The sequence below is a fragment of the Micromonospora terminaliae genome, from assembly GCF_009671205.1.
Taxonomy (GTDB): Bacteria; Actinomycetota; Actinomycetes; order Mycobacteriales; family Micromonosporaceae; genus Micromonospora; species Micromonospora terminaliae.
Window position 1 is genome coordinate 5,096,541 of the sequence record NZ_CP045309.1, and the last position, 109,222, is coordinate 5,205,762.

The following is a 109,222-nucleotide window of genomic DNA, read 5'->3' on the forward strand; positions in this document are numbered from 1 at the left end:
ACCGCCGCTACGAAGAGGACCCATCACGGTGACCAGCCCGTTCCTGCACGACAACGCCGACCAGACCACCGCCGGCGGCCTCAGCCCGGAGGCGCGCACCTTCAACTGGCTGCTCGACTCGTTCACCTCCAGCACGGCCGGGGTGATGGAGGCGATCGCGGTCTCCTCGGACGGGCTGCTGATGGCCATGTCCGCCATCAAGGACCGGTCCAACGCGGAACGCCTGGCCGCGGTCGTCTCCGGCATGACGAGCCTCGCCGGGGGCGCGGCCAGCTGGTACGACCTCGGCGGATTGAACCGGGTGATCGTGGACATGGCCGAGGGCTACCTGCTGATCAGCGCGATCAGCAGCGGGTCGGTGCTCGGCGTGGTCGCCGACCGCTCGGCCAACCTGGGCACCGTGGCGTACGAGATGACGCTCTTCGCCGGCCGGGCCGGCGGCGCCCTGACGCCCCGGTTGATCGCCGAACTGAAGAACGCCGTCCAGCAATGACCCCGGACGCGGCGGGCGAGGACCCGGAGCCGGAGCCCGGCGCCCGGATCCGCCCCTTCCTGCACGCGCCCTCCCCCGGCCCGGGGCCGGACGCGGGCGGCGGGGAGCCGGCCGGGCCGCGTCCGTTCGTGCTGACCGCCGGCCGGGTGGACGGCGATCCGGCGATCGGCCTGGAGACCCAGGTGACCGTCCGGCCGGAGAGCGGCTCGTGGGCGGTGATCGCCCAGCTGGCCCCGGAACTGGCGACGATCGTGGCGCTCTGCACCGAACCGATCTCGGTGGCGGAGATCTCCGCCCGCACGCGGATGCACTTCGGCGTGACCCGGGTGCTGGTCGGCGACCTCCGCGCCGCCGGGCACCTCGACGTGCATCCCGGTGCCGCCGACGACGCCCTCGACCCCGACCTCATCCTGCGAGTGATTGATGGACTCCGTGCGATCTCCTGAATGGCCGGCGGCCGCCGCGGGCGGTCCGGCCACCAACAGCGCCGCCACCCGGTACGCCGCCCCGGCCAACCCGGCCCCGCCGGCCGGCCGCGCCGCCCCGCCGGTTCCACCACCGCCGCCGTACCGGCCGCCCCGGGTGGCCGTCCCGACGGTCGGTCCGGTGGCGGGGCCGCGCGCACCCGTTCCCGTGAAGATCCTCATCGCGGGTGGCTTCGGGGTGGGCAAGACGACCACGGTGGGCGCGATCTCGGAGATCGCCCCGCTGACCACCGAGGCGGAGATGACCAGCGCCGGGATCGGCGTCGACGACCTGGCCGCGGACTCGGACAAGACCACCACCACGGTGGCCATGGACTTCGGCTGCGTCACCATCGACCGCAGCCTCAAGCTCTACCTCTTCGGCACGCCCGGCCAGGCCCGCTTCGGCTTCATGTGGGACGACCTGGCCCGGGGTGCGCTCGGGGCGCTCGTGGTGGTCGACAGCGCCCGGCTCGACGACTGCTACCCGGCCATCGACTTCTTCGAGCGGGCCGGGCTGCCGTTCGCGGTGGGCGTGAACGCCTTCGACGGCCGGCTGGCCCTCGACCTGCCCTCGATCCGCTGGGCGCTGGCGATCGGCGAGCACGTGCCGCTGGTGCAGTTCGACGCCCGGGACCGGCTCTCCGTACGGGACGCGCTGCTGGTCGTCCTGGACCGGGCGCTGGACCGGGCGACCCGGGAGAAGGGGGCCTGAACCGGCCGTCGGTTCGACCCGTGATCACGGAAGGGGTGACGTGATGAGAGGTGATCTGGACGAGACCCTGGCCCGGCTGGCGCGGCGCGAGGAGGCGCGGCGCCGCCGGACGCCGCTGCCCGGCGAGCCGGCCGAGCCGGCCGAAGAGACGGAGTGGGACGAGCGGGAGGGACGCGCGGGGCACGGCGCGTACCGGTTGCGTGGGGGCGACCGGCCGCAGCGGCGGGACCCGGTCGAGGAGGTGGCCGAGGTCGTCCGCCGGGTGGTCGCCGAGCACCCCGGGCTGGCCGTCGTGGTGCGGGTGGAACTGGGTGGGCAGGCGTACCCGTTGCGGGTCGCCTGGTCCGGCCCTGAGGTGACGATCGGCCCGGCGCCCGCGCCGGCACCCCCGCCGGCCTGGCCCATGTCGGTGAAGACGGTGCCGGCGCCCGGGCAGGACGGGGTGGTCACCGACCCGGCGGCCCGGCTGGCCGAGATGATCCGGCGCGACCCCTCGCTGCTGGACGACACGGACCCACGCTGAAGCCGCCCGGCACGACGTGGTGCCGGCGGCTACTGTCGGGCGGGTGGCGGAACCCGACCTGACCCTGACCGCGAGCCTGCGGCCGGCGGCGCTGGACGCCCGGCGCGGCGTCGTCCGCCTGCACCCCGAGGTGCTGACGGCCCTGGCGCTGCGCCCCGGCGACCCGGTGCGGCTGACCGGCCGCCGGGTGACCGCCGGCATCGCCGCACCGGCCGAGCCGACCGCGAGCAGCGCCCTGCTCTACGCCGACGACCTGCTGCTGGGAAACCTGGGCCTGCGTGACGGCGGGCAGGTCACCGTGAGCCCGCTGCCCGCGACACCGGCGCGGCGGCTCACCCTGGCCGGTCCGGTCGGCGTCGTCGCCGCGGTCTCCCCGGAGATGCTCCGGCTCGCCCTGCTCGGCAAGGTGGTCACCGCCGGGGACGACGTCTCGCTGCTGCCCCAGGACGTGCTCCCCGACGCCGCGCTCCGCGGCCTGGTCGAGGCCGCCCGCCGCAGCCTGGCCACCACCGTGGGGTACGCCTGGACCAGCACCCTGCTCACCGTGGTGTCGGCCGAGCCCGCGACCGGCGCGCTGGTCACCATGGACACCGTGGTCGGCTGGGAGCACGGCCCGGCCACCCGCGGCTCCGGCCCGGCCGGCGACGCGGGTGCCCCGGCCCCGGCGGAAGCGGCGCCGGCCGACGGTCTGCTCGGGCCCGAGGACGCGCCCGACGTGGACGAGCTGCCCGGGCTGCGCACCCAGGCCGAGGAGCTGACCGAGCTGCTCGACCTGGGCTTCCACCACCGCGAGGTGCTGGGCCGGCTCGGCACCACCGTCTCGCTCGGCGTGCTCGTCGCCGGACCGGCCGGCTCGGGCAAGTCGGCGCTGGTCCGCGCGGTCGCCGCCCGGGTCCGTGCCCGCGTACGCCCGCTGTGGGGTCCCGAACTGGCCGCACTCAGCAACGACGCGGCCGCCCGCCGGCTGCGCGAGGCCGCCGCGGCGGTCCGCGCCAACGGACCGGCCGTGCTGCTGGTCACCGACGTGGAGGCGGTCGCTCCGGCCGACGAGCCCGGCCCGCTGGCCACGGTGTTCCGGCAGGTGGTCGCCGAGACGGTCGGCGCCGGCGCGGCGGTGGTCTGCACGACCGGGCGCCCCGAGGCGGTGGACCCGGCGCTGCGCGCCCCGGACCTGCTCTCGCTGCGGATCACCGTGCCGCTGCCCGACGCGGCGCTGCGCCGGGAACAGCTCACCGTGCTCACCCGGCAGGTGCCGCTGGCCGAGGACGTCCGGCTGGACGAGGTGGCCGCCCGTACGCCGGGGTTCGTCGCCGCCGACCTGGCCGCGCTGGTCCGGGAGGCCGGGGTGCGGGCGGCGCTGCGGCAGAAGACGGCCGAGAAGCCGACCGTGGCCATGGCCGACTTCACCGGCGCGCTGGAGGTGGTCCGGCCGACCACGATGGCGGCGTCCACCCTGGAGCTGGCCTCGGTGACCCTGGACGACGTCGGCGGCCTGCACGAGGTCAAGCAGACGCTGACCGAGTCGGTGCTCTGGCCGCTGACCTACCCGGACACCTTCGCCCGGCTCGGCGTGACGCCGCCGCGCGGCGTGCTGCTCTACGGGCCGCCCGGCTGCGGAAAGACCTACCTGGTCACCGCGCTGGCCGGCTCGGGCCGGGCCAACGTGCTGTCGGTGAAGGGCGCGGAGCTGCTCTCCAAGTGGGTCGGTGAGAGCGAACGGGCGGTACGCGAGCTGTTCCGCCGGGCCCGCGAGGCAGCGCCCACCCTGGTCTTCCTCGACGAGGTGGACGCCCTGGCCCCCGTCCGCGGCCAGGCCACCGACGGGGGCACCACCGACCGGGTGGTCGCCGCCCTGCTCACCGAGCTCGACGGGGTGGAGGCGCTGCGCAACGTGGTGGTGGTCGGCGCCACGAACCGGCCGGAGCTGGTCGACCCGGCGCTGCTCCGCCCCGGCCGGCTGGAACGCCTCGTGTACGTGCCGCCGCCGGACGGCCCGGCCCGCGCCGAGATCCTCCGCGCGGCCGCCCGGCACGTCCCGCTCGCGCCCGACGTGGACCTGACCGCCCTCGGCGCGGAGCTGGACGGCTTCTCGGCGGCCGACTGCGCGGCGCTGATCCGGGAGGCGGCCCTCGCCGCTATGCGCGAGTCGCTGGCCGCGAGCACGGTCACCGCGGCGCACGTCGAGGCGGCCCGCACCCGCGTCCGCCCCTCCCTGGACCCCGTCCAGCTCGCCCTGCTGGAGGCCTACGCCGCCACCCGGCGGTGAGCCGGCTCAGTCGGTGGGCAGCAGCGGGCCGAGCGGGCCGAGGTCGAGGTTGAGGTCCTCGGGTGCGAGACCGAAGTACTCGCGGAGCTGGGTCATCTGCTCCTCCAGCGCCATCAGCGTGGCGCCCACCCGCTCGACCTGCTCGTCGGTCAGGTCGCCGAGGTCGACCCGGCGCAGCGCCTGCCGTTCCATGAGCTGCCGGAGCAGCTCGATCACGGTGAGCACCAGACTGGCGAGCCCGCGCTCGACCGAGTCCTGGTCGACGGCGAGCCGGCGGTCCAGCGGCCGGACCCGGGGCGCCCGCCAGGCCGGCTCGCCCAGCGCCGCCGCCAGCTCGGCCGCCTCGTCCCGGCCCGTCACGGTGCCGCCTCCGGCTCGGGCGGGGCGAGCGCGCCCACCGAGGCGATGAGCGCCCGCAGCGAGACGCGGACCAGGTCGATGTCCGCGATGGCAAGGGTGATGTCCCCGGTGATCACCACGCCGGTGGCGAGCACCCGGTCGAGCAGGTCGACCAGCGCCACCGGCCGGTAGGTCAGCGGGTCGTCGGCGCTGTTCGGCGCCAGCGTGGTCACGCCCATGCCGGCTCCGCCTCCGGTTCCGCCACGAAGGAGTACGGCGGCCAGGGGCCGGTCAGCTCCATCCGCAGCTCCGGGTGCCGCTGCGCCAGCTCGCGGGCCAGCCCGGCGAAGCCGTCCCAGCGGTCCCGGTCGACCAGGTACGCCCCGTTGAGCACCATGGCGGTGGGCGCACCGGAGAGCCGCCGGTCCTGCGGGGCGTGCCTTCGGGCGGCGACCGCGTACCCCGCGAGGGCGGCGTGCACGGCGGCGGCCCCGTCGGCCGCGACCCGCTGCCCCTCCTCCCGGGCGGTGAGCTGAGCCTTGCGCCGCCGCAGGTACGCCGCGCCGGCCCCGCCCCCGCCGGCGGGTTCCTCGACCTGCGGGGTGGCGCCGGGCACCACGTACCCCTTGACGCCCCACTCCGCGCGGCCGGCGAGCCGGGCCAGGGTGCCGGCCAGCTCGTCGTGCCGCTCGACCAGCACCCGGGCCACCCGGTCGTCGTCACGGTGGACGGTGGCGAGCCGGGCCGGCACCACGGCACCGGACCGGGACAGCGCGTCCACCACGGCGTGGTGCGCCCGGGCGGCCCGCTCCAGCCAGGCCAGGTCCTCCAGGTTCCGGCGCAGCGCGGCCTCGCCGTACTCGCTGAGCGGGGCGTCGCTCACCACGGCGACCAGGCCGGCGGCGGCCACGGCCCGGACCGGCGTGCCGGCGATGCCCGGCAGCCCGGCCGGCGTGGCCGTCCCGGTGACCACGCCGTGCAGCCAGACGGCGGTGCCGGTGTCCCGGGTGGGGTCAGAGGTCGTGGTCATGCCAGCCCTCCCTCGGGTCCCGCTCGGCCCGGGCGGCGACCCGCGGCCGGCGGGACGCCTCGACCTCCTCGGGATCGCGCGGGCCCGGCTCGACCGGCGGGCGGGCCCGCGAGCTGAGCCACGGGTCGTGCTCCCACCAGTCGATGCCGATCTGCCGCGCCGTGTCCACCGAGGCGATGACCAGCCGTAGCTTCAGCGTCAGCAGCTCGATGTCGAGCAGGCTGACCCGGATGTCACCGGCGATCACGATGCCGCGGTCGAGCACCCGTTCCAGGATGTCGCCGAGGTTCGCCGGCTCGTGGCCGGCCGGCAACACCTGACCGGAGTTCTGCACGACGGACGGCGCCCGCCCAATGGTCATCTCAGTCCCCCTTGCCGCGCTGGTAGCGGCGCGTCCGCCGGTAGCCGAGCAGACTTCCGGTCATGTCCAGTTCGACCTCGTACAGGCCGAGCAGGTCGGTCGACGCCGGGATGCGGTGGTCCTCGACCACCTCCACCCCGATCCGCCAGCCGTCGTCGGTGGGCTGGATCGAGGTGACCCCGAGCGGATCCCTGCCGGTGAGCGCGACGATCTGGCGCAACCCCTCCCGGGCCGCCTCGGCAGCGCTGACCGCCTCCTCGTCGTCCTCGTCGAGATACCGCTCCTCGGCCCGACCGCCCCGGTCGCGCCACCGCTCCCGGTGGCCGTCGCCCCGGATCCGTGCCGTCATGGTCCTCCCCCTCGTCCGCGGCGCGCCGCACCGCGGCGGCCGCCGGCCGTACCCCGCCGGGCGGGTGCCGGCCGCCGGGGCCCGCCCTCCCGCTGCGGCGGGGTACGGTCCGTCCCGGCGGCCGGCCTGGTCAGCCGGTCCAGCACCTGCTGCTGCCCCCGGTCCCGCTCCTCCGGCGTGATGTCCCCGGCCGCCGCGGCCCGGTCCAGCTCCTCCAGCTCACGCCGGATGTTGACCGGGTTGTACTGCTGGGACTCGGCCTCCCGCGCCACCACCTTGACCAGCGCCGTGAGCCCGCGCACCGGCGCGTACGGCAGGGTCAGCAGCGTCCACAGGATGTCCACGCGGTCACTCCACCAGCTGGTGCGCGCTGACGAAGTCGTACGGGGCGAGCGGGCCGATCAGCCGCATCCGGATCAGGTCCCGCCGGCGCTCGGCGAAGTCCTCCACGGCCTGGACGAACTCGTCCTCGTCGTCGCCCTCCACGAGGAAGGAGACGCGCACCGCGTCCAGCTCGTGGCTGGGCGGGAGGGCGGTGTCCGCCACGGCGTACCGGCCCACCGCGTCGATCAGGTCGCGGTTCTCCGCCTCGCGGCGCAGCTCCACCGCCTGACTGATCATCTCGCCGAGCCGGATGCGCTGCTCCCGGCTCTCGATCTCCGGCCGGCCGCGCACCTCGTCGGCGAGGGCCGCGGCGGAGGCGTTCTCCGCCAGGAACCCGCTGATGAACTCCTGCTCGTCGAAGCGCCCGTGCACGGTGTACTGGAGCCGGTCCTCGACCTCGTCGAGGGCGGCGGCGAACCGGTCGTGGTGCGCGGCGAGCAGGTCCTCGACCGCGTCCTCGCCGGTCACCACCGTGCCGAACCGCACCGGCAGCACCGGCGCGACCACGGCCGTCCCGTCGAGCAGCCGCTCGTACGCGGTCAGATCGGCCGGCCGGCCCAGCGCCTCCTCCAGCCCGACCTCGCTGACCAGCGCGGCCAGCTCGCCGTGCCGGATCGCGATCACCTCGCCGGGCGGGGAGCCGACCCCCTCGGCCTCGGGGGTCGGCTCCACGTCGGACGGCACGATGCCGTAGATGAACAGCCCGTTCTCCTGAGCCATGTCAGCGCTCCTCGTCCCGCCGCCGGCGCGGCCGTTCCCGCTCCCGCTCGGAGCCGCCGTCCCGGAGCGAGTCGGCCACCGCGCCGCTGATCTCCTGGGCCGCCTTGCCGAGCCCGGAGATCGCCTTGCCCTTGGTGGCCGCGCCGGCCGCGTCGCCGACCATGTCCGGCAGGCCCTTCGTGCCCTTCGGCACGATGCTCAGCCGGTCGACCGCCTCGGCGAACCGCAGGTACGTGTCGACGCTGGCGATCACGATCCGCGCGTTGATCTCCAGGAGCTGGATGCCGACCACGGCGACCGACACCTGGGCGTCGATCACCACGCCCTTGTCCAGGACGGTCTCCACGACGTCGGCGAGGGTCCCTCCGCCGCCGCCGCTGGTGCGTTCCAGGGCGCTGCCCGGCTGTCCCGTCGTGGTTGCCACGGTCATTCCTCACGCTCCTCACGCCGGCGGCGCACCACCGGCCGTCGTGGTGTCTCGGGAGCCCGCCGGACCGGGCGCGGGCGCTCGGGGCGCGCCTCCCGCTCCTCGCGCGGCTGGGGGCGGCGCGCCCGTTCGGGCGCACGGCGGCGCGGCGGTTCCTCCTCCTCGGGCTCCTCGGCGTACTCGTCGTCGTCGAAGTCGTCGCCCTCGTCGTAGTCCGCGTACTCCTCCTCGTCGGGGGCGGGACGGCGACGCGGCGGCGGCGGCCGGCGGCGGCCGCGCGGGGCGGGCCGGCGCTCCTCCTCCGGCTCCTCCTCCTCGGGCTCCTCCTCCGGTTCCTCCTCGGGCTGCTCGGCGCGGCCCCGCCCGCGGGCCTTCCGCTCCTCGCGGCCCTCCCGCTCCTCGCGGCCCTCCCGCTCCTCGCCCTCGCGGGCCTCCTGCTCCTCGCGGAGCGCGGTCTCGTGGTCCTTGACCACCTGGGAGTCCTCGATCTCACCGCGCCAGCCCTCGACCGAGTCGGGGTCGAGCACGGTCTGCGTCATCACGTGCCGGACGAAGTGCTTCAGCTCCAGCCGGACCCGGCGGCCCTGGGCGCGCCACAGGTTGCCGGTGTGCTCGAAGAGGCCCTGCGGGTGGTATTCGAGCACGACCAGGATCCTGGTCAGCTCGGGAGCGACCTCGTGGAAGCTGACGGTGCCGTCGACGGAACCCTTCTCGCCCTTGGAGCGCCAGTGGATGAGCCGGTCCGGGATCTGCCGGACGATGGTCGACTCCCAGGTCCGGTGCGACCAGAAGACCTGCGCCTTCCAGGTCATCTTCCCGTCCGAGTCCCAGTCAGCCTGCTCGACCTTCTTCATGAAGCTCGGGAAGTCGCCGAACTGGGTCCACTGGTTGTAGGCGACGCGGACCGGAACGCCGACCTCGATGGTCTCGACGATGTTGGTGACCTTGAGCTTCTTGCCGCCGCCCTTGCCGCCCTTGCCGCCGCCGAACGCCGACATCAACTTCTCCTTACCGCCGGCCAGGCCGGCATGGAACATGGCCTTGACCGGGGAGTGGCCCTCGGCGAGCTTCTGGGCGCCGGTGGCGGCGGCGACCAGGCCGGGGCCACCGCCCTGCTTGGCGTACTCGCTGAGCCGGCCGGTGGCGCCCGTGATCTTCTCGGTGACCACGTGCACGGCCCGCTCGCCGATGGCCGAGGCCAGGTTGCGCAGCTCGTCGCCGAGCTGCTCCCGGGCGCGGTCCGTGAGGTTGCTGGTCGCCATGGTCACCGCCCCCGCTGCCGTCGCGCGACGACCGGGCGCCCGCCCCGGTCCGTCTCGTCCTCCGCGGTGGGCTGCTCGTCCAGCTCCTCCTCGTCGTCGGCGGCCGAGCGCCGGTCCTCCGCCGGCTCCTCCTCCGGCGGGCCACCCTCCGACCCGCCGCCGCCGGACTTCCGGCGCAGCGCGTCGGCGCTGCCGCGCAGCTTGCCGCTGAGCGCGTCGATGCCGCTGCCCGCGGCGGCGGTCGCCGCGGCCTTGCCGGCCGTGGCCAGCGGGGCGCCCAGCTTGCCGAGGCCGCCGAGCTGGGGGACGTTCAACAGGTCCGTGCCGAGCTGCTTCAGCCCGCCCGGTCGCTGGCTGGCCCGCCCGGCCGCCACGGCGGCGGCGAGGGTGAGGGCGGCACGCATCTTCTTCCGGCGACCGAGGAGGTAGCCGAAGCCCACCGCCAGCGCTACCCGTGCTCCGCTCTTCATCAGTTCTCCTTCGCTCCCCGGCGGAAGCGGACACCTCATCTGGAGCAGGCCCGGAAAGACAGCTGCCGGGGATCAGCGGAAAGGGGCCTGCGACCGACGTTCCGTATCAGCGGACCCGGCGGGCAGTACCCGTCACCCCAACGGCAAAACATTCCGGTGGGGCCAGGGAGACGCGTTTAACTCGCGGAATTGGAAACCCGGCTAGGTCTCGGTCAGACCACGCAAAACGGGCAGACAGGTCGAGTGGACCAGGGAAAACTCAAAACGCTTGACCGAGGGCAATCAGCGGTTCAATGCGTCGGCAAAGCCGAATCGAGACACATTCTTGCGCGCAGCTTTCCATTTTCCTCGCGCAATTCCGCACCGCATTTACGAAGAACGGATACGGCGCCCTGATTGTCCGGTGTCGTCTCGGCCACGACCGAGTGCATTCCGGCGGCAGCGGCGGCGTGCAGCAGTTCCCGCAGGGCCGCCGCGCCGAGCCCCTGGCCGCGCGCCGAGCGGCCCAGCCACATCCCGGTCTCCACCGTCCCCGGCTCGTCGCAGCGGGTCATCCGGACCATGCCGACCACCTCGCCACCGGCGACGATCGCGTACATCCGGGTGCGGGTGGGGCCGTCCAGCCCGCCGAAGCTCGCGCGGTAGAACTCGCGGAAGGCCTCCCGGCGGGCCAGCGACCATCCGGCCGGGGCCTGCACCGGGGGCATGACATCTTCCGGCTCCGCCTCGGCAGCCGCTACGGAGAGCAACGGCTCCAGGTTGCCTTCGTCCACCGGCTCCAGTCGTACGGCACCCCTCACGAGCCGCAGTCTGCCGGTCGTACCGGCCCAAGTCCACCCCTTTGGGCCTGGACTGCCGGTCCGGCGGAGGGGGTCGGCCGGTCGTACCCCCGGGGTGTTCCGCCTCACGCTCCGTTGTCAGCCGACCGGTCCTTCTTCGCCGTGAGGGTGCTCACTCGGCCCGGGCGAACTCGCAGAGCGCCACCGAGGCGTCGTCGGTCCGCTTGCGCCGGCGCAACCGGTCGGGGTGCTCCCGCTCGGCCGTCCGCACCCGGTCGATCAACCCCTCCGGGCCCTCGGCCGCCGTCACGTCGAGCAGGCCGGCCCAGTCGAAGAGGCCGAACTGGTCGACCGCGCAGGAGGCGCCGTCGCTGAGCAGCGCGGCCCGGCGCACCGCCCCCGGCCCGCGCAGCGGCAACGTCCCGGTCACCGCGTGGTACGCCGCGTCCGGGTCGGTGGCAGCCGCCCAGTAGCCGTGGGTCCGGTTCATCCGGGTCCGCTGCAGGGTCACCGCCCGGCGGAACCGGGTCGCCGGGTCGACGTCCCCGTCCGGCAGGGCGGCGGCGGTCCGGCGCAGGTCCACGAGCGCCGCGTCCAGCCGGTCGTCGGAGACCACGGTGATCCGGTCGCCGGTGTCGAGCACGAGCGGGCTGTCGCAGAGCACCAGGTAGTCCACCTGGTCGCCGCCCTCCCGGAGGAGACAGACGGTGGAGGACGGGGTGCCCGGGTGGTCCAGGTCGCACTCGCCGCCGTGGTCCGCCCGCACCGCCAGGATGGCCGCCGCCAGGCTGCTCATGAGCGTGGCCGCCGGGCGGGCCGCGACGGCCAGGCCGATCCGGGCGGCCAGGTGCCGCACGTACCAGGCGGGACCGTGCACGCACCCCGTGTCGAAGCCCTCCGGCACGGTCGCGCCGTCGAGGACACCGACCAGCGGGCCGAACCGGAAGACCACGTCCTCGTTCTCCAGCCGGCCGGGGGCCGGGTCGGAGGCGGAGCGTACGCGCATCATCGGCGCCGTCCCGACCGGCCGGGCCGGCCGGCTGCCGATCGGGTACCGGCGGTCTGGTGCCCCCATCCGTCTGCTCCCTCCGTCGCCGCCCGCCGCCTACCCGGAGCGCCGGGGCCCATGCCGGGGCGGGCGGACCCGAAGGGCGGTGCGGCCGCTCAGCGCCGCCGGTTGCGGGCCCGGGACGACCGCAGCCGGCGTAGCCGGCCGACCAGCACGGGCTCGGCGGCGAGGGCGGCCGGCCGGTCGAGCAGGGCGTTGAGCAGCTGGTAGTAGCGGGTCGCGGAGAGCCCGAAGGTGTCCCGGATGGCCTGTTCCTTGGCGCCCGCGTGCTTCCACCACTGCTGCTCGAAGGCGAGGATGCGCTGCTCCCGCTCGGTCAGCCCGTCGGTCTCCTCCGGCTCCGCCGCCGGGGCGGACTCCGCCGGCCCCTCGTCGGGCGGCGCGGCCTCCATGGCGGGGGCGGAACGGGGTGGCGGGACGGTGACGCCGGCCTCCCGGCGCGCGACGTCGGCGGTCCCGGAGGGCTCGGGCCGGTCGGTGGCGGCCCGCTCCGTGGCGTCGGCGGGCAATGGCGCTCCTCAGCGGGACGGGGCGACCGGCGCGACGACGCCGGCCGGGGGACCCCAGCCTAACCAGGGTCCGCCCGGCCCGCATCGGACGCGGGGTGCGCGCCGGTCAGGCGATGTCCCGCCGGCGCATCGACCAGAACGCGCCGATCAGCACGGCGGCGGCGCCCACGCCGAACACCAGGGCCGACTGCTGCCAGGTGATCACGAGCTTGGCCGGTTCGCACGCGCCCTTGGTGAACTGGCAGGCGTCGTAGTCGAAGAGTTCCGCCTTCTTCAGGAACCAGGACTGGGCGTACGTGGACAGGACGTAGCGGTCACCGAACGGCACGGAGAGCACGCCCACCGCGATGCGGATGCCGATCTCGCTGATCGCGAAGAGCGCCACGGCCGCGCCGAGCGCCATGGCGGTGTGCCGCCCCAGCGAGGCGAGCGCGAAGGCCACCGCGCCGACGACCAGGACGAGCCCGACGGCCCGCAGGCCGTCGAGGCCGATGGACTGCCACACCCCGGCGGTCACCTTGGCGGTGGTACCCCGGTAGCGGCCGATGAGCCAGAAGGCGAGCGTCCAGAGGGCGCCGAGCACCACGCTCACCCCGAGCACCGCGGTGAGCAGCGCGGCCAGCTTCGTGCCGAGCACGGCGAGCCGTCTCGGCCGCCAGAGCAGCAGGTTCATCATGCCGCCGGTGCTCCACTCGGCACCCACGTAGGAGGCGCCGACGATGAACGCGAAGAGCGCCACCGCACCGGCGAAGACCGCGATGAACGTGGGGAACTCGGCCCGGAAGTCGAACTGGTAGGGCAGGTTCCACTTCGGGTCGAACATCTCGCGCTGCGGCTGCCAGTCCCGGCCGCAGTTCGGGCCGTACCGCTCCTCGGTGTCCTGGTCGCCCCGGGCCTTGGCGGCGTCGCAGTCGGCGACCGACTTCTTCCAGTCCCCCAGCGCCCGCTGGTACTGGGCCTCGGACTCGACCTGGGCGGCCGCGACCGTCTCCGTGGACAGCTGGTGGCTGGAGAAGCTGAACGCGGCGGCCACCGTGGCCAGTCCCAGCAGGAGCAGGACCAGCAGGAACCGGGTGATGCGGCGCTTGCTGAGCCGGCGCAGTTCGGTGACGTACAGGCTCATGCGCCCCAACCTCCCGTGGTGGCGCCGCTGCCCGGCTCACCGACCTTCGTGGACTGGTCGACCTGCCGGTGCTGGCCGGGTACCGGCGCGGTGGCGGTCAGTTCGAGGAAGACGCTCTCCAGGTCGACCGCGACCGGCGTCAGCTCGCTGACGTAGAGGCCCTGCTCGGCGAGGACGCGACTCACCGCGGCCGGCTTGTCGACGCCGGCGAGCATCAGGTGGTCGGGCTCGGCGGTGACCCGGATCCCGGCCCGGGTCAGCGTCTCGGCGGCCTGCGCCAGGTCGGTGACCGCCTCGAGGCGGACCCGCACGGCACCCTGCGAGTGCGCGGCGAGCACCTCGTCGACCGGGCCGAACGCGACCCGCCGGCCCAGCGAGATGATGGTGACCGAGTCGCAGATGAGCTGGATCTCGCCGAGGATGTGGCTGGAGAGCACGACGGTCATCCCGGCGGCGGCGAGGTCGCGCATCAGCGTGCGCATCTCGCGGATGCCGCCCGGGTCGAGGCCGTTGGCCGGCTCGTCCAGGATCAGCAGCTTCGGGTTCTTCAGCAGCGCGGAGGCGACCGCGAGCCGCTGCTTCATGCCGAGCGAGTAGGTCTTCACCCGCTCCCCGGACCGGTCGCGCAGCCCGACCAGCTCCAGCACCTCGTCGACCCGCTGGCGGGGCAGCTCACCGGCCTGCGCGAGCAGGCCGAGGGTGTCCCGGGCGGAGAAGTGCGGGAAGAACTGCGGGCTCTCCACGATGGCCCCGACCTGGCCGGCGACCGCGGGCAGCGCCTGCGGCAGCTCCTGGCCGAGGATGGCCATCCGGCCACCGTTCGGCCGGATCAGGCCGAGCAGCGTGCGCAGCGTGGTGGTCTTGCCCGAGCCGTTGGGGCCGAGGAAGCCGTGTACCTGGCCGGCCTCGACCCGCATGTCGAAGCCGTCGAGCGCGTGGCGGACCCCGCGTTTCCGGCTTCGGTACGTCTTGCGGAGACCTTCGATCTCCAGGACAGCCGACAAGCTGACCTCCCCCGATGAGTAGGTGTCAGCTCGACACCATACGCGGTATGCAGGCGGAGACAATACCCGGTATGCATCGGGGTTTTCCCGGATTCGGCATCAGGCGCGCCGGGACGCGGCGCCCGGGACGGAGGGAGGCGGCGTCAGGCGCAGACGACGTGCACGCCCGCGTCGCGGAACGCCTGCACCACGGCGGGCGACGCGCCGGAGTCGGTCACCAGCGTCTCCACCCGGTCCACCGGGCAGATCCGGGCGAACGCGTGTCCGCCCAGCTTGGACGAGTCGGCGATGACCACGACCCGCTTGGCCCGGGCCACCATGAGGCTGTTCATGGCCGCCTCGCCCTCGTGGTGGGCGGCGGCGCCGAGCTGCGGGTCGATGGCGTCCACGCCGAGCAGCGCCACGTCCAGCGTCACCTCGCGCAGCAGCGCCCCGCCCAGCGGGCCGACCAGTTCGAACGACTTCGGCCGGACCACGCCGCCGGCCACCACCACCTTCATCCGCGAGCGGACCAGCAGTTCGTTGGCGATGTTCAGGGCGTTGGTGACCACGGTGAGCTGGGCGCCCTCGGCGCTGGTGTTCAGGTCGGGGCGTACGGCCAGCGCGCGGGCCACCTCGGTGCTCGTGGTGCCGCCGTTCAGGCCGACCACGGTGCCCGGGGAGACCAGTGCGGCGGCGGCCGCCCCGATCCGCTGCTTCTCGGCCGAGTGCTTGGCCGTCTTGTAGCGCAGGGGCAGGTCGTAGGAGACCCCGTTGGCGACCGCGCCGCCCCGGGTCCGCGTGATCATCTGCTGCTGGGCGAGCTGGTCGAAGTCACGCCGGATGGTGGCCTGGGAGACGTCCAGGCGACCGGCCGCCTCCTCGACGCTGACCCGGCCGCTGTCGGTCAGCATCTCGAGCAGCGCGTTCCATCGGGCGTAGCGGTCCACGCGGGGCCTCCACTGACTCTGCACGAACGGTGATTGATTGCGTGCACAGTAGTGCGCGAAACTGGCCAGGCGCAAAACCCTCTTCTGCGCGATGTGGGAGCCGGTTGCCACGGCCACCTCGAATCGCGCAGAATGACGCGCGAAAGGCGGCCGTATCGCGCCGTATTGCGCAAAGTCTCCCCTGGCGAGGAGTTGTCATGGCGTACGTGCACGCGGAGATCGCGAGCCAGCCCGACTGCTGGCGGGAGGCGGCACGGCTCGCACCGACCGTCGCCGACCGCCTGCCGCGCCCCGGCGAGCGGGTCGCCGTCGTCGGGTGCGGCACGTCGTGGTTCATGGCGGCGGCGTACGCCGGGCTCCGCGAGCGCGCCGGCCAGGGCGAGACCGACGCCTTCCAGGCCAGCGAGTTCCCCACCGGCCGCCGCTACGACCGGGTCATCGCCATCACCCGCTCCGGCACCACCACCGAGGTGCTCGACCTGCTCGCCGCGCTGCGGGGGCAGCTGGCCACCACGGTCCTCGTCGGCGACCCGGCCTCGCCGGCCGTCGAGCTGGCCGACGCCGCGGTGCCACTGCCCTTCGCCGACGAGCGGTCGGTGGTGCAGACCCGCTTCGCCACCACCGCGCTGGCGCTGCTCCGCGCCCACCTCGGCGAGGACCTGGGCCGGCTCGCCGCCGACGCCGAGGTGGCCGTCCGGGCCCCGCTGCCCATCGACCCGGCCACCATCGAGCAGGTGACCTTCCTGGGCCGCGGCTGGACCGTCGGGCTGGCCCAGGAGGCCGCCCTGAAGTGCCGCGAGGCGGCCACCTTCTGGGCCGAGGCGTACCCGGCCATGGACTACCGGCACGGCCCCATCTCGATCGCCGCCCCCGGCCGGCTGGTCTGGGCGTTCGGCGGGATCCCGGAGGGGCTGCCGGAGGACGTGGCCGCGACCGGCGCCGCCTTCGTGCACAGCCGCACGCACGGCTGCCACACGGTGCTCACGAGCTGGGCGGCCGGCCGCAACCCGGTCGACCCGATGGCCGACCTCATCCTCGCCCAGCGCTTCGCCGTCGCGCTGGCCACCAGCCGCGGCCTCGACCCGGACGCGCCCCGGCACCTGACCCGCTCCGTGGTGCTCGCATGACCCCAGGCGGCGAGGTCGTCGTCGCGCTGGACGTGGGCGGCACCGGGATGAAGTGCGCCCTGGTCCGCCCGGACGGCACCACCGTGCACGCCGAGCGGCACGCCACCGGCGCGGCGCGCGGCCCCGAGGCGGTGGTCGGCACGATCCTCGACGTGGCCGAAGGGCTGGCCGGCAAGGCCCGCGCCGACGGCCTCACCCCGGTGGCCTGCGGCATCGCCGTGCCCGGGGTGGTCGACGAGGTCCGCGGCGTCGCCGTGTGGTCGGCGAACGTGGGCTTCCGGGACGTACCCCTGCGGGAGCTGGCGCGGACGCGGCTCGGCCTGCCCACGGCGCTCGGCCACGACGTGCGGGTGGGCGGCCTCGCCGAGGCGCGGCTCGGCGCCGGGCGGGACGCCGGTCACGTGCTCTTCGTCGCGATCGGCACCGGCATCGCCGCCGCCCACGTGGTCGACGGGTCGGCCGCCGTCGGCGCGCACGGCGCCGCCGGGGAGATCGGCCACATCCTGGTACGCCCCGACGGCCCGCGCTGCGGCTGCGGCCGCCCCGGCTGCCTGGAGGCGTTGGCCTCGGCCTCGGCGATCGGCCGCCGCTACGCCGAGCTGTCCGGCGCTCCCGCCACCGCCGCCGAGGTGGCCGACCGGGCGGCGGCCGGCGAGCCGCTGGCCGGCCGGGTCTGGACGGAGGCGGTCGAGGCGCTCGCCGACGGCCTGGCCACCGGTCAGGCGCTCTTCGACGTGGCGACCGTCGTGATCGGCGGCGGGCTGGCCCAGGCCGGCCCCCGGCTGTTCGAGCCGCTGCGCACGGCGCTGCGCGAGCGCCTGACCTTCCACCGCGAGCCGCGGCTGGTCGCGGCGGCCCTCGGCGACGAGGCCGGCTGCCTCGGCGCCGCCCTGCTGGCCCTGGACACCCTGGCGAAGGAGAGCCGATGACCCTGCGCGTGACCGGCAAGGTGGTGACCCCGACCGGCGTGTTCCGGCAGGGTTGCGTCGAGATCGCCGGCGACCGGATCCGGGCCGTCGCCGAGTACCCGACGGTGCGCGACGGGCACTGGATCGTGCCGGGCTTCGTGGACATGCACACCCACGGCGGGGGCGGGCACACCTTCACCACCGGCGACGCCGAGTCCGCCCGGCAGGCCGCCGAGTTCCACCTCGGGCACGGCACCACCACGCTGCTGGCCAGCCTGGTCAGCTCCCCGTTCCCGCTGATGCGCGAGGCCACGGCCGCGTACCGGCCGCTGGTCGAGTCCGGGGTGCTGGCCGGCGTGCACTTCGAGGGGCCCTACCTGTCGGCGGCCCGCTGCGGAGCGCAGAATCCGGAGTTCCTCCGCGACCCGTCCACCGAGGAACTGGCCGAGCTCATCGAGCTGGGCGGCGGCGCGGTCCGGATGGTCACCGTGGCCCCGGAGCGGGACGGCGCCCTGGAGGCGATCAAGCTGCTGGTCGGGCAGGGCGTCGTGGCGGCGGTCGGGCACACCGACGCCACCTGGGAACAGACCCGGGCTGCCGTGGCGGCCGGCGCGAGCGTCGGCACCCACCTGTTCAACGGGATGCGCCCGGTGCACCACCGCGAGCCGGGGCCCGTGGTGGCCCTGCTGGAATCCCCGAACGTGGTCTGCGAGCTGGTCGCCGACGGGGTGCACCTGCACGACGGCATGCTCGGCTTCGCCACCTCGGTGGCCGGCCCGGAGCGGGCCGCCCTCATCACCGACGCCATGGCCGCCGCCGGCATGCCCGACGGCGAGTACGAGCTGGGCGGCCAGGCCGTCACGGTGGCCGACGGGGTGGCCCGGCTCAGCCGGGACGGCGCGATCGCCGGCAGCACGCTGACCATGGACGCCGCGCTGCGGCACGCCGTCGCCGCGGGGGTCGCCCTGCCGGACGCCTGCCGGATGGTCGCCACCACCCCGGCCCGGGCCATCGGCCTGGGCGATCGGGTGGGCGCCCTCCAGCCCGGCCTCCGGGCCGACCTGGTCGTCCTCGACGACGACCTCAACGTGGTCCGGGTGATGCGTGCCGGCGCCTGGGTGGAGTGACGCCGCGGGCCGCGTTCAGCCCGCGGTGGGCACCTCGACGCCCAGCACCGCCTGCTCGTCCGGGCGGTGCACCAGCACGTCGGCCAGGTAGGACTGCACCGCCTGGCGCATCCCGACGTCGCGCCCGGCCCGCTCGGACAGCAGCCACTTGTGCTCGATGATCTGGGCGAACAGCTCCTGCGGCTCCAGCTTGCGGCGCAGGTGCGCGGGCACCGCCCGGACCACCGGCTCGAACACCTCGGTGAGCCAGCGGTGCGCGGCCTGCTGCTCGTCGGTCAGGTCGCTCTCCACCCGGTACGCGTCCAGGTCGTTGAGGAGCTTGCGGGCCTGGTTCTCCTCGGCGTCCAGGCCGGTCAGCCGGAGCAGGCGCCGGGTGTGGTAGCCGGCGTCGACCACCTTGGGCCGGACCAGGTAGCGCCCGTTGTCGACGGTCGACATGGCCACCTCGGCGACGTCGAAGCCCAGTTCGTTGAGGCGGCGGATCCGGCCCTCGATGTCGTGCCGGGCCTCCCGCTCGATCTGCTGCTCGTAGGTGATCTCGTGCCAGAGCCGCTCGTAGCGCCGTACGACCTCCTCGCACACCACCTCGGGGTCGATCGACTCGTGCAGCAGGCCGGCGGCCTGGAGGTCGAGCGCCTCACCGAAGATGTTGACCCGGGCGATCTCCAGGTCCTCCCCGCGCTGGCCGTTGGAGAGCGACGGGTGCAGCGCCCCGGTCTCGGCGTCGACCAGGTAGGCGGCGAAGGCCCCCGCGTCCCGCCGGAACAGCGTGTTCGACAGCGAGCAGTCGCCCCAGAAGAAACCGGTCAGGTGCATCCGCACGATCAGCGCGGCCAACGCGTCCAGCAGCCGGTTCATCGTCTCTGGCCGCAACGTGTTGGAGAACAGCGCCCGGTAGGGCAGCGAGAACTGGAGGTGCCGGGTGATCAGCACCGGGTCGAGCGGCTCGCCGTCGTCGGTCTGCCGGTCGGCCACGATCGCGATCGCCTCGACCGACGGGAAGTCGATCCGCTCCAGCGCCCGGAGCAGGTCGTATTCCCGTTCGGCGACCCGCTCGCCGGTCTCCTTCACGGCGTAGACGTAGCCGCCGAGCCGGACGAACCGCACGATGTGCCGCGAGATGCCCTGCGGCAGCGCCACCAGGTGTTCGGCAGGCCACTCCGCCAGCGGCGTCGACCAGGGAAGGTCGAGCAGCGCCGGGTCGACGAGGGCCGAGGTGATCCGCACGGCCACAAGTGTGACCGCTGACCCCCGGGGAGCGCTTCCCTTCGTGGGGCGGCACACAGCCGCCGACGCCCGCACCGGCCCGGCGCCGCGGGCGGCCGGTAGCGTGGTCGCGTGCGGGAGACAACCGGGGTACGCCGGACGCCGCGGCTCCGGCCCGTCCGGCCGGCCGGCTGGTGGTTCGACGGGCTGCTGCTCGCCGCCCTCGTCGGGCTGACCGTGGCGCTGGCCAGCGGCCACCTCCTGGGCCTGGACCGGGCCGTCGCCGACTGGGCGGACGCGCACCGGCCCGCCGCCGCGTACTGGGTGGCCCGGCTGCTCAACTTCCTGGGCCAGGGCACCCCGCTGACCCTGCTGGCCGCCGGGGTGGGCGTGGTGGTGGGGGTTCGACTCCGCTCGGTACGTCCGATCCTGCCGCCGGTCGTCGCCTTCCTGCTCACCAACCTGACCATCGGGCCGCTGAAGCTCTGGACCGACCGCGCGGCGCCGAGCGCCAGCGTCAAGCCTCCCTATCTGCCCGAGGCGGACACGGTCCGGCTCTTCCACACCGACGGCGTCTACGGGATGTCGTACCCGTCGGGGCACGTCGCCAACGCGATCGTCTGGTACGGCGTGCTCGCTCTGCTGCTCCCGGCGCTGCTGCGCACCGTCCGCCGGACCGTCCCGGCCCGGCTGGTCACCGTGGTCCGGGTGCTGCCGCCGCTGATCGTCCTCGCCACCACCACGTACCTGGGCTGGCACTGGTTGACGGACTCGGTGGCCGGGCTGCTGCTCGGACTCCTGCTGGACCGGTTGCTGCACCGGGTGCCCTGGGACGACCTGCCGTTGCCCGGCCCGCTGCGCCACCGGGACGCACCGTTCACCTCCGTGCCCTAGCCTGCGTCCGTGGCAGAACTGACGCGCCGGCTGGGCGTACCCGACGCGGTCGTCATCGGGCTGGGGTCGATGCTCGGCGCGGGCGTCTTCGTGGTCTTCGCCCCCGCCGCGGCGGCGGCCGGCGGCGCCGGCCTGCTGGTCGCGCTGGCCCTCGCCGGCTTCATCGCCTTCTGCAACGCGACCAGCTCGGCCCGGCTGGCGGCCCGCTACCCGGAGTCCGGCGGCACCTACGTCTACGGCCGGGAGCGGCTGCACCCGTTCGCCGGGTTCCTCGCCGGCTGGGGTTTCGTGATCGGCAAGACGGCGAGCTGCGCGGCCATGGCGCTGACGATCGGGGCCTACCTCTGGCCGGAGCGGGCGCGGCTCGTCGCGGTCCTCGCGGTGCTGGCCGTGACCGCCGTGAACCTGCGCGGCATCGGTAAGACCGCGGCGGCCACCCGGGTGCTGGTCGGCGTGGTGCTCACCGTGCTCGCCGTGGTGGCGGTGACCGGCGCCCCGCACGTGGCGCCCGACCGGCTGGCCGGCTTCGCCGACACCGGGGTGCGGGGCGTCCTCACCGCCGCCGGCCTGCTCTTCTTCGCCTTCGCCGGGTACGCCCGGATCGCCACCCTCGGCGAGGAGGTACGCGACCCGGAACGCACGGTCCCGCGCGCGGTGCCGCTGGCGCTCGGCGTGGTGCTGGCGATCTACCTGGTGCTGGCGGTGGTCGCGGTCGGCGTGCTGGGCGAGCAGCGGCTCGCCGACTCGACCGCGCCGCTGGCCGAGGTGGTGACCACGGCCGGGCTGCCCGGCCTGGCCTGGCTGGTCCGGGCCGGGGCGACCGTGGCGGTCACCGGGGTGCTGCTCTCCCTGCTGGCCGGGGTCGGCCGGACGACGCTGGCGATGGCCCGCCGCCGGGACCTGCCGGGCGCGCTGGCCGCCGTGCACCCGCGCTACCGGGTGCCGCACCGCGCCGAGCTCGCCGTGGCCGCCGTGGTGATCGTCGTGGTGTCCCTGGTCGACGTGCGCGGCGCGATCGGCTTCTCCAGCTGCACGGTGCTGGTCTACTACGCGATCGCCAACGCCTCGGCGCTCACCCTGGGCCGGGACCCGGCCCGGAGGCTGCCGGTGCAACTGCTCGCCGCGCTGGGGCTGGTCGGCTGCCTGCTGCTCGCGGTCAACCTGCCGGTCGCCAGCGTGCTCACCGGCTTCGGCGTGCTCGCCCTCGGCGCCGCCTGGTACGCCCTCCGCCACACCACCCGCGCGACCTGACCCGGGTCACTCGTCCGGTTGGCGGGGAGCCGGGGCGCCGGCCGGGGCGGGCGGCGGCACGGGCGTGGTCTCGCGGAGCAGTGCGGTCAGCCCGGCGCGCCGGGCCACCACGGTCAGCCGGTCCCCCGCGTGGATCACCATCCGGGGGTCGGTGGACCACTCCGTCTTCTGCCCGGCCCGCGTGTAGGCCAGCAGGCGCACCTCGCCGGGGCGGGCCACCGCGCCGAGCGGCCGGCCGTCGAGCGGGGAGCCGGCCACCACCGGCACCTCGGTGACCAGCAGCGCGTGCCGGTCGACGGGGATGGTGGCGATCACCGCGCGGTCCAGCATGGCGGCCGCGAACGCCGGGGCGGCCAGGTATGACACGCTGCGCGAGATGCCGATGCCGAACGCCTGCTGGATCCGCTCGGCGAAGTCGCCGTCGAAGAGGCGCAGCACCACCCGCAGGTCGGGGTCGAGGGAGCGGGCGTTGAGCGCCGCCCGGAGGTTGACCCCGTCGTCGGTGGAGACCACCACGAGCGCCTGGCTGGTGTCGACCGAGGCGGCGCGCAGGGTCTCCTCCTGGCCGGCGTCCCCGATGATGAGCGGCACGCCGAGCCGGTGCGCCAGCGGCGCGCCGCGCGCCTCCGGGTTCTTGTCGATGGCCACCACCTCGACACCGAAGTCGTGCAGCTGGGCCATCACCCGGGTGCCGATGTTGCCCAGCCCGACCACCACCACGTGCCCGGACCGGTCCGGCTGGATCCGGCCGGCGTGCAGGGCGAGGCGGGCGTTCACGATGCCGTCGACCACGGCGGCCGTGATGAGCGGGATCAGGGCCAGCCCGGCCAGGTTGAGCACCACCTGCATGATCTGCGCGGCGACCGGCTTGGCGAGATCGGGATCCTGCCCGCTCAGCGTGGTCACCAGGGTGAGGTAGAGCGCGTCGGACCAGTTGACGTGGGCGGCCCGGGCGTTGAGCCAGCCGAGCACGGCGATCACCGCCAGCAGTACCAGCACGGCCACGCCGATCTTGCGGGTGGCGAAGCTGCGGAGCGCGCGGAGCAGCACCGCGACCGGCTGCCGGCGGCGGCGGGCCCGCACCAGGCGGCGGGCGGCCAGCTCGGTGCCGGGCGGCCGGCCGGTCGCCTCGGCCAGCACCACGTCGGCGGAGGCCTCGTCGGCGGGCAGCACCCGGACCAGCTCCGGGTCGGTGGTCACGGCCAGGCCGCTGACCACGTCCTGCGGGCGTACGTCGGCGCGGCGCGCCACGTAGAGGGTGCGGCCGGCGTGCCGGAAATGGGTGGGTGCCAGCTCGCCGAGGGCGGCGGCCACGAACGCCGGGGCGGAGATCGAGGCGTCGGAGAGCACCGCCGAGTCGGGGAAGAGCTGCCGCACCCCGTTGGCCAGGCTGGTGTTGAACATCCGGACCACGAGACGCAGCCGCGGCTCGACCTCCTGGGCGCAGAGCGCGGCGTGCATGTTGCCCACGTCGTCCTGGTGCAGCAGGGCCAGGCCGTCCGCCCCGGCCAGCCCGGCGCGGCGGAAGGTGGCCTCGTCGAGCCGGTCCGCGCGGACGACCTGGACACCCGGCAGGTCCCGGCCGTCCGGCCCCTCGGAGCGGCGGCGCTCCGGCACGACCAGGGTCACCCGGACCCGGCCGGCGGGCGGGTCGGTGGCGAGCAGCGCCCGGACCACCCAGTAGGCCAGCGGGTCCGAGCCGCAGACCACGTAGTGGGGACGGATGTCGCCGTTCATCTTGAGCCGCCATCCGGTCGCCCGGCGCGCGCGGTCGCGGAGGGGCTCGGCCATGCCCGGATCGTAGTCAGCCGCTCGCAGCGCGCGCAGCCCCCTCGATCATCAGCGCATGGTGCGGGCCGCTACGGGTAGAGCACCGGCATGCAGACGTTCCTGCCGTATCCGGACTTCCTGGCCAGCGCCCGGACGCTGGACCAGAAGCGGCTGGGCAAGCAGCGCGTGGAGACCATCCAGGTGCTGCGCGGGCTGACCCGCCCGGACTACGGCTGGCGCAACCACCCGGCGGTGAAGATGTGGGCCGGGTACGAGGAGGCGCTGACCCGCTACGGCCTGGACATGTGCGCCGTGTGGTGCGAGCCGGGCCGGGCGGACACCTGCGCGGCCACCATGGCCACCGACCTCGCCACGGCCTGCGGCATCGCCGTCATCCGCACCCAGGCGGAGCTGGCCGAGGCCGGCGAGCTGCCGCCCTGGCTGGGCCGGGACGATCTGCACCGCAGCCACCGGTCGTCGCTGCTGCGCAAGGACCCGGCGCACTACGGCCCGCAGTTCGACGGCGTCCCGCCCGACCTCGAGTACGTGTGGCCGGCGTCGGACCGGCCACGCCGTTGTCTCCTGCCGCCAGCCGGGTGACCGGGCAGACTGGAGGCACCCGTCGGGCGGAGGTGCGCGTGGCACTGTCGCGAGTGGCCGGTCGGCTCATCGGCGTACGCCGGCAGGTGGTGGACCCCGGCGGCGGTGGCGCCCCGCGCGTGCCGCGCCCGGTGCGGGCCGTGGTGGTCGGCGGTGGCATCGCCGGCATGTCGGCGGCCGTGGTGCTGGCCGAACGCGGCGTCGAGGTGACCGTGCTGGAGGCGGCGCCGCACCTGGGCGGCCGGCTCGGCGCCTGGCCGGAGGAGCTGCCGCACGGCGTCCAGCGCAACGAGCACGGCTTCCACGCCTTCTTCCGGCAGTACTGGAACTGGCGGAACATCCTGCGCCGGGCCGACCCGGCCCTGAACTTCCTCAGGCCGGTCCCCGGCTACCCGATCCTCTCCGCCGAGTGGCCGGCGGAGGAGTTCGGGCGGCTGCCGCCCGCGCCGCCGGCCAACCTGCTGGCCCTGCTGCTGCGCAGCCCGAGCCTGCGCCTGGCCGACCTGCGGGCCATGGACCGGGACGCCGCGCTGCCGCTGCTGGCCTACGACCCGGTGCGCACCTACGCCGAGTTCGACACCCGCACCGCCGACGAGCTGCTCACCTCGCTGCGGCTGCCCGACCGGGCCCGCGCCATGCTGTTCGAGGTCTTCTCGCACTCGTTCTTCAACCACGAGGCCGAGATGTCGGCCGCCGAGATGATCGCCCAGTTCCACTTCTACCTGCTCGGTAACCCGGAGGGGCTGGCCTTCGACTGCCCGGACCGGGACTACGCCACGGCGATCTGGGAGCCGCTCACCCGGCACGTCGAACGGCACGGCGCCCGGGTGCGCACCGGCACGGCCGCCGCACGGCTGGACCGGACACCCGGTGGCTGGCGGGTGACCACCGCCGGCGGGGACGCGCACGAGGCCGGGCACGTGGTGCTCGCCGTCGACCCGCCCGCGCTCGCCGCGCTGGTCGCCGCCTCTCCCGGCCTGCTCGCGGCGGCCCCCGGGCTGGTGGCGCGGATCCCGGCGTTCGGCCGGCCCGGCCCGCCGTACGCGGTGGCGCGCTACTGGCTGGACGGCGACGTGCGGCCGGACCGGGCGGTGTTCAGCGGGGTGTCGCGGCAGGCCACGCTGGACTCGGTGACCCTCTACCACCGGCTGGAGGACGAGCCGCGGCGCTGGGCGCGACGGACCGGCGGCTCGGTGGTGGAGCTGCACGCGTACGCCTGCGAGCCGGACGTGCCGGCCGAGGAGCTGGCCGAGCGGATGCGCGTGGAGCTGGCGGCGTTGTGGCCGGAGGCGGCCGGCCTGCGGGTGCGCGCGCTGCGTGCCCGGGTCGAGGCGCAGGCCCCCGCGTTCACCCCGGGCAGCCACGCGTGGCGGCCGGGGGTACGCACCGACGCGGCCGGGCTCTACCTGGCCGGCGACGGGATCCGGACCGAGTTCCCGAGCGCGCTCATGGAACGGTCGGCGGCGACCGGGATCGTGGCCGCCAACCACATCCTTCGGGCGGAGGGGGCGGCGGCCGAGCCGGTCCACTCGGTCCGCCCGCGCGGCCTGCTGGCCGGGCGGCATTGATCCGAAACCGGTCATAAGGCCGCAAAAGCTGCACTACGCTCGACTGACTCCGTCGGCACGGGAGGTCGGGAGGGTGAACACGGCGGTGCGGGTGCACGACGAGCGGGACGACGCCTACGGGCTGCTCCGCGACGAGCGGGCGTGCGTCGTCACCGCACTGCGACTGGGCTGGTCGATGGCGGACACCTATCACCACGCGCAGACCGCCGACCTGGCCGACGGCGCCGACCGGCCCGCCGCCGCCCCGCCGAAGCTCTCCAACGTCACCGAGATGCCGGGACGGCTCCGGCTGCGAATGAACCTGGACGGGGTGGAGGTGGCGCTCGCCCAGATCGCCGCACTCACCGCGCCGGGCCGGACGCTCCCGTCCACCGCCACCGCCCGGGCCGCCGCCGGGGCGGATCGCGAACCGCTGCTGCTCGCCCTCGACGAGCTGAACGTGGACGTGCTGCGCTGGACGATGGCCACCAACCACCGGATCGGGCTGGCGTACCGGCTCGGCCGGTCGCTCGCCGACACGGCCCGGCGCGGCGACGCCGACCAGGTGGCCGGGCGGTTCGGCGGGCGGCAGATCCAGCTCAGCCGGTGGCTCGACGAGCTGGCCACCGTGCTGCCCCCGTACTCGGCGGCGGTGGTCCGCCACTCCCTGGCCGCCTGGGCGGCGGCGGTCACCCGGGCCGCGGTCGGCGACCCGGGCGAGGCCGGGCTGACGGAGCTGGCCCGTGAGCTGCCCAACCAGGGCGAGCTGTGGCGGGGCGTGCTCACCGGCGGCCTGCATCCGCGCGACCTGCTGGACGAGGAGAACTGGGCGGTGGTGGCCCGGAACGTGATCATCAGGGACCGGAAGCTGGTGGTGCAGGCGGCCCGGGGGATCTTCTGGCCGGTGCTCGTACCCCTGCTGGTGGTGCTGGTGGCGGTCGTCGGGGTGAGCGCCGCCGCGGCGGCCGGTTCCCCGACCACCCGGGCGGCCGTGGCCCTGGTCGGCCTGGGCGCCGGGCTGACCGCCATCTGGCGGTCGGTGTCCACGCCGGCCCTGTCGGTGGCCGCCGAGGTGAACCGGCCGCTGCTGGAGAGCGAGCTGGTGGTGCAGATGGGTGCCCGGATCGGCCGGCCGCTCAGCGCGGCGCGGGCGGCCGGCCGGACCGCCCGGCCACGGCCCCCGTCCGACGGCGGATCGAAATACGTTGCTCACGTTTCCGGCGTGGATCTACCGTGAGCGCGCAAGGTCAACCACCGCTCCGGGAGCCGTCGATGTCGCTGCGCCACGCCACCACGATGCCGTCGTGGCTGCTCAGCGACGGTTGCCGAGCCGAAGGTCCCCGTGCCGGGTGGCCCGACTGAACGCGCCCGCGCGTCCACGTCGCCGCCGCCCGTCCACACCGGACCGGGCGGCTTTTTGCTGCCGTACCACCGATGCCGTAACCACGATCGTGAAGGGAGAGCCCGGTGGACGCCGTCCTCGTCATCAACGCCGACCTCGGCCCGCTGCACCGGGTCACCGTCCAGCACGCGATCCGGATGCTCTGCCGGCGGGTCGCCGAGATCCACGAGGCCGAGCCGGACCAGGTCATCGGGGTCTTCCCCATGCCGCGGGTGGTCCGCCTCGTCCGGTACGTGGTGACCCGCTGGCGGTTCAACGCCGGCCCGGCCTGGTCCCGGGGCGGGGTGCTGCGCCGCGACGGCCGGCGGTGCGCGTACTGCGACGGCCCGGCCAGCACGATCGACCACATCCTGCCCCGCTCGCGCGGTGGCCGGAACACCTGGGGGAACACCACCGCCGCCTGCTACGGGTGCAACCAGCGCAAGGGCGACCGGACCCCGGCCGAGGCGGGCATGCCGCTGCGGCGGGAGCCGGTGACGCCGAGCTGGGCCGTGCTGGCGCGGTGACGGACGGCCGGCGGGCACAGGGGGTCGCGTCGGAGGTACGCCTCCGGCGCGGCGCCCGCCGGCCCCACCGCCAGCTCCCACTCGTCAGCGGGAGCCGGTTGGCGTGGTGACTGCCGGATCGGCGGGATGCGTCCGCAGGAACGCCTCGGCGCGACGCGCGTCGCGGAGGAGCTGCCAGCAGCTGAGACCGAACATCATCACCGTGATGCCGAGCACGACCAGCCAGGCCGGGGCGAAGCTGAGCAGCGCCTGGCCGAGGTTCATCGTCGTCAGGCCACCCAGCAGCAGGACGTACCGTCGTTGGCGAACCATCTGCGCGGCCGTCGTCCGCAGCCACGGCAGGTCGTCCGGGGAGCCCACCACCCCACGGCGGACCGCCTGTGCAAGCGCACGGCGACGGCCCCAGCTCAGCGTCCAGAGCCGGGACTCCCGATCGGCCCGGTAGCCGCCGCTCCGGACCATCCACACCACCGCGGCCACCTCGGCCACCAGACCCGACACGGCCAGGACCACGCCGGTGTTCTCCACCCAACCCGGCGGGTCGCCACGTTCCAGCCAGCGCGCCCGGAAGCCGCCTGCCAGCAGCCCCACCAGCAGCGACACCAGTGCGAAGACCACCACCGTCCCGACGAGCAGCAGCCGGAACCGTCGACGCCCCCGGCGAATCTCCCGGCGCTCCCGCGCACCGTCCATGATGGCCCCCCGATCGACGGGTCGGGACGTACCCGCCGAGGGGTGCCGATCAAACGACCGTCAGCCGGCGGCCGGCGGGGTCCAGCCGAAGTGCGGCGGCCGGCGTTCCGTCACCGCCGCGATCCCCTCGCGGGCCTCGCCGCTCTCCCGGACCTGCGCGTGCCACCAGGCGATCCGGTCGGCGTCGGCGCGCCCGTCGACGATCTCCTTGGCCGCCGCCACGGTGAGCCGCGAACGCTCGGCGATGGCGCCGGTCAGCGCCGCCACCCGGGCCGCGAGCCCGTCAGCCGGCAGCACCTCGTCGACCAGCCCGATCCGCAGCGCCCGCTCGGCGTCGACCAGCTCGCTCGTGAACAGCAGGTGCTTGGCCGCGGACGGCCCGACCAGCCGGGCCAGCCGCCGGGTGGTCGGCGCCGGATAGACCAGCCCCAGCCGCGCCGGGGGTACGCCGAACCGGGCGTCCGCCGCGGCGATGCGCAGGTCGCAGGCGACGGCGAGCTGGCAGCCGCCGCCGACGCAGGCGCCCTCGATCGCGGCCACGGTGGGCCGGCCGAACGCGGCCAGCCGCTCCTCGGCGGCCACGGCGATGCTGCCGTCCCCGGCCTCCAGCAGCTCGTCCAGGTCGCCCAGGTCGGCGCCGGCGCAGAAGGTGCCGCCGCCTCCGGTGAGCACGAGAACACGCACCGCCGGGTCGGCCTCCAGGCCGTCGAGCAGCACCGGGAGTTGCCGCCACATGGCCGGCGTCATGGCGTTGCGGCGGGCCGGGTTCCGGATGACGACGGTCGCCACCGGGCCGTCGACCGTGACGGTCAGTTCCGCGTCGGACATGGCTCCGACCGTAACGGGCGGGGCCCGGTGACCACCCGCGTGGGGTGGCCGCCGGGCCCCGGGATCGGGCGGTCAGGTCAGGAGACGTTGACCGCGGTGTCGTCGATGACGAATGAGGTCTGCAGCGAGGAGTCCTCGGTGCCGGTGAACTTCAGGGTGACGGTCTGGCCGGCGTACGCGGCCAGGGAGAAGGACTTCTGGCTGTAGCCGCTGGCCTTGTTCAGGTTCGACCAGGTGCCCAGGGTGGCCAGCACGCTGCCGGAGGAGTTGAGCACCTGCGCGGTCAGCTTGTCGTACTGGACGCTGCTGGTGGTCTCGGCCGAGTCGATGTGCAGCCAGAACGTGAAGGTGTAGGAGGTGCAGCCGGCCGGCAGGCTCACCGACTGCGACAGCGTGTCGGTGTGGGTGCTGCCGTAGCCGTCGAGCCACGCGTTCCACGTGCCGCTACGTGGCGGCTGGCCGGAGGAGCCGTACTGCCCGATCACACCCGAACTCGACGACCACACCGTGTTGCCCGACTCGAAGCCCGGGTTGCCCAGCTTCTGGCCGGCGCCCGTGCAGCCACCGCCGGTGCCGTTCACGGTCAGCGTGTAGGTTGCCGAGTGGCTCACCGAGCCGGCGCCCGTGACGGTCACCGAGTAGGTGCCGGACGGGGTGCTCGCCGACGTGGTGATGGTGAGCGTGGACGAGCCGCCCGAGGTCACCGAGGACGGGCTGAACGACGCGGTGGCGCCGCCCGGCAGGCCCGAGGCGGAGAACGTCACGGTCTGCGCGGTCCCGCTGGTGGTGGCGGTGGCGACGGTGGTGGAGACGGAACCGCCCGCCGTCACCGAGCCGGAGGTCGGGGAGAGCGAGACGGAGAAGTCGTTGCCGGTGGAGCCGCAGGGCGCGTCGTTGCCGGCCACGTTCACCGCGGTCCACGCCGCCTGGACGGTCTTGTACTCGGTGGAGCAGTTGCCGTACAGGTCGGTCGCCGCCTTGAGGGTGTAGGCCCGGGCGGTGTTGGACGGGGTGGTGGTGTTGACGTACGAGGTGTTCGAGGTGAAGTACACGTCGAGCGCCCGGTACCAGATCTTCTCGGCCTTGGCGCGACCGATGCCGGTCACGGCCGGCGCCGAGCCGCAGACCGGCGACGTGCCGTACGCGGTGGAGCCGGTGCCCTCGGCCAGGTTGAAGTAGAAGTGGTTGGCCACGCCGGACGAGTAGTGCACGTCCTTGTTCTTCGTGCTGGTGCTCCAGCAGGAGTCGGACGAGCCGTCCAGCGACGGGTTGTACATGTAGCGCAGCGGCGTACCGTTGCCGTTGATGTTGATCTTCTCGCCGACCTGGTAGTCACCCGGGTCGCTCGGCGCCGCGGCGTAGAACTCCACCATGTTGCCGAAGATGTCGCTGGTGGCCTCGTTGAGGCCGCCCGGCTCACCGGAGTAGACGAGGCCGGAGAGCGCCTCGGTGACGCCGTGGCTCATCTCGTGGCCGGCGACGTCCAGCGAGACCAGCGGGCGGGAGTTGCCCGAGCCGTCGCCGTAGGTCATCTGGGACCCGTCCCAGAAGGCGTTGACGTAGTTGCTGCCGTAGTGCACGCGGCTCGGCACGCCCGAGCCGTTGCCGAAGATGCCGTTGCGGCCGTGGACGTTCTTGAAGTAGTCGAACGTCTTCGCGGCCCCGAAGTGCGCGTCGACGCCGGCCGACTGCCGGTTCGAGTTGGTGCCGCTGCCCCAGTTGTTGTCGGGGTCGGTGAAGGTGGTGCAGGTGCCTCCGGTGGTGTTGTTCATGTCGCAGGTCCGGCCGTTGCCGTGCGACGGGTCCACCATCTGGTAGGTGCTGCCGGAGAGCGTCGTGTCGATGCTGACCGTGCCGGTGTAGATGCCCTGGCCGCTGCCGACCACCGTCACGATCTCGTCGTAGGAGCCGATCACCGCGCCCGTGGTCGCGTCCGTGAGGACGTGCAGCTTCGAGGGCGTCTGCTTGTCCGCCTGCCAGCCGGTGGCGACCGTCTCCCAGGCCAGCCGCCCGCGGCCCGAGCTCGCGTCGACGAAGAGCTCCGGGGCACCCACCGAGGTGAGCGAGCCGGAGAACGCCTTGCGCGCGCTGGCCCTGGCCGCGGCCGCGCTCACCTTGGCGGTGGTGCCCAGCGTGAGCGGTGCGGCGAGGCCGACCGAGGTGCCGGCCAGCGTGCCGTTCGGGGCGGTGTGGATGACGAAGTCACCGCCGTAGACGCGCAGGCCGTGGTAGGTCCGGGTGTAACGGGTGTGGGTGGCCCCGGAGGAGTCCACGCGGGTGCGGACGGCCTGGTACGTCTCCCCGCTGGCGCCCTGGACGGCACCGGGGTTGGCGCGGAGCAGGCTCTCCGCCCGGGTTGCGGCGGACTCGGGGGACGGGGCGCTCGGGGTTGCCGCGTGCGCCGTGGTGGTGACGCAGGCCAGCACGCCGCTGGTGAGCAGCGCTGCGCTGACGGCGGCGAGGGTTCTTTTCACGGGCCCTCCTGGAGGGGGAAGTTGTGACGGGGGTAGTCACTGATGTAGATATAGCGATACATCGAAGAACGTGAAAGGGTGCGAGCGCTTTCCTGCCGGAGACACTGTCCGTTCGGACGATGCGACGGAGCGTGTCGGAACCGGGCGGCCCCGCCGTGCGTCCGATCGGCATGAGAGCCACCCCCGTCGCGGCGACCCTCCTCGCCGCGCTTCTCGCCCCGCTCGCCGGCTGCGCCCGGGACGACGGCGCGGCCGCGACCGACGGCCCGGCGCCCACCACCGCCGTGCCGGTGGTGCTGACGAAGTCCGGCGGCATCGTCGGGCTCCAGGACACCGTCACGGTGCAGCCCGACGGCCGGTGGACCCGCGTCGACCGCGCCGGCGCCTCCCGCACCGGCCGGCTCAGCGACGCCGACCTCGATCGGCTGCGGCACCTCGCCACCGACTCGCGGCTGGCCGCCGAGGCCGCCGTCACCATCCCGGCGACCATGTGCGCGGACGCGTTCAGCTACCGGCTCACCGTCGGCCCGACCATGTCGAGCTACGTGGACTGCCCGCCGGACGCCACCCCGCCGCCCGCCACGTCGGCCGTGGTCGACCTGCTCACGCGCGCCACGGGCTGACCGGGCTCAGATGAGGTAGTGCTCCGGGAGGCCCGTGGCGCGGAGTTCCGGGGGAAGGTGGGCGACGTCGTTGTGGGCGATCAACGCCGGCGGGAGGCCCGGGGCGTAGCGGATGACGGTCAGGCCGGCGTTCTGGTGGTTCAGACCGATCCAGCGCCGTTCCGGGGCCTCCAGGGCGTGGCGGACCAGCCACCCGACCAGGAAGTTGTGCGTGACGATCAGCTCGCGTACGTCGCCCTCGTCGGGCGGGGTCGCGAAGCGGGCCACCGCCTCCGCCGTCACGCGCGGTCCGTCGACCCGCTCGCGCTCGGTGAACGCGGCGAGGAATTCCGCGTACCGGTCGGGCAGGCCGGCCGGATCGGTGTCGTGCGGCAGGTGGTCCCCGGCCCGGTCGTCGGCGTACACGGGAACACCCGGCAGTGCGGCGGCGACCAGCGCGGCCGTCTCGGCGGCGCGGCGTGCCGGCCCGTGGTGGACGGCGGCGAAGTCGGCGCCGCGCAGACGCTCGCCCAGCAGCGTCGCCTGCCGGCGCCCGCGCGCCGACAGGCCGGTGTCCGCCTCCTCTTCCGGCCGGTCCTGTTCGGCGTGGCGGACCAGGTAGAGCAGGCGGCTGGGCATCCGGGGCACCTCCGGGGTCGGGGCGAGAGGCGAGACTAACCGCTCGCTCCCGACCCCGTGGGCCCGCTCGTCAGGCGCGGGGGTTCATCTGACCGATGCGGATCCGGTTGCCGAAGGGGTCGCGGATCCCGAAGTCGATCCCGTACGGCCGCTCGGTCGGCTCGTCGGTGACGTCCACGCCCTTGGCCACCAGGTCCTCGAAGGCCTTGCGCGCGTCGTCCGTGGTGAGGCAGAGCCAGCCGCTCATGGCGCCCTTGGTCAGCAGCTCCCGGACCCGCTCGGCGGTGGCCGGGTCGAGGGCCGGCGGCCCGGGCTTCTCCAGCAGGATCTCGTGCTCCGGGTCGCCCGGCACGTTGACCGTGAGCCACCGCATGAAGCCGAGGTCCTGGTCGGTGTTCACCTCGAGGCCGAGCTTGCCGACGTAGAAGTCGAGCGCCTCGTCCTGGTCGAGGACGTAGATCTGGGAGCGGGAAATCGAGGTCATCGTCATGGCTGAAACGCTAGAGGAGGACGCTGACCTGCTGCTTATCCAAAAGTGACGGGTTCACCCGCCGTCGTGCTCGGCCGCATCCACGCCTTGGTGAAACAACTCGGCACGTTCGCCGCCACCGCCGCCTTGCGACGCCGGTAGGCCGACGGTGACTCGCCGACGATGTCGCGGAAGGTCCGGCTGAACGTGCCGAGGCTGCCGAAGCCGACCAGGTGGCAGATCTCGGTGACCGGCTGGTCGGTCTGCACCAGCAGGTACATGGCCCGCTCGACGCGCCGCCGTTGCAGGTAGCGGTGCGGCGTCTCGCCGAAGGTGGCCCGGAAGGTGCGGATGAAGTGCGCCGCCGAGACGTGCGCGATGCGGGCCAGCGCCGGCACGTCGAGCGGCTCCGCGTACGCCCGGTCCATGGCGTCCCGGGCGCGCAGCATCGCCCGGTTCGACTCCTCGACGGCCCGGCTCACCCCACCACCAGCTCGAGCGCGCGGAGCTGCTCGGGATCGGCCACCGTCTCGATGCCGATGATCCGGTCGGTGACCGTGAAGCTGAGCGCGATGCGGACCCGGCCGTCCACGACCACCACGGCGCCGGGCAGCCCGTCCACGAACGCGGGGACGGCGGCCTGGGCCCGGCCGTTGAAGAAGTCGGCCACCACCGAGGAGCCACGCGCCTCCGCGGTGCCACCCATCCGCACGGCCGCGGCGTCCGCACGCAGCACCACGCACGGGTCGAGGAGGCTGACCAGGTCGTCGAAGCGCCCTTCCCGGGACGCGGCGAGGAACGCCTCCACCACCCGACGCTGGCGGGCGGGGTCGGTGACCGGGTCGGCCGACCGGGTCTGCACCCGGCGGCGGGCCCGGCTGGCGATCTGCCGCACCGCCGGGGTGCTGCGCTCCACCACCGGCGCGATCTCCTCGAAGGAGACGGCGAACATGTCGTGCAGCACGAACACCAGCCGCTCGGTGGGGCCGAGGGTGGTCAGCACCACCTCCAGCGCCCGGCCGACCGACTCGGCGAGCAGCGCCTCCTGCTCCGGGTCGCGGCCGCCGACCGCCTCGCCCGCCGGCTCGTCGCCCGCCTCGCCGGTGACCTCCTCGCGCCGCGCACTGGCCGAGCGCAGCCGGTCCAGGCAGACCCGGCCCACCGCGGTGGTCAACCACCCGGGCAGATTGTCGATGGCGCCGACGTCGGCTCGGCTCAGGCGGAGCCAGGTGTCCTGCACGGCGTCCTCGGCCTCGGCGGCGGACCCGAGCATCCGGTGGGCCACCGCCCGCAGGCGGGGGCGCTGTTCCTCGAAGCTGCGGACCAACAGGTCGGTGTCGCTCACGGCCTCGCCATCCCCACGACCTCCGGGTGACCACCGTCACATCTGTCACGCCGCCGGTCCGGCCCTCGACAACCGGGTGACGGACGACGACAGCGGCCGCGCGGCGAACGCCGGCCAGCCTAACAGGACAGGACGGACCCAAGATGTCTCTCGAGGCTCGCATCCAGAACCCGGCGGCTCTCCTCCCCGACGCCGTGAAGGCGGTCAACTTCCTCTACAAGGCGGCGCACTCGGCAGGCGTGCCCGCGACCACCCTGGAACTGGTCCACCTGCGGGCCAGCCAGATCAACGGCTGCAGCGCCTGCGTCGACTCGGGCGCGCGGAACGCCCGCAAGAACGGTGAGACCGAGGAGCGGCTCTTCGCGGTGGCCGTCTGGCGGGAGACGCCGTACTTCACCGACGCCGAGCGGGCCGCCCTCGCTCTGGCCGAGCACGCGACCCGGCTCGCCGACCGGAGTGACGCCGTGCCGGACGCGGTGTGGGACGAGGCGGCCCGGCACTTCGGCGAGAAGGAACTGGCGGCGCTCGTGCTCTGGATCGCCACCACCAACTTCTTCAACCGGATCAACGCCACGACGCGGCAGCCGGCCCCGCAGAACTGGGGCTGACCCGACGACCCGCGCGGGGCGGAGGTGTACGCACCGCCGCCCCGCGCGGACACGGCCCCGCCGCCTGCCACTCGACGGCTCCCCCGAGGCCGGCTGAGCGCTGCCGCCGGATCGGCGTCCGCGCCGGACGGCGGGGTTTGTCGCCTATGACGGCGGGGAAGCCGGAACGCATGCCCTCGTTCCGCGCACCCGGCAACAACTCCGACGCTGGTGACCGGGAGGAGCGACGCAGCACTCCGGTCGGTGCGGAGCGAGACCCCAAGCGGGTCGTCGCCTTCAGTGACGCGGTCATCGCCATCGCCGTCACGCTGCTCGTCCTGGAGATCCGCCCGCCCGAGGACACCCGGCACCTCTGGCAGGGCCTCCGGGAACTGTGGCCCTCCTACGCGGCGTACTTCCTGACCTTCCTGCTCATCGGCCAGATGTGGGTGAACCACCACGTCATGTTCGACCACATCCGCTCCGCGGATCGGCTGGTCCTGCTCTTCAACACCCTCCTGCTGATGCAGATCGCCTTCCTGCCGTTCGCGTCCGCCGTGCTGGCCGGCGCCTTCGAGTCCGGCCACGGACAGCGGACCGCCGTCCTCTTCTACGGGATCGCCTACGAGGTGGCGGCGATCCTGTTCAACGTCATCTGGGAGTACGCGCGGCGCGGCCGCCGCCTCGTGGATCCGGACACCGACGCGGCTAGCGCGGCGGCGATCAGCAGGCGCTTCCGGCCGGCACCCGTGTGGATCGCCGTCGGGACCCTCCTGGGCGCATGGCACCCCGTTCTCGGCGTGGCGGTGCTCGCCGCGTTCGTTCCGTTCTACTGGTGGCCGATCAAGGGCGAGATCGCCAGCATCAGACGCGCGCGCGAGCACGCCGGCGGCGAACCCGCCTGAGGTGGCTGAGCCGATCTAGTCTCCCCTCATGTGACCGGCAACCCCGCGTACCGGCACCATCTCGTCCACGAGGATCCGCCAGGATCGGTCGCTCGCCATCAGGGATGGCCGGGCGGATGCTCCGGGGACTTCGGCTCGTCCGGTGGTGGCGATGGTGGTTGCCTCCAGCCGGACCCGTAAACCACAACCCAGTACACGACGAACGCCCCGAGGATGACGGCCAGAAAGACGCATGCGAGTCCCCCGGTTATGCCCATATCGTCAAATTATCGTGCTGGCACAGCGGGCGACTCGGTTTCGAGACCTGCTCGGTCAGGCGGGCGCCACCCGGCCGGTCGCACCTTTGTTCGATCAGGTTGTTGCCGGTGACGGCGGATTCACCAGCCCGACCGGTCGCGCCCGACAGCGCTCAACGGCAGGCGTCTGCCCGCACGTGCACCCCGCACCACGGCGGCAGGTCGGCTGCCCACACCCGCCAGCCGCCGGCGTCTCGCTGTCATCGGGCCGTCTCGCGACGGCCACCGCCGCGAAATGCCCGATGGAATTGGAGCCCCCGGCCGGGATCGAACCGGCGACATCTCGCTTACAAGGCGAGTGCTCTGGCCAGCTGAGCTACAGGGGCGCGTGCCGGGGTCAGCATAACGACTGACGGCCGGAAATCCCGCTCAGCAGGCCTCCCGAGCACGGAAAACGTCAATTTCCCGACCACCGTCCCGACGGATCGACGGTCGTGCGGGCCTTCGGCCGAGGGGATTGATGCCCTGCCGTGTCCGCCTGACCGATATGCGTATGCACTCCGTCCCACCGGCCGTTCCTTGTCTTGGCAGGCTCGCGAAACACGTTTACGGTGCAGTGACACGGACGACACTCCGGCTGGCTTCGGCTGCCCGGTCGACCGTCCGTTGGCCGGCACCTCGGGTGCCGGTCGCTCCTTCCACTCGGATCGTCCGGCACGTTCCTGCCGGTGAAAGGAAGCGCTTCACCATGGCTACGGTCACCTACGCGAAGGCGTCCCGGATCTACCCGGGCACCGAACGCCCCGCGGTCAACCAGCTCGACCTCCAGATCGGCGACGGGGAGTTCCTCGTCCTGGTCGGCCCGTCGGGTTGCGGCAAGTCCACCAGCCTCCGGATGCTCGCCGGCCTGGAGGACGTCGACGACGGCGCGATCTACATCGACGACCGGGACGTCACCCACCTCCCGCCGAAGGCCCGCGACATCGCGATGGTCTTCCAGAACTACGCCCTCTACCCGCACATGACGGTGTACGAGAACATGGCGTTCGCCCTCAAGCTGCGCAAGACCTCGAAGTCGGAGATCGACCGGCGGGTCAAGGAGGCGGCCGGGCTGCTCCAGCTGGAGGAGTTCCTCAGCCGCAAGCCGAAGGCGCTCTCCGGTGGCCAGCGCCAGCGTGTCGCCATGGGCCGCGCGATCGTCCGCGAGCCGCAGGTCTTCCTCATGGACGAGCCGCTGTCGAACCTCGACGCCAAGCTCCGGGTGCAGACCCGCACGCAGATCGCGTCGCTCCAGGCCAAGCTGGGCGTCACCACGGTCTACGTCACCCACGACCAGGTCGAGGCCATGACCATGGGTCACCGGGTCGCGGTCATGCTCGACGGCGTCCTCCAGCAGGTGGACACCCCGCGGGCGCTCTACGACACCCCGGCCAACGTCTTCGTCGCGGGCTTCATGGGCTCCCCGGCCATGAACATCAAGACCGTGCCGCTGACCGAGAACGGCGCCGCGTTCGCCGAGCTGAACGTGCCGCTGACCCGCGAGCAGGTCGAGGCGGCCCGCGCCGAGGGCGGCGACGGCAAGGTGACCGTCGGCTTCCGTCCGGAGGACTGCGACCTGGTCAGCCCGACCGAGGGCGGCATGCCGGTCGTGGTCGAGCTGGTCGAGGACCTGGGCTCCGACGCCAACGTCTACGGCCACGCCGCGCTCGAGGGCCACAACGAGCGGTTCGTGGTCCGCACCGACCGGCGCTCCATGCCGAACATGGGCGACACCGTGTTCGTCAAGCCGCGCACCGGCCGCAGCCACGTCTTCCACGCCGCCACCGGCAACCGGATCTGACGTACGCAGAGAAAGGGGCGGCCCGCCACGGCGGACCGCCCCTTTCGCGTTGTCGTCGTTACGCCTCGACCGAACGGCGGCGGGCGACCTCGGCGAGGGTGACCGCCGCGGCGACGCTGGCGTTGAGCGACTCGACGTCGGAGACCATCGGGATGCTCACGGTCAGGTCGCAGGTCTCCCCCACCAGCCGGGACAGGCCGCGCCCCTCCGAGCCGACCACCACGACCAGCGGGCCGACCGCGGCCTCCAGGTCGTAGAGGTCGGTCTGCCCGTCGGCGTCCAGGCCGACCACGATGAAGCCGGCGTCCTTGCACGCCTTGAGCGACCGGGTCAGGTTGGTGACCTGGGCGACCGGCACCCGCGCGGCCGCGCCGGCGCTGGTCCGCCAGGCGGTCGCGGTGATCCCGGCGGCCCGCCGCTCGGGTACGAAGACACCCTGCGCGCCGAACGCGGCGGCCGACCGGATGACCGCGCCGAGGTTGCGCGGGTCGGTGACCCCGTCGAGCGCGACCAGCAGCGGGGCGGCCTGCTCCAGCGAGGCCGCCATCAGGTCCTCGAACGGCTCGTACGCGAACGGCGGCACCTGGAGGCCGACGCCCTGGTGCAGCACGCCGCCGGTCATCCGGTCCAGCTCGGCCCGGCTGATCTCCAGGATCGCGATGCCCCGGTCGGCGGCGGTGCGAACGATCTCGTTGACCCGGTCGTCGATGTCGATGCCCTGGGCCGTGTAGAGAGCGGTCGCCGGCACCTGGGCGCGCAGCGACTCCAGCACCGGGTTCCGCCCGACCAGCAGCTCCGGGCTGTCCTTGGCGGGGTTCGCCTTGCGGCCGGGTGCGACCCGCGGCCCGGACCGGCCGGCGGGCTTGCCGCCGCGGCCCTTCGCCGCGGCGGGGACGCCCCGCCCCCCGCCCTTGCCCCAGGTGGTGTCCTTGCTGCCCGGCTGTCCGATCTTGGGGGCGCGCCCCTCCTCGGCGGCCGCGCGGCGCTCCTTCTCCTGCTTCCAGGCGGTGCGCTGCGGCAGCTTCTCGGTGCCCGAGTAGGCCTTGTGCCAGGGCCGCTCGTCGGCGGGCAGGGTGCGGCCCCGCCCGGCGAGGGAGTCCTTGTTCTTGCCCCCGGAGCCCTTGGGGGCGCCCGCCTTCGGCGTCAGTCGCCGGCCACGGCGCTGCGAGTTGCCGGCCATCAGTCCTGCTCTCCAATAGTCCAACGCGGGCCCTGGGGGGTGTCCTCGACGACCACGCCGGCCTGCTTGAGCTGGTCGCGTACGGCGTCGGCGGCGGCCCAGTCCTTGCGGGTGCGGGCCTGGGCGCGCTGCTCCAGGGCGAGCGCGATCAGGGAGTCCACCACGCCGCGCAGGTCGTCCGCGCGGCCGCCGCCGGTCCAGGCCGGATCCAGGGGGTCGACACCGAGGATATCCAGCATCGCCCGGGCGGCGGCGAGCGTCGTGCGGACGGTCACATCGTCGGCGGCGGTCAGCGCCGTGTTGCCGTCGCGGACCACTTCGTGCAGCACGGCCAGGGCGGCCGAGGTGTTGAGGTCGTCGTCCATCGCCGCCACGTAGCCGCCCGGCAGGTCGCCGAGGTGCCCGGCGCCGACCCGCTCGGCGGCCCGCTGCACGAAGCCCTCGATCCGCCGGTACGCGACCGCGGCCTCGCGCAGGGCGTCCTCCGAGTAGTCGATGCGGGACCGGTAGTGGGCGGCGGCGTAGTAGTAGCGCAGCTCCACCGGGCGCACCCCGAGGGACGCCACGTAGTCGAGGTCGAGGGTGTTCCCGAGCGACTTGCCCATCTTGGTGCCGCCGATGCCGAGCAGGCCGTGATGCACCCAGTAGCGGGCGAAGGGCAGATCGGCGGCCTGGGACTGGGCGATCTCGTTCTCGTGGTGCGGGAAGGTGAGATCGAGCCCGCCGCCGTGGATGTCGAACTCCGGCCCCAGGTAGCGCCAGCACATCGCCGAGCACTCGATGTGCCAGCCGGGCCGCCCCCGGCCCCACGGTGACGGCCAGTAGGCGTCGGCCGGCTCCTCCGGCTTGGCGCCCTTCCACAGCGCGAAGTCGCGCGGGTCGCGCTTGCCCCGCTCGGGGGCGTCCCCGGCGGACTGCATGTCGTCCGGTGACTGGCCGGACAGCGAGCCGTAGGCCGGCCAGGAGGCCACGTCGAAGTAGACGTCGCCGGAGCCGTCGGTGGCCGGGTAGGCGTGCCCGGTCTCGATCAGCCGGGTGATCAGCTCGTGCATCTCCGGGATGTGCCCGGTGGCCCGCGGCTCGTACGTCGGGGGCAGCACGTTGAGGGCCCGGTAGGAGGCCGCCAGGATCTGCTCGTTGTCGTACGCGATCGACCAGAACGGCCGCCCCTGCTCCGTCGCCTTGACCAGGATCTTGTCGTCGATGTCGGTCAGGTTACGGATGAAGGTGACCTCGAAACCGGAGGCGGTGAGCCACCGGCGCAGCACGTCGTAGTTGACACCGGAACGAAGGTGACCGATGTGCGGCGGAGCCTGGAGGGTGAGACCACACAGGTAGACCCCCACCTTGCCGGCTTCCCGCGGGACGAAGTCCCGCACCGAACGGGTGGCGGTGTCATACAGGCGTAGCGTCACCGTACAAGGGTAGCCGTCCGTGCATATCGAAGGAGCCCGGAGCCGGGTCGTACGCTGCGTGCTGTGGACACGGCGGCACGGGCGGGAGAGACGGCGCAGACCCTGGACCGGGGGCTGCGCCTGCTGCACCTGGTCGCCGACGCGCCGGGCGGGCTGACCGTCACCGAGGCGGCGAACCGGCTCGGCGTCGGCCGGGCGGCGGTCTACCGGCTGGTCGGCGCGCTCACCGACCACGGCATGCTGCGCCGCGACGGCGAGGGCCGGCTCCGGCTCGGCGCCGGCGTGCTGCACCTGGCCCGGCGCGCCCAGCCGCTGCTCGCCGAGGGGGCACTGCCCGCACTGCGCCGGCTCGCCGAGCAGGCCGGCGCGACGGCCCACCTGACCGTGGTCGAGGGCGGCGAGGGGGTCGCCCTCGCGGTGGTCGAGCCGAGCTGGACCTCGTTCCACGTGGCGTACCGGACCGGATCGCGGCACCCGTTGGAGCGGGGCGCGGCCGGGCGGGCCATCCTGGCCGGCCGCACCGGCGCCGCGGCACCGGTGAGCACGAGCGGTGAACTGCAGTCCGGGGCGTACGGGGTGGCCGCGCCGGTCCTCGGGGTGCCGGGGCTGGAGGCGAGCGTCGGAGTGGTCTCGCTGACCCCACTGGACGTCACCGAGGTCGGCGTACAGGTCGCCGCCGCCGCCGAGTCGATCGCCGCGGCGCTGTCCTGAGCCGGCCGCCGCCGGTCCGGCGTTCGCCTGCGCCAGCACGGCGATGTGGCGGTATCGGCGGCCAGCGGACACCGCCGATCGGCGATTTGGAGGCGCCCGCCCGAGCGAGGACCCTCGTCGTGGGATCTCCGTCCCTCCGGCCGACAACTGAGCCAGGTGCACGGTCGCGATGCGGTGGGGTGGCGGCACCGCTCGTTCGTCGGCCACCTACCGCTACCACAACGGCCCAGGGCCGTCGTGGTTGTCCACAGGGCGCCGGTCGCAGGCGCCCGCGGGTTGTCCACAGGGGTGCCGCGCGACGGTACGTCGCCGCCAGGCTGGTCGGCATGCCACCTCATCCTCATCGACCGCACGAGCTGGCCTGGCAGGTCTTCCGCGGCTCGGACGTGATCCGGCGCGGCCTCCTGACCCGGCACCAGCTCCGCGGCGCCTCCTGGATCCGGCTCCGGCAGGACGTGTACGCCGACGCCCGCCTCGATCGTGACCACGCGCTGGCCTGTCGCGGCGCACTGCTCCGCCTGCCGCCGGGCACGCTGCTCGCCGGACCGTCGGCGGCGTACCTGCACGGGGTCGAGCACGCCGCCGGCTTCCGGGACGACGTGCACGTCCTGCTGCCGGCGACGGTCCGGGCCGATGCCCAGCCCGGCGTCCGGGTGCACCAGGCCCCGTCGTCGCCCGAGCGACTCGGTCTCCTCGTCCCGACGGCCACCGCAGCATGCTCGGCCAGCCCCGGCCCTGGTCCGAACAGCCCAGCCAGCGCCATCCCCGACCCGAACAGCCCCGCCAGCCCCCGCCCGAGCAACCCGGCCAGCCTCGGCCCGAGCGACCCGGCCGGAAGGGTCGCCGACCCGGGCCGCCCCAGCACCGGCTCGGCGAACACCACGCCGGGTCGCGACGGCCACGGCATCGGCCTGTGGCGCACCATGCCCACCCGAGAGGGCACGTCCACCGGGCCGAAGGCGCTTGCCGAATCGGCGTTCGGTGGTCCCGTGGGGGTGGGCAGCGAGCCCGGCCTGTCGGCCGGGGCCGGCAGGTTGCTGCGTACCGCTCCGGCGGCCTGCGCCTGGGAGACGGCGGTCTGGTCCGACCCGGTGCAGGCCGTGGGGATCATCGACGCCCTGCTCCGGATGGGCCTGGTCAGCCGGACGGATCTGGCGGACGTGGCGGACCGGAGCGCCGGACGACCGGGCGGCCGGCGGGCGCGGTGGGTGTTCGGCCTGGCGGATCCGGGGGCGCAGTCCCCGCCCGAGTCACACCTGCGGGTCCGCCTCATGCTGGCCGGCCTGCCCCGCCCGGTGGCGCAGCACCCGGTGCGCGGGCCTTCGGGTCTTGTCCTGCACCCCGACCTGGCCTGGCCGCAGTTCCGGGTCGCCGTCGAGTACGACGGCCAGTGGCACGCCGACCCGGATCAGCTGACTCGGGACCGCTACCGGCTCGACCAGCTCGTCGCGGCGGGCTGGCTGGTGCTGCACGTGACCGGTCGCCGTCTGCACCGGGAGTTCCCGGCTCTGGTCCGCGAGATCCGCGCGTCGCTGGTGGCCCGGGGCTGGCGGCCGTGAGGCCCGGCCGACGCCGAAGTGGCGGTGTCCGCGACCTTCAGACACCGCCACGCCGCACCACGACGCCGACAGGCCCACAACACGGGAGAGGATTTTCGCCAGACGGCCGTCCGGTATAGACCGCAATCAGGCTTTCGCGGGTTCGAGGCGGGCGAGCACATCGGGCAGTTCGGCCAGGGTGGACACTTCGGCGTCGGGAGCGAGCCCCGGCGGGCGGGGCAGGCGGCCCCGGTTCAGCCAGATCGCCCGCAGCCCGGCGCGCTGGGCCGCGTGCACGTCATGCTCCGGCGAGTCCCCCACGTACACGACGTGCTCGGCGGGGAGCCCGGCGGCCGCCACCACGGCCGCGTAGAACTCCGCCGCCGGCTTCTTGGGCAGGCCGTTCTCGTGCGCGTACAGCTCGAAGGCGAACTCGCCGGCCAGCCCGCAACGTTCGGCGCGACTGTTGCCGTTGGTGGCGAAGCCGAGCAGGTGGCGGGGGCGCAGCGCGGCCAGCGCCGGCCGGGCGTCCGGATACGGCCGGGTCAGCGCGAACCGGCGGGCGAAGAAGAGCGCGGCGAACTCGTCCAGGTGGTCGTCCAGGCCGGCGCGGGCCAGGGACCGGGCCAGGGCCGCCCGCCGGATCTCCTGCACCGGCGCGGCGCTCAGCGCCCCGAACACCGCGCCCCAGTCCGCCTCCAGGTCCGCGAGCGACACGCCGGCCGCCGCCGGGGTCCACCGCCGCATCTCCTCGAGTACGGCCGCCAGCGCGCCGGTGACCGCCGGGCGCAGGTCGACCAGGGTCTCGTCGGCGTCGAAGACGACGGCGGAGGGCCGTCCGCTCATCGCTCGGCGGCCAGGGCCGGCTCGGCCGTGGCGGACGGGGCGGCCTCGGGGGCCGCGCGCAGCTCGTCCACCCGCACCAGCGCCACACCGGCCACGATGAGCGCCCCGCCGAGCAACTGCACGGCGGTCGGCAGCTCGTCCAGCACCAGCCAGGCGATCAGCACCGCGAACATGACCTCGGTCAGCCCGACGAAGGAGGAGAGCCGCGCGCCGAGCAGCCGGGCCCCGGCGACGCCGGTGAGGTAGGCGACCACCGCGGCGATCAGCGAGAGGCCGGCGATCGGCACGAGCCAGCTCATCTCGTGCCCGGCGAAGCTCACGTCAGCGGTGCCGGCGCGCAGCGGGAGCGCCCCGACCAGCCCGAGCAGGAGCAGCACCAGGGCGCCGACGGCCATGCCGCCGCTGGCCATGACCACCGACGGCAGCGCGGGATCGACGCGGCCGGCGATGACGAAGTAACCGGCCAGCCCCACGCCGGCGCCGAGCCCCCAGAGGACGCCGACCGGGTCGAGGCTGCCGGCACCGGTCAGGTCCAGCACGAACACGAGCCCGCACAGGGCGGTCACGGAACCGGCCACGGTGAGCGCCCGGGGCCGCTGTCCGTGGACCAGCCACATCCAGCCGACCACCAGCACGATGCCCAGGTATTCCAGCAGGAGGGCCACGCCGACCGGCAGGTAGCGGACCGCGTTGAAGAAGCAGGCCTGGGCCAGGGCCACCCCGAGCAGCCCGAACACCACGAGCGTGCCGGCGTTGCGGCGCAGCACCGGCCACCGGCCGCGCAGCGCCAGCAGCGCGGGCACGGCGAGCACCAGCGCGGCGATGCCGACCCGGGCGAGCACCACGGCCTCGGCGGACCAGTCGCCGGTGATCAGCGGTCGGGCGAAGGTGCCCGAGGTGGCGAAGGTGAGCGCGGAGAGCAGCGCCAGGCCGAGGCCGACGCCGGGCCGTTCACGCATCGACAGCTCCTTGGGTCGACCGGACATAAGTCAATGGGGGTTATGCTCATGACGCTAGGCGGGCACCCCGACAGGAGTCAAGTTGCTTTTTGCTCATGACACCGAGTGTGGCCTGGTCGCGGCCGCGGCGCTGGTCAACACAACCGGCCCGGACCGGGAGGGGCTGCCGGACGTGACGGCCCTCGACGAGTTCTTCACGGCGTACGGGTGGACCGGCCGGCACGAGCACACCGAGGCGGAGCTGCGCGAGGTGCGCGCGCTGCGGCCCCGGCTCCGCCGGATCTGGCACGCCGACGCCGACGAGGTGGTGGCCGTCGTCAACGGGCTGCTGCGGGAGTCGCACGCCCTGCCCCAGCTCGTCCGCCACGACGACGAGCCGTACCACCTGCACGCGGTGCCGCGGGACGCGCCGCTGGCCACCCGGATGGCGGTCGAGGCGGCCATGGCGCTGGCCGACCTGGTCCGGATGGACGAGCTGAGCCGGCTACGCCTCTGCGACCACCCGGACTGCGAGAACGTGCTGGTCGACCTCTCCAAGAACCGGTCCCGCCGGTTCTGCGACGCCGGTTGCGGCAACCGGGCGGCCGTGAGCGCCTACCGGGCCCGCAAGGCGGCGGCCCACTCCTGACGCGGCCGCGCGAGCTGACGTCGGCCGCGACTCACGGGTGGGTCATCCGGAGCAGGTCCAGAGCCTCGTCGAGCTGGGACTCGCTGAGCTTGCCGGAGTCGACGTGCCCGCGGGAGATCACCACCTCCCGGATGGAGACCTGCTTGGCCAGCGCCTCCTTCGCGATCGAGGCGGCCTCGTCGTACCCGAGGTGGCGGTTGAGCGGGGTGACGATCGACGGCGAGCCCTCGGCGTACGCCAGGCAGACCTCGGCGTCCGCGACCAGGCCGGCCACCAGGCGGTCGGCGAACAGCCGGCTCGCCGCGGAGATCAGCCGGATCGACTCCAGCAGGTTGCGGCCCATCACGGGAAGCATGACGTTCAGCTCGAAGTCGCCCTGCGAGCCGGCGAACGCCACGGCGGCGTCGTTGCCGATCACCTGCGCGCACACCTGCCGCATCGCCTCGGCGACCACCGGGTTCACCTTGCCGGGCATGATCGACGAGCCGGGCTGGAGGTCGGGGATGCGCAGCTCGCGCAGGCCGGCCCGGGGGCCGGAGCCCATCCAGCGGATGTCGTTGGCCATCTTGTAGAGCCCGACGGCGACGGTACGGAGCTGACCGGAGGCCTCCACGAGCGCGTCCCGGGCGCCCTGCGCCTCGAAGTGGTTGCGCGCCTCGGTCAGCGGCAGCCCGGTGGAGGCGCGCAGCTTCTCGATCACCCGCGCGGCGAAGCCCAGCGGGGTGTTGATGCCGGTGCCCACGGCGGTGCCGCCGAGCGGCAGCTCGGCCAGCCGGGGCAGCGCCCCCTCCAGCCGCTCGACGCCGTAGCGGACCTGGGCGGCGTAGCCGCCGAACTCCTGCCCGAGGGTGACCGGGGTGGCGTCCATCAGGTGGGTACGGCCCGCCTTCACCACGGTCTCGAACTCGGCGGCCTTCTCCTCCAGCGCGCCGGCCAGGTGCTTGAGCGCGGGCAGCAGATCCTCCACCACGGCCTGGGTGGCGGCCAGGTGGATCGAGGACGGGAAGACGTCGTTGCTGGACTGCGAGGCGTTCACGTCGTCGTTCGGGTGCACGCTGCGGCCCAGCTCGCGGGCGGCCAGGGTGGCGATCACCTCGTTGGTGTTCATGTTGGACGAGGTGCCCGAGCCGGTCTGGAAGACGTCGACCGGGAACTGGTCGTCGTATCCGCCGTCGGCCACGTGCGCGGCTGCGGTGGCGATCGCCTCGCCCACGTCCGCGCCGATAACTCCCAGCTCGGCGTTGACCTGGGCCGCCGCCCCCTTGATCTGCGCCAGGGCCTTGATCTGGGCCGGTTCGATGCCCCGCCCGGAGATCGGGAAGTTCTGCACCGCGCGCTGGGTCTGCGCCCGCCACAGCGCCTCGGCGGGCACCTCCACCTCACCCATCGAGTCGCGTTCGATCCGGTAGCCGGTCGCCTCTGGAGTCGTCACGCGTACCATCCTGCCGCGCCCGCCGCGGACTCGCAGATGATCGCTCAGTCCAGCTCCGCCAGCAGCCGTTCCACCTCGTGCCGGTCCGGCGACTCGACCTGGCGCAGCAGCGCCAGCGACCGGGTCCAGTGCGAGCGGGCCGCGTCCGGGTCGGTGTCCCGCAGGCAGCGGCCGATGCCGTCGAGCGCCCGCGCCTGTTCGTAGCGGGCACCCAGGCGGGTGGCGTCGGCGAGCACCCGGCGGTGCAGGTCGAGCGCGCTCGCCACGTCCCCCTGGTCGCGGATGGCCAGTGCCAGCAGGTTGCGGGAGGCGCACTGCCCGATGCGGTCACCCACCTCGGTCATCGCCACCAGCGCGTCGCGGTGCAGGGCGGCAGCCCGCTCCGGACGGCCGTCCTCGCGTTCCAGCATGCCGATCTCGTTCAGCACCTCGCCCTCGCCGTAGCGGTTGCCCAGCTGGCGCTTGAGGTGGAGCGCGACCCGCAGGAGCCGGCGGGCCGGTGCGGCGTCACCCAGCCGGTGCCTGATCATGCCGAGATGCCCCAGGGCGTGGGAGGTCTGCCGGAGGTCCCGGGTCTGGCGGGCCAGCAGCAGGTGCAGCCGGCCGACCCGCAGCGCCTCCGCGTACCGGCCCCAGGCGAGCAGTGCCAGGCAGAGGTTGTTCTGGAGGTTCGTCAGATCGCCGGCGTCGTCGATGCCCCGCAGCAGCCCGAGCGCCTCGTCGAACCGCGCCATGCCCAGCTGGTAGTCACCGTTCCCGGCGTAGGAGGCGCCGAGGTTCCACAGGGTGCTGAGCACCTCGCTCCGCAGCCCGAGCCGGCGGCGCAGGTCGAGCGCCAGCTCCATGAGCCGGATCGCCTCGGGGAAGCGGGCCAGCCGGTAGTACGCCGAGGACAGGTAGTTCAACATCGAGGCGACGGCCACCTCGTCACCGAGCCGCTCGGCGACCCGGAGGCCGACGGTGTGCGTCTCGATCAGCTCGTCGAGGTGCCCGCCGTCGAAGTTGAGCCGCCAGCAGGCCCGCGCCAGCTGCCAGCACCGCTCCGGGAAGTCCTCCTCCTCGGCCAGCCGGACCAGCGCGGTGAGTGCGGGCAGGTTCTCCTCGAACCAGGGCCGCCCCTCGGCGGCGGCCGCCGCCACCAGGTCACTGCGCTCCGGCGTACCCGCCGGCAGCGTCTTCCGGCTGCCCGACGCCTCGACTGTGCGGGCGATCGCCACGGTGACGTGCAGGTGGTGATCCAGCAGTCGGGCCAGCGCCCCGCTCCGCTCGGCGGCCAGCTCCGGGACGCCGAGCAGCGTCCGGCCGTACTCGCGGAGCAGGTCGTGCAGCCGGTACCGGCCGGGCTCCACCTCCTCCGCCAGGTGCGCGTCGACCAGTTCGTCCAGCAGGTCCTGCACGAGCGGCAGGCCGACGTCGGCGAGCGCGGCGGCGACCCGATTGTCGAACCGCACGCCGGGGTGCAGGCCGAGCAACCGGAACAGCCGCTGCGCCGCCGGGGAGACCTGCGCGTACGACAGCGCGAACGCCTGGCCCACCGACCGCTGCCCCGCAACCAGCTCGGCCAGCGGCCCGGAACCGGTGACCAGGCGCCCGGCCAGGTCGGCGACCCGCCAGCGGGGCCGGTGCGCGAGCCGCGCGCCGGCCAGCCGGATGGCCAGCGGCAGGTACCCGCATCGCCGGGCGACCTCGGCGGCGGCCTCCGGCTCGGCGGCCACCCGCTCCTCGCCGGCCACCCGGCCGAGCAGCTCGACCGCCTCCTCCGGGTCCAGCACGGGCAGCGACGACGGGCGGCCCTCGTCCAGCCCGAGCAGCCGGCGGCGGCTGGTGATCAGCACCAGGCAGTCGAGACCGTTCGGCAGCAGCGGCGCCACCTGGTCGGCGTTCGCGGCATTGTCCAGCACCACGAGGGCCCGCCGGCCGGCCAGTTCGCTGCGCCAGAGCGCCAGCCGGTCCTCCAGTTCCAGCGGCACCCGCTCCGGCGGGACACCGAGCTGGCGCAGCAGGGTGGCCACCGCCGCGCCCGGCGGCAGCGGCGTCCGTTCGCTGTGTCCGTGCAGGTCGATGAAGAGCTGGGCGTCCGGGTAGCGGTCGGCCAGGGCGGTCGCCACGTGTACGGCGAGAGCCGTCTTGCCGCTGCCGGCCATCCCGTCGATGAGTTGGACCCGGGCGGCGTCCTCCTCGATCTCCTTGACCAGCCGGGCCATCGTCTGCTGCCGGCCGGTGAAGTCGCTGATCGCCCGGGGCAGCGCACGCACCGGGACGACCGGCAGAGCCTCGACGCCGCCCAGCGCCAGGTCGCCGGCCAGGACCCGCTGGTGCAGCTCCTGCAATGCCACGCCCGGCTCGAGGCCCAGCTCCTGGGCGTAGATGTGCCGGCCCTCCCGGTAGACGGCGAGCGCGTCGGCCTGCCGGCCCACGGCGGAGAGGGCGAGCATGAGCTGCCCCCGCAGCCGCTCCCGGAGCGGGTTCCGTTCGACGGTCTCGGTCAGCTCGTCGATCACGTCGGCCGCCTGCCGTAGCCGCAGCTCGACGTCGACGCACTCCTCCAGTGCGGCGAGTCGTTGCTCGTCGAGTGCCTGCGCCCGCCGGCGTACGCTCCGGCTGGCGATCCCGGCCAGTGCCGGACCGCGCCACAGCGCCAGCGCCGCGCGGTAGTGCTGGCGCGCCTCCGCGGGCCGGCCGGCGCCGACCGCGGCCCGGCCGGCCTCCACCCCGCGGGCGAACATCTCGGCGTCGAGGTCGTCGGGCTCGATCCGGACGCCGTAGCCGACCGGATCGGTGATGATGATCTCCCCGGGAGGCCCGAGCGTCGCCAGGCGCTGCCGCAGTCGCGACACGCAGATCTGCAGCTGCGTCCGCGCGGTGGCCGGCGGGCGGTCCTCCCAGACCGCGTCGATCAGCTCCTCGACGGGCACGATCCGACCCGCACGCAGCAGCAGCATGGCGAGCACCGTCCGGTCGCGACCGGCGGTGACGGTGACCTCGCCGCCGCCTGTCCGCAGCGGCCCCAGAATCGCGAACCGCATCTACGCCCCCGCACGCCCTCCTGTGCAACTTCCAGCAGCGTAGCCCGACGGTCACGGAACGCCCCGGACAGACGATAGCGAGGTGATAGCGGATCGACAGCACCGGCCCGGAGACTGGGCGCGGTTGTCGATGACGGCATCCGACGGGGGCGGTGCGCCCGCCCGGGCCTCGCGCCGGGGCGGGCGCACCGATGTCGGTGGGCCGCCGTCCGTGACGCGTAACGCACACGCTCCGGCATTCGCCGGCGAACCCGACCTGACCGACCACATGGGACAGGGGCGCCGGGTGGGATCCCACCCGGCGCCCCTGTCGCGTACGTCGGAACTCAGCGCCGCCCGACGGTGAGCACCGGCTTGGTGACCTCGGCGAAGAAGTCCTCGCCCTTGTCGTCGACCACGATGAAGGCCGGGAAGTCCTCCACCTCGATCTTCCAGACCGCCTCCATGCCCAGCTCGGGGTATTCGAGCACCTCGACGTGCTTGATGCAGTCCTGGGCGAGGCGGGCGGCCGGGCCGCCGATCGAGCCGAGGTAGAAGCCGCCGTGCGTCTGGCAGGACCGGGTGACCTGGGCGGAGCGGTTGCCCTTGGCCAGCATCACCATCGAACCGCCCGCCGCCTGGAACTTCTCCACGTAGGCGTCCATGCGGCCGGCCGTGGTCGGGCCGAACGAGCCGGAGGCGTAGCCCTCGGGAGTCTTGGCCGGGCCGGCGTAGTAGACGGCGTGATCGCGCAGGTACTGCGGCATCGGCTCGCCGGCGTCCAGCCGCTCGGCGATCTTGGCGTGCGCGATGTCCCGGGCCACCACCAGCGGGCCGGTCAGCGACAGCCGGGTCTTCACCGGGTATTTCGACAGCTCGGCGCGGATCTCGTCCATTGGCCGGTTGAGGTCGACCCGGACCACCTCGGAGCTGTCGAGCTGGGCGTCGGTGACGTCGGGCAGGTAGCGCGCCGGGTCGGTCTCGAGACGCTCCAGCCAGACGCCCGACGGGGTGATCTTGGCGACCGCCTGGCGGTCGGCCGAGCAGGAGACCGCGATGGCCACCGGGCAGGACGCGCCGTGCCTCGGCAGCCGGACCACCCGCACGTCGTGGCAGAAGTAGCGCCCGCCGAACTGCGCGCCGATGCCGAAGTTGCGGGTCAGCTCCAGCACCTCGGCCTCCAGTTCGAGGTCGCGGAACCCGTGGGCGCTCATCGAGCCCTGCGTGGGGAGGGCGTCCAGGTACTTCGCGGAGGCGTACTTGGCGGTCTTCAGCGCGTACTCGGCGGAGGTGCCGCCGATGACGATGGCCAGGTGGTAGGGCGGGCAGGCCGCGGTGCCGATGAGGCGCAGCTTCTCCTCCAGGAACTGCATCATCCGCGTGGGATTCAACAGCGCCTTGGTCTCCTGGTAGAGGTAGGACTTGTTGGCCGAGCCGCCGCCCTTCGCCATGAAGAGGAACTTGTAGGCGTCGGGGTGGCCGTCCGGGTCCTCGGCGTAGAGCTCGACCTGGGCGGGCAGGTTGCTGCCGGTGTTCCGCTCCTCCCACATGGTCAGCGGGGCGAGCTGGGAGTAGCGCAGGTTGAGCCGGGTGTAGGCCTGGTAGACACCGCGCGAGATCGCCTCGGCGTCGGTGCCGTCGGTGAGCACGTGCCGGCCGCGCTTGCCCATCACGATCGCGGTGCCGGTGTCCTGGCACATCGGCAGCACGCCACCGGCGGCGATGTTGGCGTTGCGCAGCAGGTCCAGCGCGACGAACCGGTCGTTCGGCGAGGCCGCCGGGTCGTCGATGATCGCCCGGAGCTGGGCCAGGTGGGCCGGGCGCAGGAAGTGGGCGATGTCGTGCATCGCCTCGGCGGTCAGCGCGGTCAGCGCGGCGGGCTCGACGGTGAGGAACCGACGGCCACCCGGGCCGTTGACGACGTCGACGCCCTCATCCGTGACCAGGCGGTACTCCGTCTGGTCGGGTCCGGTCGGCAGCAGGGGGGCGTACGAGAAGGCGGCGGCACTGCTCATGACGGAAAAGCCTAGGGCAGAGCCGTCGATCGGTGGCACCCGCCGGGTGCGTCCTGGGACGCCGCTCTCACCCGGCGTCACTTGCCGTCGGCACAGAGTTCGTTCTTCGGGCCGCAGCTGCCCTGGCCGGTGGGGGGTCGCCAGGTGTCGCCCGGGTCCGGCGCGGGCACCGCGCCCTCGTCCGGCGGTGGCACCCCGGCGGCGCCGGCGCCCCAGCGGACGTACCCGATCTCCCGGCCCTCGCCGATGATCATGCCGTTCGGGCCGACCGCCAGGGCGTTGGCGGAGGTCCGCAACACGACCAGCTCCCGGCCGCTGCGCGGCTCGACCGCGATGAGCCGCGACGGCTTCTCCTCGGCGATCAGCGCCGCGTACGGGGTGAGCGCCGCCCCGGTCTTGCCGCCGGCCGGACGGGTCCACCCGGTGCGGTCGGCCGACAGCTCCCGGCCGATGATCGAACCCTTGTCGGCGCTGCGCACCAGCGCGTAGCGGTCGTCGACGGCCAGCAGCTTCTCGCCCTCGGCGCCCACCTGGAGCAGCCGGCCGTCGTACGCGTCGAGCACCGCCTCACGCCCGTCCGGGGCGACCCCGATCACCACGTTGCGGGCGCCCTGCGGGTCCTCCCGCTGCACGCAGCCGGCGTAGTCCGCGGTCCGCAGGTTGACGCCGTTGCGCCGCCACACCTGCTGCCCGGTGGCCGGGTCGACGGCGGTGAGGACGAACTGGCAGGTGCCGTCGCGGGAGGTGGCGGCGATCCGGAGGAGCCGGCCGCCGACCACCGCGAGCCGCTCCTCGCGGCCGGGCTCGACGTTCTGGAGCACCCTGCCGGTGGCGGTGTCCACCACGTGCACCCGGTCGTCGACGGGGAAGCCGAGCAGCGGTGGGACCGACTCGGGCCCGGCCACCCCGCCGTCGATCCGCGTCGCACCCAGCCGCCGGGTGCCCAGCAGCTCCGGGTTGTCGGCGAGCACCCCGCTGTTCACGCCCGGCAGGAAGGAACTCCACAGCGGGGCGCTCCCCCGGGGATCCCAGGCGCGCAGCGTGCAGTCGGTGGGCCGCACGCAGTACGCGTCGAGCAGCAGGTTCCGGTAGGTCCAGACCGCGATGGCCCGCTCGTCCCGGCGGCGCACCACGCCGGTGGCGGGGTCGAGCACCTCGTACCCCTTGTCGAGGAGCTTGCCCACGGCGACGACCGGGGCCCGGTCGCTGCCGGCCACCGCCGCCCAGTCGGCCTTGCGCTCCCAGAGTTGCGTGCCGGTGGCCAGGCTGCGCGCCTCGACCCGGGTGCGCTGCTCGACGATGACGGTGTCGCCGGCGATGGTGACGCTCCGCGGGGTGCCGCCGACCCGCTGCTGCCAGACCGGCTCCGGGTCGGCGAGCGGCTTGCTCCGGTCCATCCAGTCCCACATGGCGGGGAACGGGTTCCACACCCCGGTGGCGGCGAGCACGACCACGGTGACGAGCCCCAGCAGCAACCAGCCGCGTACGCCAAGGCCCTTCACACCGCACACGGTAGCGACGACCACGCCCGCGCCGGCCCCCCGAACGGCCGTGTCGCGCCGCTTTTCCGGTCGGCCGGCGCGTCACGCGCCGCGGGCGGCGGAGCGGACCAGGGGCAGGGTGCGGTAGGGGATCTGCTCCGCGAGAGCGATGATCGTGGAGGCGCGGCGGATGCCCTCCGAGGCGACGATCTGGTCGATGACCCGCTGGAGGTCGGTGTTCGACCGGGCCACGATGCGGCACAGCAGGTCGCTGGAGCCGGTGATGGTGTGTGCCTCCAGCACCTCCGGGATGGCGGCCAGGTGCGCGGTCACCTGGTCGTGGCCGTGCCGCTGGCTGATCTCCAGCGTCACGAAGCTGGTCACCCCGAAGCCGATGGCCGCCGGCGAGATGTCCGGCCCGAACCCGGCGATCACCCCCCGCTCGACCAGCTTGTCGAGCCGGGCCTGGACGGTGCCCCGGGCCACGCCGAGCCGCCGCGAGCACTCCAGCACCCCGATCCGGGGCTCGTCGGCGAGCAGATCGATCAAGCGGGCATCCAGCGCGTCGAGCTGTACATCCTGACCAGTGTTCATGGGGTTTCACATTACCGAATGCACAACCTGACCAGCATTATCGACGACTGTTGCCCAACCGGCGGTCGCGCAGCGATCCTCCCCACAACAGCAGATCAACGGCGGCCCACGAGGCCGGCCGGTACGCAAGGGAGGCCACCATGACCCAGGCGATCGACCGACCCCAGTCGACCGAGGAGGTCGACGTCGACGCCCTCGTCGGCGCCGTCGACCACGACATCACCCACGACCCGTTCCCGGTCAAGGGCCTCGACCACGTGCACTTCCTGGTGGGCAACGCCAAGCAGGCCGCCCACTACTACTCCACCGCGTTCGGCATGACCTGCGTGGCGTACCGCGGGCCGGAGCAGGGCTACCGGGACCACGCCCAGTACGTGCTGACCAGCGGCTCCGCCCGGTTCGTGCTGACCGGCGCGGTCCGCCCGGACGCCGAGGGCTCCGAGCACGTGGCGAAGCACAGCGACGGCGTCTCCGACATCGCGCTGGAGGTGCCGGACGTGGACGCCGCGTACGCCCACGCCACCGCCCAGGGCGCGACCGGCCTGGTCGAGCCGCACGACCTCAGCGACGAGCACGGCACCGTCCGGATGGCCTCCATCGCCGCGTACGGCGACACCCGGCACACGCTGGTGGACCGGTCCCGCTACACCGGGCCGTTCCTGCCCGGCTTCGTGGCCCGCGGCCCGATCGTGGACCGGCAGCCGATGATCGACGCCGGCATCCAGCCGAAGCGCTTCTTCCAGGCCGTCGACCACGTCGTCGGCAACGTGGAGCTGGGCCGGATGGACGAGTGGGTCGAGTTCTACAAGCGCGTCATGGGCTTCAGCAACATGGCCGAGTTCATCGGCGACGACATCGCCACCGACTACTCGGCGCTGATGAGCAAGGTGGTCGCGAGCGGCACCCGCAAGGTGAAGTTCCCGCTCAACGAGCCGGCCGTCGCCCGCAAGAAGTCGCAGATCGACGAGTACCTGGAGTTCTACCAGGGCCCGGGCGCGCAGCACATCGCCGTGGCCACCAACGACATCCTGGCCAGCGTCGACGCCATGCGGGCCGCCGGCGTCGAGTTCCTGGACACGCCCGACTCCTACTACGAGGACCCGGAGCTGCGGGCCCGCATCGGCCAGGTGCGCGTGCCGATCGAGGAGCTCCAGTCCCGCAAGATCCTGGTCGACCGGGACGAGGACGGCTACCTGCTCCAGATCTTCACGAAGCCGGTGCAGGACCGCCCCACGGTCTTCTTCGAGCTGATCGAGCGGCACGGCTCGCTCGGCTTCGGCAAGGGCAACTTCAAGGCCCTGTTCGAGGCCATCGAGCGGGAGCAGGAGAAGCGCGGCAACCTGTAACACTGTCCGCGTGACCGAGCCTTCCCCCGCGTCTCCGCCGCCCGCCGGGCCCCCGCCCGCGGGCGGCGGCTTCGCGCCGCCGTCCGGGCCGTACGCGCCGCCGCGCCAGCACACCCCGCCCACCTACGCCGGGCTGCCCGCCTACCCCCCGCCACCCCCGGGGTACGCCCCGCACCCCGGCTTCGTGCCAGCCACGCTGGCCCCCAACGGGCAGCCGCTGGCCGGCTTCGGCGAGCGGCTGGTGGCCTGGCTGATCGACACCGCGGTGGCGAGCGCGGTGGCCATGGTCCTCTTCCTGCCGGTCGTCCTCTGGCTCTGGTTCCGGATGTTCAACGACATGATGGTGGTCGCCCCGGACGGGACGGTGCCCGAGCCCGACCCGGCCACGATGCTGACCGACTTCTTCCTGCCGATGCTGCTGGCCGAGGCGGGACTGTTGCTGCTCATGTTCGTCTTCTACTGGCTCTACCACGTCGAGTACGCCCGCCGGACCGGCCAGACGCTCGGCAAGAAGGCCATGAAGCTGCGCATCGTCCCGCTCGACCCGACCGCGCCGCTGACCCGGGGCGTCCTCGGCCGGCGGTACCTCGTGGAGTTCGTCGCGGGCTCGCTCGTGCCCTTCGCCAACTACCTCGACGGGTTCTGGCAGCTCTGGGACAAGCCCTGGCAGCAGACCCTGCACGACAAGTTCGCCGGAACGGTCGTCGTTAAGGTTGTGCCGTGAGTGTGCAGCCCGGCTGGTACGTCGACCCCGCCGATCCCGAGACCCGCCGGTACTGGGACGGCGAGGGGTGGATCGGCGCGCCGATCCCGGTCGACGCCACCCCGCCCGACGGACCACCGCCGCCCGAGCCGGCTCCCGCCGCCGCGCCGGCCCCTGCCGCGGCCACGCCGCAGCCGGGCCAGCCCGCCCCGGGCGGCCCGGCCGTCGGCCCCTACCCGGGCTCGCCCGCCGGCGGCCCGGTCCAGCCGTGGCCGGGCCAGCCGACCCAGCCCGGCCCCTGGCCCGGCCAGCCGGGCCAGCCGGGCCCCTGGCCGGGACAGCCCGGCCAGCCGGGACCGTGGGCCGGTCGGCCCGGCCAGCAGGGGCCGCCGCCGGGCTGGCCGTACCCGGGGTGGCCCGGGCGCCCGCCGGCCCCGCGCCCGCACGGGCTGCCGCTCGCCTCGTACGGCGCCCGGCTGGTCGCCCGCCTCATCGACCTCGGCGTGGTGCTCCTGCTCAACGCCGTGGTCAACGGCTGGTTCGTCTGGCGCTACATCGAGGAGATCTCGCCGTACCTCCGCGAGTCGGTGCGGCGGTCGCTGGCCGGGGACACCTCCACCGAGGGGCTGCCCCAGCCGGGCGAGCAGGCCGCCGGGCTCCAGATCGCCATCCTGCTGATCGCCACCGCGCTCTGGTTCGCGTACGAGGTGCCGTCGATGGCGGCCCGCGGCCAGACCTTCGGCAAGCGGCTCGTGGGCGTCCGCGCGGTGGCGGTCGAGGCGGACCAGCCGCTCGGCTTCGGCCGGGCCACCCGCCGCTGGAGCACGCTCGGCCTGCCCACCCTGCTCTGGTACTGCTGCGGCCTGGGCCTGCTGCTCCAGTTCGTGGACGCGGTCTCCCCGCTGTTCGACCAGCCGCTGCGCCAGGCCCTGCACGACAAGCGGGCGCAGACCGTCGTGGTCCAGCTCCCCCGCACCCGGCCCGACACCCGTACCACCCCGCGCGACCGCGCCAACCCCCCGGGAGACACCCCATGACCGACACCGGACGTCACCAGCCTCCGCTGCGGCTCACCCGCGCCGACCTGGACGCGCTGCCGAACTACGTGCCCGGGCGCAGCCCGGCCGACCTGGCCCGCGAGCTGGGCCTGCCGGAGGCCATCAAGCTGGCCAGCAACGAGGTCCCGTACGGGCCGCTGCCCGGCGTCGTGGAGGCGGTCGCCGAGGCCGTGGCCGGTTCGCACCGCTACCCCGACATGGGCGTGGTGGCGCTGCGGCAGGCCCTCGCCGAGCGGTACGGCGTGGACGCCGACCGGATCGCCACCGGCTGCGGTTCGGTGGCGCTGGCCGAGCACCTGGTGCGGGCCACCTGCCTGCCGGGCGACGAGCTGCTCTACTCGTGGCGGTCGTTCGAGGCGTACCCGATCATCGCGGCGACCAGCGGCGCGACCAGCGTGCGGGTCCCGAACGACGCCGGCCACGGTCACGACCTGGCCTCGATGGCGGCGGCGGTGACGGACCGGACCCGGATGATCCTGGTCTGCAACCCGAACAACCCGACCGGCACGGCCGTCCGCAGGGCCGAGCTGGACCGCTTCCTCGACGCGGTGCCGGACGACGTGCTCGTGGTGATCGACGAGGCGTACCGGGAGTTCGTCACCGACCCCGAGGTGCCGGACGGCCTGAGCTACCTGGACCGGCCGAACGTGGCGGTGCTGCGCACCCTGTCCAAGGCCTGGGGCCTGGCCGGCCTGCGGATCGGCTGGCTGATCGCCGAGCCGACCGTGGCCGCCGCGGTGCGCAAGGTGGTCACCCCCTTCTCCACCAGCATGGCCGCCCAGGCCGGCGCGCTGGCGGCACTCGCGCAGGCCGACGAGGTCGAGCGGCGCTGCGCGCTGGTCGTCGCCGAGCGGGACCGGGTCACCGAGGCGCTGCGCAAGTTCGTCCCGGACGTGCCGGACAGCCAGGCCAACTTCGTCTGGCTGCCGCTGGGCGACCGGGCCGTCGAGTTCGGCCGGGCGTGTGAGGCCCGCGGGGTGATCGTCCGGCCGTTCCCCGGCGACGGCGTGCGGGTCACCATCGGCACTCCGGCCGAGAACGACGCCTTCCTGGCCGCCGCGGAGGCCGCGCTGGCCTGACGGCCCAGGTCCGGGGCCGGTCCGTCAACCCCCTACGGACCGGCCCCGGACGCCTCGACCGGCGAGATATAGGAACTTTAAGGGATTTTGTCCGTTTTGTCCAATAGCTTGCCTGGTCAGGTCGCGGCCAGGAGGACCGGCTCGGCCATGAGGAAGTACCCCTGGTCGTCGTCGTCCGGCCGGGCCTCCTCGCGCAGCCGTTCCACCGCCACGTAGCCGTCCACCGCGTGCGCCCGGCCCGGCTTCCAGCCGGTCCCGTCCCGGCCGATGTCCAGGACGAACCGGGACCGCTCCGCCCCGGTGGTCGGGTCCAGCGTCACCAGTTCCCGTCGCTCGGTCAGCAGGTGCACCCGGCCGGGCTCGACCGCGAGGATCCGGGCCGCGCCCAGGTCGGCCCGGCGCCACAGCTCCTCCCCGGTCCGCGCGGACCGTCCGGTCACCACGCCACCGGCCGTCGACACGGCGTGCTCGCCGTCCAGCTCGGTGTCCGGGCCGTCCAGGGCGGGTGCGGCCACCGGCTCGCCCGCGCCGATCAGCCAGCCCCGGCCCGTCTCGTCGCTCCGGCCCGAGGTGCGCAGCCCTCGGCACGCCGAGTGCCCGTCCCGGCAGCCCACCGGCGTCACCACGAGCCGGTCCGGAGCGTCCGGCGGTCGCCAGCGGGTCCGTACCGCGCCGGTCGCGGCGTCCCGGAACTCGACCGCGGCCGGCCCGGCGCAGGAGTCGACCCCGACCAGCTCGCCGGTGGCCGTGGTGCCCACGTCGGCGCGGCAGCCACGCGCCACCTCCGAGCGCCACAGCCGGCGGCCGTCCGCCAGCGCGTACCCACCGACCGCCCCGGGGCCGGCCGCCACCAGGACGGCGCGGCCGTCGGCGGCCCGGGTAACGTGCAGGCCGGCCGGGTCCCAGACCGTGGCGGCGTAGGTGCGGCGGGGCTTCGGCACCGCGCCCGGCTCCGGCCCGTCGGCCCGCCAGGCGACCCTCCCGGTACGCGCGTCCAGCGCCACCAGCTTCCCGTCGGACCAGCGGCTCACCACCGTGGTGCCGTCGGCCAGCACCCCGACGAGCTTGGCCGGCCAGCGGCGGTACGACCAGAACGGGGTGACCCGGTGCTTCCCGGAGACGGGCTGGTCGGCGTACACCTGGCGGGCGCCCGCGTAGACGCGGACGCGGCCGTCCACGACCAGCGGTGCCACCGGCAGCCGGCCGATCACCCCGGCCGGCGGGCTCGGCGCGGCCGGGTACGCGCCCCGGGCGACCGTCTCGACCTCGGCGGGCGCGAGGACCCGGAGGACCACGGCGGCCGACGCCGCGACGGCCAGCACCGCCACGACCGCCACCAGGATCCGCCGCCCCGCGGGCTTGCGCATGCCGCACCTCCGCCCGGCACCCTACCCAGCGGCGGCCCCCGGACGCCGCGCGGCGTCATCCGCGCCGGGCCGGCGTGGGCGGCCTGGTCGGCTCAGGCGGCCTCGGCGGACCGGGTGGGCCCGACGGCCAGCGCCAGGTCGGCCAGGTCACGGCGGAGGGCGCCCTCCACCGCTCGGGCGGCCAGGCCGCCGAGGATCAGCGCCAGCACCCGCCCGTAGGGACGGGTCGGCACGGCCTCGTGCTCGACGGTGACCTCCGTGCAGCCGCGCCGCCGGCGCTCGACGGTGCGCAGCGTCCAGGTGATCCGGTAGTCCGCGCCCGCGCCGCGCGAGCTGAGCACCAGCCGCGCCGGGGCGACCGCCTCGACCACCCGGAACTCCTCGGCCTCGGCGACGCCGTCGGGCCGGACCCGGGTCTCCCGCCAGCCGGTGCCGGGCCCGAAGTCGCCGGCGCTGAGGACGTCGACCGCGCCGACCGCGGACAACCAGTCGGCCCGCGCCGGGAGGTCGGTGAGGAGCCGCCAGACGTCGACGTCCTGCGCTTCGATGAATGCGGAAACCGTCACCGTCGACATGGCACCTCCCGTGTCGTCCACGGTACGGGCCGTCACCGGGTAAGGGGAGCCTTGCGGTGACATTTCCACCACCGGTGCCCCGACCGGGGCACCGGGCGCGGCGAGCGGTCAGGGACGGAAGGCATCACCCCGGATGGCGGCGACGAACGCCGTCCAGCCCGGTGGGCTGACCGCGAGCCCCGGACCGTGGGGGTCCTTCGAGTCGCGTACGCCCACCACGCCGTGCGCGGCGACCACGTTGGTCGCCACCTCGACGCAGAGGCCCTGATCGTTGGAGCGGCTGCTGGTGCGCCAGACGGCGCCGGTCAACTCGGTCATCGTCGCGGTCCTTCCTGTTCCACTCGGGTGCGCCCCGGCCCGCACCGCCGGGGCGTACGCAATCCGCGACGATCAACGGCGCAGGAAACGTCCCCGGTCGCACAGCGGGTGCGACCGGGGACGGAGAGTGAACAGGGCGACTCAGCGGGCCGGGACGATGGTCCCCGTGACCTCGCCGAGGGCGACGGTGGTGCCGTCCGGGCCGGGCGCCGTGGCGGTGATCGTCACGGTGTCGCCGTCCTCCAGGAAGGTCCGGGCGGCGCCGTCGGCGAGCTTCACCGGCTCGGCCCCGCCCCAGGTCAGCTCCAGGAATGAGCCGACCTGCCCGCGCTCCGGCCCGGAGACGGTGCCGGAGGCGTAGAGGTCGCCGGTGCGCAGCGAGGCGCCGTTGACGGTGAGGTGGGCGAGCTGCTGGGCGGGCGTCCAGTACATGGTGGCGAACGGCGGCTCGGCGACCCGTTCGCCGTTCCACTCCACCGACAGGCTCAGGTCCAGCCCGAGGTGCGGGGTGTCGCGCAGGTAGTCCTGCACCGGCGGATCCTGGTCGGGTGCGGGCACGAAGGCGTCGGCCAGCGCGTCGAGCGGGGTGACCCAGGCCGAGACGGAGGTGGCGAAGGACTTCCCCAGGAACGGGCCGAGCGGCTGGTACTCCCAGGCCTGGATGTCCCGGGCCGACCAGTCGTTGACCAGCACCACCCCGAAGACGTGGTCGGCGAAGTCCGCGACGGAGACCCGGTCACCGAGCCGGCTCGGCACCCCGACCACGAACCCGACCTCGGCCTCGATGTCCAGCCGGACGGAGGCGCCGGTGGTCGGGCCCTGCGCGGTGGCCCGCTGGCCGGTGGGGCGTACGACGGGGGTGCCCGACACGACCACCGTGCCGGCCCGGCCGTGGTAGCCGATGGGCACGTGCTTCCAGTTGGGCAGCAACGGCGGCTGGCCGGGCCGGAAGATCTGCCCGACGTTCGACGCGTGGTGCTCGGACGAGTAGAAGTCGACGTAGTCGGCCACCTCGAACGGGAGCAGCAGCTCCACCTCGCGCAGCGGCACCAGCAGCGGCTCCACGGCCGGCCTGTGCTCCTCGTCGGTGAGCAGCTCGGTGACCCGCTGCCGCACGGCGGTCCACTGCGGACGCCCGAGCGCCATGAACTCGTTGAGGGTGGGCCGGCCGAGCGCACCGGCGGCCAGCACCAGACCGGCGGCCTCGGCGCCGGCCAGGTCCAGCACGAAGTCACCGATGCGTACGCCGATCCGCGGCTCGCGGTCGCCCTGCCGGAACACCCCGTACGGCAGGTTGCGCACCCCGTACGGCGAACCGGCCGCACCCACTACCCAGCTCATTCCTCAAAGCCCCCGTTCACCAGCCCCAGCCGGATCAGATCGGTCAGTGGTTCGGAGATGCTGCACGAGCCGTAGCCGACCCAGAGCGGGCGCTCGGCCTCCCGCTGCGACCGGGCCGGCTCGACCACCCGGAGCGGGTCGGTGGCGGCCAGCAGCTCGGCCACCCCGTCCACCTCGGCACCCCCGGTGGCGGCCAGGGTGGCGGCCAGCACGTTGACGAAGCCGTGGTGGGTGAAGCCGGTCTCCGGGTCCCGGTGCCGGATCGCCTGGTGCAGCCCGGCGGTCAGCTTGAACGGCAGCTCCCGGTCGCGGCAGGCGCAGATCACCGCGGCCAGCTCGACCGGGGTCGGGAACAGCTCGGCGGCCAGCCCGCCGGTGCGGAACTTGGCGGCCACCGGCAGCCCGCCGGCCCGCGCCTCGGCGAGGGCGTCCAGCGCGCCCAGCAGCCCGAAGGTCAGCGGGACCTCGGCGTAGACGGTGGTGCCGCCCAGACGCTCGGCGAGCTTGAGCAGGTCGGCCAGGCCGGGCTGCGGGTCCTCACCGCGCTTGGCGACGGGTGCCTCGACCTGACGGACGACGAGCCGGGCGTCCGCCTCGGCGAGAGCCGCCTCCAGCCGGCCGACCGGCACGTCGCCGATCACGCCGACCGCCAGGGTCGCCTCCGGGGCGAGCAGGCCGGGCAGGTCCGGCAGGGTCGAGGCGGGCAGCAGCAGCGGGCCGACCAGGTCGGCGTACCAGCCGGCCCGGTGCCGGTGATGGGCGGCCACGGCGTCCGGCAGCGCGGCGCTGCCGGGCGGGAAGACCGCCGCGTCGTCGACCAGTCCGGCGAAGAGGCGGGGCACCTGCGTTGACACGAGACAAGAATCTACGGGACGCTACAAGGAACGGACAACTGCGTCCGATTATCGGACGTTCCCGGCCGGAGAACGGGACATATCGGGAGGCGAGATGCCGTACTACCGCAGCGTCGGTGAGGTGCCCCGCAAGCGCCACACCCAGTTCCGCCAGCCCGACGGCACGCTGTACGCCGAGGAGCTGGTCGGCCAGGAAGGCTTCTCCTCCGACTCGTCGCTGCTCTACCACCGGCACGCGCCCACCGCGATCGTGGCCGCCGAGGAGTTCACCCCGCCCGCCTTCACCCGGGTGCCCAACCTGCCGCTCAAGCCCCGGCACCTGCGCACCCACAAGCTCGACGGCGCGGGCGCCGACCCGGTGCTGGGCCGGCAGTACCTGCTCGCCAACGACGACGTACGGATCGCGTACGTGCTGGCCGACCGGCCCTCGCCGCTGTTCCGGGACGCCACCGGCGACCACTGCCTCTACGTCGAGGCCGGCACGCTGCGGGTGGAGTCGCCGTTCGGCGTGCTCGACGTGGCCGCCGGCGACTACGTCATCATCCCCACCTCGACCATCCACCGCCTCGTCCCCACCGGCGACGAGCCGGCCCGGCTGCTCGCCATCGAGGCCGCCGGCCACGTCGGCCCGCCGAAGCGCTACCTCTCCGTACGCGGGCAGTTCCTGGAGCACTCGCCCTACTGCGAGCGGGACGTCCGCGGGCCGGACACGCCGCTGCTGGTCGACGAGACCGACGTCGAGGTGCTGGTCCGGCACCGTTCCCGGGCGGCACGCCCGGACGGTAGCGGCACCGTGTGGACGCGTCATGTCTATGCGAACCACCCGTTCGACGTCGTCGGCTGGGACGGGCACATGTACCCGTGGGCGTTCTCCATCCACGACTTCGAGCCGATCACCGGCCGGATCCACCAGCCGCCACCGGTGCACCAGACCTTCCAGGGCCCGAACTTCGTGATCTGCTCGTTCGTGCCGCGCAAGGTGGACTACCACCCGGGCGCCATCCCGGTGCCGTACAACCACCACAACGTCGACTCCGACGAGATGCTCTTCTACACCGGCGGCAACTACGAGGCCCGGCGCGGCTCCGGCATCGAGCAGGGCTCGATCTCGCTGCACCCGTCCGGCTTCACCCACGGCCCCCAGCCGGGTGCCGCCGAGCGGTCGATCGGGGCGGAGTTCTTCGACGAGCTGGCGGTCATGGTGGACACCTTCCGCCCGCTCGACCTCTGCGATGCCGCGACCGCCTGCGAGGACGACGCGTACGCCTGGACCTGGGCGCGCCGGGCCTAACGCCGGGGCTGGTGGCCGGTGCGGGCGAGCACGACGAACCCGGCCACCAGCGCCACCGTGATCCCGGCGACCAGCGGCCACGGGCCGCCGACCAGCGCGTAGAGCACCAGCAGCGCCGGGGCGGCGGCCACCCCGCAGACGGCCAGTGCCAGGCCGCGGTCGGTGCGGAACAGCCCGGGCAGGATCGTGTCCCGCAGGCCCGGCACCCGGGCGGCGGAACGCCAGACCAGCAGCGCCCCACCGAGCGCGGCGAGCAGCGCGAGGAGCCGGGACGGGCCCGGCGCGACCGGGGCCAGGACGGCCACCAGCACGCCGGCCAGCAGCGACCAGCCGGCGCCGTGGAGGACCAGCCGGAGCAGCCCGTCGGCGACGCTCGGGCGGGGCTCGCCCGCCGTCGGATCCAGCGCCGCCACCTCGGCCAGGTCCTCCAGAGCCTGCGCGTAACGGCGCTGCTCCAGCCGGATCACACCCATGTCGTGCCGCGCCTCGGCCACCTCCGGGTCGAGCCGCAGCGCCTCCCGGTACGCCCGCTCGGCCAGGTCGTACAGCTCCAGCCGGGCCGCGACCACGCCGAGCACCAGGTGCGCCTGCGCGGTGTCCGGGGCCAGTTCCACGCCGCGCCAGGCGGCGTTGAGCGCCGGCTGCCCGTTGCGGGCGCCGGCCAGGATCGCAGCGGCGCTCCGCTGGGCGTACGCGTCGGCCGGGCCGAGCGCCAGGATCCGGTCCCCGGTGCTCGCCGCGGCCTTCCACCGGCCCAGGTCGACAAGGGCGAAGCCACGCGCCACCAGCGGCGACAGGGCACCCGGGGCGGCGGCCACGGCCGCCTCGGCGACGGGCAGCGCCGCCGCGGGCCGGTCGGCGGCGAGGTGCACCCGGGCCAGCATGGTCAACGCCTCGGGGCTGCCCGGCTGGACGGCGAGTCCCGCGTCGAGTTCCTCGGCGGCCTCGTCGTACCGGCCCAGTTCGGCGAGGAGTTGCGCGCGCTGGAGGTAGCCGTCGGCTGCGGACTGGTCGGGGGTGGCGTCGTGCGGCATCCTGCCGAGCGTAACCCCCGGTCGCTGCCCCCGCCGCCGGCGTGGACGCCGTCAGGCGCTGTGGCAGCGGGACCGGTCCAGCGAGCGCCCACAGGTCCCCATGCTGCACCAGCGCCTGAGCCCGCTCTCGTCCAGGAAGAGCCACCCGCACCGCTCGTCGGGGCAGACCCGGAGGGTGAGCCGGCGCGGGTCGCTGAGCAGTTGGGCAGCACTCCACGCGACCGCGTGCAGGGGCATCCGGAGCCCGGCGGCCAGCTCCGGCCACCAGCGCCCGCGACCGTCGGTCTCGCGCCGGAACACCAGTTCCTTCGCGGCGGCCTCCGCGTACCGGGCGACCACCTCGAATGCCTGCCGGTCGTCCGGTTCGGTCAGGCATCCGTACAGCGCCTGCCGCAGGTCCCGGGCCTCGCCGAGCACCGCCTCGCCCTGCCCGGGGTCCCGCCGGCCCAGGTGCAGCAGCCGGCCCACCGAGACGTCGTCGACCAGTCCCACGTACCCGGCCCACACGGCCAGGGTGCGGTAGCCGCGCAGCCACTCGGCGCCCGGCAACGGCGGTTCGTGCCCCCACCCGGCGAAGGTGTTGCAGAAGTCCAGCGCCGGGTGCCCGCCGACGCTCCAGGGCAGGCACTCGTCGCGTAGCCGGACCTCGTAGACGGGCCGCCCGGGCCGGTCCAGGCGCTCGTCGCCCCGCAGGATCCGGCGGTGCACCTCCCGCAGGCGCGGCCCCGGTTCGACGCCCAGCTCGTCCACGAGGAACTGCCGGGTGGTCCGGTACAGCCGCAGCGCGTCGGCCTGCCGGGCGCCCCGGTACAGCGCGGTCATCAGCACGGCGACCAGCTGCTCCCGGCCCGGGTGCCGGGCCGCCAGGGGCATCAGCTCGGCGACCGCCCGGGCGTGCTGGCCCAGTGCGAGCTGCGCCTCGGCGCGCAGCTCGACGGCGACCAGCCGGAGCTCCTCGACGGTCCCGTGCAGCCGGTCCCGCAGCTCGTCGTCCGCCGCGTCGGCGAGCAGCGGCCCTCGCCAGAGGGCCAGGCCCCGGTCGAGCAGGCGCACCCGCTCCGCGGGGTCGGCGGCGGCGCCGGCGGACCGCACCAGCTCGCCGAACTCGTCGACATCGACGCGGTGCTCGTCGGCCTCGACGAGGTAACCCTCCCCCCGGGTGCTGATCCGCACCCCGTAGGGCGTCAACGCCCCGCGCAACCGACCGATGTACGTCTGCACGGCACCGCGCGCCGACGCGGGCGGCCGGCCGTTCCAGAGGAGGTCGATGAGGCGGTCGGTCGGGACGACGCGCCCGGTGTCGAGCAGCAGCACACCGAGCAGGCAGCGCTCCTGACGGCGGCTGCCGACCTCGACCGGCCGGCCCCGGTGGCGGGCCTCGAAGGGTCCGAGCAGGCGGAACTCCATACCGAACAGACGGCCTGGCGCGGCGGGGCGGTTGTCGTCCGGAGGTGAGCGGATGGTGAGCGCCCCCAGCGGCCGGCCCGGTGCCCGGACGGCTCGGCGCGGCTGGAGCCCGACGAGTGGTGAGTCCGTGGTGAGCGGGTCTGGTGATCCTGGTCCGGCCCTGACCAGAAGCACGGATGGAGTGACCATGCGTTTCAAGATGAGCGTCGCGGTGGCGTCGGTCGTGGCCGCGATCGCGACGGCCCTGCCCGGCTCGGCGTCCGCCGCGAGCGGCGGCGGCAGCCACGGCGCCTGGGAGCCGGACCCGCAGGAGGCGTTCGAGATGCCCGCCGGGGCTCGGTGCGACTTCGCGGTGCGGGTCGAACCGATCGTCGACGAGGTCCGGAAGCTGACCCTGGCGACGTACCCGGACGGCTCGCCCAGGCGGGAGCTGTTCACCGGCGCCCTGATCGACCGGGTGACCAACCTGGAGACCGGCGCCACGTCCACGGCGGACGCGAGCGGCACCTCCCTGGTCGTCTACGGCACGGACGGATCGATGACCTGGTACGTCACCGGGCCGGTGCTGCTCGGCTTCCGGGAGAACGCGGGCTCGCTGCCGAAGGGGCTGTGGATCGTGGACGGCCAGTTCGTCGTGGAGTTCACGCCCACCTTCGAGAAGACGATCACGATGCTCCACGGCACCACCCACAACGTCTGCACGGACGTCGACTGACCGGGTGCCGCGACCCGGGTCACCGCGTCACACCGCCGGCGCCTCGTAGACCAGGGCCACGGCGATCCCGGTGAGCCCCTCGCCGCGCCCGGGAAAGCCCAGGCCGTCGGTGGTGGCGGCGGAGACGGTGACCGGCGCACCGACGGCCGCGGAGAGCACCCGCTGCGCCTCCTCCCGGCGCGGACCGATCTTCGGCCGGTTGCCGACCACCTGCACCGACACGTTGCCGATCGCGAAGCCGGCCGCCCGGACCCGCCGGGCGCTCTCGGTGAGCAGGGCCACCCCGGACGCGCCCGCCCACTCCGGCTGGTCGACCCCGAAGTTGGCGCCCAGGTCGCCCAGGCCGGCCGCGGAGAGCAGGGCGTTGCAGGCGGCGTGCGCGGCGACATCGGCGTCCGAGTGGCCGGCCAGGCCGTCCTGGCCCGGCCAGTGCAGGCCGGCGACCCAGCAGGGCCGGCCCGGCGCGAAGGCGTGCACGTCGGTGCCGATGGCCACCCGAGGAACGATCATGAGCCGAGCGTACGCGTCAGGCGCCGGTGGCCAGCAGGTGCTCGGCCAGGGCCAGGTCGAACGGGCGGGTGATCTTCAAGGCCAGCTCCGACCCCGGCACGCAGACCACCGGGACGCCCATCTTCTCGACCAGGCCCGCGTCGTCGGTGAGCGGGTCGCCGGCCGCCTCGTGGGCGGCGGTCAGCACCGACCGGCGGAAGCCCTGCGGGGTCTGCACCGCGCGCAGGGCGGCCCGGTCGACCGTGCCGAGGACCCGTTCGCCGGCGTCGACCTCCTTGACGGTGTCGACCACCGGCAGCACCGGGATCACCGCGTCGTGGCCGCCGCGGACCGCCGCGGCCACCGATTCGACCAGCTCGGGCGGGGTGAGGGCCCGGGCCGCGTCGTGCACCAGGACGATCTCCGGGCCGCCCGGAACGGCGGCCAGCGCGGCGGCCACCGACGCCTGGCGCTCGGCGCCGCCGGGGACCACGGTCACCGGGGCCACCGGCGCGAGCATCCCCCGGACCGCCTCGACGTCGGCGGCCGGGGCGGCCACCACGATCGTGTGCACCGAGGGCGCAGCGGCGATGCGGCGGACCGCGTGCACCAGCAGCGGCTCGCCCGCGAGCGGCCGGAGGGCCTTGGGAGCGCCCGGGCCGAGGCGTACCCCGGCTCCGGCCGCAGGAACAAGGACCGCGACGTCACCGCGCGGATTGAGCTGCGCGGTCACGTCGCGGTCCTCGGATTCGTTTGCTACGGGCTGGGTACGACGACCTGGTGCGGATCAGGCCTCGGTCAGCACCTTGTCGAGCAGCGTCTCCGCCTCGTCCTTGGTGCTCTTCTCAGCCAGCGCGACCTCGCCGACGAGAATGTCGCGCGCCTTGGCCAGCATGCGCTTCTCACCCGCGGAGAGACCCCGCTCCCGCTCCCGGCGCCACAGGTCGCGGACGACCTCGGCGACCTTCAGCGGGTTACCGGAGGCCAGCTTCTCCAGATTCGCCTTGTAACGCCGCGACCAGTTGGTCGGCTCCTCGGTGTGCGGTGCACGGAGCACGTCGAAGACCTTGCCCAGGCCCTCTTCGCCGACCACCTCGCGCACACCCACGATCTCGGCGTTCTCGGCGGGCACCCGGACCGTCAGGTCACCCTGCGCGACCCTCAGGACGAGGTACTGCTTAGGCTCGCCCTTGATGACCCGAGTCTCGATTGCCTCGATGAGTGCGGCCCCGTGGTGGGGGTAAACAACGGTCTCGCCGACACTGAAAACCATAGGTTCGAAACCCCTTTCGCTGTGTCTAGGGTAACACGCTCAGGCACCGATGTCTCACCGCTGTCCTGACCGTTGGCGCAGCTCAGGGGCCCTGTGAGAGGTATTTCTTCAGCTTGACAGGCGGTCAAGCCGATGGTTTCGACACGCTCCGTGACCAGCGGATGACAACCCGGTAAGAGTGACGGAAGCGTTCATATCTAGGGCTATGCGCTCCTTCCATGGTAGCTCCGGAATTCCACCTGCGCCCAGGTGTGGCGGTACGACGACCGGTGCGGGACGCTGGAGGCGGACTACGTCCGCTCACCGAGACGGCTCCTGGGGGTCCGATGGGCATGCCTGACGCTGAAGGCCACGGGCCACCGGACGGGCTGCCCGACCTGCCCCCGGAGTGGGGTCGGGTGGTCGTCCCCGACGACGCCTCGGCGCTGGCCGAGGAGGCCCGCCAGGTCCGCCGCGAGCTGCGCCAGGCCCGCCGGCAGGCCGACGGGCGGCAGCGCCCCGGCACGGCCGGTCGGCCGTCGTTCGGGCTGCCCGTGCTGGTCCTGCTGGTCGCCGTCGTGGTCACCCTCACGGGGCTGGCCGCGGTCACCTGGCCCCGGTCGATCCGCTCCGGAGGCGGGCCCACCGTGCTGCCGTACCCGACGGCCCCCGTCGGGCCGCTGCCCGCGCTCGATCTGGTCGGCCCCGACGACTCGCCGGTGCCGCTGCGCAGCCTGCTGCCCGCCATGATCGTCCTGGTGGACGCGTGCGCCTGCGTCGAGCAGGTCACCACCGCGGCCGCCGCCGCGCCGCCGGGGGTCACCGTGGTCACCGTCACCGAGGACCGCACCGCCGCGTCCGCCACGGCCCCCGGGGTACGCCCACTCGCCGACCCGGCCGGCGGCCTCCGCTCCTACCTGCACCTCTCCGCCCACCCCGGCACGGCCGCCGCCCTGCTGGTGGACCGGCAGGGCACCCTCGTCCGGGTGGTGCCCGAGCTGGGGCCGGCGGCGGACTACCGCGACGACCTGGCCCACCTGGCCGGCTGACCCGCCCTCAGTCCAGCGCGTCCAGCCGGGCGTCGAGGTCGACCTGGTCGCGGACCGCGGCGAAGCGCACCAGAAGCGGCCCGCCGCGCGCGCTCACCACCACGCGGTCGGCCGGCCCGCCGCAGCTCAGCCCCTGCTCCGTGTCGTCCTCCGACGAACCGGTGAACCCGACGAAGACCGTGCCCGGGCCCGAGCACGAGACGGTGAGCAGGAACCTGGCCCCGTCCGACGCGTTCGCCCGGCGGGTCACCGGGGCGCCGTCCGGCATCAGGCGGGACTGCTCCCGCCACACCGTGTGGGAGACGTCGCGCCACCGGGGCACCCCGTCGGGCTTCTCCTCGATCACCACCGGCTCGTCCGGATCCGCCTCCGGCCCCGGCAGCACCTGCCCGGTCGCCGGGTCGACGGCCACGCGGACCCCCGGTTCGAGGAAGGCGCCGGTCGACGGGGCGGGGTCCGGCCCGGTCCGGCCCAGCACCGGGGCCGCCGCCCGCCACCAGCCCGCGCCGGCCACCAGCGCCACCACGGCCAGCCCGGCCAGCAGCGCGCCCCGGATCCGCTCGTCGGAAGCCACGCCCAGAGCGTATCGGCGCGCGGCGGTGGCCACCGTCCCCGTCAGGCGGTGCGCTCCAGCAGGGCCGCGTAGAGGGTGAGACCCGGCCCGAAGGCCAGCATCACGACCCGCTCCGGCGGCGTCTCGGCCCGGCGCAACCGGTCCAGGATGAGCAGCACGGTCGGGGACGAGCAGTTGCCGTGCTCGTCCAGGGTGGCCCGGGACGCCGCGAGCGCCGCCGGTGGCAGCGCCAGCTCCCGCTCCGCGACGTTGAGGATGCGGGGGCCACCCGGGTGCACCGCCCAGCCGTCCACGTCGCCGCGGTGCCACCCGTGCCGGGCCAGCAGGTCGTCCACCAGCCCCCGGACGTGGTGCGAGAGCACCTGCGGCACCTTCGGCGACAGCCCCATCCGGAAGCCGGTGTCGGTGACGTCCCAGGTCATGTGGTCGGCGGTCGAGGTGTCGGTGACCGAGGTGACCTCGCGCAGCGCGTACCCCCGGCCACCGGGGACGACCACGGCGGCGACCGCGGCGTCCGAGAACAGCGCGTGGGAGACGATCTGCTGGGTGTCCACCCGGGCGCCCGGCGGCTGGATGTGCAGGCTGGTGAGCTCCGCGCAGAGCAGCAGCGCAGGGCGGCCCCGGGCGGTGACGAAGTCGCTCGCCGCGCCGAGCCCGGGCAGGGCCGCGTAGCAGCCCATGTGCCCCACGAACATGCGCTGCGTGTCCGGGGCCATGCCGAGGTCCCGGGCGAGCAGGATGTCCAGCCCCGGCGTGGCGTAGCCGGTGCAGGAGCAGACCACGAAGAGGCCGACGTCACCGGCGTCCAGGCCGGCGGCGGTCAGCGCCCGCCCGACCGCCTCCTTGCCCAGCGGCAGCGCCTCGACCTGGTAGCGCCGCATCCGGCGTTCGGTGGGCCACTCCGACACGTCCTCCAGCAGCGGGTTCACGGCCGCCTGCCGGCGGGACACGCCGGAGTTGGCGAAGATCCGCTCCGCCAGCGCCCGGGTGGTCCCCGAGAAGTGCTTCGCGAAGAAGCCCGCCCACAGCTCGTCCTGCGCGGCGGACGGCGGCTGCGCCGTACCCAGGCCCGCGATCACCGGCACGCCCATGTCCCCCACCTTTCGTCCCCCAACCCCACGCTTCACCAACGAGTCCCTTTCGTTCGCGACTGCGGGGCTCGCAAAACCGGCTCACTCCTCGCGCTCACCGGGCAGCCTTTCGTTCGCGACTGCGGGGCTCGCAAAACCGGCTCACTCCTCGCGCTCACCAACGAGGCGTGGAGCCGTCGCGGTCCGGGTCGCCGCCGAGCGCGGCGATGCCGAGCCAGTCGGCGCAGACGTCCGAGGTGGCCGGGTGCAGCGAGCCGCACCGGGCGTCCCGGTAGAGCCGTTCCAGCGGATGCCCCCGCCGGGTGGCCGAGGTGCCGGCGGCCTCCAGCATGGACGCCGCCACGTCGGCGGCCGTGGTGCCGGCGAGCAGCTTGGCCCGCCACACCCAGCGGTTCGTCTCCGCGTCGCCGGGCGCCTCGTCCACTCGGCGGGCGGCCTCGGCGACCACCAGCTCGGCCGCCGCGACGGCCGCGTCCGCCCGGCCCAGCCGGGCCCGGACCGCGGGCAGGCCGGCCAGGTTGCGGGCGTTCAGGTGCTCGGCGGCGGCGTCGATCGAGGCCCGGGCCACCCCGACGTAGACGGCCGCGTAGCTGGCCACCAGCCAGTGCGGCATGAGCTGGGCGACCACCAGGGCCAACCCCTCCACCCCACCGAGCAGCCGGTCCGCCGGGACGGTCACGTCCAGGTGCAGGTCGTGCGAGGAGGTGGCGCGCATGCCCAGCGAGTCCCAGGTGTGCTCGACCGTGATCCCCTCCCCGGCCGGGACTAGGAACTGCGAGACCACCGACTGGTCGGTGGCGCTGCGGGCGGCCACCAGGTAGCCGTCCGGGTGGCCCGCGCCGGAGCAGAAGGTCTTGCTGCCCTTGAGGTGCCAGCCGCCCTCGACCGCCTCGTAGACCGTGCTGAGCTGGGAGAGCCGCGCGCCGGCGCCGCGCTCGCTCATGGCCACCGCGTACCAGGCGCCCTCGGCCGCCGCGCGGAGCAGCCGGTCCCGCGCGGCCAGCGCCTCGTCCGGTACGCCGAGCGCCTCGGCCAGTTCCTCGGTCACCGCGCCCAGCGCCCCGGTGACCGAGGCGTGCATGTTGAACACCAGTGCCGTCGCACCGTTGCCCCGGGCCAGCTCGGTGGCGACCGCCGCGTACTCGGCGAAGGTGGCACCCAGGCCGCCCAGCTCGCGCGGCACCATCAGGCCGAAGAGGCCGGCCTCCCGGAGGTCGCCGAAATCGTCGACCGGGAACGAGCCGTCCCGGTCGTGGTCGGCCGCGCGGGCGGCCAGCCGCGGCGCCAGCCTGCGGGCCGCCTCCAGCGCGTGCACAGTCATGTAGCCCCCTTCTCAGCGTCCCCTTTACCCCGGGCGGCCCCCGCTACCCGCTCCGGTGCCCGCGGCCCTGGTAGAGCACCGCGGTCGACCAGGTCGGCACGATGCGCGGCTCGGTCCTCACGGGACGGCCACCGCCACGCAGCCGACGCAGCAGCCAGGTCAGCGTGCCACCCAGCTCGGGGCGGACCCCGCGGAGCCGCAGCGCCACGCCGTGGCGGGCGCACTCGGCCACCAGCGCGCGAGCGTCCACGAACAACCGTGGATCGTGGATGCCGCGCGGCACGGTCGGGAGCCGCTCGCCGATCTCCACGGCGACCAGCCGGGCCAGCAGGGTGTCGTTGAGGGTGTCGAGCACCAGCAGGCCGCCGGGCCGCAGCAGCCGGCACGCCTCGGCCACCGCGCGCCGCCAGTCGGGCACGTGTTCCAGCAGCTCACCGGCGGAGACCACGGCCGCGCACCCGTCCGCGAGGGGGACCGTCGTGGCATCGCCGTGGACCACCGTCACGCCGTGCGCGGCGGCCTGGTCGAGGGCTGAGCGGGTCAGGTCCACACCGACGTGCCGGTAGCCCTTGCCGGCCAGGTGCGGGGCGAGCAGGCCGGCGCCACACCCCAGGTCGACCAGCAGAGCGTCCGGTTCGGACGCCGGCGGCACCAGGGCCGCACGGGCCCGGGCCAGCCAGTGCAGCATCGCGAACGCGCCGTCCGGTCGCCACCACTCCCCGGCCAGGTCGTCGTACTGGCGGGGATCGTTGGGCGGCAGCACCCGGGGCGGGGTGGACACCGGGGCCGCGTCTCGCATGGACCGAGCGTGGCACGACTCCCCGGTAACGACCAGACTTCCCTTATGTCGATGTCGGTGTTAGGGCTGGTCAGGGCGAGCCACCCGGAACCGGCCGCCGCGGTGACCGTGGTGGCCGGGCTGCTGGCCCGGGCCGTGGGGCACGGGCCGGGCGGGGTCGCCGCCGTGTCGCTCACGGTGCTGGCCAGCCAGCTCGCCGTGGGCTGGAGCAACGACCTCATCGACGCCGACCGGGACGCCATGGTGGGGCGTACCGACAAGCCGGTGACCACCGGGGCGGTCTCGCGCCGGGTCCTGGCCCGCGCCACCGTGCCGGCCGCCGTCGCCACGCCGCTGCTGGCGCTGGCCGCCGGTCCGGCGGCAGCGCTCTGCGCCACCCTCGGTCTGGTCTCGGCACTGCTCTACAACTGGCCGCTGAAGTCGACCCCGGTCTCGGTGCTGCCCTACGCGGTCTCGTTCGGCGCGCTGCCCGCCTTCGTGGTGCTGGCCCTGCCGGGCGCGCCCGCGCCCCCGGTGTGGCTGGTCGCCGCCGCCGCGCTGCTGGGCGCCGGGGCGCACTTCGCCAACGTGCTGCCGGACCTGGCCGACGACGCGCGGACCGGGGTGCGCGGACTGCCCCACCGGCTGGGTGCGGCGGGCAGCCGGCTGGCCGCCGCCGGGCTGCTCCTCGCGGCCACCGTCGCGCTGGTCGCCGGGCCGCCCGGCCGGCCGTCGTGGGCCGGGCTCGCGGCGGTCGCCGCCGCCGTCGCGGTGCCGGCCCTCGGGTGGTACGCCGGACGCACCGCGACCGGGGCCGGCGCCCGGCCGGTGGCCGCCTTCCGGGCGGTGCTGGTGGTGGCGCTGATCGATGTGGTGCTCCTGGTGGCGAGCGGTCGGGTGGTCTGACCGTTCCCCCCGCAGGTGGCATTACCGGGTCGGCGTGCGGGCCTCGATCAGCTCCAACTACCCTGGAGCGCGGTCTGCGCGGGTATGGCCACCCCGTGTCCGGCGTCCGGCCGGGTGGGGATCGTGACGAGGAGGACCGACGTGACGCGCTCGATCAGGGGTTCCCGGCGGGCGGCCCTGTTGCTGGCCGGTACGGCGGCGGCGGCGAGCCTGCTGTTGACCGGGTGTGGCGCCGGCCAGGTGGCCGAGACGGCCAACAAGATCCCGTCGGTGCAGGGCATCAACGTCCAGACCCCCGACAACCTCTACAAGGTGCGCGGCCTCTACCTGGAGTTCCCCGGCCCGGAGGGCTACAAGGCCGGCGCCGACGCGCGGGTCAACGTCGTCCTCTACAACGACAGCCAGCAGCCGGTGACCGTGACCGTCACCACCGACAGCGCCCGCGAGGTGGTGCTCAGCGGCGCCGCGGCGGGCAGCGAGGGGGCCACCCCGACCGGCTCGCCGACCGAGCCGGCCTCCGCGTCGCCCACCGCGACCGACCCGAGCGCCTCGCCGAGCCAGTCGCTCGGCACCGAGGAGTCGCCGTCGGGCAGCGGCTCCCCCTCGGCCAGCGGCTCCGCCTCGGCCAACCCGTCGCCGTCCGCCAGTTCGGCCCCGGCCGGCCAGCCCGCCCGGTTCGAGATCCCGCCCGGTGGTTACGTGCCGCTCACCGGCAGCAGCCCGCAGTCCCTCCGGCTCGTCGGCCTGAACCAGGCCGTGCAGGTCGGCCGGCCGGTCAACCTGACCTTCGACTTCGGCAACGGCAAGGTGATCAAGACCGGTGCGGCCGTCGGCGTCCCGCTGACCCCGGCCGCGCCGCCCTCGCCGGTGGTGCAGCCGCGCGAGGAGGGTGGCGCCGGCCACCCGGGTGGCCTCGAGGAGGGCGAGGGCGGCGGCCACAGCTGACCGACCGACCACTCTTTCGACGACACCGCCGCCGTGGCCGACGCCACGCCGGCGGTGTCGCCGTTTCCGGGTGGGCTTTCGTCGTACCGTCCGGTTAGCGTCCTGGGGTGAGCACGTCCCGATCGACCTCCCCCCGCGCCACCGCCGGCCGCGGCCGCGCCGCCGCCCGTGAACCACGCCCGGCCTACGAGTGCGACGCCTGCGGCCATCAGCCCCCCAAGTGGGTCGGGCGCTGCCCCGAGTGTGGTGAGTGGGGCTCGGTGGTCGAGTGCACGGTGAGCGGCCCGCTGGTCTCCGGCCGGGTGGTCAGCTCCCGGATGCCCGCCGAGCCGGCCCGCCCGATCGCCACCATCAGCGCCGCGCCGGCCCGGGCCCGGGCCACCGGGGTCAGCGAGCTCGACCGGGTGCTCGGCGGCGGCCTGGTTCCCGGTGCCGTGGTGCTGCTCGCCGGCGAGCCGGGGGTCGGCAAGTCCACCCTGCTGCTCGACGTCGCCCAGCAGTGGGCGGCCAACGCGGGCAGCCCGTCGCTGGTGGTCAGCGGCGAGGAGTCGGTCAGTCAGGTGCGGCTGCGCGCCGAGCGGATGGGCACCCTGCACGATCAGCTCTACCTGGCCGCCGAGAGCGACCTGTCGGCGGTCCTCGGCCACCTCGACGCGGTCCAGCCGGGCCTGCTGGTCCTCGACTCGGTGCAGACCATCTCCACCACGGGCACCGAGGGCGTGCCCGGCGGGGTCACCCAGGTCCGGGCGGTCACCGCGGCGCTGGTCGCGGTCGCCAAGGAGCGCGGCATCGCCACGGTGCTGGTCGGTCACGTCACCAAGGACGGCCAGGTCGCCGGTCCCCGGGTGCTCGAGCACCTGGTCGACGTGGTGCTGCACTTCGAGGGCGACAAGCACTCGTCGCTGCGCATGGTCCGCGGGGTGAAGAACCGGTTCGGCGCGGCCGACGAGGTGGGCTGCTTCGAGATGCACGAGGGCGGCATCAGCAGCCTGGCCGATCCGTCCGGCCTCTTCCTGACCCGCTACTCGGAGCCGGTGCCGGGCACCTGCGTGACGGTGGCCATGGAGGGCCGGCGGGCCCTGGTCACCGAGGTGCAGGCGCTCATCGGCGCCACGGTCGCCGGCTCCCCCCGGCGCACGGTCTCCGGGCTGGACGGCGCCCGGCTGGCCATGGTGCTCGCCGTGCTCCAGCGCCGCACCGAGCGGCTGACGCTGCACGATCGCGAGGTCTTCGCCGCCACGGTGGGCGGTATCCGGGTGGTCGAGCCGGCGGCCGACCTGGCCGTCGCCCTGGCGGTCGCCTCCGGCGGGCTCAACCTGGCCCTCAACCCGCAGCTCGTGGCCATCGGCGAGGTCGGTCTCACCGGCGAGGTGCGCCGGGTGGGTGCCGTGCCGCGCCGGCTGGCCGAGGCGGCCCGGCTCGGTTTCCGGCAGGCTCTCGTGCCGCCCGGCTGCGGCCCGGGCAGCAGTGGCGTGGCCCCGGAGAACATGCGGGTGACGGAGGTCACGGATGTCCGGGCGGCTCTCCAGGCTGCCGCCCGCGCGTCGGCGGAGTGACGGTCGGTAGGCGTGGGGCCGGACCGGCCGGGCGATTCCGGACAGCCGGCGCAGCGGGTCGGCGACCGGGGGAGCCGGACATCGTGACACATCACAGTAACCACGAGAGCACCCACCGCACCGCAGTCCGTAGACTGTGCCCGTGCCGATCGACCGCGATGCCACCAAGCCCGCCGCGACGACGCCGCACGCCCGCACCGGCGCCGTGGGCTCCCCCGCCCGTGCGATCAGCGTGAGCGTCACCGGAAGCGTCGGCGGGGCCGGCGGCGACCCGTTGCGGGCCAACCTCGCTCTCATGGCGCCGGGCACCGCGCTGCGCGACGGCCTGGAGCGCATCCTGCGCGGCCGCACGGGCGCGCTCATCGTGCTCGGCTACGACAAGATCGTCGAGCAGATCTGCACCGGCGGCTTCCCGCTCGACGTCGAGTTCTCCGCGACCCGGGTCCGCGAGCTGTGCAAGATGGACGGCGCCGTGGTGCTCTCCAGCGACGGCACCCGCATCGTCCGGGCCGCGGTGCACCTCATGCCCGACCCGTCGATCCCCACCGAGGAGTCCGGCACCCGGCACCGCACCGCCGAACGGGTCGCCCGGCAGACCGGCTACCCGGTCATCTCGGTCAGCCAGTCCATGCGGATCATCAGCCTCTACGTCAACGGCCAGCGGCACGTGCTGGACGACTCGGCGGCGATCCTCTCCCGGGCCAACCAGGCGCTGGCCACCCTCGAGCGCTACAAGCTCCGGCTGGACGAGGTCTCCGGCACGCTCTCCGCCCTGGAGATCGAGGACCTGGTGACCGTCCGCGACGCCGTGGCCGTGGTGCAGCGGCTGGAGATGGTCCGCCGGATCGCCGACGAGATCGCCGGCTACGTCGTGGAGCTGGGCACCGACGGCCGCCTGCTCGCCCTCCAGCTCGACGAGCTGATGGCGGGCGTGGACGCCGACCGCACCCTGGTCATCCGGGACTACCTGCCGGTGGGCCGGAAGTCGCGCACCCTCGACGAGGCCCTGGTCGAGCTCGACCTGCTCAGCGCCACCGAGCTGATCGACCTGGTCGCGGTGGCCAAGGCGATCGGCTACCCGTCCGCCTCCGACGCGCTCGACGCCGCCGTGAGCCCACGCGGCTTCCGCCTGCTGGCCAAGGTGCCCCGGCTGCCCGCGGCCGTGGTCGACCGGCTCGTCGTGCATTTCGGCAGCCTCCAGCGGCTGCTGGGCGCCACCGTGGAGGACCTGCAGGCCGTTGAGGGGGTGGGTGACGCCCGCGCCCGGGGCGTCCGCGAGGGGCTGTCCCGCCTCGCCGAGGCGTCCATCCTGGAGCGGTACGTCTGAACCCGGTCAGCCGGTGATGGTCAGCTTCACCGGCTCGCTGAGCTTGGTGCCCACCCGGGCGAAGACCTGGTACGTGCCGATCGGGGCGAACTGGCCGTTGGCCACCCCGTTGGCGCAGCGGCTGTCCAGCCTGCCGTTCCACCCCAGCTCGTAGGAGCGCTCGAAGTTCGGCGTGAACGACTGCGGGTCGGAGCCCTTGCCGGTGCCGCAGGTGTCCGAGGACCAGATCCGGTTCGCGCCGGCCTTGATGTAGAGCTCCTGGAGATCGGCACCGACGTCCCGGGTGCAGGTGCGGTCCGAGATGTTCTTGACCTTGAGGCGCAGGGTGACCACGGTGCCCCGCTGCGCGGTGGCCGGCAGGGCCACGGGGGTCACCTGGAGCTCCGAGTCGGTGCAGGTGCCGTCGGCGGCCACCGGGGCGGCCGGCGCGCCACCGTCGTTCGTGCCGCCGCCGTTGTCGGTGCCCGTGCCACTGCCGCCGTTCGTCCCGCCGCCGTTCGTTCCGCCGCCGCTCGTTCCGGTGCCGCCGCCGTTCGTACCGCTCCCGCCGCCCGAGTCGCCCGGGGTGGGTGAGGGGCTGCCGGACTGCGGGGTCAGCAACGAACCGGTCGGCCCGGGTGCGGCCGCCGACGGGGAGCCACCCGGGTTGCCCGTGGGGGCGCCGGAGTTCCGGTCCGGGCCGGTGCACGAGTAGAGCAGGACAATCAGGAAAAGCAGCCCGGCTCCGAAGACGACGGCTCGACGCCGCCAGTACACGGCGGGAGGCAGCGGGCCGACCGTCATACGCATGATGCGTTCACCGTAACGGCGCGACGCCCGGCCCGCTGGCGCGACGCGCCGGAGGCCCTTCGCCCCGGCCCCTCACCGCTCCACAGTGGACCCTCAAGGTCACCGAGCGGCACCGCCGGGCCACGCCCGGTCAGAGGTAGACCTTGCGCTGGTAGACCGCGTGCGCGCCGGCCACCCGGTCGAGGAAGAGCAGGCCGGCGCAGTGGTCGATCTCGTGCTGGAGCGCCCGCGCCTCGAACCCGTCGGTCACCAGCCGCACCGGATCCCCGCTGCCCGGCAGCACACCCTCCACCACCAGCCGGCTGGCCCGCTTCACGTCACCGGTGAGGTCGGGCACCGACATGCACCCCTCCCGCCCCGCCTTCCAGCGGCTCGCCTCCACCACCGTGGCGTTGCAGAGCACGAAGGCGCCGTGCACGGTGACCGCCTTCGGGTGCCCGGTCACGTCCACCGCGAACACCTGGGCGCTCACCCCGACCTGGGGCGCGGCCAGGCCCACGCAGCCCGGCGACACGCGCATGGTGGCGACCAGGTCGGCGGCGAGCTGGACCACCTCGGCCGAGGTCGGGTCGACCGCCGGCCCGGGCCGGCTGAGCACCGGATCGGGGGCGGCCACCACCGCGCGTACCTCGCCGGGGAGGCCGAGCTTCTCCGGGGTCCAGCCGCCCAGGCCGGCGTACTCCTCGGCCGTCACAGCAGGTCCGTGTCGGCCGGGCGGAGGCTCACCCCGACGCCCAGGTCCGCGGCGGCCCGGGTGAGGCGGCCCGCCACCTCGTCGGCGCTGCCCGGCGGCAACTCGACCTCGGCGACCACCACGTAGAGGGACCCGGTCAGGCGGGTGCTCAGGTCGGTCACGTTCCCGCCCGCGTCGGCTAGCACCCGGGTCATGGCCGCCACGATGCCCATCCGGTCCGCGCCGTGCACCGCCAGCACGTACGGCTCGCCGGTGGGCTCGGTCTGCCCGTCGGGGGTGACGGCGCGGACGGTGGCCAGCAACTGCCCCTCGGCGGCGAGCGGGGCGAGCGCGGCCTCGACGTCGGCGGCGGCCGGGCCCACGCAGATCAGGGTCATCGCGAAGTGGCCCCGCAACCGGGTCATCGTCGAGTCGGTGAGGTTCGCGCCGAGCCGCGCGAGGACCTCGGCGACGTCGGCCACGATGCCCGGCCGGTCCCGGCCGATGACGGTGATCGCGAGCTCGTTCATCCGGACATTCTGCCCGGTCACCGCAGCCTCGCCGCGACGCCCCGCCCGCCCCGCCCAACCTGCGGGAAGGCCACCCGTGACATCATCGACGGCGCCATGTCCGAACCCACCTTCGCCACCCTGGTCAGCCGGTGGTACGAGCGCAACGCCCGCGACCTGCCGTGGCGGAAGTCGGGGATCGGGGCCTGGGCGATCCTCGTCAGCGAGGTCATGCTCCAGCAGACACCGGTGGCCCGGGTGCTGCCCGCCTGGGAGGCCTGGCTGGCCCGCTGGCCGACGCCGGCCGCGCTGGCCGAGGACACGCCGGCCGAGGCGATCCGAATGTGGGGCCGGCTCGGCTACCCCCGCCGGGCCGTACGCCTGCGCGACTGCGCGGTGGCCGTCGTGGAACGACACGGCGGCCAGGTGCCGGAACGGCTCGACCAGTTGCTGGCGCTGCCCGGGGTCGGCACGTACACGGCGCAGGCCGTGGCGGCCTTCGCGTACGGGCAGCGGCACCCCGTGGTCGACACCAACGTCCGGCGGGTGGTGTGCCGGGCGATCGCCGGCGAGCCCGACGCGGGACCGGCCACCCGGCCCGCCGACCTGGTCGCCACCGAGGAACTGCTGCCCGTCGAACCGGCCGCGGCGGCCCTGGCCAGCGCCGCGTTCATGGAACTGGGTGCGGTGGTCTGCACCGCCCGTGCCCCGCGCTGCTCCGTGTGCCCCGTCGAGGCGGTCTGCGCCTGGCGGGCCTCCGGCCAGGTGGCCCCGGCCGGCCCGACCCGCCGCCCCCAGCGCTACGCGGGCACCGACCGCCAGGTGCGCGGCCTGCTCCTCGCGGTGCTCCGCGACGCCACGGGGCCGGTGCCGCACCAGCGGCTGGACCAGGTCTGGCACGACGACGTGCAGCGCGCCCGGGCCCTGGCCGGGCTCGTCACCGACGGCCTGGTCGAGCCGGTCGGCGAGGAGTCCTTCCGGCTCGCCGGCGACGGCCCTCCGGTCCCGCTCCCCCGCCCCTGACCCGGCCCGCCGGGCACCGGCTACCGAGGCGTGGCCAGCCCGCCGACCTGGCGGCATCCCGGGCCGCCCGCGCCGCCAGCCCGCCGAACTGGCGGCATCCCGGCCGCCTGGATACCGCCACATCGCCGAGGCGGAGTCGATCAACTGGTGCCGGGCTCGCGGCCCGGCACCGGCGAGCTGCCGTCGGTCAACGCACGCGAAAAGGCGACGGCCCCGGCAGGCTCTCGCCTGCCGGGGCCGTCGCCCTCGATCTGGTGCCCGAACTTACGCCGCGTCGTCCGCGCCCGTGGCGGCGGTGCCGCCGAGGTCCGCCGGGACCGCGTCCGGCACGGCCACCGGCCGGTCGGCGCCCCGGAAGACGAGCTTGGACTTGTCGATGTCGGCCGGGTCGCCCTCGCAGTCCACCACCACGATCTGACCCGGGGTCAGCTCGTTGAAGAGGATCCGCTCGGACAGGTTGTCCTCGATGTCGCGCTGGATCGTGCGACGCAGCGGCCGCGCGCCCAGCACCGGGTCGAAGCCCTTCTTCGCCAGGTACTTCTTGGCGTTGTCGGTCAGCTCCAGGCCCATGTCCTTGTTCTTCAGCTGCGTCTCGATCCGGGCGATCATGATGTCCACGATCGAGAGGATCTCGTTCTCGCGCAGCTGGTGGAAGACGATGGTGTCGTCGATCCGGTTCAGGAACTCGGGCCGGAAGTGCTGCTTGAGCTCGTCGTTGACCTTCTGCTTCATCCGGTCGTAGTTGGACTCGGAGTCCTCAGAGGCCTGGAAGCCCAGCGACACCGCCTTGGCGACGTCCCGCGTGCCGAGGTTGGTGGTCAGGATGATGACCGTGTTCTTGAAGTCCACGATCCGGCCCTGGCCGTCGGTGAGGCGCCCGTCCTCCAGGATCTGGAGGAGCGTGTTGAACACGTCCGGGTGGGCCTTCTCGATCTCGTCGAAGAGGACCACCGAGAACGGCCGGCGACGCACCTTCTCGGTCAGCTGCCCGCCCTCGTCGTAGCCGACGTAGCCGGGAGGGGCGCCCACGAGCCGGGACACCGTGTACCGGTCGTGGAACTCCGACATGTCCAGCTGGATGAGGGCGTCCTCGCTGCCGAACAGGAACTCGGCGAGCGCCTTGGACAGCTCGGTCTTACCGACGCCGGACGGGCCGGCGAAGATGAACGAGCCGGAGGGGCGCTTCGGGTCCTTCAGGCCGGCCCGGGTGCGCCGGATCGCCTTCGAGACCGCCTTGACCGCGTCCTCCTGGCCGATGACGCGCTTGTGCAGCTCGTCCTCCATGCGCAGCAGGCGCGAGGTCTCCTCCTCGGTCAGCTTGTAGACCGGGATGCCGGTCCAGTTGCCGAGCACCTCGGCGATCTGCTCGTCGTCGACCTCGCTGACGACGTCCAGGTCACCGGCCTTCCACTCCTTCTCCCGCTGGGCCTTCTGCCCGAGCAGCTGCTTCTCCTTGTCGCGGAGCTGCGCGGCCCGCTCGAAGTCCTGCGCGTCGATCGCGGACTCCTTGTCGCGGCGGACCTGGGCGATCCGCTCGTCGAAGTCACGCAGGTCTGGCGGCGCGGTCATCCGGCGGATGCGCATCCGGGCACCGGCCTCGTCGATCAGGTCGATCGCCTTGTCCGGCAGGAAGCGGTCGGAGATGTAGCGGTCGGCCAGGGTGGCCGCCGCGACGAGAGCCGCGTCGGTGATGCTGACGCGGTGGTGCGCCTCGTAGCGGTCCCGCAGGCCCTTGAGGATCTCGATGGTGTGGGCCAGCGAGGGCTCACCCACCTGGATCGGCTGGAAGCGGCGCTCGAGAGCGGCGTCCTTCTCCAGGTGCTTGCGGTACTCGTCGAGGGTGGTGGCGCCGATGGTCTGCAGCTCGCCGCGGGCCAGCATCGGCTTGAGGATGCTGGCGGCGTCGATCGCGCCCTCGGCGGCACCCGCACCCACCAGGGTGTGGATCTCGTCGATGAACAGGATGATGTCGCCGCGGGTGCGGATCTCCTTGAGGACCTTCTTGAGGCGCTCCTCGAAGTCACCGCGGTAGCGGGAACCGGCGACCAGGGCACCGAGGTCGAGCGTGTAGAGCTGCTTGTCCTTCAGCGTCTCGGGCACCTCGCCCTTGATGATCTTCTGGGACAGACCCTCCACCACGGCGGTCTTGCCGACGCCGGGCTCACCGATCAGGACCGGGTTGTTCTTGGTCCGGCGGGAGAGCACCTGCATGACCCGCTCGATTTCCTTCTCGCGCCCGATGACCGGGTCGAGCTTGCCCTCGCGGGCGGCCTGGGTCAGGTTACGGCCGAACTGGTCCAGCACGAGGCTGGTCGACGGCGCGGCCTCGCCCGGCGCGGCGCCCGCCGCGGCCGGCTCCTTGCCCTGGTAGCCGGAGAGCAGCTGGATCACCTGCTGGCGGACCCGGTTGAGGTCGGCGCCGAGCTTGACCAGCACCTGGGCGGCGACGCCCTCGCCCTCACGGATCAGGCCGAGCAGGATGTGCTCCGTGCCGATGTAGTTGTGGCCGAGCTGCAGCGCCTCACGCAGCGACAGCTCCAGCACCTTCTTGGCCCGCGGCGTGAACGGGATGTGCCCGCTCGGCGCCTGCTGGCCCTGGCCGATGATCTCCTCGACCTGCTGGCGGACGCCCTCGAGGGAGATGCCGAGGCTCTCCAGGGCCTTTGCCGCGACACCCTCACCCTCGTGGATCAGGCCCAGCAGGATGTGCTCCGTACCGATGTAGTTGTGGTTGAGCATCCGGGCCTCTTCCTGGGCCAGGACGACAACCCGTCGCGCTCGGTCGGTGAACCGCTCGAACATGCCCTCGTGCTCCTCACGTGCCGTGCGCCTTGATGGTCAGATCTCGGCGGGGCCGGTGCGCGGACGTCCGGGACGGGCGTCCGTGCCTCCTTACTCTATCGCCGCGGACCGACTCCGCTGAGGTCGTGTGTCCCCGCGAATGGCCGTTCACGCGTCGTTTCTGACAACCGTCCGCGCTCAGGAGGTGTTCCGGTACCCCTGCCTGTACGCGCAGAGCGAAATTCGACCGCCGGTGGAAAAGCCCGGTCGAGGGGCTGGGGCGGGGGCATGAGTGCCCGGCCGCGGTCTTCCACAACCTGTGGACAGCATCTCCACCGCCTGTGGACAACTGCCCCGGGGCCCGGTTTCTTCCCGGGTCCGGCGACGCCGCCGGACGCACCCCGCCCGGACCGGACAGACGGCGCAGCCGGGCGGAAACGGCGACGCCGGCCCGGAGTCGCACTCCGGTCCGGCGTCAGGTCGCCCGCTGCGGGGGTCGTCGGGGTCAGTGCCCCGCCTTCGCGTGGTACTCGTCCACGATCTCCTGCGGAATGCGCCCCCGGTCGGAGATGTCCTTGCCGGCCTTCTTGGCCCAGGCCCGGATGGCCTTGTTCTGCTCGCGGTCGGCCGTCGCGCCGCCCCGGCCCCGCGCCGCCCGGCCACCCACGACCACGCCGCCGCGGCCGACCTTCGTGCCGTGCGCGATGTACTGCGCGAATACGTCACGCAATTTTTCAGCGTTGGAAGCCGAGAGGTCGATCTCGTACTGCACACCGTCGAGCGCGAACTTGACGGTCTCGTCAGCGTCCCCGCCGTCCAGGTCATCGACCAGCTTGTGAATGATCTGCTTGGCCACGTCCTACATTCCTTTCGAGCAGGGTTGTGCTCCTGCAATACAGGAGCACAATAACCCGCCCGCTGCTTGCTCCGTCAATAGGACGCGGTAACGACCCGGAGAAGATTCTGCTACTCGGGCCGGACCAACGGGAACAGGATGGTTTCCCGAATTCCCAGGCCGGTCAGCGCCATCAAGAGGCGGTCGATTCCCATTCCCATACCACCGGCGGGCGGCATTCCGTACTCCATCGCGCGGAGAAAGTCCTCGTCCAGCCGCATGGCCTCGTCGTCGCCCCGCGCCGCGAGCTGCGCCTGGGCCACCAGCCGCTCCCGCTGCACCACCGGGTCGACCAGCTCGGAGTACGCGGTGCCCAGCTCGAACCCGAGCACGTAGAGGTCCCACTTCTCGGCCAGGCCCGGCTCGCTGCGGTGCGCCCGGGTCAGCGGGCTGGTCTCCTCCGGGTAGTCGCGGACGAAGGTGGGCGCCTGGAGCGACGGCACCACCAGCTCCTCGAACAGCTCCTCGGCCAGCTTGCCCGGGCCCCACTTCGGGTCGACGGAGAGGCCGGCCTTGTCCGCGTACTCCACCAGGCGGGACCTTTCGGTGCGGACGGTGACCTCCTCACCGAGCGCTTCGGAAAGAACACCGAACAGCGACACCGAACGCCACTCGCCGCCCAGATCGAACTCGCGGCCGTCGGCGTGGGTGACCACGGTCGAGCCGGCGACCGCGAGAGCGGCCTGCTGCACGAGATTTCGGGTCAGCTCGGCCATGGTGTTGTAGTCGCCGTACGCCTGGTAGGTCTCGAGCATCGCGAACTCGGGCGAGTGCGAGGAGTCGATGCCCTCATTACGGAAGTTGCGGTTGATCTCGAAGACCCGGTCGACGCCGCCGACGACCGCACGCTTGAGAAACAGTTCCGGCGCGATTCGCAGATACAGATCGGTGTCCAACGCATTGCTGTGGGTCACGAATGGGCGGGCCGCCGCGCCGCCGTGCAGCAACTGAAGCATCGGGGTCTCGACCTCGATGAAGTCCTGCGCGTGCAGGGTGTCCCGGAGGCTGCGCACCGCGGCGGCCCGGGTGCGGACCATCTGCCGGGCCTGCGGGCGCACCACGAGGTCGACGTAGCGCTGGCGGACCCGCGCCTCCTCGCTCAGCGGCTTGTGGGCCACCGGCAGCGGACGCAGCGCCTTGGCCGTGACGGCCCACTCCTCGGCCAGCACCGACAGCTCGCCGCGCCGGCTGGTGATCACCTCACCGGTCACGCCGACGTGGTCGCCCAGGTCGACCAGGCGCTTCCAGTCGTCCAGCCGCTCGGCGCCGACCCGGTCCAGCGACAGCATCGCCTGCAGTTCGGTGCCGTCGCCGTCCCGCAGGGTGGCGAAGCAGAGCTTGCCGGTGTTGCGTACGAAGATCACCCGGCCGGTGACCGAGACCCGGTCGCCGGTGGCCGTGTCGGTGGGCAGGTCGGCGTACCGCTCGCGGATCTGCGCCAGCGTGCTGGTCCGCGGGAAGCCGACCGGGTACGGCTCGACGCCCTCGGCGAGCATCCGGTCCCGCTTCTCCCGGCGGACCTTCATCTGCTCCGGAAGGTCGTCGGCGGGGTCTACTGGCAGGGCGTTCTGCTCGGTCACGGCACGCTTCCTCAGACGGAGAATTCGGGCGGGGTTCAGGCCCGAGCGTACTCAAGGGGCTGCCGGGCCGTTACGGGATAACCTGCCCGCCATGACCGACCCCACTGAGGCCCTCTCCTTCGGCGCCGCCGCCGCCGAGTACGACCGGTTCCGCCCCCGCTATCCCGAGGAGGCGCTGCGCTGGGCGCTGGAGGGACTGGAAGCCCCGGCCCGGGTGGTGGACCTCGGCGCGGGCACCGGCATCCTCACCCGCGGCGTGCTCGCACTCGACCATCAGGTCGTACCCGTGGAGCCGGATCCGGGGATGCGGGCGCAACTGGCGGCTGCCACGCCGGGCACGACGGCGCTGGCCGGCAGCGCCGAGTCGGTCCCGCTGCCGGACGGGTCGGCCGACGCGGTGCTGGTCGGGCAGGCCTACCACTGGTTCGATCGGGAGCCCGCCCACGCCGAGATCGCCCGGGTGCTGCGGCCGGGCGGCACGTTCGCGCCCATCTGGAACGTCCGGGACGAGCGGGCGGCCTGGGTGGCGGAGCTGACCCGGATCGCCCACCTCGGCGACAACGCGGGCGACGTCACCGAGAAGTACGCCGACTTCGGTCCCGCCTTCACCCCGGTCGAGCTGGGCGAGTTCGCCCACACGACCACGCTGACCCCGGACGAGGTGGTCGGCATGCTGCACACCCGGTCGTACTGGCTGACCGCGCCGCCGGCCGAGCGGGAGCGGATCGACGGGGACCTGCGCGACCTCTTCGCCACCCACCCCGACCTGGCCGGCCGGGTGACCGTCGAGCTGCCCTACCGCACGTTCGTCCTCCGCTCCCGGCGGCGCTGACGCTCAGGTGTTGCGCTCGTAGACCATCCGCAGGCCGATCAGGGTGATCATCGGCTCGTGGTGGGTGATGGTGCGGCACTCGCTGAGCACCAGCGAGGCCAGGCCGCCGGTGGCGATCACGGCCTTCACCTCGCCCAGTTCCTCGGTCATCCGCTCGACGATGCGGTCCACCTGGCCGGCGAAGCCGAAGTAGAGCCCGGCCTGGAGGCACTCGACCGTGTTCTTGCCGATCACCGAGCGGGGCCGGGTGGCCTCCACCTTGCGCAGCTGGGCGGCGCGGGCCGCCAGCGCGTCGAACGAGATCTCGATGCCCGGCGCGAACGCGCCGCCGAGGAACTCGCCCCGGCCGCTGATCACGTCGAAGTTGGTGGTGGTGCCGAAGTCCACGACGATCGACGGTCCGCCGTAGAGGGTGTACGCGGCCAGGGTGTTGACCACCCGGTCCGCGCCGACCTCCTTGGGGTTGTCGATGGCGAGCTGCACGCCGGTGCGCACGCCCGGCTCGACGATCACGCTGGGCAGGTCGGCGTAGTAGCGGGCCAGCATGGTGCGCAGCGAGCGCAGCGCGGCGGGCACGGTGGAGCAGGCGGCCACCCCGGTGATCTCCACGGCGTCACCGGCCAGCAGCCCGCGGAACATCAGCCCCAGCTCGTCCGCGGTGGACCGGGCGTCGGTCTTGATCCGCCAGTTGTGCACCAGCTTGTCGCCGTCGAAGGTCGCCAGCACGGTGTTGGTGTTCCCGATGTCGATGCAGAGCAGCACGATCGCAGCCTAGACAACCGCCGTGCGGGCGGGTGCGCAGCGGCGGCCGAACCGTATCCTGGTCACATCGCGGCATGAACATTTTTCTATCCACGGCACGGCCGGACGGGGAGCGGACATGTCGAGGATGTGGTGGGTCCGAGGACGCAGCGCCCTGCTGCGCCGTCGCCGGCACGTGCTCGTGCTCGCGGTGCTGGCCGGCGGGGCGCTCTGGATGATCGTCCAGGCCCGGCAGTCCTGGCAACGCCACGGGCAGACCTTCCGCGGCGACCTCTACCTCAACATCGGCGCCGCCCTGGTCATGACCCTCCTGACCTACCTGGTGCTCAACCCGCTCTTCCGGGAGCTCCGGACCGCCACCATCATCGAGCACCCGCGGCTGGACCGGGACGCGCTCATCCAGCGGGTGGCGCAGTCCCGCGAGGTGGTCGCCATCCTGGAGACCTTCACGAGCATGCTGGAGGGGCCGTACACCGTTCGGTTCCTCGCCGCGCTGCGCTTCGCCCTGGCCAACGGCGCCACGGTGAAGGTGCTGCTGCTCGACCCGGACTCCCCCGCCGTCCGGCTGCGCGCCGAGGAGCTGCGCCGCGCCGACACCGCCGTCGCGATCATGAACAACCTCTACCACTTCGGGCGGCTCCAGCAGCAGCTCGCGCCGGCCGCCCGCTCGCGCCTGCGGGTCCGGATCTACGCCACCGCGCCCTCGGTCCAGATGTACCGCTGGGACGACAAGGCCTTCATCTCGTTCTTCCCGGTGCACGGCAAGACCTTCGACGCCCAGCAGCTGGAGGCCTTCGTCTCCACCCCGCTCGGGGAGTTCGTCGACGACCGGTTCGACGAGCTGTGGGAGACCGCCCCGGTGCGCGACCTCGACGCCTGCCTCACCCTCAGCGTCTGCCTGCGCCGGGGCGACATCGAGCTGGAGTCCTGCGACGCCCGCTACGTCCGGCTGGACGGCACCTGGTACATCGCCGGCGGCGACCTCGTCCGCAACGTCGCCCGGCACGGCCTGGCGGGGCTGACCGTGGTGCTGGACCGGCCCGAGGCGGCCGGCCAGGCGTACGCCCTCGCCGAGGCCGACGAACTGGAACCCGAGGTCTACCACCGGGCGCTCCAGCTCTTCCGCGCGAAGTACGGGCTGGACGCCCGGGACGACACCGAGAGTCAGGTCATCTTCAACCTGGTGCCGGCCACCGCGCTCACCGCCCGGCTGGGCTGACCGTCACTCCTCCCTCAGGTCCAGCGCGATGTCGAGGATCGGCGAGGAGTGGGTGAGCGCGCCCACGGAGAGGTAGTCGACCCCGGTCGCCCCGTACTCGGCCGCCACCGGCAGGGTGAGCCCGCCGGTCGCCTCCAGCTCCGCCCGGTCGCCCACGGCGGCGACCACCTCGCGCAGCTGCGCCGGGGTCATGTTGTCCAGCAGCAGGAAGCGGGCTCCGGCCTCGACGGCCTCGACCGCCTCGGCCAGGGTGTCCACCTCCACCTGCACCGGCACGTCCGGGAACGCCTCCCGGACCCGGCGGAAGGCGGCCCCGATCCCGCCCGCAGCCACCTTGTGGTTGTCCTTGATCATGGCCACGTCGTGCAGGCCCATCCGCTTGTTGGTGCCGCCGCCCGCGCGGACCGCGTACTTCTCCAGGGCCCGCAGGCCGGGGGTGGTCTTGCGGGTGTCGAGCACGGTCGCCTTGGTGCCGGCCAGCGCGTCGGCCCAGGCCCGGGTGTGGGTGGCCACGCCGGACATCCGGGAGAGCAGGTTGAGCGCCGTCCGCTCGGCCGTGAGCAGCAGCCGGGTCGGGCCGGTCACCGTGGCCAGCACGTCGCCGCGCGCCACCCGCTGCCCGTCGTGGGCCACGAGCGACACCTCGACCGTACGGTCCGCTCCGGTCACCTCGCCGACCAGCTCGAACACGGCCGCGGCCACCGGCAGCCCGGCCACCACGCCGTCGGCGCGGGCCACCAGGTCGGCGGTGTCGTTCTGCACGTCCGGAATCGTGGCCACGCTGGTCACGTCGAGGAAGTCCGTCCCCAGGTCCTCGGTGAGCGCGTCGACGATCACCCGCCGGACCTGCTCCGGGTCCAGCCCACCGTCCCGCAGCGCCCGCTCCGTCGACTCCCTCACCACGTCTCCTTCGTTCGCGACTGCGGGGCTCCCAGGATCGGCTCGCGCCTCGCGCTCACCGCTGTTCCTCCCACCGCTCGGTCAGGAAACCCTCCGCCCCGACCGCCGCCACGAGGTGGCCCCGCCACCGTTCGTCGGCCGTCGGGAAGTCCTCCCGCCAGTGGCAGCCCCGGGTCTCCCGGCGGGCGTACGCGGCGGCGACCAGCGTGGACGCCACGGTGAGCAGGTTCGTCGCCTCCCAGTCCGCGGTGCGCGGCACGCCCCGGGCCTGGCCCACCTCGGTGAGGGTGGCGGCGGTCCCGGCGAGCGTCGGCGCCGACCGGAGCACCCCCGCGCCCCGGGTCATGGCCCGTTGCAGGGCAGGCGAGGCGCCCGCCGGCACCAGCCAGCCCTGGCCGCCCACCCAGGCGCCGGTCTCCGCGGGCTTCGCCTGCTCCGGCAGCCCGGCGGCGATGTCCTCGGCGATCCGGCGGGAGAAGACCAGCCCCTCCAGCAGCGAGTTGCTGGCCAGCCGGTTGGCGCCGTGCACGCCGGTGCAGGCGACCTCGCCGCAGGCGTACAGGCCGGGGATGGAGGTGCGGCCGCGCAGGTCGGTCCGGACGCCGCCGGAGGCGTAGTGGGCGGCCGGGGCGACCGGGATGAGGTCGGTGGCCGGATCCACGCCGATGGCCAGGCAGGAGGCCACGATGGTCGGGAAGCGCCGGGCCAGGAAGTCGCCGCCCAGGTGGCGGGCGTCCAGCCAGACGTGGTCGGCGCCGGTGGCCAGCAGCACCCGGTGGATGCCCTTGGCCACCACGTCGCGGGGCGCCAGCTCGGCCAGCTCGTGCTGGCCCACCATGAACCGCTTGCCGTCGCCGTCGACCAGGTGGGCGCCCTCGCCGCGCAGCGCCTCGGAGACCAGCGGCTGCTGGGCGAGCCCCGCGCCCGGCTCACCGGGCGGCACGATCAGCGCGGTCGGGTGGAACTGCACGAACTCCAGGTCGGTGACCGCCGCGCCGGCCCGCAGCGCGAGCGCCACGCCGTCGCCGGTGGAGACCGCCGGGTTCGTGGTGGCCGCGAAGATCTGGCCCATCCCGCCGGTGGCCAGCACCACGGCCCGGCCCAGGATCGCCCCGACGCCGTCCTCGCTGCCCTCACCGAGCACGTGCAGGGTGATCCCGCAGGCCGGGCCGAGGCCGTCCGGCCCGTCACCGGGGGCACGCAGCAGGTCCAGCACCAGGGCGTGCTCGACGAGCCGGATCCACGGGTCGCGGTGGACCGCGGCGTGCAGCGCCCGCTGCACCTCGGCCCCGGTGGCATCACCGCCCGCGTGCACGATCCGGTCGGCCCGGTGGCCGCCCTCGCGGGTGAGCATCAGCGAGCCGTCCGGGTTGCGGTCGAACTCCGCCCCGATCCGCATCAGCTCGCGCAGCCGGGTCGGGCCCTCCTCGACCAGCACCCGGACCGCCGCCGGGTCGCAGAGGCCGACGCCGGCCACCTCGGTGTCGTACGCGTGCGCGGCCGGCGTGTCCGCCGGGTCGAGCACCGCGGCGATGCCGCCCTGCGCCCAGCGGGTCGAGCCCTCGTCCATATTGACCTTGGTGACCACGGTGACGTGCAGGCCGGCCTCGCGCAGGTGCAGCGCGGCGGTCAGCCCGGCGACCCCGGAACCGACGACGATCACGTCGGTGGTCTCCACCCAGCCGGGTGCGGGCGCGGCGAGCAGCCTCGGCAGGGCCGGCAGGTCGATGGTCGGAAGGTCCATGAACACAGTCAACCCGAAGGGCTCTCGCCCCGGGCGGCGGGGGCGGGACGAGTGGTTTCGGCTACCTCGTCCGGACCGGGAGGCCGGCCGTGCCGGCCCCCTTGAGCGAGGCGGTCACCGTGCGGTCGCTCAGCCAGAGGTAGCAGCGCACGCCCCGGTCACCGACCGCCCATCGGCCGGCACCGGGCGGGCGGACCACCACGCCGCTGCGGAACCGCAGCGTCGGGTCGTCGGGTACGCCGGCGTACCGGGCCAGGACGCTGTTGCAGCCGGTGTAGAGGGGTGCCCAGTCGGCGTCCCTGCTCGGGTACGGGCGGTCCGGCGCCGCCCACACCCCGACGAACTCGGCGTCGTGGGTGGTGCGACAGTCGACGGGGGTGAGGGTCTGCACCCGGCGCGCGTCCCGGCCGGTGCGCTGGCAGCCCAGCCGCAGCGGGGACGTGCCCTTGAGCGCGTCGCGCAGGCTGCCCGTCCGGGTCACCACGGTGGCCGCCGCCTCGACCGTGGTCAGCTCGGTGAGGTCGCAGCGGTACCAGCGGGACCCGGCCGCCCAGCCGGGCCCGGTGGGCAGCGCCACGGCCAGCCGCAGCCGGCCGGCCCGCCAGTTGTCGCCGACGTAGCCGCCGGCCCGGGTGTCGCACTCGGCGAAGGCGGCGCGCAGGTCTGGTGAGCCGAGCACCGGCGGGCTGGGCCGCTCGACCGGGAACGCCCCCACGTGCACCGTCTCCACCCGGTGCGGCAGGTCGCAGCCGACCGGGTCGTAACCGGACAGGCCCATGGTCGGGGTGAAGTCGGCGACCTGGCAGACCCCGGCGACCGGGGTGAACGGGCCGGCCGCCGGCAGGGCGCCCCAGTCATCGGTGAGGTCGCCGTCCAGCCCGCCGGACGAGGCGCACCCGGCCAGGAGCGCCGCCGCAGACAGGGCTGCGACCAGGACCCTCAGCGCACGGCGCATCGCGGCCTCCCCCAGGCGAGACCGTCAACCCGACGGTCCGCCCAGGGTAGCCGAAAATGACCTTCTGGTGACAGAGCGCGCTGCGCCCCACCCACGACCCGCCGATCCTGCAGTTGCGGCCTCGACAAATGGCGCGAAGAGGGCGCTTGACGGGCGCCAACTGCAAGATCGCGGGGAGGTGGCGGGTCAGTTCAGGGCCGCCGCCAGGGGATTGGGGACGGGGTCGCCGGCGGTGCCGGGCGCGGCCGTGGTCGGGTCGGCGGTCAGGTCGACGACCTTGTTGTCGGCGTCGACGTGCACCACCCGGGGCTGGTACGCGCGCGCCTCGGCGTCGTCCATCTGCCCGTACGAGATGAGGATGACCAGGTCACCCGGGTGCACGAGGTGCGCCGCCGCGCCGTTGATGCCGATCACGCCGCTGCCCCGCCGCCCCGGGATCACGTACGTCTCCAGCCGGGCGCCGTTGGTGATGTCCACGATCGCGACCTGCTCGCCGGGGATGAGGTCGGCCGCCTCGAGCAGATCCTCGTCCACCGTCACCGAGCCGACGTAGTGCAGGTCGGCCTGAGTCACCGTCGCCCGGTGGATCTTCGACTTGAGCATGGTGCGGAGCATCGGGGTGCCTTTCGGAAAAGGAGCAGGTGGGTTCAGGAACGCGGGGCGAGGTGGAGCGCCGTGTTGTCGATCAGGCGGGTGGCGCCCACCCAGGCGGCGACCAGCAGCCGCGCCGCGCCGGAGACCGGGCCGGGCTCCAGGTCGGCGTCGGTGAGCACCAGGTAGTCGAGGCGGGCGCCGGGCGTACCCGAGTCGAAGGCCCGGTGGGCGGCGGCCAGCACCGCGCCGGCGTCCGCGCCCTGCTCGGCGGCCGCGACGCCGGCCCGCAGCGCCGCGGAGAGGCTCAGCGCGGCCTGCCGCTCGTCCGCCGACAGGTAGCGGTTCCGGCTGGACAGGGCCAGCCCGTCCGGTTCGCGCACGGTCGGTACGCCGACGATCTCCGTCGGCACGTCCAGGTCACGGACCATCCGCCGGACCAGGGTGAGCTGCTGGTAGTCCTTCTCGCCGAAGAACGCCAGGTCGGGGCGGGTGAGCTGGAGCAGCTTCATGACCACGGTGAGCACTCCGTGGAAGAAGCCCGGGCGGCTCAGCCCCTCCAGGTCCTCACCGAGCGGCCCTGGGTTGAGCCGCACCTTCGGCTGGCCCTCCGGGTACATGTCCTCCACCGCGGGGGCGAAGACCACGTCCGCGCCGGCCCGCCGGCAGATTTCCAGGTCGGCGTCCAGCGTGCGCGGGTAGCGGTCGAAGTCCTCGTTGGGGCCGAACTGGAGCGGGTTCACGAAGATCGTGACGAGGACGTGGTCGGCCCGCTCCCGGGCGGCCCGCAGCAGGGTCTCGTGCCCCGAGTGCAGCGCACCCATGGTCATCACCACGCCGACCGTGCCGGTCAGCCCCTCGCGGGCCGCCGCCAGCTCCTTGCGGGTGTGCACCAACTCGGTCATCAGTGCCTCCTCAGTTCGGGACTGCGGGGCTCGCAAAACCGGCTCACTCCTCGCCCTCACGCCGACACCTGCATGCCGTCGAGTACGTCCAGCAGCGGCGCCGCGTCGGCCGGCCGCAGCCGCCCCGCCGCGATCGCGCGATCCGCCGTCCGTCGGGCCAACGCCAGGTAGGGGGGCACGGATTCCGGGGCGGTCGCCGCCAGCCGCTCCAGGTGCCGGCGTACGGTGCCCGCGTCACCCCGGGAGACCGGGCCGGTGAGCGCGTCGTCGCCGAGCCGCAGCGCGTTCTCCAGCGCGGCCCGCAGCAGCGGGGCGAGCACCTTCTCCGGCCGGTCCACCCCGGCGTCGCGCAGCCGGTCGGACGCCTCGTTGACCAGGGTCACCAAATGGTTCGCGCCGTGCGCGAGGGCCGCGTGGTAGAGCGGCCGAGCGCCCTCCGCCACCCATTCGGGCACGCCGCCCAGGTCGGCCACCAGCCGGGCGGCGAACGGGCGCAGCTCGGCCGGGGCGGTCACCCCGTAGGAGATGCCGGCGAGGCGGGTCAGGTCGTCCGGCGTACCCGTGAAGGTCATCGCCGGGTGCAGCGCGAGCGGCCGGGCGCCCGCGGCGGTGGCCGGGGCGAGGACGGCCAGCCCGTGCGCGCCGGAGGTGTGCGCGACCACCTGGCCGGGACGCAGCGCCCCGGCCTCGGCCAGGCCGGCCACCACGCCGGCGAGGGCGTCGTCGGGGACCGCCACGACCAGCAGGTCGGTGGCGGCGCGCGCCACGGCGGCCGCGGAGCGGGTGGGGGTCTGGGGCAGCAGCAGCGCCATCCGGGCCCGGGTGGCGCCGGAGGCGCCGGCGGCGGCGACCACCCGGTGGCCGGCCGCGGCGAGGGCCGCCCCGAGCACGGCGCCGACCCGGCCGGCGCCGATCACGCCGACCGTGAGGGTGCGCGGGAAGACGAGCGGGGCGTCGGCGGCCCGGTGCGGGGCGGCCGGACGCGAACGCAGCGGTGCGCTCATGGCAATCGATCCAGTCCTCGAAGGGGGTACCGGTCGATCGCAAGTATGCGCCGGGGCCACAGAGCCGAAACAAGGATGTGTGAAAACCTTCACCGACGGCGCGAAGGGCCCGCTCCGAAGGCGCCGAACGGCCCCTTCTGGTACGCCGGCCCGCGTCACGGGAGCGCCGGCCGTAGGGTCGGCACGGTGACGGCCCCTGAACGTGTGCTCCGCTGGCGCGAGGCGATGTCCACGGCCCTCTACGGGCCGGACGGCTTCTTCGTCTCGGGCCCGGGACCTCTCGCTCACTTCCGCACGAGTGTCCACGCGTCGCCGGTCTTCGCCTCGTGCCTGCTTCGCCTGCTGTCTGCTCTCGATGCCACCCTCGGTCATCCCGCCCGGCTCGACGTGGTCGACGTCGGTGCTGGTCGGGGGGAGCTGTTGCGGTCGTTGTCGGTCGCCGTCGGGGTTTCCGGGGAGCCCGCCCGCTCCGGGCGGTCCGGCTTGATCCCTCCGCGGGCGGGCTCCCCGGAAACCCTGACCACCACGGCCGCCGTCCGCTCGTCGCCCTTCCTGTCGGCCTCCGCCGGGTCGCTTGCCACCGCGCCGGTTCCACTGGCCGAGCGGGTACGCCTCATCGCGGTCGAAAAGGCACCCCGACCTGCCGATCTGCCGGCGGAGATCGAGTGGGTGGACGAGATCCCCCAGGGCGTCACGGGCCTGCTGGTGGCCACCGAGTGGCTGGACAACGTTCCGCTGGACCTGGCCGTGTGTACCCCCGAGGGCTGGCGGTACCTGCTGGTGGACCCGGCGACGGGCGAGGAGTCGACGGGTGAACCGGTGTGCGACGAGGACGCCGAGTGGCTGGACCGGTGGTGGTCTTCTGCGGTCCCGGACGCGACCGGGCTGACCACCGAGGGGTTCCGGGCGGCCCGGCCGGCGGAGGGATCAAGCCTGACCGCCCGGAGCCGGTCGGGCCGCCCGGAACCCCCCACCGGCGCAAGAGCCGAGATCGGCCGGACCCGCGACGACGCCTGGGCGGAGGCGGTGGGACACCTCGACCGGGGGCTGGCGTTGGCCGTGGACTACGGGCACCTGCGGGGCGGCCGGCCGGTCGGCGGGACGTTGACCGGGTATCGGGGCGGGCGGCAGGTGGCGCCGGTGCCGGACGGGTCATGTGACGTGACGGCGCACGTGGCCATGGACTCGGTCGCCTCTGCCGGTGAGCGGGTCGCGCGGTGTGCGTACACCCTGGTGTCGCAGCGGGAGGCGCTGCGGGCGCTCGGGGCCGACGGCGGGCGACCGCCGCTGAGCCTGGCCTCCCGGGACCCGGCCGGCTACGTGCGGGCGCTCGCCGCCGCGTCGGCGGTGGCCGAGTTGACCGACCCGGCCGGCCTCGGCGGGCACTGGTGGCTGCTGCAACCGGTCGACGTGGGGTCATGATCGTTGGCGGACCCGCTTCGGCCCGGTCGGCGTGTCGAGCCGCTGTGCCGCCGACGATCACCGCTGGGTCTGCCGGCCCGATCGGCGCACGTGGCACGATGACGGACATGACCACCGACGCCGGCGACCTCCGCGAACTGACCGTCGGCACCGGGGCCGGCGGGGAGCAGCTCGGCACCGACATGGTGCTCAACATCGGGCCGCAGCACCCGTCGACGCACGGCGTGCTCCGGCTCAAGCTGGTGCTCGACGGCGAGCGGGTGGTCTCCGCCGAGCCGATCGTCGGCTACATGCACCGGGGCGCGGAGAAGCTGTTCGAGGTCCGCGACTACCGGCAGATCATCGTGCTGGCCAACCGGCACGACTGGCTCTCCGCGTTCTCCAACGAGCTGGGCGTGGTGCTCGCCGTCGAACGGCTCATGGGCATGGAGGTGCCGGAGCGCGCCACCTGGCTGCGGATGGCGCTCGCGGAGCTGAACCGGGTGCTCAACCACCTGATGTTCCTCGGCTCCTACCCGCTGGAGATCGGCGCGATCACGCCGATGTTCTACGCGTTCCGCGAGCGGGAGACCATCCAGGCGGTCATGGAGGAGGTGTCCGGCGGCCGGATCCACTACATGTTCAACCGGGTCGGCGGGCTCAAGGAGGAGGTGCCGGCCGGCTGGACCGGCCGGGCCCGGGCGGCCATCGGCGAGGTCCGGCGCCGGATGCCCGACCTGGACAACCTCATCCGGCGCAACGACATCTTCCTGGCCCGTACCGTCGGGGTCGGCGTGCTGTCGGCTGCCGACGCCGCCGCGTTCGGCGCCTCCGGGCCGGTCGCCCGGGCCTCCGGACTCGACCTGGACCTGCGCCGGGACGAGCCCTACCTGGCGTACGACCAGCTTGACGTGCCCGTGGTCACCAAGACCGCCGGGGACTGCCACGCCCGCTTCGAGGTGCTGCTCGACCAGGTGTACGCCTCGCTCGACCTCGCCGAGCAGTGCCTGGACCGGGTCGACCGGCTCACCGGGCCGGTGAACACCCGGCTGCCCAAGGTGGTGAAGGCCCCCGAGGGGCACACCTACGCCTGGACCGAGAACCCGCTCGGCATCAACGGTTACTACCTGGTGTCGCGGGGCGAGAAGACCCCGTGGCGGCTCAAGCTGCGCACCGCCTCGTACGCCAACGTGCAGGCGCTCGCGACCCTGCTCCCGGGCTGCCTCGTGCCGGACCTGATCGCCATCCTCGGCTCGATGTTCTTCGTGGTCGGGGACATCGACAAGTAGCTCGGGGGCCCTCGACCAGTAGCTCGCGCGCTCTAGGTCAGCGCCAGCGGTCGGTGGACCGGGTGCCGCCGGCCCGGGGGGCGTCGTCGCGCGGCGGGTAGCCGTAGCGGGCCGGCTCGGGCTCGACCTGACGCCACTCCGGCTGGCCGCTGCGCTGCGTCGGTGGCCGCCACTCCTCCGGCACCGGCACCCCGCCGGCCGGGAGCGCCGGCCGGCTCTCCTCGGCCCAGCCGCCACCCGGCTCACCTGCGCTGCCCCGTACGGACGCCCAGCGGTCCTCGATCCGGTACTCGGTGCCGCCGCCGTCGGCGTGCACGGCGGCCCGCCGCTCGCCGACCCGGATCTCCCGGCCGTGCTCGTCGTCGCGGACCGCGGCCCACCGGTTGCCGGTGCGCAGCTCCGACCAGTAGTCGCCGTCCGGATCGTCGGCCGCCGCCCGGCCCGCGTCCGTCCCCGCCCAGTCGTCGGCCGCCCGCTCACCGTAGCCGGCGCGGTCGCCCTGCCCGGACCAGTTGCCGCGCCCGGCCCAGTCGGTGCCCGGATCGGTCCGGTCGCCCTGACCCGCCCAGGCACCGCCCTGCCCGGCGCGGTCGGCCTGACCCGCCCAGGTGCCCGGGCCACCGCGGGCGGCGTCGTCGCGCGCGGCACTGGACCTGGACCGGTCGGTGGACCAGCCCCGATCGTCGCCCTCGCGCGCCGGCAAACCCCGGTCGTCGTCCACCTGCCGTGCAGGCCAGCCGCGGTCCTCGTCCTCCCGCGCCGACCGGCCCCGGTCGTCGCTCTCCCGCGCGGACCACCCCTGGTCCTCGCCACGTGCCCGGCCGACGCCCGCCCACGGGTGTGCGCCGCCGGGTGTACCCGACCAGGCGGCGTCCTCCCGCGAGCCGGCCGACCCGGACCAGCCGGTCTGGGCCGGGCGCTCGTCCCGGCCGGAGCGGGCACGCTCGTCGTCGGCGTCGCGGTAGCCGGGGCGGGAGCGGTCGTCGTCGGCGTCGCGGTAGCCGGAGCGGGCACGGTCGTCGTCGGCGTCGCGGTGCCCGGAGCGGGAGCGGTCGTCGTCGGCGTCCCGGTAGCCGGAGCGGGGGCGCTCCTCCGGCTCGGCGCCGCTCCATGGGCGGTCGTCCGAGGCCGGGGACCAGCGGCCGGCGTACCCGCCGTACCGGCTGCCGGCCGGGTCCGCGCCGCCGTCCACGATGGTGTGCCGGGTGGTGACGTGCACGGTCTCGGTGTGGTGCACCACCCCGACCGGACGGGGCTCCGGGCGGGGCTCCGGCTCGGGAGCGCGCGACGCACCGTAGACCCCCGCCTGCGGGCGGTCGGCGCCATAGACACCCGCCTGCGGGCGGTCCCCGCCGTAGCCGCCGGCCTGAGGGCGGTCCCCGCCGTAGCCGCCCGACTGGGCGCGGTCGGTGCCGTGGACCGGGCGGTCGGCGGCGGCGCCGTACCGGGTGCCGGACTGCGGCCGGCGTGCGGCCTCGTCCTCGTCCCGCGCGGCGGGCTGCGCCCGGCCCGGCTCGGTGCGTGCCCGCCCCTCGTCGTAGGGCTCCGTGACCGGCACCCGGGCCCGGCCACCGGCCGGTTCGTCCGCGGGGGACGTGGTCAGCCCCGCGGCGGCGGCGATGCCGGCGGCCGCGGCGTCGAGCCGGCGGCGCATCGCGATGACCGACTCCTCGGTCCGCTGGGCCTGGTCGAGCGCCTGGTTGCCGCGCTGGGCGGCGGCCACGATCTCCGCGCGCAACTCCCTGCGGAGCTGCTCGATCTCCTCGTGCAACTCCTCGGCGCCAGCCGCCCCGCCGCCGCTCTCGGCGCGCAGCGCGACGGAGAGACCGATCAGCACCACCGCGAGGATCGCCAGCACGGCACCGAACCGGAGCGGGCCGTTGCCGTCGGCCACCAGCAGGATGAGCGCCGCCAGCGGCGCGAGCGCCACTCCGATCCAGAACAGGACGGTCAGCAGCTGGGGACTGCGGTTTCCGGCGGGGGCGACGGAGGCGGGCATGGCTGAGCAGACTACCGAGAGTTGCCCCGGTAGGGAACGGGCCGAAGGCCTCAATATAAAGCCAATGACCAGGACTTCCCTAGGGCCGCGGCGGATGCCCCGCCGACGGGCCGGAACGGCCCGCCGGCGCGGCGGCGGTGGTCAGCTCGCGGCGAGCGCGGCGTCGGAGGAGAACACCAGGCCGACGCTGGCCGCACCGGTCTTCAGGGCGTTCTTGGTCTGCGGGCCGCCCGCGTCGAGCGAGCTGAACGAGCCCGCCTTGAAGTCGTAGACCTCGACGAGGCCGGCCTGGCACTTCGGCCGCTGCGGGCACTCCGGCGGGCCGGCCAGCACGGTGGCGGTGCCGGAGCACTTGGCCGCCAGGTCGGAGAGGGTGGCGACCTGGTACTTGTCGGCGAAGGCCGTGGTCACCGCGAAGGCGTTCTGGTCCTGTGCCTGGGCGGGCTGGCCGAAGCTGATGCCCACCTTGTCGCCGGCCGCCTTCAGCGCGCTGACGGTCTTGTCCAGCTCGGGCGAGGAGACCGGCTGGGCGTTCTTGCCGTTGGCCTTGGTGTTGAGGAACTCGGCCATGGTCGCCGCGTATTCGGGGACGACCTGGACCTGGCCCTTCTCCAGGGCCGGCTCGTAGAGCTCCCGGTTGCCGATGGTCTGCACCTTGACCTGGTAGCCGGCCGCGGTGAGTGCGATCTTGTAGAGCTCGGCGATGGTCTGGCTCTCGCTGAAGTTGCCGGCGCCGACCGTGACCTGGCCGCCGGGGCCCTTCTCGACGCCGTCGGTCAGGCCGTTGGCGTCGGCGAACTCCTTCGCCGCGACCTGCGGGGTCTTCCGGTCGACGTCGACGGCCCGGTTCAGCTCGATCAGCTTGGGGGTGTCGAGCTTCGCGGAGACCTTGTCGAGCGCCGCGACGAGCTGCGGCGTGGCCGCCTTCGCGTTGAGCGCCGGGATGACGTTGTCGGTGTTCTGGAGCTTCTTGTCGTCGGTGAGGACCTTGAGCTTGTCGCCCGCCACCGGGGCGCAGCCGGCCCCCGAGGCGCCCTGCTGGGGCGCGTCGGTGCCGGAGGAACCGGCGCCACCGCAACCGGTGAGGAAGGTCGCCGCGGTGAGGACGCCGAGCGCCCCCACGGCCAATCGTGAACGTGCGTGCATCAGTGCCCGCCTTCCGTGTCCCGGCGCGACCCGTCTCGGGCCGGCCGCGTGTCCGACGGGCGGTCCGATCGAACGCCCGCGTCTCCAGCCAATATCTTCCAGAACCGACCGACAACTCCGAGCGGGATTCGTCACCTGATCGTCACCCCCGAGGGGTTCAGGCCCCCGCCGTCGCGTCGGCCGCCCGCCGGTTCGCCGCGCGCCGGGCCCGGCGCAGCGGGCGCGGCGTGACCGCGCGCTCGACCAGCGCGAGCACCCCCTCGACGAGCAGCGACAACCCGGCCACCAGGACACCACCGGCGACGATCTGGCCGCCGCCGGCCGCGATGTCCAGCCCGAAGCCGGCCCGGATGATCTGCCCGAGCCCGCCGCCGTTGACGAACGAGGCCAGCGCCGCGGTGGCCACCACCTGGACGGCGGCGGTGCGGAACCCGGCCGCCAGGTAGGGCACCGCGAGCGGCAGCTCCACCCGGCGCAGCACCTGCCCGCCGGAGAGTCCCATCCCGCGCGCCGCGTCCCGGGCCTCCGGGTCGGCCTGCCGTACCCCCGTGTACGCGTTGGCGAGCAACGGCGGCACCGCGAAGACCGCGAGCGCGACCACCACGGCCGGCCGGCCGAAGCCGAGGAAGGTCAGCGGCAGGATGGTCAGCAGGGCCAGGGTCGGGATGGCGAGTGTGACGTTCGACACCAGCAGCACGAGGCCTCCGCCCCGGCCGCTGTGGCCGAGCCAGAGCCCGATCGGCCAGGCCACCAGGCAGCCGAGCAGCACGGCCAGCGCGGACATGCTCAGGTGCTCGCCCAGCCGGTCGAGGATGCCGCCCGGATTCGTCCAGTTGAGCGGGTCGTTCAACCAGACGACCGCCTGCTGCACCGGGTTCATGAGTTCCGTCCCCGCAGCCAGGGGGTGAGCAGCCGGCCGACGCCGGCCAGGATCAGGTCGAGCACCAGCGCCAGCAGCACGCAGAGCACGGTGCCGGTCATGATCTCGGCCTTGTAGAAGTTGTTCTGGAAGCCGGCGAAGATGAGCTGGCCGAGGCCGCCCCGGCCGACCACCACGCCCACCGTGACCAGCGCCACCGTGGAGACCGTGGCCAGGCGTACGCCGGTGAGGATGCCGGGCAGCGCCAGCGGCAGCTCGATCCGGAACAGGCGGCCCCAGCGGCCGTAGCCCATGCCCTCGGCGGCCTCGCGCACCTCGGGCGGCACCTGGTTCAGCCCGGCCAGCGCGTTGCGCACGATCACCAGCAGCGCGTAGAGCGCCACCACGGTGAGCACGGTGATCGCGCCGATGCCCAGGTAGGGCGCCAGGAAGGCGAACAGCGCCAGCGACGGGACCGTGTAGAGCACCCCGGTCAGCGCCACGATCGGCCCGGCCAGGGAGCGGAACCAGTACGCGGCCACCGCGAGCGGCAGCGCCACCAGCGCCGCGATGAGCACGGCCCGGGCGGTCAGCCAGGTGTGCTCGCGCAGCGCGGCGAGGATCGTGTCAGAGTTGTCCCGCACGTACTGCCAGGAGAACCACGGGTTACCCGGCGCGGCCCGGTAGCTCAGGTGGAGGGACACACGTGGACGTTACCCCGGGTGCCGGACACGGCGCCGCCTCGATCACGCTGGAGCGCATCCGCAAGCGCTACCCGGACGGCACGGAGGCGGTGCGCGAGCTGAGCCTGGAGGTGAAGGCCGGCGAGCTGGTGGTGCTGATCGGCCCGTCCGGCTGCGGCAAGTCCACCGTCCTGCGCATGATCAACCGGCTGATCGAGCCCACCGACGGGCGGATCCTGCTCGGCGACGACGACGTCACCCGGGTCGACCCGGTCACGCTCCGCCGCCGGATCGGGTACGTGATCCAGAACGTCGGTCTCTTCCCGCACCAGACCGTCGCGGCCAACGTGGCCACGGTGCCGGGGCTGCTGGGATGGCCCCGGGAGCGGACCCGGGCCCGGGTGGACGAGTTGCTGAAGCTGGTCGGGCTCGACCCGGGGCAGTTCGGCCGCCGCTACCCGCACGAGCTGTCCGGCGGCCAGCGGCAGCGGGTCGGCGTGGCCCGCGCGCTCGCCGCCGACCCCGTGGTGCTGCTCATGGACGAGCCCTTCTCGGCCGTCGACCCGATCGTCCGGACCCGGCTCCAGGAGGAGTTCCTCCGGCTCCAGGCCGAGCTCCGCAAGACCATCGTGCTGGTCACCCACGACCTCGACGAGGCCGTCCGGCTGGGCGACCGGATCGCGGTGCTCTCCGAGGGCGGTCGCCTGGAGCAGTACGACACGCCGGCCGCCGTGCTCGGCTCTCCCGCCTCGCCGTTCGTGCGCGAGTTCGTGGGCGCCGACCGGGGCATCCGCAAGCTGGCGGTGACCCCGGTGACCCGGGAGGTGCTCGACCCGCTCCCGGCCGACGGCGGGGCCGGCCTGCCGACCGTGCCGCTCGGCGGCTCGGCGTACGACGCGTTGGGCGGTTTGCTCACCTCGGGCGCCGAGCACGCCGTCGTCACCGAGAACGGCCGGCCCGTGGGCCTGCTCAGCCGCGCCCGGGTGCTGGGCCTGGGCGTGCTGGACTGAGCCGTCCGGCCGGGCGGGCTAGGCCCGGCCGCCCAGGCTGGCCAGGCCGACGATCCAGCCCGCGAAGAAGCCGTAGGTGACGCCGGTGCTGGCCGCCTGGAAGGCGGCGAAGAGCGAGCCGTGCGGCCCGAGGAGGGTGGCCAGCAGGGCCGTGCACCCGCCCGCCAGCGCGTACGCGCCCCAGCCGGAGAAGAACTGGCTGCCCGAGCTCTCCACCCGGGCCACCTGCGGGCCGGGCAGCAGGTAGAGCAGCGCCGCGGCCAGCACGATCAGCAGGATCGCCCGCAGGTTGGTGGCGAGCACGCCCTGCGCCGGGTCGTCGGCGTGCAGCCGCCAGGCCGGCCAGGCGAGCAGCCGGAGGAACCAGCCACCGGCCCCGGTCGGGTCGGTGTGGTCCTGCACCCAGCCCACGTAGACGGGGCTGCCGCCGACCGCGACGAGCAGGAGCACGGCGAGCGTGCCGGTGCCGGCGGCCGTGCCGTAGGGGGCCACGGTCCGGGGGCGGTTGGTGAGGGCCATGGAGCGGTCAGTTCCCGGGCCGCCGCGCCGGGCAAACCTGCGTACCCGGGAAACCGCCGGGGGCCGGCGGGTGGTCACCGCCTAGTGCTTCAGCAGGTAGTCGATGAAGGCGGCCCGCAGCAGCGGCGTGGACTCCTGCTCCTCGTAACCGTGCCCGGTCATCTCCCGCCACAGGGCGTTGGCCTCGTCGATGATCGGCCCGATCGAGTTGGGAGCGCCGTCCAGGATCGCGGCCTCGTCCGCGTTGGGCATGTGCCGCAGCACCGTCCAGAAGAACTCGATGTCGCGGCGCTCCCGGGCCAGGTGGAACGCCTGCTCGCGCAGGTCCTCGGTGGAGAGCTTGTCCAGCTCGTCGAAGGTACGGCCGCCGGGGGCAGGAGTCTCCGTCATGCCGCCGAGCCTAACCGGCGAGATCAGCTCCGGCCGGACGGACGCGACCCCCGCGCCGTCAGCGGTCCCCGGCGTCCCAGCGGCGCGGCTCGCTCTCCCAGCGCGGCGACTCCCACGAGTCGACGGTGTCGGTGCTCCGCACCGGCAGCACCGAGGGCCAGGCGTCGGCCGGGTCGGGCGGAGGCGTCAGCGCCCAGCCGGTGCTGATCGCGCCGTCGCCGCCCGGCCCCGCCGGGCCGCCCGGTACGGCGTTCGGTGCCGCCGGCCGGGGCCGGCCGAACGTCTCGACCAGCCGGGTGACCAGCAGACCGGCGCCGAGGGTCGCCCCGCCCACGGCCCACCGGCTGAACGTCCAGTCCTGCGCGACGGCCCAGGCCAGGAACACCTCGACCGTGCATACCGCCAGCAGGGTGCCGAAGATCCCGCCGCGCCGGCCGTACGCGCTGGTGCCGCCGAGCATCACGGCGCCGAGGGCCAGCACCGACCAGTCGAGCCCGGTGGCGGGGGCCACCGGACCGTCCCCGTTCGCGGCGATCAGCACCCCGCCGAGCACGGCCAGGATCGTCGAGGCGATCAGTGCCAGCGCGGTGACCGTGGCCGCCACGGCACCCCGTCGCCGGGCCGGGTCGTCGACCGGCCGGAACCGTCCGACCAGCCGGCGGACCGGTTTGATCGCGCCGAAGAGCCCGCCCAGCACGGCCACGGCGGCGAAGCCCACGAAGAGGTAGAGGGCGGTGCGCCGGGGATCGTAGCCGCCCTGCACCACCACCGGGGTGGTCCGCCGCTCGATGTACACGATGACGCCGGCCGCGCCGGCCAGACTGGCCGCCCAGCCGGGCACGTGCAGCACCACGACGGCCAGCGCGAGCGCCAGCCCGCCGACCGCCGCCACCACCAGCGCCGGGAGCAGCGCCTCCCGCACGCCCCGGTCGCCCTGCTCGGCGAAGTGCAGCGCGGCGGCCAGCGCGACCGGCCCGATCGCCAGGTTCACCGCGGCGGCGCGCAGGCTGAGCCCGGCGGCCAGGGTGAGCAGCCCGAGCCCGGCCACGTCGACCAGCAGCGTCTTCAGGGCGTTGCCACGCAGCGCGTCCGCGTCCTCGCGCCAGAGCAGCCAGGTCACCGCGACCAGCCCGAGCAGCAGCAGGAACTCCCAGACCACGTGGACGGCGATCCGGTCCCGGCCGGGCTCCCCGTGCGAGGGGTCGTCGAAGACGTTCTCCAGCACGGCCGCGGGCACGCCGGACGACGTCTCCACCGGCGCATTCCGGCCCGTCTCGTCGTACGCCATGGCCCGCGCCTCCCACGTGGCCAGCCGAGCGGTCCGACGCGCGGGCGGACCGGCGGCGGCCGTTGCTCTCCGGTCGCCAGGCACGGTACCGGCGGGGACAGGTGCTGGGAACCCCCTGTTCAGAGGCGGCCGCGCGGAGTCTCCCGGTCGCCGGGCTCGCGATCCTCGTCGTCCTCCTGCTCGGGGACCCGGCAGGACCGCTCCAGCCACAGCGCCGCCGCGACCAGGGCGAGCGAGGCGAGCAGGCCGGCCCCGCCGGCCGGCCGGTCGTCCGCGGCGGCGTTGGTCGGCTCCAGGAAGAGCCAGCCGGTCAGCCCGGCGTAGAAGCCGGCGAAGATGGCGCCGGCCAGCGCGGACGCCTTGGCCAGCGCCACGAACCGGGCGACCAGCAGCGGATTCACCGGGCCCCGGCCGGGACGCCGCTCGATCCGCGCTCGGGTGTTGACCGCCGCGTACGCCTCCAGCACGGCCAGACCCGCCAGGGTGACCACCGGCAGCCAGGGCAGGTCGGGGGCCGACCCGTAGAAGCTGCTGATCAGCAGCCAGGCCACCGCGGCGGCGGCCAGCGCGGCCACCACCAGCGTGGAGATCCGGGTCGGACCCATCCGGAAACGGTCGGGGTCGCGCGGGGACTGCGCCTGGCTCATGCCGTCCGGCTCCACAGGGTCATGTGTCCGACTCTAACGCCAGATCGGGGCGCGGACTGAGTTCCAGCGCGTCGGAGGCCAGCGGCTCGGCGTTCAGCAGGTCGGTCAGCCAGCCGTGCCCGGGCAGCCGGCCGTGCGGCTCGATGTCGATCCACGGCCGCAGCACGAAGGCGCGCAGGTGGGCCCGCGGGTGCGGCAGGGTCAGCTCCGGATCCGCGCTGTGCACCGGCTCCCCGGCCGCGTCCCAGACCGCGATCACGTCCACGTCCAGGGTGCGCGGCCCGTACCGCCGCTCCGGGTCCCGGGTGCGCCCGGCCGCCGCCTCGGCGGCCCGGGCCCGCGCCAGCCAGTCGCGCGGGGTCGCCGCCGGGTCCCCGGCCAGCAGCGCCGCGTTGAGGTACGCGGGCTGGTCGGCGTCCCCCCACGGTGGAGTCTCGTAGACGCCGGAGACCACCAGCACGGTGTCGCCGAACGCGGCCACCGCGGCGCGCAGGTGGGCGAGGCGGTCGCCCAGGTTGCTGCCGATCGACAGCACGGCCCGGCTCATCGGGTACGCCGCATCGTCACCGCCACGTCCCGGAAGGTGTGCGGGATGGGGGCCTCCGGCTTGTGCACGGTGACCGTCGCGGCCGCGACCAGCGGTTCGGCCAGGCAGACCGCGAGCAGCCGGTCGGCGAGCGTCTCGATGAGGTTGACCGGCTCGCCGGTGACCACGGCGACCAGCTTCTCGGCCAGCTCGCCGTAGTGCACGGTGTCGGTCACCTCGTCGGAGCGGGCCGCCGGGGCCAGGTCGAGTTCGAGCACCGCGTCGACCACGAACTCCTGCCCCTGTGCGCGTTCGAAGTCGTAGACGCCGTGCCGGCCGTGCGCGCGCAGGCCGGTCAGCTCGATCCGGTCGGTCATGGCTCTCACTCCTCGGTGGTGGGCCGGGCCAGGCGCGGGCGGCCGGTGGCCCGCCAGACGGCGAGCGCGTCGGCCGTGCCCCGGACGTCGTGCACACGGACCCCCCAGGCGCCGGCCGCCACGGCGAGCACGCTGGTGGCGACGGTGGCCGCCTCCCGCTCCGCGGTCGGCCGGGGGTTGCCGTCGGCGTCGGCCAGCAGCCGGCCGAGATAGGACTTGCGGCTCGACCCGAACAGCAGCGGGAAGCCGAGGTCGACCAGCTCGGGCAGGCGGGCGCTGAGCTCCCAGTTGTGCGCGGCGGTCTTCGCGAAGCCCAGCCCCGGGTCGACGATGATCCGGTCGGCGGCCACCCCGGCGGCCAGGGCCTCGTCGACCCGCTCGCTCAGCTCGGCCCGTACGTCGGCCACCACGTCGGTGTACCGGGCCAGGTCGCGCATCTCGCGCGAGTGGCCCCGCCAGTGCATCAGCACCCAGGGGCAGCCGGCGTCCCGGACCACCCGGGCCATGTCCGGGTCGGCGAGGCCACCGGAGACGTCGTTGACCACGTCCGCACCGGCGGCGAGGACCGCCTCGGCGACCCGGGCCCGGCTGGTGTCGATGCTGACCGGGATGCCGGCGGCGCTCAGCTCGCGGATCACCGGCAGCACCCGGGCGATCTCGGTGTCCGCGTCGACCCGGTCGGCACCCGGCCGGGTCGACTCGCCGCCCACGTCGACCAGGTCCGCGCCGGCGGCCCGCAGTCGCACTCCGTGTGCGACGGCGGCGTCCAGGTCGGCGTATCTGCCGCCGTCGGAGAAGGAGTCGGGCGTGACGTTGAGGACGCCCATCACCACCGGGGCCTCCGCCCGTACCAGATCGGTCACGGACCCGACAGTACCGGTCGCCAACAGGGCTTCCGGTGGCCCGGGCAACCCCGTCGGACGACGCCCCTGACGTGCCCATTGGAACAGGTGTACGATCGGTCTTCGCGTCCGTTCCGGGTCGACTCTTCGCGGGTTGTCGCAAAGGTAACCGGGCCGTACGCTTTGGAATTGCCCAGCATTGAGATGGCGAAGCCTGGAGGGAGGGCCGAAGCGGGAAGAATCCCCCCAAAGCTCACCACTCTGCGTGGTGGGTGAAGAACGCAGCGTCGCCGACGCTGTGTGCAACGAGCACCATCCCGCCAGGCTTTGCCCACATGCACCACCGCGGCGCCGCCGGCCGCGACCTTGGGGAGGTTTTCAGTGATCGCCATCGAGCTCATGGGGACGGCGTCCGCCGCCGTCGACCACGCGCTCCACACCCTGGCGTCGACTCCACTCGCCGAGCCGGCTCCCAAGGGCATCGACACCAGCGGCGTCGTCTCCTTCTTCGCCAGCAAGATCGCGCCGATCCTGCTCGCGGTGCTCGGCGTGATCTTCATCGGCCGGGCCAGCCGGGGTGAGATCTCCAAGGTGCTGACCAGCTCCGCCATCGCGATCATCGGGCTGGCCTTCATCGCCGGCGCGGCGACACTGTTCTTCGTCGGCGACTACCTGATCAAGCTGATCTTCGAATAGGGCGTTGGGCGACGATGCGGCTGCGCACCGACGACG

General features: G+C 74.1%; 113 protein-coding genes and 1 tRNA gene (2 of these 114 only partly in view). 41 read left to right on the plus strand and 73 right to left on the minus strand.

The window, feature by feature from the left end; translation table 11 throughout:
* The 6 genes in view from GCE86_RS23390 to GCE86_RS23415 are tightly spaced (at most 43 nt apart) and all read left to right on the plus strand, a layout consistent with a single transcriptional unit that may run on beyond the window.
* Positions 1–32, plus strand: partial view of a nitrate- and nitrite sensing domain-containing protein gene (locus GCE86_RS23390; protein WP_154228919.1) — the end only. It extends 2,650 nt beyond the left edge of the window; 32 of the gene's 2,682 nt are visible here — the last part of the coding sequence; its start codon lies off the left edge, out of view; its stop codon occupies positions 30–32.
* Positions 29–493 (plus strand): roadblock/LC7 domain-containing protein, encoded by a 465-nt coding sequence (locus GCE86_RS23395; RefSeq protein ID WP_154228920.1) that lies wholly within the window; start codon positions 29–31, stop codon positions 491–493. The genes GCE86_RS23390 and GCE86_RS23395 overlap by 4 nt, the downstream gene beginning before the upstream one ends.
* The gene (locus GCE86_RS23400) at positions 490–939 is read left to right on the plus strand and encodes a DUF742 domain-containing protein (protein WP_154228921.1); all 450 of its coding nucleotides are present in this window, start codon (positions 490–492) and stop codon (positions 937–939) included. The genes GCE86_RS23395 and GCE86_RS23400 overlap by 4 nt, the downstream gene beginning before the upstream one ends.
* A complete protein-coding gene (locus tag GCE86_RS23405; protein ID WP_204343216.1) occupies positions 917–1,672 on the plus strand; it encodes a GTP-binding protein in 756 nt (251 codons plus the stop codon). The genes GCE86_RS23400 and GCE86_RS23405 overlap by 23 nt, the downstream gene beginning before the upstream one ends.
* A gap of 43 nt (positions 1,673–1,715) precedes the next feature.
* A complete protein-coding gene (locus tag GCE86_RS23410; protein WP_154228922.1) occupies positions 1,716–2,195 on the plus strand; it encodes a hypothetical protein in 480 nt (159 codons plus the stop codon).
* A gap of 43 nt (positions 2,196–2,238) precedes the next feature.
* Positions 2,239–4,461 (plus strand): AAA family ATPase, encoded by a 2,223-nt coding sequence (locus GCE86_RS23415; RefSeq protein WP_154228923.1) that lies wholly within the window; start codon positions 2,239–2,241, stop codon positions 4,459–4,461.
* A gap of 6 nt (positions 4,462–4,467) precedes the next feature.
* Here GCE86_RS23415 and GCE86_RS23420 read toward each other — a convergent pair whose 3' ends face one another.
* From GCE86_RS23420 to GCE86_RS23495, 16 genes are all read right to left on the minus strand, one after another.
* A complete protein-coding gene (locus tag GCE86_RS23420; protein WP_244317045.1) occupies positions 4,468–4,821 on the minus strand; it encodes a gas vesicle protein K in 354 nt (117 codons plus the stop codon).
* Entirely contained in the window at positions 4,818–5,039 is a 222-nt protein-coding gene (locus GCE86_RS23425) for a gas vesicle protein (RefSeq protein ID WP_154228924.1), read from the minus strand. Before GCE86_RS23425 ends, GCE86_RS23420 begins: the two co-directional genes overlap by 4 nt.
* Positions 5,030–5,830: a GvpL/GvpF family gas vesicle protein gene (locus GCE86_RS23430; RefSeq protein WP_154228925.1), complete on the minus strand. Its 801-nt coding sequence runs from the start codon at positions 5,828–5,830 to the stop codon at positions 5,030–5,032. The genes GCE86_RS23425 and GCE86_RS23430 overlap by 10 nt, the downstream gene beginning before the upstream one ends.
* Positions 5,814–6,191: a gas vesicle protein gene (locus tag GCE86_RS23435; RefSeq protein WP_091267322.1), complete on the minus strand. Its 378-nt coding sequence runs from the start codon at positions 6,189–6,191 to the stop codon at positions 5,814–5,816. The genes GCE86_RS23430 and GCE86_RS23435 overlap by 17 nt, the downstream gene beginning before the upstream one ends.
* A gap of 1 nt (position 6,192) precedes the next feature.
* The gene (locus GCE86_RS23440; RefSeq protein ID WP_154228926.1) at positions 6,193–6,540 is read right to left on the minus strand and encodes a gas vesicle protein GvpO; all 348 of its coding nucleotides are present in this window, start codon (positions 6,538–6,540) and stop codon (positions 6,193–6,195) included.
* On the minus strand, positions 6,537–6,884 hold the full coding sequence (locus GCE86_RS23445; protein WP_154228927.1) for a gas vesicle protein GvpG: 348 nt from the start codon (positions 6,882–6,884) through the stop codon (positions 6,537–6,539). The genes GCE86_RS23440 and GCE86_RS23445 overlap by 4 nt, the downstream gene beginning before the upstream one ends.
* Before the next feature lie 4 nt (positions 6,885–6,888).
* Positions 6,889–7,644: a GvpL/GvpF family gas vesicle protein gene (locus GCE86_RS23450; RefSeq protein ID WP_154228928.1), complete on the minus strand. Its 756-nt coding sequence runs from the start codon at positions 7,642–7,644 to the stop codon at positions 6,889–6,891.
* 1 nt (position 7,645) lies between these two features.
* Positions 7,646–8,068 (minus strand): gas vesicle protein GvpJ, encoded by a 423-nt coding sequence (gene gvpJ, locus GCE86_RS23455; protein ID WP_244317047.1) that lies wholly within the window; start codon positions 8,066–8,068, stop codon positions 7,646–7,648.
* Positions 8,069–8,070: 2 nt separating this feature from the next.
* Positions 8,071–9,333 (minus strand): SRPBCC family protein, encoded by a 1,263-nt coding sequence (locus tag GCE86_RS23460; protein ID WP_154228930.1) that lies wholly within the window; start codon positions 9,331–9,333, stop codon positions 8,071–8,073.
* 2 nt (positions 9,334–9,335) lie between these two features.
* Positions 9,336–9,803 carry a hypothetical protein gene (locus tag GCE86_RS23465; RefSeq protein WP_204343215.1) on the minus strand — a complete coding sequence of 156 codons (468 nt, stop codon included), beginning with the start codon at positions 9,801–9,803 and terminating at the stop codon, positions 9,336–9,338.
* 290 nt (positions 9,804–10,093) lie between these two features.
* Positions 10,094–10,603, minus strand: coding sequence for a GNAT family N-acetyltransferase (locus GCE86_RS23470; RefSeq protein ID WP_154228931.1), 510 nt, complete (start codon positions 10,601–10,603; stop codon positions 10,094–10,096).
* Between the two features lie 151 nt (positions 10,604–10,754).
* On the minus strand, positions 10,755–11,657 hold the full coding sequence (locus tag GCE86_RS23475; protein ID WP_154228932.1) for a hypothetical protein: 903 nt from the start codon (positions 11,655–11,657) through the stop codon (positions 10,755–10,757).
* Positions 11,658–11,746: 89 nt separating this feature from the next.
* Entirely contained in the window at positions 11,747–12,160 is a 414-nt protein-coding gene (locus GCE86_RS23480; protein ID WP_154228933.1) for a DUF3263 domain-containing protein, read from the minus strand.
* Positions 12,161–12,266: 106 nt separating this feature from the next.
* Positions 12,267–13,283, minus strand: coding sequence for an ABC transporter permease subunit (locus GCE86_RS23485; protein WP_154228934.1), 1,017 nt, complete (start codon positions 13,281–13,283; stop codon positions 12,267–12,269).
* Positions 13,280–14,200: an ATP-binding cassette domain-containing protein gene (locus tag GCE86_RS23490; RefSeq protein WP_204343228.1), complete on the minus strand. Its 921-nt coding sequence runs from the start codon at positions 14,198–14,200 to the stop codon at positions 13,280–13,282. Before GCE86_RS23490 ends, GCE86_RS23485 begins: the two co-directional genes overlap by 4 nt.
* Before the next feature lie 230 nt (positions 14,201–14,430).
* Positions 14,431–15,216, minus strand: a complete 786-nt coding sequence (locus tag GCE86_RS23495) for a DeoR/GlpR family DNA-binding transcription regulator (RefSeq protein ID WP_154228936.1) — start codon at positions 15,214–15,216, stop codon at positions 14,431–14,433.
* Between the two features lie 197 nt (positions 15,217–15,413).
* Between GCE86_RS23495 and GCE86_RS23500 the strand changes: the two genes are divergently transcribed.
* The 3 genes from GCE86_RS23500 to nagA are packed head-to-tail and all read left to right on the plus strand — an operon-like array spanning position 15,414 to position 18,378.
* On the plus strand, positions 15,414–16,343 hold the full coding sequence (locus GCE86_RS23500) for an SIS domain-containing protein (protein ID WP_154228937.1): 930 nt from the start codon (positions 15,414–15,416) through the stop codon (positions 16,341–16,343).
* Positions 16,340–17,272, plus strand: a complete 933-nt coding sequence (locus GCE86_RS23505) for an ROK family protein (RefSeq protein WP_154228938.1) — start codon at positions 16,340–16,342, stop codon at positions 17,270–17,272. The genes GCE86_RS23500 and GCE86_RS23505 overlap by 4 nt, the downstream gene beginning before the upstream one ends.
* Complete coding sequence (gene nagA, locus GCE86_RS23510; RefSeq protein ID WP_154228939.1) at positions 17,269–18,378, plus strand: N-acetylglucosamine-6-phosphate deacetylase; 1,110 nt, start codon at positions 17,269–17,271, stop codon at positions 18,376–18,378. Before GCE86_RS23505 ends, nagA begins: the two co-directional genes overlap by 4 nt.
* Positions 18,379–18,393: 15 nt before the next feature.
* Here nagA and GCE86_RS23515 read toward each other — a convergent pair whose 3' ends face one another.
* Positions 18,394–19,605 (minus strand): DUF4032 domain-containing protein, encoded by a 1,212-nt coding sequence (locus tag GCE86_RS23515; RefSeq protein WP_154228940.1) that lies wholly within the window; start codon positions 19,603–19,605, stop codon positions 18,394–18,396.
* A 111-nt stretch (positions 19,606–19,716) separates the two neighbouring features.
* Between GCE86_RS23515 and GCE86_RS23520 the strand changes: the two genes are divergently transcribed.
* The gene (locus GCE86_RS23520) at positions 19,717–20,478 is read left to right on the plus strand and encodes a phosphatase PAP2 family protein (RefSeq protein ID WP_154228941.1); all 762 of its coding nucleotides are present in this window, start codon (positions 19,717–19,719) and stop codon (positions 20,476–20,478) included.
* 9 nt (positions 20,479–20,487) lie between these two features.
* Positions 20,488–21,729 carry an APC family permease gene (locus tag GCE86_RS23525; protein WP_154228942.1) on the plus strand — a complete coding sequence of 414 codons (1,242 nt, stop codon included), beginning with the start codon at positions 20,488–20,490 and terminating at the stop codon, positions 21,727–21,729.
* Between the two features lie 6 nt (positions 21,730–21,735).
* Here the strand turns inward: GCE86_RS23525 and GCE86_RS23530 are convergent, their stop codons facing one another.
* A complete protein-coding gene (locus GCE86_RS23530) occupies positions 21,736–23,520 on the minus strand; it encodes a potassium channel protein (RefSeq protein WP_239543373.1) in 1,785 nt (594 codons plus the stop codon).
* A gap of 87 nt (positions 23,521–23,607) precedes the next feature.
* On the opposite strand from GCE86_RS23530, the gene GCE86_RS23535 reads away from it, so the two are divergent.
* The 4 genes from GCE86_RS23535 to GCE86_RS23550 all read left to right on the plus strand — a co-directional run bounded on the left by GCE86_RS23535 (position 23,608) and on the right by GCE86_RS23550 (position 27,554).
* Positions 23,608–24,099 carry an MSMEG_6728 family protein gene (locus tag GCE86_RS23535; RefSeq protein WP_154228943.1) on the plus strand — a complete coding sequence of 164 codons (492 nt, stop codon included), beginning with the start codon at positions 23,608–23,610 and terminating at the stop codon, positions 24,097–24,099.
* A 38-nt stretch (positions 24,100–24,137) separates the two neighbouring features.
* Positions 24,138–25,667 carry an FAD-dependent oxidoreductase gene (locus GCE86_RS23540; protein WP_154228944.1) on the plus strand — a complete coding sequence of 510 codons (1,530 nt, stop codon included), beginning with the start codon at positions 24,138–24,140 and terminating at the stop codon, positions 25,665–25,667.
* Positions 25,668–25,740: 73 nt separating this feature from the next.
* A complete protein-coding gene (locus tag GCE86_RS23545; protein ID WP_154228945.1) occupies positions 25,741–26,883 on the plus strand; it encodes a hypothetical protein in 1,143 nt (380 codons plus the stop codon).
* Between the two features lie 230 nt (positions 26,884–27,113).
* Positions 27,114–27,554 (plus strand): HNH endonuclease, encoded by a 441-nt coding sequence (locus GCE86_RS23550; RefSeq protein ID WP_154228946.1) that lies wholly within the window; start codon positions 27,114–27,116, stop codon positions 27,552–27,554.
* Positions 27,555–27,638: 84 nt separating this feature from the next.
* Here GCE86_RS23550 and GCE86_RS23555 read toward each other — a convergent pair whose 3' ends face one another.
* From GCE86_RS23555 to GCE86_RS23565, 3 genes are all read right to left on the minus strand, one after another.
* Positions 27,639–28,247 carry a hypothetical protein gene (locus GCE86_RS23555; protein WP_154228947.1) on the minus strand — a complete coding sequence of 203 codons (609 nt, stop codon included), beginning with the start codon at positions 28,245–28,247 and terminating at the stop codon, positions 27,639–27,641.
* A gap of 60 nt (positions 28,248–28,307) precedes the next feature.
* Positions 28,308–29,075: an enoyl-CoA hydratase/isomerase family protein gene (locus GCE86_RS23560; protein WP_154228948.1), complete on the minus strand. Its 768-nt coding sequence runs from the start codon at positions 29,073–29,075 to the stop codon at positions 28,308–28,310.
* A gap of 77 nt (positions 29,076–29,152) precedes the next feature.
* The gene (locus tag GCE86_RS23565) at positions 29,153–31,549 is read right to left on the minus strand and encodes a M4 family metallopeptidase (RefSeq protein ID WP_154228949.1); all 2,397 of its coding nucleotides are present in this window, start codon (positions 31,547–31,549) and stop codon (positions 29,153–29,155) included.
* 170 nt (positions 31,550–31,719) lie between these two features.
* On the opposite strand from GCE86_RS23565, the gene GCE86_RS23570 reads away from it, so the two are divergent.
* Positions 31,720–32,172, plus strand: a complete 453-nt coding sequence (locus GCE86_RS23570) for a protealysin inhibitor emfourin (RefSeq protein ID WP_154228950.1) — start codon at positions 31,720–31,722, stop codon at positions 32,170–32,172.
* A gap of 6 nt (positions 32,173–32,178) precedes the next feature.
* Here the strand turns inward: GCE86_RS23570 and GCE86_RS23575 are convergent, their stop codons facing one another.
* From GCE86_RS23575 to GCE86_RS23590, 4 genes are all read right to left on the minus strand, one after another.
* The gene (locus GCE86_RS23575) at positions 32,179–32,790 is read right to left on the minus strand and encodes a histidine phosphatase family protein (protein ID WP_154228951.1); all 612 of its coding nucleotides are present in this window, start codon (positions 32,788–32,790) and stop codon (positions 32,179–32,181) included.
* Positions 32,791–32,860: 70 nt separating this feature from the next.
* Positions 32,861–33,280, minus strand: a complete 420-nt coding sequence (locus GCE86_RS23580; protein WP_154228952.1) for a VOC family protein — start codon at positions 33,278–33,280, stop codon at positions 32,861–32,863.
* Between the two features lie 35 nt (positions 33,281–33,315).
* Positions 33,316–33,741, minus strand: a complete 426-nt coding sequence (locus GCE86_RS23585) for a helix-turn-helix domain-containing protein (RefSeq protein WP_208818040.1) — start codon at positions 33,739–33,741, stop codon at positions 33,316–33,318.
* Positions 33,738–34,604, minus strand: a complete 867-nt coding sequence (locus GCE86_RS23590) for a sigma-70 family RNA polymerase sigma factor (protein WP_208818041.1) — start codon at positions 34,602–34,604, stop codon at positions 33,738–33,740. Before GCE86_RS23590 ends, GCE86_RS23585 begins: the two co-directional genes overlap by 4 nt.
* 143 nt (positions 34,605–34,747) lie before the next feature.
* Between GCE86_RS23590 and GCE86_RS23595 the strand changes: the two genes are divergently transcribed.
* Positions 34,748–35,212, plus strand: coding sequence for a carboxymuconolactone decarboxylase family protein (locus tag GCE86_RS23595; RefSeq protein WP_154228953.1), 465 nt, complete (start codon positions 34,748–34,750; stop codon positions 35,210–35,212).
* A 170-nt stretch (positions 35,213–35,382) separates the two neighbouring features.
* Positions 35,383–36,096, plus strand: a complete 714-nt coding sequence (locus GCE86_RS23600; RefSeq protein ID WP_204343182.1) for a TMEM175 family protein — start codon at positions 35,383–35,385, stop codon at positions 36,094–36,096.
* Between the two features lie 545 nt (positions 36,097–36,641).
* Here the strand turns inward: GCE86_RS23600 and GCE86_RS23605 are convergent.
* Positions 36,642–36,718, minus strand: a tRNA-Thr gene (locus GCE86_RS23605).
* A gap of 362 nt (positions 36,719–37,080) precedes the next feature.
* Between GCE86_RS23605 and GCE86_RS23610 the strand changes: the two genes are divergently transcribed.
* Positions 37,081–38,172, plus strand: coding sequence for an ABC transporter ATP-binding protein (locus GCE86_RS23610; protein ID WP_091317264.1), 1,092 nt, complete (start codon positions 37,081–37,083; stop codon positions 38,170–38,172).
* 58 nt (positions 38,173–38,230) lie between these two features.
* Here the strand turns inward: GCE86_RS23610 and rlmB are convergent, their stop codons facing one another.
* Together rlmB and cysS are read right to left on the minus strand one after the other, a co-directional pair.
* Positions 38,231–39,352: a 23S rRNA (guanosine(2251)-2'-O)-methyltransferase RlmB gene (rlmB, locus tag GCE86_RS23615; protein WP_154228954.1), complete on the minus strand. Its 1,122-nt coding sequence runs from the start codon at positions 39,350–39,352 to the stop codon at positions 38,231–38,233.
* Positions 39,352–40,767 (minus strand): cysteine--tRNA ligase, encoded by a 1,416-nt coding sequence (gene cysS, locus GCE86_RS23620; protein WP_154228955.1) that lies wholly within the window; start codon positions 40,765–40,767, stop codon positions 39,352–39,354. The genes rlmB and cysS overlap by 1 nt, the downstream gene beginning before the upstream one ends.
* Before the next feature lie 63 nt (positions 40,768–40,830).
* On the opposite strand from cysS, the gene GCE86_RS23625 reads away from it, so the two are divergent.
* Both GCE86_RS23625 and GCE86_RS23630 read left to right on the plus strand, forming a co-directional pair.
* Entirely contained in the window at positions 40,831–41,478 is a 648-nt protein-coding gene (locus tag GCE86_RS23625) for an IclR family transcriptional regulator (protein ID WP_154228956.1), read from the plus strand.
* A 326-nt stretch (positions 41,479–41,804) separates the two neighbouring features.
* Complete coding sequence (locus tag GCE86_RS23630; protein ID WP_154228957.1) at positions 41,805–43,037, plus strand: hypothetical protein; 1,233 nt, start codon at positions 41,805–41,807, stop codon at positions 43,035–43,037.
* 126 nt (positions 43,038–43,163) lie between these two features.
* Here the strand turns inward: GCE86_RS23630 and GCE86_RS23635 are convergent, their stop codons facing one another.
* Positions 43,164–43,862 (minus strand): HAD family hydrolase, encoded by a 699-nt coding sequence (locus GCE86_RS23635; protein WP_154228958.1) that lies wholly within the window; start codon positions 43,860–43,862, stop codon positions 43,164–43,166.
* Positions 43,859–44,821 carry an EamA family transporter gene (locus tag GCE86_RS23640; protein WP_154228959.1) on the minus strand — a complete coding sequence of 321 codons (963 nt, stop codon included), beginning with the start codon at positions 44,819–44,821 and terminating at the stop codon, positions 43,859–43,861. The genes GCE86_RS23635 and GCE86_RS23640 overlap by 4 nt, the downstream gene beginning before the upstream one ends.
* Before the next feature lie 82 nt (positions 44,822–44,903).
* On the opposite strand from GCE86_RS23640, the gene GCE86_RS23645 reads away from it, so the two are divergent.
* Complete coding sequence (locus tag GCE86_RS23645; RefSeq protein WP_154228960.1) at positions 44,904–45,449, plus strand: CGNR zinc finger domain-containing protein; 546 nt, start codon at positions 44,904–44,906, stop codon at positions 45,447–45,449.
* Between the two features lie 31 nt (positions 45,450–45,480).
* Here the strand turns inward: GCE86_RS23645 and GCE86_RS23650 are convergent, their stop codons facing one another.
* The 5 genes from GCE86_RS23650 to GCE86_RS23670 all read right to left on the minus strand — a co-directional run bounded on the left by GCE86_RS23650 (position 45,481) and on the right by GCE86_RS23670 (position 53,976).
* On the minus strand, positions 45,481–46,890 hold the full coding sequence (locus tag GCE86_RS23650; RefSeq protein WP_204343181.1) for a class II fumarate hydratase: 1,410 nt from the start codon (positions 46,888–46,890) through the stop codon (positions 45,481–45,483).
* Positions 46,891–46,925: 35 nt separating this feature from the next.
* Positions 46,926–49,907, minus strand: coding sequence for an AfsR/SARP family transcriptional regulator (locus GCE86_RS23655; protein ID WP_154228962.1), 2,982 nt, complete (start codon positions 49,905–49,907; stop codon positions 46,926–46,928).
* A gap of 326 nt (positions 49,908–50,233) precedes the next feature.
* Positions 50,234–51,901 (minus strand): fumarate hydratase, encoded by a 1,668-nt coding sequence (locus tag GCE86_RS23660; RefSeq protein WP_154228963.1) that lies wholly within the window; start codon positions 51,899–51,901, stop codon positions 50,234–50,236.
* Positions 51,902–51,978: 77 nt separating this feature from the next.
* The gene (locus GCE86_RS23665) at positions 51,979–53,376 is read right to left on the minus strand and encodes an outer membrane protein assembly factor BamB family protein (RefSeq protein ID WP_204343210.1); all 1,398 of its coding nucleotides are present in this window, start codon (positions 53,374–53,376) and stop codon (positions 51,979–51,981) included.
* A gap of 108 nt (positions 53,377–53,484) precedes the next feature.
* Positions 53,485–53,976, minus strand: coding sequence for an Lrp/AsnC family transcriptional regulator (locus GCE86_RS23670; protein WP_154228964.1), 492 nt, complete (start codon positions 53,974–53,976; stop codon positions 53,485–53,487).
* 140 nt (positions 53,977–54,116) lie between these two features.
* Here GCE86_RS23670 and hppD point away from each other — a divergent pair, with 140 nt between their 5' ends.
* Genes hppD through hisC form a run of 4 tightly spaced genes read left to right on the plus strand, consistent with a single transcriptional unit; the run spans position 54,117 to position 58,162 of the window.
* Positions 54,117–55,322, plus strand: a complete 1,206-nt coding sequence (gene hppD, locus GCE86_RS23675; protein WP_154228965.1) for a 4-hydroxyphenylpyruvate dioxygenase — start codon at positions 54,117–54,119, stop codon at positions 55,320–55,322.
* Between the two features lie 10 nt (positions 55,323–55,332).
* Positions 55,333–56,046, plus strand: a complete 714-nt coding sequence (locus tag GCE86_RS23680; protein ID WP_154228966.1) for an RDD family protein — start codon at positions 55,333–55,335, stop codon at positions 56,044–56,046.
* Positions 56,043–57,062, plus strand: a complete 1,020-nt coding sequence (locus tag GCE86_RS23685) for an RDD family protein (RefSeq protein WP_154228967.1) — start codon at positions 56,043–56,045, stop codon at positions 57,060–57,062. Before GCE86_RS23680 ends, GCE86_RS23685 begins: the two co-directional genes overlap by 4 nt.
* The gene (gene hisC / locus GCE86_RS23690) at positions 57,059–58,162 is read left to right on the plus strand and encodes a histidinol-phosphate transaminase (RefSeq protein ID WP_154228968.1); all 1,104 of its coding nucleotides are present in this window, start codon (positions 57,059–57,061) and stop codon (positions 58,160–58,162) included. The genes GCE86_RS23685 and hisC overlap by 4 nt, the downstream gene beginning before the upstream one ends.
* 116 nt (positions 58,163–58,278) lie before the next feature.
* Here hisC and GCE86_RS23695 read toward each other — a convergent pair whose 3' ends face one another.
* From GCE86_RS23695 to GCE86_RS23715, 5 genes are all read right to left on the minus strand, one after another.
* The gene (locus tag GCE86_RS23695; protein ID WP_154228969.1) at positions 58,279–59,529 is read right to left on the minus strand and encodes an outer membrane protein assembly factor BamB family protein; all 1,251 of its coding nucleotides are present in this window, start codon (positions 59,527–59,529) and stop codon (positions 58,279–58,281) included.
* 92 nt (positions 59,530–59,621) lie between these two features.
* The gene (locus GCE86_RS23700) at positions 59,622–60,104 is read right to left on the minus strand and encodes an SRPBCC family protein (RefSeq protein ID WP_154230643.1); all 483 of its coding nucleotides are present in this window, start codon (positions 60,102–60,104) and stop codon (positions 59,622–59,624) included.
* Between the two features lie 108 nt (positions 60,105–60,212).
* On the minus strand, positions 60,213–60,422 hold the full coding sequence (locus tag GCE86_RS23705; protein ID WP_154228970.1) for a DUF397 domain-containing protein: 210 nt from the start codon (positions 60,420–60,422) through the stop codon (positions 60,213–60,215).
* Positions 60,423–60,563: 141 nt separating this feature from the next.
* On the minus strand, positions 60,564–61,763 hold the full coding sequence (gene fahA / locus GCE86_RS23710) for a fumarylacetoacetase (RefSeq protein WP_154228971.1): 1,200 nt from the start codon (positions 61,761–61,763) through the stop codon (positions 60,564–60,566).
* Positions 61,760–62,617: a hypothetical protein gene (locus GCE86_RS23715; protein WP_154228972.1), complete on the minus strand. Its 858-nt coding sequence runs from the start codon at positions 62,615–62,617 to the stop codon at positions 61,760–61,762. The genes fahA and GCE86_RS23715 overlap by 4 nt, the downstream gene beginning before the upstream one ends.
* A 94-nt stretch (positions 62,618–62,711) precedes the next feature.
* Between GCE86_RS23715 and GCE86_RS23720 the strand changes: the two genes are divergently transcribed.
* Positions 62,712–63,908, plus strand: coding sequence for a homogentisate 1,2-dioxygenase (locus GCE86_RS23720; RefSeq protein WP_154228973.1), 1,197 nt, complete (start codon positions 62,712–62,714; stop codon positions 63,906–63,908).
* On the opposite strand, the gene GCE86_RS32415 is transcribed toward GCE86_RS23720, so the two are convergent.
* On the minus strand, positions 63,905–64,942 hold the full coding sequence (locus GCE86_RS32415) for a tetratricopeptide repeat protein (protein ID WP_154228974.1): 1,038 nt from the start codon (positions 64,940–64,942) through the stop codon (positions 63,905–63,907). The two genes, GCE86_RS23720 and GCE86_RS32415, sit on opposite strands and share 4 nt — an antisense overlap.
* Positions 64,943–64,993: 51 nt before the next feature.
* Positions 64,994–66,349, minus strand: coding sequence for an AfsR/SARP family transcriptional regulator (locus GCE86_RS23730; RefSeq protein ID WP_154228975.1), 1,356 nt, complete (start codon positions 66,347–66,349; stop codon positions 64,994–64,996).
* 187 nt (positions 66,350–66,536) lie between these two features.
* Between GCE86_RS23730 and GCE86_RS23735 the strand changes: the two genes are divergently transcribed.
* A complete protein-coding gene (locus GCE86_RS23735; protein WP_154228976.1) occupies positions 66,537–67,064 on the plus strand; it encodes a hypothetical protein in 528 nt (175 codons plus the stop codon).
* A gap of 27 nt (positions 67,065–67,091) precedes the next feature.
* Here GCE86_RS23735 and ispF read toward each other — a convergent pair whose 3' ends face one another.
* Genes ispF through GCE86_RS23750 form a run of 3 tightly spaced genes read right to left on the minus strand, consistent with a single transcriptional unit; the run spans position 67,092 to position 68,826 of the window.
* A complete protein-coding gene (ispF, locus tag GCE86_RS23740) occupies positions 67,092–67,574 on the minus strand; it encodes a 2-C-methyl-D-erythritol 2,4-cyclodiphosphate synthase (protein ID WP_154228977.1) in 483 nt (160 codons plus the stop codon).
* Between the two features lie 16 nt (positions 67,575–67,590).
* Complete coding sequence (ispD, locus tag GCE86_RS23745; RefSeq protein ID WP_154228978.1) at positions 67,591–68,286, minus strand: 2-C-methyl-D-erythritol 4-phosphate cytidylyltransferase; 696 nt, start codon at positions 68,284–68,286, stop codon at positions 67,591–67,593.
* Positions 68,287–68,340: 54 nt separating this feature from the next.
* A complete protein-coding gene (locus tag GCE86_RS23750; RefSeq protein ID WP_007073334.1) occupies positions 68,341–68,826 on the minus strand; it encodes a CarD family transcriptional regulator in 486 nt (161 codons plus the stop codon).
* 326 nt (positions 68,827–69,152) lie between these two features.
* Between GCE86_RS23750 and GCE86_RS23755 the strand changes: the two genes are divergently transcribed.
* The gene (locus GCE86_RS23755; protein ID WP_154228979.1) at positions 69,153–69,854 is read left to right on the plus strand and encodes a hypothetical protein; all 702 of its coding nucleotides are present in this window, start codon (positions 69,153–69,155) and stop codon (positions 69,852–69,854) included.
* Between the two features lie 7 nt (positions 69,855–69,861).
* Here the strand turns inward: GCE86_RS23755 and GCE86_RS23760 are convergent, their stop codons facing one another.
* The 4 genes from GCE86_RS23760 to GCE86_RS23775 form a co-directional block, all read right to left on the minus strand.
* Positions 69,862–70,428, minus strand: coding sequence for a hypothetical protein (locus GCE86_RS23760; RefSeq protein ID WP_154228980.1), 567 nt, complete (start codon positions 70,426–70,428; stop codon positions 69,862–69,864).
* A gap of 41 nt (positions 70,429–70,469) precedes the next feature.
* Positions 70,470–71,519 (minus strand): type III polyketide synthase, encoded by a 1,050-nt coding sequence (locus GCE86_RS23765; protein ID WP_154228981.1) that lies wholly within the window; start codon positions 71,517–71,519, stop codon positions 70,470–70,472.
* A 154-nt stretch (positions 71,520–71,673) separates the two neighbouring features.
* On the minus strand, positions 71,674–72,840 hold the full coding sequence (locus tag GCE86_RS23770) for an acyl-CoA dehydrogenase family protein (RefSeq protein WP_154228982.1): 1,167 nt from the start codon (positions 72,838–72,840) through the stop codon (positions 71,674–71,676).
* A 43-nt stretch (positions 72,841–72,883) separates the two neighbouring features.
* Entirely contained in the window at positions 72,884–73,639 is a 756-nt protein-coding gene (locus GCE86_RS23775) for a methyltransferase domain-containing protein (protein ID WP_154228983.1), read from the minus strand.
* A gap of 45 nt (positions 73,640–73,684) precedes the next feature.
* Between GCE86_RS23775 and GCE86_RS23780 the strand changes: the two genes are divergently transcribed.
* From GCE86_RS23780 to disA, 4 genes are all read left to right on the plus strand, one after another.
* Positions 73,685–74,524 carry a UbiA family prenyltransferase gene (locus GCE86_RS23780; protein ID WP_154228984.1) on the plus strand — a complete coding sequence of 280 codons (840 nt, stop codon included), beginning with the start codon at positions 73,685–73,687 and terminating at the stop codon, positions 74,522–74,524.
* A gap of 141 nt (positions 74,525–74,665) precedes the next feature.
* Positions 74,666–75,469 (plus strand): hypothetical protein, encoded by an 804-nt coding sequence (locus GCE86_RS23785; RefSeq protein WP_154228985.1) that lies wholly within the window; start codon positions 74,666–74,668, stop codon positions 75,467–75,469.
* A gap of 107 nt (positions 75,470–75,576) precedes the next feature.
* Positions 75,577–77,025, plus strand: coding sequence for a DNA repair protein RadA (radA, locus tag GCE86_RS23790; RefSeq protein ID WP_154228986.1), 1,449 nt, complete (start codon positions 75,577–75,579; stop codon positions 77,023–77,025).
* A 142-nt stretch (positions 77,026–77,167) separates the two neighbouring features.
* Positions 77,168–78,352 carry a DNA integrity scanning diadenylate cyclase DisA gene (gene disA / locus GCE86_RS23795; protein ID WP_091267634.1) on the plus strand — a complete coding sequence of 395 codons (1,185 nt, stop codon included), beginning with the start codon at positions 77,168–77,170 and terminating at the stop codon, positions 78,350–78,352.
* Positions 78,353–78,358: 6 nt separating this feature from the next.
* On the opposite strand, the gene GCE86_RS23800 is transcribed toward disA, so the two are convergent.
* The 3 genes from GCE86_RS23800 to GCE86_RS23810 all read right to left on the minus strand — a co-directional run bounded on the left by GCE86_RS23800 (position 78,359) and on the right by GCE86_RS23810 (position 80,344).
* Positions 78,359–79,141, minus strand: coding sequence for a hypothetical protein (locus tag GCE86_RS23800; RefSeq protein WP_154228987.1), 783 nt, complete (start codon positions 79,139–79,141; stop codon positions 78,359–78,361).
* A gap of 130 nt (positions 79,142–79,271) precedes the next feature.
* Positions 79,272–79,835 carry a peptide deformylase gene (locus GCE86_RS23805; protein ID WP_154228988.1) on the minus strand — a complete coding sequence of 188 codons (564 nt, stop codon included), beginning with the start codon at positions 79,833–79,835 and terminating at the stop codon, positions 79,272–79,274.
* Positions 79,832–80,344, minus strand: a complete 513-nt coding sequence (locus GCE86_RS23810) for a glycine cleavage system transcriptional repressor (RefSeq protein ID WP_154228989.1) — start codon at positions 80,342–80,344, stop codon at positions 79,832–79,834. Before GCE86_RS23810 ends, GCE86_RS23805 begins: the two co-directional genes overlap by 4 nt.
* 96 nt (positions 80,345–80,440) lie before the next feature.
* Between GCE86_RS23810 and GCE86_RS23815 the strand changes: the two genes are divergently transcribed.
* Positions 80,441–81,346 (plus strand): HhH-GPD family protein, encoded by a 906-nt coding sequence (locus GCE86_RS23815; RefSeq protein ID WP_154228990.1) that lies wholly within the window; start codon positions 80,441–80,443, stop codon positions 81,344–81,346.
* A gap of 264 nt (positions 81,347–81,610) precedes the next feature.
* Here the strand turns inward: GCE86_RS23815 and GCE86_RS23820 are convergent, their stop codons facing one another.
* The 3 genes from GCE86_RS23820 to lysS all read right to left on the minus strand — a co-directional run bounded on the left by GCE86_RS23820 (position 81,611) and on the right by lysS (position 86,602).
* On the minus strand, positions 81,611–84,148 hold the full coding sequence (locus GCE86_RS23820; protein ID WP_154228991.1) for an ATP-dependent Clp protease ATP-binding subunit: 2,538 nt from the start codon (positions 84,146–84,148) through the stop codon (positions 81,611–81,613).
* 484 nt (positions 84,149–84,632) lie between these two features.
* Positions 84,633–84,983: a histone-like nucleoid-structuring protein Lsr2 gene (locus tag GCE86_RS23825; protein WP_091267630.1), complete on the minus strand. Its 351-nt coding sequence runs from the start codon at positions 84,981–84,983 to the stop codon at positions 84,633–84,635.
* A gap of 110 nt (positions 84,984–85,093) precedes the next feature.
* Positions 85,094–86,602: a lysine--tRNA ligase gene (lysS, locus tag GCE86_RS23830; protein WP_154228992.1), complete on the minus strand. Its 1,509-nt coding sequence runs from the start codon at positions 86,600–86,602 to the stop codon at positions 85,094–85,096.
* A 91-nt stretch (positions 86,603–86,693) separates the two neighbouring features.
* Between lysS and GCE86_RS23835 the strand changes: the two genes are divergently transcribed.
* Complete coding sequence (locus GCE86_RS23835; RefSeq protein WP_154228993.1) at positions 86,694–87,434, plus strand: class I SAM-dependent methyltransferase; 741 nt, start codon at positions 86,694–86,696, stop codon at positions 87,432–87,434.
* 3 nt (positions 87,435–87,437) lie between these two features.
* Here the strand turns inward: GCE86_RS23835 and GCE86_RS23840 are convergent, their stop codons facing one another.
* The gene (locus GCE86_RS23840) at positions 87,438–88,196 is read right to left on the minus strand and encodes a type III pantothenate kinase (protein WP_091267095.1); all 759 of its coding nucleotides are present in this window, start codon (positions 88,194–88,196) and stop codon (positions 87,438–87,440) included.
* 118 nt (positions 88,197–88,314) lie between these two features.
* Between GCE86_RS23840 and GCE86_RS23845 the strand changes: the two genes are divergently transcribed.
* Complete coding sequence (locus GCE86_RS23845) at positions 88,315–89,415, plus strand: acyl-CoA synthetase family protein (RefSeq protein ID WP_154228994.1); 1,101 nt, start codon at positions 88,315–88,317, stop codon at positions 89,413–89,415.
* 3 nt (positions 89,416–89,418) lie between these two features.
* On the opposite strand, the gene nadC is transcribed toward GCE86_RS23845, so the two are convergent.
* The 6 genes from nadC to GCE86_RS23875 all read right to left on the minus strand — a co-directional run bounded on the left by nadC (position 89,419) and on the right by GCE86_RS23875 (position 95,514).
* A complete protein-coding gene (nadC, locus tag GCE86_RS23850; RefSeq protein ID WP_154228995.1) occupies positions 89,419–90,315 on the minus strand; it encodes a carboxylating nicotinate-nucleotide diphosphorylase in 897 nt (298 codons plus the stop codon).
* 55 nt (positions 90,316–90,370) lie between these two features.
* Complete coding sequence (locus GCE86_RS23855) at positions 90,371–92,059, minus strand: L-aspartate oxidase (RefSeq protein ID WP_154228996.1); 1,689 nt, start codon at positions 92,057–92,059, stop codon at positions 90,371–90,373.
* A gap of 61 nt (positions 92,060–92,120) precedes the next feature.
* Positions 92,121–93,014 carry a septum formation family protein gene (locus GCE86_RS23860; RefSeq protein WP_154228997.1) on the minus strand — a complete coding sequence of 298 codons (894 nt, stop codon included), beginning with the start codon at positions 93,012–93,014 and terminating at the stop codon, positions 92,121–92,123.
* Positions 93,015–93,200: 186 nt separating this feature from the next.
* A complete protein-coding gene (panD, locus tag GCE86_RS23865; protein WP_154228998.1) occupies positions 93,201–93,629 on the minus strand; it encodes an aspartate 1-decarboxylase in 429 nt (142 codons plus the stop codon).
* Positions 93,630–93,661: 32 nt separating this feature from the next.
* Positions 93,662–94,510: a pantoate--beta-alanine ligase gene (panC, locus tag GCE86_RS23870; protein WP_154228999.1), complete on the minus strand. Its 849-nt coding sequence runs from the start codon at positions 94,508–94,510 to the stop codon at positions 93,662–93,664.
* Positions 94,511–94,566: 56 nt separating this feature from the next.
* Positions 94,567–95,514 (minus strand): Rossmann-like and DUF2520 domain-containing protein, encoded by a 948-nt coding sequence (locus GCE86_RS23875; RefSeq protein ID WP_154229000.1) that lies wholly within the window; start codon positions 95,512–95,514, stop codon positions 94,567–94,569.
* Between the two features lie 225 nt (positions 95,515–95,739).
* Between GCE86_RS23875 and GCE86_RS23880 the strand changes: the two genes are divergently transcribed.
* Both GCE86_RS23880 and GCE86_RS23885 read left to right on the plus strand, forming a co-directional pair.
* On the plus strand, positions 95,740–96,936 hold the full coding sequence (locus tag GCE86_RS23880) for an SAM-dependent methyltransferase (RefSeq protein WP_154230644.1): 1,197 nt from the start codon (positions 95,740–95,742) through the stop codon (positions 96,934–96,936).
* A 98-nt stretch (positions 96,937–97,034) separates the two neighbouring features.
* On the plus strand, positions 97,035–98,204 hold the full coding sequence (locus GCE86_RS23885; RefSeq protein ID WP_204343179.1) for an NADH-quinone oxidoreductase subunit D: 1,170 nt from the start codon (positions 97,035–97,037) through the stop codon (positions 98,202–98,204).
* 37 nt (positions 98,205–98,241) lie between these two features.
* Here the strand turns inward: GCE86_RS23885 and GCE86_RS23890 are convergent, their stop codons facing one another.
* The 4 genes from GCE86_RS23890 to GCE86_RS23905 all read right to left on the minus strand — a co-directional run bounded on the left by GCE86_RS23890 (position 98,242) and on the right by GCE86_RS23905 (position 102,912).
* Positions 98,242–100,203, minus strand: coding sequence for a hypothetical protein (locus tag GCE86_RS23890; RefSeq protein WP_204343178.1), 1,962 nt, complete (start codon positions 100,201–100,203; stop codon positions 98,242–98,244).
* 141 nt (positions 100,204–100,344) lie between these two features.
* On the minus strand, positions 100,345–101,349 hold the full coding sequence (locus GCE86_RS23895) for a glycine betaine ABC transporter substrate-binding protein (protein ID WP_154229001.1): 1,005 nt from the start codon (positions 101,347–101,349) through the stop codon (positions 100,345–100,347).
* A 157-nt stretch (positions 101,350–101,506) separates the two neighbouring features.
* Complete coding sequence (locus GCE86_RS23900) at positions 101,507–102,229, minus strand: ABC transporter permease (protein WP_154229002.1); 723 nt, start codon at positions 102,227–102,229, stop codon at positions 101,507–101,509.
* Positions 102,226–102,912: an ABC transporter permease gene (locus GCE86_RS23905; RefSeq protein ID WP_154229003.1), complete on the minus strand. Its 687-nt coding sequence runs from the start codon at positions 102,910–102,912 to the stop codon at positions 102,226–102,228. The genes GCE86_RS23900 and GCE86_RS23905 overlap by 4 nt, the downstream gene beginning before the upstream one ends.
* 2 nt (positions 102,913–102,914) lie before the next feature.
* Between GCE86_RS23905 and GCE86_RS23910 the strand changes: the two genes are divergently transcribed.
* Positions 102,915–103,901 (plus strand): ABC transporter ATP-binding protein, encoded by a 987-nt coding sequence (locus GCE86_RS23910; protein WP_154229004.1) that lies wholly within the window; start codon positions 102,915–102,917, stop codon positions 103,899–103,901.
* Between the two features lie 18 nt (positions 103,902–103,919).
* Here the strand turns inward: GCE86_RS23910 and GCE86_RS23915 are convergent, their stop codons facing one another.
* The 7 genes from GCE86_RS23915 to folP form a co-directional block, all read right to left on the minus strand.
* Positions 103,920–104,420: a hypothetical protein gene (locus GCE86_RS23915; protein WP_154229005.1), complete on the minus strand. Its 501-nt coding sequence runs from the start codon at positions 104,418–104,420 to the stop codon at positions 103,920–103,922.
* Between the two features lie 81 nt (positions 104,421–104,501).
* Positions 104,502–104,810 carry a hypothetical protein gene (locus GCE86_RS23920; RefSeq protein WP_154229006.1) on the minus strand — a complete coding sequence of 103 codons (309 nt, stop codon included), beginning with the start codon at positions 104,808–104,810 and terminating at the stop codon, positions 104,502–104,504.
* A 58-nt stretch (positions 104,811–104,868) separates the two neighbouring features.
* Positions 104,869–106,098: an ABC transporter permease gene (locus GCE86_RS23925; RefSeq protein WP_154229007.1), complete on the minus strand. Its 1,230-nt coding sequence runs from the start codon at positions 106,096–106,098 to the stop codon at positions 104,869–104,871.
* Between the two features lie 119 nt (positions 106,099–106,217).
* Positions 106,218–106,703 (minus strand): DUF3180 domain-containing protein, encoded by a 486-nt coding sequence (locus GCE86_RS23930; RefSeq protein ID WP_420846506.1) that lies wholly within the window; start codon positions 106,701–106,703, stop codon positions 106,218–106,220.
* A gap of 61 nt (positions 106,704–106,764) precedes the next feature.
* Positions 106,765–107,292, minus strand: coding sequence for a 2-amino-4-hydroxy-6-hydroxymethyldihydropteridine diphosphokinase (gene folK / locus GCE86_RS23935; RefSeq protein ID WP_154229009.1), 528 nt, complete (start codon positions 107,290–107,292; stop codon positions 106,765–106,767).
* Positions 107,289–107,648, minus strand: coding sequence for a dihydroneopterin aldolase (gene folB / locus GCE86_RS23940; RefSeq protein WP_148430943.1), 360 nt, complete (start codon positions 107,646–107,648; stop codon positions 107,289–107,291). Before folB ends, folK begins: the two co-directional genes overlap by 4 nt.
* A 5-nt stretch (positions 107,649–107,653) precedes the next feature.
* The gene (gene folP / locus GCE86_RS23945) at positions 107,654–108,511 is read right to left on the minus strand and encodes a dihydropteroate synthase (RefSeq protein WP_154229010.1); all 858 of its coding nucleotides are present in this window, start codon (positions 108,509–108,511) and stop codon (positions 107,654–107,656) included.
* A 360-nt stretch (positions 108,512–108,871) separates the two neighbouring features.
* Between folP and GCE86_RS23950 the strand changes: the two genes are divergently transcribed.
* Both GCE86_RS23950 and GCE86_RS23955 read left to right on the plus strand, forming a co-directional pair.
* On the plus strand, positions 108,872–109,186 hold the full coding sequence (locus GCE86_RS23950) for a hypothetical protein (protein WP_148430941.1): 315 nt from the start codon (positions 108,872–108,874) through the stop codon (positions 109,184–109,186).
* Positions 109,187–109,200: 14 nt separating this feature from the next.
* A protein-coding gene (locus GCE86_RS23955; protein WP_091267032.1) for a hypothetical protein crosses the window boundary here: on the plus strand, positions 109,201–109,222 show its start. The gene runs 341 nt beyond the window's last position; only the first 22 of its 363 coding nucleotides appear in the window; the start codon lies at positions 109,201–109,203; its stop codon lies beyond the right edge, outside the window.

What these genes read in the sequence shown, in the direction of transcription:
- GCE86_RS23400 (WP_154228921.1), top strand. Translation starts at nt 490, where the DNA reads ATGACCCCGGACGCGGCGGGCGAGGACCCGGAGCCGGAGCCCGGCGCC.
- GCE86_RS23405 (WP_204343216.1), top strand. Translation starts at nt 917, where the DNA reads ATGGACTCCGTGCGATCTCCTGAATGGCCGGCGGCCGCCGCGGGCGGT.
- GCE86_RS23410 (WP_154228922.1), top strand. Translation starts at nt 1,716, where the DNA reads ATGAGAGGTGATCTGGACGAGACCCTGGCCCGGCTGGCGCGGCGCGAG.
- GCE86_RS23425 (WP_154228924.1), bottom strand. Translation starts at nt 5,039, where the DNA reads ATGGGCGTGACCACGCTGGCGCCGAACAGCGCCGACGACCCGCTGACC.
- GCE86_RS23430 (WP_154228925.1), bottom strand. Translation starts at nt 5,830, where the DNA reads ATGACCACGACCTCTGACCCCACCCGGGACACCGGCACCGCCGTCTGG.
- GCE86_RS23435 (WP_091267322.1), bottom strand. Translation starts at nt 6,191, where the DNA reads ATGACCATTGGGCGGGCGCCGTCCGTCGTGCAGAACTCCGGTCAGGTG.
- GCE86_RS23440 (WP_154228926.1), bottom strand. Translation starts at nt 6,540, where the DNA reads ATGACGGCACGGATCCGGGGCGACGGCCACCGGGAGCGGTGGCGCGAC.
- GCE86_RS23450 (WP_154228928.1), bottom strand. Translation starts at nt 7,644, where the DNA reads ATGGCTCAGGAGAACGGGCTGTTCATCTACGGCATCGTGCCGTCCGAC.
- GCE86_RS23460 (WP_154228930.1), bottom strand. Translation starts at nt 9,333, where the DNA reads ATGGCGACCAGCAACCTCACGGACCGCGCCCGGGAGCAGCTCGGCGAC.
- GCE86_RS23465 (WP_204343215.1), bottom strand. Translation starts at nt 9,803, where the DNA reads ATGAAGAGCGGAGCACGGGTAGCGCTGGCGGTGGGCTTCGGCTACCTC.
- GCE86_RS23475 (WP_154228932.1), bottom strand. Translation starts at nt 11,657, where the DNA reads ATGGGGGCACCAGACCGCCGGTACCCGATCGGCAGCCGGCCGGCCCGG.
- GCE86_RS23485 (WP_154228934.1), bottom strand. Translation starts at nt 13,283, where the DNA reads ATGAGCCTGTACGTCACCGAACTGCGCCGGCTCAGCAAGCGCCGCATC.
- GCE86_RS23490 (WP_204343228.1), bottom strand. Translation starts at nt 14,200, where the DNA reads ATGCGGGTCGAGGCCGGCCAGGTACACGGCTTCCTCGGCCCCAACGGC.
- GCE86_RS23500 (WP_154228937.1), top strand. Translation starts at nt 15,414, where the DNA reads ATGGCGTACGTGCACGCGGAGATCGCGAGCCAGCCCGACTGCTGGCGG.
- GCE86_RS23505 (WP_154228938.1), top strand. Translation starts at nt 16,340, where the DNA reads ATGACCCCAGGCGGCGAGGTCGTCGTCGCGCTGGACGTGGGCGGCACC.
- nagA (WP_154228939.1), top strand. Translation starts at nt 17,269, where the DNA reads ATGACCCTGCGCGTGACCGGCAAGGTGGTGACCCCGACCGGCGTGTTC.
- GCE86_RS23530 (WP_239543373.1), bottom strand. Translation starts at nt 23,520, where the DNA reads ATGGCCGAGCCCCTCCGCGACCGCGCGCGCCGGGCGACCGGATGGCGG.
- GCE86_RS23535 (WP_154228943.1), top strand. Translation starts at nt 23,608, where the DNA reads ATGCAGACGTTCCTGCCGTATCCGGACTTCCTGGCCAGCGCCCGGACG.
- GCE86_RS23555 (WP_154228947.1), bottom strand. Translation starts at nt 28,247, where the DNA reads ATGGACGGTGCGCGGGAGCGCCGGGAGATTCGCCGGGGGCGTCGACGG.
- GCE86_RS23560 (WP_154228948.1), bottom strand. Translation starts at nt 29,075, where the DNA reads ATGTCCGACGCGGAACTGACCGTCACGGTCGACGGCCCGGTGGCGACC.
- GCE86_RS23570 (WP_154228950.1), top strand. Translation starts at nt 31,720, where the DNA reads ATGAGAGCCACCCCCGTCGCGGCGACCCTCCTCGCCGCGCTTCTCGCC.
- GCE86_RS23575 (WP_154228951.1), bottom strand. Translation starts at nt 32,790, where the DNA reads ATGCCCAGCCGCCTGCTCTACCTGGTCCGCCACGCCGAACAGGACCGG.
- GCE86_RS23580 (WP_154228952.1), bottom strand. Translation starts at nt 33,280, where the DNA reads ATGACGATGACCTCGATTTCCCGCTCCCAGATCTACGTCCTCGACCAG.
- GCE86_RS23595 (WP_154228953.1), top strand. Translation starts at nt 34,748, where the DNA reads ATGTCTCTCGAGGCTCGCATCCAGAACCCGGCGGCTCTCCTCCCCGAC.
- GCE86_RS23600 (WP_204343182.1), top strand. Translation starts at nt 35,383, where the DNA reads ATGCCCTCGTTCCGCGCACCCGGCAACAACTCCGACGCTGGTGACCGG.
- GCE86_RS23610 (WP_091317264.1), top strand. Translation starts at nt 37,081, where the DNA reads ATGGCTACGGTCACCTACGCGAAGGCGTCCCGGATCTACCCGGGCACC.
- rlmB (WP_154228954.1), bottom strand. Translation starts at nt 39,352, where the DNA reads ATGGCCGGCAACTCGCAGCGCCGTGGCCGGCGACTGACGCCGAAGGCG.
- GCE86_RS23630 (WP_154228957.1), top strand. Translation starts at nt 41,805, where the DNA reads ATGCCACCTCATCCTCATCGACCGCACGAGCTGGCCTGGCAGGTCTTC.
- GCE86_RS23635 (WP_154228958.1), bottom strand. Translation starts at nt 43,862, where the DNA reads ATGAGCGGACGGCCCTCCGCCGTCGTCTTCGACGCCGACGAGACCCTG.
- GCE86_RS23640 (WP_154228959.1), bottom strand. Translation starts at nt 44,821, where the DNA reads ATGCGTGAACGGCCCGGCGTCGGCCTCGGCCTGGCGCTGCTCTCCGCG.
- GCE86_RS23650 (WP_204343181.1), bottom strand. Translation starts at nt 46,890, where the DNA reads ATGGTACGCGTGACGACTCCAGAGGCGACCGGCTACCGGATCGAACGC.
- GCE86_RS23655 (WP_154228962.1), bottom strand. Translation starts at nt 49,907, where the DNA reads ATGCGGTTCGCGATTCTGGGGCCGCTGCGGACAGGCGGCGGCGAGGTC.
- GCE86_RS23660 (WP_154228963.1), bottom strand. Translation starts at nt 51,901, where the DNA reads ATGAGCAGTGCCGCCGCCTTCTCGTACGCCCCCCTGCTGCCGACCGGA.
- GCE86_RS23670 (WP_154228964.1), bottom strand. Translation starts at nt 53,976, where the DNA reads ATGAACACTGGTCAGGATGTACAGCTCGACGCGCTGGATGCCCGCTTG.
- hppD (WP_154228965.1), top strand. Translation starts at nt 54,117, where the DNA reads ATGACCCAGGCGATCGACCGACCCCAGTCGACCGAGGAGGTCGACGTC.
- hisC (WP_154228968.1), top strand. Translation starts at nt 57,059, where the DNA reads ATGACCGACACCGGACGTCACCAGCCTCCGCTGCGGCTCACCCGCGCC.
- GCE86_RS23695 (WP_154228969.1), bottom strand. Translation starts at nt 59,529, where the DNA reads ATGCGCAAGCCCGCGGGGCGGCGGATCCTGGTGGCGGTCGTGGCGGTG.
- GCE86_RS23700 (WP_154230643.1), bottom strand. Translation starts at nt 60,104, where the DNA reads ATGTCGACGGTGACGGTTTCCGCATTCATCGAAGCGCAGGACGTCGAC.
- GCE86_RS23705 (WP_154228970.1), bottom strand. Translation starts at nt 60,422, where the DNA reads ATGACCGAGTTGACCGGCGCCGTCTGGCGCACCAGCAGCCGCTCCAAC.
- fahA (WP_154228971.1), bottom strand. Translation starts at nt 61,763, where the DNA reads ATGAGCTGGGTAGTGGGTGCGGCCGGTTCGCCGTACGGGGTGCGCAAC.
- GCE86_RS23720 (WP_154228973.1), top strand. Translation starts at nt 62,712, where the DNA reads ATGCCGTACTACCGCAGCGTCGGTGAGGTGCCCCGCAAGCGCCACACC.
- GCE86_RS32415 (WP_154228974.1), bottom strand. Translation starts at nt 64,942, where the DNA reads ATGCCGCACGACGCCACCCCCGACCAGTCCGCAGCCGACGGCTACCTC.
- GCE86_RS23730 (WP_154228975.1), bottom strand. Translation starts at nt 66,349, where the DNA reads ATGGAGTTCCGCCTGCTCGGACCCTTCGAGGCCCGCCACCGGGGCCGG.
- GCE86_RS23735 (WP_154228976.1), top strand. Translation starts at nt 66,537, where the DNA reads ATGCGTTTCAAGATGAGCGTCGCGGTGGCGTCGGTCGTGGCCGCGATC.
- ispF (WP_154228977.1), bottom strand. Translation starts at nt 67,574, where the DNA reads ATGATCGTTCCTCGGGTGGCCATCGGCACCGACGTGCACGCCTTCGCG.
- GCE86_RS23750 (WP_007073334.1), bottom strand. Translation starts at nt 68,826, where the DNA reads ATGGTTTTCAGTGTCGGCGAGACCGTTGTTTACCCCCACCACGGGGCC.
- GCE86_RS23755 (WP_154228979.1), top strand. Translation starts at nt 69,153, where the DNA reads ATGGGCATGCCTGACGCTGAAGGCCACGGGCCACCGGACGGGCTGCCC.
- GCE86_RS23765 (WP_154228981.1), bottom strand. Translation starts at nt 71,519, where the DNA reads ATGGGCGTGCCGGTGATCGCGGGCCTGGGTACGGCGCAGCCGCCGTCC.
- GCE86_RS23770 (WP_154228982.1), bottom strand. Translation starts at nt 72,840, where the DNA reads ATGACTGTGCACGCGCTGGAGGCGGCCCGCAGGCTGGCGCCGCGGCTG.
- GCE86_RS23775 (WP_154228983.1), bottom strand. Translation starts at nt 73,639, where the DNA reads ATGCGAGACGCGGCCCCGGTGTCCACCCCGCCCCGGGTGCTGCCGCCC.
- GCE86_RS23780 (WP_154228984.1), top strand. Translation starts at nt 73,685, where the DNA reads ATGTCGATGTCGGTGTTAGGGCTGGTCAGGGCGAGCCACCCGGAACCG.
- GCE86_RS23800 (WP_154228987.1), bottom strand. Translation starts at nt 79,141, where the DNA reads ATGCGTATGACGGTCGGCCCGCTGCCTCCCGCCGTGTACTGGCGGCGT.
- GCE86_RS23810 (WP_154228989.1), bottom strand. Translation starts at nt 80,344, where the DNA reads ATGAACGAGCTCGCGATCACCGTCATCGGCCGGGACCGGCCGGGCATC.
- GCE86_RS23815 (WP_154228990.1), top strand. Translation starts at nt 80,441, where the DNA reads ATGTCCGAACCCACCTTCGCCACCCTGGTCAGCCGGTGGTACGAGCGC.
- GCE86_RS23820 (WP_154228991.1), bottom strand. Translation starts at nt 84,148, where the DNA reads ATGTTCGAGCGGTTCACCGACCGAGCGCGACGGGTTGTCGTCCTGGCC.
- GCE86_RS23835 (WP_154228993.1), top strand. Translation starts at nt 86,694, where the DNA reads ATGACCGACCCCACTGAGGCCCTCTCCTTCGGCGCCGCCGCCGCCGAG.
- GCE86_RS23845 (WP_154228994.1), top strand. Translation starts at nt 88,315, where the DNA reads ATGTCGAGGATGTGGTGGGTCCGAGGACGCAGCGCCCTGCTGCGCCGT.
- GCE86_RS23855 (WP_154228996.1), bottom strand. Translation starts at nt 92,059, where the DNA reads ATGGACCTTCCGACCATCGACCTGCCGGCCCTGCCGAGGCTGCTCGCC.
- GCE86_RS23860 (WP_154228997.1), bottom strand. Translation starts at nt 93,014, where the DNA reads ATGCGCCGTGCGCTGAGGGTCCTGGTCGCAGCCCTGTCTGCGGCGGCG.
- panD (WP_154228998.1), bottom strand. Translation starts at nt 93,629, where the DNA reads ATGCTCCGCACCATGCTCAAGTCGAAGATCCACCGGGCGACGGTGACT.
- panC (WP_154228999.1), bottom strand. Translation starts at nt 94,510, where the DNA reads ATGACCGAGTTGGTGCACACCCGCAAGGAGCTGGCGGCGGCCCGCGAG.
- GCE86_RS23875 (WP_154229000.1), bottom strand. Translation starts at nt 95,514, where the DNA reads ATGAGCGCACCGCTGCGTTCGCGTCCGGCCGCCCCGCACCGGGCCGCC.
- GCE86_RS23880 (WP_154230644.1), top strand. Translation starts at nt 95,740, where the DNA reads ATGTCCACGGCCCTCTACGGGCCGGACGGCTTCTTCGTCTCGGGCCCG.
- GCE86_RS23885 (WP_204343179.1), top strand. Translation starts at nt 97,035, where the DNA reads ATGACGGACATGACCACCGACGCCGGCGACCTCCGCGAACTGACCGTC.
- GCE86_RS23890 (WP_204343178.1), bottom strand. Translation starts at nt 100,203, where the DNA reads ATGCCCGCCTCCGTCGCCCCCGCCGGAAACCGCAGTCCCCAGCTGCTG.
- GCE86_RS23895 (WP_154229001.1), bottom strand. Translation starts at nt 101,349, where the DNA reads ATGCACGCACGTTCACGATTGGCCGTGGGGGCGCTCGGCGTCCTCACC.
- GCE86_RS23900 (WP_154229002.1), bottom strand. Translation starts at nt 102,229, where the DNA reads ATGAACCCGGTGCAGCAGGCGGTCGTCTGGTTGAACGACCCGCTCAAC.
- GCE86_RS23915 (WP_154229005.1), bottom strand. Translation starts at nt 104,420, where the DNA reads ATGGCCCTCACCAACCGCCCCCGGACCGTGGCCCCCTACGGCACGGCC.
- GCE86_RS23920 (WP_154229006.1), bottom strand. Translation starts at nt 104,810, where the DNA reads ATGACGGAGACTCCTGCCCCCGGCGGCCGTACCTTCGACGAGCTGGAC.
- GCE86_RS23925 (WP_154229007.1), bottom strand. Translation starts at nt 106,098, where the DNA reads ATGGCGTACGACGAGACGGGCCGGAATGCGCCGGTGGAGACGTCGTCC.
- GCE86_RS23930 (WP_420846506.1), bottom strand. Translation starts at nt 106,703, where the DNA reads ATGGGTCCGACCCGGATCTCCACGCTGGTGGTGGCCGCGCTGGCCGCC.
- folK (WP_154229009.1), bottom strand. Translation starts at nt 107,292, where the DNA reads ATGAGCCGGGCCGTGCTGTCGATCGGCAGCAACCTGGGCGACCGCCTC.
- folB (WP_148430943.1), bottom strand. Translation starts at nt 107,648, where the DNA reads ATGACCGACCGGATCGAGCTGACCGGCCTGCGCGCGCACGGCCGGCAC.